The sequence below is a fragment of the Nonlabens xylanidelens genome (genome assembly GCF_002934445.1).
In the GTDB taxonomy this organism is placed as follows: Bacteria; Bacteroidota; Bacteroidia; order Flavobacteriales; family Flavobacteriaceae; genus Nonlabens; species Nonlabens xylanidelens.
In genome coordinates this window covers 230,685-346,027 of the sequence record NZ_PTJE01000001.1, presented here as the reverse complement: position 1 = coordinate 346,027, position 115,343 = coordinate 230,685, and the positions used below count along the sequence as shown (strand labels likewise).

Sequence of the window (115,343 nt, the reverse complement as noted above, 5' to 3'; positions counted from 1 at the left end):
TTACTCAGGTGTATCCTCAGGATCAAGTTATGGCAGGTACTGAAATATCTGATAATTTCTTAACGGTAGGAGCTTTAAACTTTGAATACGGTTCTGGTTTATTAGCTGGTTTCTCTAACTATGGAAAAAGTAGTGTAGATGTATTTGCTCCAGGTGTTGCAATATATTCTACTGCACCACTTAACGAATATCGCAATGCAGGTGGTACCTCTATGGCATCTCCAGCAACTGCAGGTGTTGCAGCGGTAATAAGATCACAGTATCCTAAATTAACAGCGTCACAAGTAAAGCATGTTATTATGGATAGTGGTTTGACAACTAGCGCTAGAGTAATAGTAGGTGGTAATCCAGAAGATACTAAACCGTTTGCAGAGACTACGGTTTCTGGTAAAATGGTAAATCTTTATAATGCACTTATACTTGCTTCTAAGATTTAATTAGATTCAAGAAAATAAAAAGCGGATATTCTTAGCATAAGAATATCCGCTTTTTTATTGAAATTTTAATTTAATCTCTGTAAACTAAAGTCTGCTTTATATACGTTAATTAGTATGTTAATATAATAAGTTATTAACATGAAAACTTTTTAATAAATGCTATATGTTAGGTTCAAATGCATAGTTTATATTTATTTTAACGGTATAATTAATAAAAAAATCGATGAAGTGCGTAAAATAAAAAGATTATGTATAGATAACGATTCTTTTTTGTTCTAATTCATTTTAATATTTACATTCGCATTCCCTACAATAATCGACATGATGTTAGTTAAGTTTCACATTTTTATTTTGATGCTTGTTCAGCAAGCACCGCCGCCACCTGAGTTTGAGACAAAAATGGCTCCTACCCCTGTAGGAGATGTCGTGCCTTTAGATACTAATTTGTGGATATTGCTTGCGGTTGCTGTAGCCTTAATTGGATATGTAGCTGTTTCTAAATTTAAAAAGGTAGCTTAAAGATTCATTAATCTTTTTACATATTTACCTATCACATCAAATTCTAGATTTACTTTATCGCCTTGAGATAAGGTTTTAAAACCTGTGTGCTCATAAGTATATGGGATAATAGCTACAGAGAAGCTGTTAGTTTTAGAGTCTACGACAGTAAGGCTTACTCCATTTATACAAATACTCCCTTTTTTAATAGTTACATTATTTAGTTCTTGATCATATTCAAAGCTAAATATCCATGAGCCATCTTTGTTTTCTGCTTGCGTGCAAATAGCTGTTTGATCTACATGACCTTGTACGATATGTCCGTCTAGTCGTGCATTCATCTTCATGGCACGTTCTATATTAACTATAGCACCTTCTTTTAGATCTCCTATATTTGTCTTGTTAAGGGTTTCTTCTATAGCGGTTACGGTATATTGATCGCCGTCTATGGCTACAACTGTGAGACACACTCCATTATGCGCTACACTTTGATCTATTTTTAACTCGGTGGTTAATTCACAACGCAAGCTGAGGTGTAAATTTGTATTTTCTTTTCTTATCTGCATAACTTTTGCAGCACTCTCTATAATTCCTGTAAACATAACTGATTAAAAAACTTTACTTTTATCCTTTCAAAAATAAGGCTTAAAGCGCGCAATACATGAATAAGGAAGAGAATATCAAAGTAGGAATCACTATCGGTGATCCTAACGGAATAGGTGGAGAGGTTATTTTAAAGGCATTTGAAGATTCTAGAATGCTAGAGATGTTTACGCCAGTCGTTTTTGCTAGTACAAAATTACTATCCTATTACGTTAAAACGTTTAACCTTAAAGTCAAAATTCATGGAATAACTTCCTTGAACGATGTGGTTCCAGGTAAACTTAATGTGTTTAGGTTAATTAAGGAGCCGTTTAAAGTAAACTGGGGTGAGGTAAGTCCTGAAGCTGGTGAAATTGCTGTAAGAAGTCTAGAGGCTGCTACTGCAGCGTTAAAGAATAAAGATATAGATGTGTTGGTGACTGCACCTATAAATAAAGAGTCTATACATTCTGATAAGTTTAAGTTTCCAGGTCATACAGATTATTTGAATCAAGAATTAGAAGGCGAGAGCTTAATGTTTATGGTCTCAAATGAGTTACGTGTAGGTTTACTTACAGATCATGTGCCGGTAAAAGACGTTCCTGCTAGTATTAATGCTAAGGTTATTAAAACTAAAATAGGTACGATAAAAGAATCTTTGAAAAAAGACTTTGGGATCAGTAGACCTAAAATAGCTGTTTTAGGTATCAATCCGCATGTAGGAGATAATGGTGTTATAGGGACAGAAGATCAAGATACTTTAATTCCAGCTTTAGAACAATTAAGAGAAGATGGGAACATAATATTCGGCCCATATGCTGCAGATTCCTTTTTTGGGAATAAAAAATATAAAGAATTTGACGCTATTTTAGCTAGTTATCATGACCAGGGATTAATTCCTTTTAAAACTATTGCCTTCGGTAGTGGAGTGAATTTTACTGCTGGACTCAGTCATGTACGAACAAGTCCTGATCATGGGACAGGCTTTGATATTGCTGGAAAAGGAGAGGCAAATCCTGATTCGTTTATAGCTGCGATTAATTACGCGATAGAAATTTATCGCAAGAGAAAAGAGTACGATATTCTTAATAAGAATCCATTAAAAAAACTTTCTCGCAAACGAAGATAATATTAACACTAGATTTTTAATAACTTTTATTATCTTTGCCCGCTCTTTGAAAGAGTAAGATTATGGAACTCAAAGCTTTTATAATATCCTATGCTGGATTAAAAGAAAGGAAACATCAGTTTCAATTCGAGGTCGATAATACGTTTTTTGAAAATTTTGGATTTGAAGAGTTTAATAGTTCATCAATTATTGTTGATGCACAGCTAGATAAGAAAAACACCATTATGGAACTTTCTTTGGAAGCTACTGGATCAGTTAATGTTAATTGTGATGTGACTAACGAGCCTTTTGATTTAGACATAGATACGTCTATGGATCTAGTCATCAAATTTGGAGAAGCTTTTAATGATGATAATGAAGAATTATTGATCCTACCACATGGGGAATATGAATTCAATATCGCGCAATATGTGTATGAAATGCTTGTGCTTTCTATACCGCATAGAAGAGTTCATCCAGGTGTTGAAGACGGTTCTTTAGAATCAGACGTATTAGATAAACTAGATGAATTGAGAGTTTCAAATCCTGAAGAAGAGAATAACACAAAGATTACAGATCCCAGATGGGACGCATTAAAGAAATTAAAAACGGATAATAACTTATAGCCATGGCGCATCCTAAGAGAAAAATCTCGAAAACGAGAAGAGACAAAAGAAGAACACACTACAAAGCGACTGTTCCTCAAATTGCAACAGATTCAACAACTGGTGAAGCTCACCTATACCATAGAGCACACTGGCATGAAGGTAAATTATATTACCGCGGTAATGTACTTATAGACAAGACTGAGGTAGCTGAGGCTTAATCTCAATTATATATTTCTTAGAAAACCTTGGTTTTCAATATGAGATCATAAAAAATGACACGTTTTTATTAAAAATGTGTCATTTTTTGTGGTTTCTAGAGCTTTTTTAGTAGCTTTCGCAGCTCTAATTAAACCACTAGAATCACCAGTATGAGTAAAGTCAAAGCGGCGATAACAGCAGTAGGAGCCTACGCACCAGAGTATAGGCTTACTAACGCCATCTTAGAAACTATAGTCGATACTAACGACGAATGGATCACTTCTCGTACAGGGATTAAGGAGAGGCGCATTCTTAAAGATAAAGATAAGGGTACTTCTTACCTTGCTATAATGGCAGCAAAAAATCTAATTGATAAAAAGAAATTAGATCCTACTACTATAGATTTAGTAATCGTTGCTACGGTAACACCAGACATGCCAGTGGCATCTACGGCTGCTTACGTTGCTTCAGAAATAGGTGCGGTAAATGCATTCTCATATGATTTAATGGCGGCCTGTTCTGGCTTTCTTTATGGTATGAGTACTGCTAGTAGTTATATTGAATCTGGTAGGTATAAAAAAGTTCTACTTATTGGGGCAGATAAGATGTCCTCTATTATAGATTATGAAGATCGCGCGACTTGTATCATTTTTGGTGATGGAGGTGGCGCGGTTCTCTTTGAGCCTAATACAGAAGGTTATGGTTTTGAAGATGAAATACTACGCAGTGACGGTATAGGGCGTAATTTTTTAAAGATAGAAGCAGGTGGTTCATTAATGCCTGCCTCTCATGAATCTGTAGATAATAAACAACATTACGTTTTTCAAGATGGTAAAAATGTTTTTAAACACGCGGTATCAAATATGGCCGATGTTTCTGAACAAATTGTAAAACGCAATAAATTAACTAATGAAGATATAGACTGGTTAGTACCACACCAGGCAAATAAACGCATTATAGATGCAACAGCAAGAAGGGTAGATCTTCCAGAAGAGAAGGTTATGGTAAATATTCATAAATTTGGAAATACCACCAGTGCTACATTACCTTTATGCTTAAATGATTATGAAACTCAGTTAAAAAAAGGAGATCGACTAGTATTTGCTGCCTTTGGTGGTGGATTTACTTGGGGTTCTGTATATTTAACGTGGGCTTACGATAGTTAAACTTAATAACCACCCTAATTTATGGACATTAAAGAAATACAAAATTTAATCAAATTTGTTGCAAAATCTGGAGCAAGTGAGGTAAAATTAGAAATGGATGATATTAAAATCACCATTAGAACTGGTAGTGAAACTGGTGATGTAACTTACGTTTCTCAAGCTGCTCCTATGCAAATGGCTCCTGCTCAACAAGCAGCACCTATGCAACAAGCTGCTCCTGCAGCGGCACCTGCTGCACCTGCACCAGAGGCTGCTCCTGCTGCTAGTAATGATAAGTATATTACTGTAAAATCTCCTATTATTGGAACTTTTTATAGAAAAGCATCTCCAGATAAGCCTGCATTTGTTGAGGTAGGAGATAGTATTAAAGAAGGTGATACATTATGTATCATTGAGGCAATGAAACTTTTCAACGAGATTGAAAGTGAAGTTTCAGGTACTATTGTAAAAGTGCTTATCGACGATTCTTCTCCGGTAGAATTCGATCAGCCATTATTTTTAGTAGATCCGTCTTAAGTAAAAGAAGGATTTTTATGTCTTAGTGTTGGTATTGCTTCCGCTTTCGCGAAAGCGAACCATATACCGATACCTTAACTAAAAAGAAACATCATGTTTAAAAAAATATTGATTGCAAATCGCGGTGAAATAGCTCTAAGAGTTATACGTACTTGTAAGGAGATGGGAATAAAAACAGTAGCTGTTTATTCTACTGCTGATGCAGAAAGTCTTCACGTGAAATTTGCAGACGAAGCTGTGTGTATAGGACCACCTTCTAGTAGTGAGTCTTACTTAAAAATGTCTAACATTATAAGTGCCGCAGAAATTACAAATGCAGATGCAATCCATCCTGGTTATGGATTTTTATCTGAAAACGCAGACTTTTCTCGCATTTGTGATGAACATCAAATTAAATTCATAGGTGCTAGTGCAGACATGATCTCTAAAATGGGAGATAAAGCAACTGCCAAAGAAACTATGAAAGCTGCAGGTGTACCTTGTGTTCCTGGTTCTGAAGGAATCATGGTAGATTTTGCTGACTGTTTAAAAACAGCTAGGGAAACTGGTTACCCTGTAATGCTTAAAGCTACTGCCGGTGGTGGTGGTAAAGGTATGCGTGCTGTGTGGAAAGAAGAAGATCTTCAAGACGCATGGGATAGTGCTCGTTATGAGTCTAAGGCTGCCTTTGGTAATGATGATATGTATATGGAAAAGCTTATTGAAGAGCCGCGCCATATTGAAATACAAATCGTAGGAGATAGTTATGGAAAAGCATGTCACTTAAGTGAGCGTGATTGTTCTGTACAAAGACGTCACCAGAAACTAACTGAAGAGGTACCTTCTCCGTTCATGACTAAAAAATTACGTAAAGAAATGGGTGAAGCGGCTGTAAAAGCTGCTGAGTACATCGCTTATGAAGGTGCAGGAACTGTTGAATTTCTAGTTGATAAGCACCGCAATTTCTACTTTATGGAGATGAATACTCGTATCCAAGTAGAGCACCCTATTACAGAACAAGTAATAGACTTTGATCTTATTAGAGAGCAAATTCTTGTTGCCGCTGGTGTTAAGATTTCAGGAAAGAATTATGAGCCTGCGTTACACTCAATTGAGTGTAGAATAAATGCAGAAGATCCTTATCACGATTTCCGTCCATCTCCAGGAAAAATTACAACATTACATGCGCCTGGTGGTCATGGTGTAAGATTAGACACGCATGTATATGCTGGATATTCTATCCCACCTAATTATGACTCAATGATTGCAAAGTTGATTACAACTGCAAGAACACGTCAGGAAGCAATAGATAAAATGAAGCGTGCTCTAGATGAGTTTGTTATAGAAGGAATTAAAACTACTATTCCTTTCCATAGACAGCTTATGGATGAGCCGGCTTATGTAGAAGGTAATTATACTACAGCTTTCATGGATACATTTGAAATGAAGCCTAAAGCTTAAGTTAGACTTAAATTATATTATAAAAATCCTATCTAGTGCTACTAGGTGGGATTTTTTTATGGAATTAATCTATCTTATACAGTTCTATTATTAGTTATTTAAAATATTTTTGATCCAGATCTGTTTATTGTAAATATGAAATTCAAGTTCTTTCTTATTCTTTTGTTTTACAGCAGTATTGCTGGTGCACAAGAATATGCAGACTTGATAAAAAAACGCATTGCGGTTAAAGATTCTGTTCTTGTGGATTCTATAAGTATTAGTCCAGCTTATTTTAAAGTTATGGATAAAAATGGCATCGTTATAGATAGTTCTAGATATACCATCGATTATTCTAGGTCTTTACTTTTATTTAAAAATAAACTAGAAATAACGACAGATTCTATAGATGTAGTTTATAATCCATTGCCAGATTTTCTTACTAGAACGTATAGAATTTACGATCCTAAGATTATACTTGATAACGATAGTAAGCAAGAACAGCTTATCACCTTGCAAGAGCCTACTGTTACTAACGCATTTGTACCTTTTAACGGTCTTCAAACTTCTGGTAGTATTACACGTGGTGTGAGAGTAGGTAACAACCAGAATAGTGTTGTAGACTCAGAATTAGATTTAAGGATTACAGGGAAATTAAGTGATAAAGTTTCTTTGCGTGCGTCCATACAGGATGCAAATGTACCGCAAACTCAAAATGGATATTCGCAGCGTCTAGACGAGTTTGATCAAATATTCATTGAATTATATAGTGACGACTGGAGTATAAGAGCTGGAGATGTAGATTTAATTCAAGAAGATTACCAGTTCAACAACTTTACAAAGCGTGTTCAAGGAATTTCTGGGCAAGTACAATTTAATGGAGAAGATTCTAGAGGTTATGCAGGTGCTGCAGGTGCTCTAGTTAGAGGAACATTTAATATAAGCAGGTTTACTGGTCAGGAAGGAAATCAGGGACCCTATAAACTTACAGGTCAAAATGGTGAACTTTTCATACTTGTAGTTTCTGGTAGTGAGCGTGTTTTTGTTAATGGAATTCCGTTAACACGAGGTGAGAATAAGGATTATGTAATTGACTATAACGCAGGAGAGTTGCGATTTACACCTACGTTTCCTATCACTAGTGAGATGCGTATTTCTATAGAATATCAATACAGCGAGCGTAATTTTACTAGATTCATAGGTTATGGTAAAGGTGGTTATGAGTCTAAAAAGCTTAAAATAGACAGTTATATTTATACAGAAACTGATGCAAAAAATCAGCCTTTACAACAAAATTTAAGCGATGAGCAAGTCGCCATATTAGTACAAGCAGGTGATGATCCTGAACTAGCTATTGCACCTAGCGCTATTCCTGATGATTTTTCTGAAAACCAAATTCTCTATCGTAGGGAATTTATTAATGGAGTAGAACGTTTTATATTTTCTCAAGATCCTAATGATGCTTTATTTAATGTAAGGTTTAGTTTTTTAGGACTTAATCAAGGTAATTACCGTCTTATCAACGATCAGGCGATTGCAAATATTTATGAATATATCGCTCCTATAAACGGTGTGCCGCAAGGTAGTTATGAGCCCGTGATACAGTTGTTTACTCCAGAGATTCTTACTATAGCTGGTCTTAAAGCAAGTTATGAACCTACCGCTGGGACTCAGATTTTTACAGAATTTGCAGCGAGTAATAAAGATTTAAATAAATTCTCTACCATTGATGATGGTGATAATAAAGGGGTTGCCTTAAAAATAGCGGCACAACAACAATTATTAGGTAAGGATAGCTTACAGTCGTTAAGTGTTCACCTTAATACAGATTTTATACAAGAAAACTTCAGAAATGTAGAACGTGTTTATAACATAGAATTTAATCGCGATTGGAATTTAGAAACTGTGCAAGGCAGTCAGTTATTTACCACCTTAGGTCTTAATTATGCACGAGACTCAACTATTTCTGGCTCATATACCTATCAACATTTAGAATTTGATAAGTTCTACAAAGGAAATCGTCATGAATTAGTAGCATCTTATCAAGATAGTTTGTGGTTAGCTCGCTTTCGCGGAAGCGTGCTTAACACTAACTCTATAGAACAAGAATCTCAGTTTAACCGTATCAATGTAGATGTTCTAAGAAAAATAAAAAAGTATTATGCCGGTACTCGAATAGAAAGTGAAGATAACCAGCAGCGACTAGCTGTGACTAACGAGTTGTCTGGTTTATCTCAAAGATTTGCTGGATATGAGTTTTATGCTGGCCGCGGAGATACTACTACAACTTATGTGGAAGTAGGATATAGAAACCGCGTCAATGATAGCTTGCGTGATGACGGTAATCTGTCTAGAGTAAATACTTCTAACGATTATTACGTAAAATCTCAACCTATAAAAAATAAGGTAAGCACTCTATTAGTGTATGCAAATTATAGAAAGTTGAAAAGCGAGCTAGAAGACGTAGACGACGAGGTTTCTTTTAATTCTAGAATTCAATACAAGCGTAAGATTTATGGAGGTAAAATACTTTTAAACACCACTTATGAGACGAACAGTGCAAGAATAGCAAGACAAGATTTTACTTATGTGTCAGTAAATCCTGGTCAAGGAACTTTTACATGGATAGATTATAATAACGATGGCATTCAAGATCTCAATGAATTTGAAGTAGCGCAATTTCAGGACCAAGCTAGTTTTGTTAGGATATTGCTGCCTAATCAGGTGTTCTTACCTAGTCATCAAAATAAATTTTCACAAACACTCACTTTAAATCCTATCTCGTGGACCAGTGAAAAAGGTTTTAAAAAGTTTCTTTCTAGATTTTACAACCAGACCAGTTATTTAATCGATCGTATGGTTGCTAGAGAAGGTGAGAATTTTGATCTCAATCCGTTTAGTACAAGTGATGATCAGTTAGGGTTAAATTTAAGTTTTAGAAACAGTTTGTTTTTTAATCGTGGTAAGCAAAATTATACCACTAACTATACCTATTTAAGCACGGCAAATGAGAACCTGCAAAGTATAGGTAGTATCGCCAGTGATATAGAGAGTCATCAACTACGATTTATACACAAGTTAAAAGATACGTGGTTGTTAAGTTTCAATGCTCAAAAAGGGAAGAGCGCTAGTAGTAGTGAGAACTTTTCTAATAGAAATTACGAGATCGACGATGTTTTATTAAATCCTCAACTGTCTTATTTGTTTGATAATAGCAATCGTCTAGAAGTGTTTTATGAATTTCAAAGTAAAGACAATCAGGTAAATGATGTAGCTGTGTTAAACCAGCATAATGTAGGTTTAGGCTGGGCGTTTAATAAGGCTCAAAAATATGCTGTAAATGGCGAAATCAAATATGTAAAAAATGATTTTGAAGGTCAGGCATTCTCACCGGTAGGCTTCCAGATGTTAGAGGGATTACAACCAGGAACTAACTTTACTTGGAATTTCTTATTCCAGAAAAACCTGACTAAATTTCTAGATCTTAATCTAAGTTATAATGGGCGTAGTAGTGAAACTGCACAAACTGTCCATACAGGAAGTGTGCAATTGAAGGCATTTTTTTAAATATATCAAATATTTTCATTTTTTTTTAAATTAATAAATGGAAATGCTTAATCAATCCATAAATAATAAGTTATAAATTTATATACTGTTTTAAATGTAGTGTTTTTCTGTTAAAATTATAGTGTTTTGTTAAGGCTGGGTGTTGATATATAATATTATAGGAATAATTAAATTATCTTTAACGTGATCGATCATCAATTATTAATCAACTAATCTTAAAAGGTGAAAAAACAAAAGCTTCTAGGGATTATGCTTTGCATGATCCCTTTTTATACGATTGCACAAAATGATGATGACGCAGTAAAGTTATTTGAAAATAATTCTAAATTTTCTTTTTCAATAAAGTATCAAAATCTTTATTGGAGTAATGAAGGGGATTCTAGTGTTTTTTTTGAGGCTCAAGATACTTGGGTACCAGCTTTAGGATTAGAATACAATTTTAGTCAACGAAAAAATTGGAATTGGAGTGTCGGATTTTTTGTTCGTAATATGGTTAGAAAAGATTCGCAAACATTTTTAGCAGAAGATGTAGGACTTAGTACTGATCTTACAATTTTGAGCTCAGAATCTCCTCACTGGAGCTATCATTTACCTGTAGATCTCTCCTATATCAAAGAAGTAAATGACTGGTTTTTTATTTCTGGTCATGTAGGATTAGAGGTCATGTACTATGCCGTAACAGAAGGTGACGATCTAGGAGGTAGCACAGGTATTAATAATATTACTAGAAGAATATCATTTGAAAGCGAAGTAGACAGTCCTATTACTGGTGGAGCTAATATAGGTTTAGGTTTTTATCTCAAATCTAAAAATACGATGTGGAGAATAGATATGACTTATCACTATCATTTTGTAGATATTATAGATCAAGCCGTACTAGCAACTAATCTTGATGTATCTCCAGATACGGTAACCCAACACAATTGGACTGGAGATTATTTAAGTTTTTCCATAAACATCTTCCCACGTAAAGGGTGGATTTTTAAGAGCAAGAAATAGCTGGAAATATATCATTTAAAAACCCCTTACAATTTATTTTGTTAGGGGTTTTAAATTACTGAAAACACATTTTATATCGCTAGAAACCCATCAATAGTGGTCTCAAGATCTTTTTCTGCTGGTCTTCTTGCATTGTCATCTACCATGCGGCCATTTTTATCAAACAACATATATCTAGGTATAGAACTCACATTGTTATCTTGAAATAATTTTGCTTTAGGATAGTTGCGGGCCAGAAAACTATTTTCGGTCAGGTTAAATTGTTTTGCAGCTCTTTCCCATTTTCCAGGATCTTGGTCTGTAGAGATAAATATAAAAGTCACGTCTTTACCTTTATATTTTTCTTGAAGTTTTTCAGAATAGGGCATCATCGCTTTACAAGGACCACACCAGCTGGCCCATATGTCTAGATATACTACTTTACCTTTATTGTCTGCTAAAATTTGATCTAGGTTTGTGTAATTATCATCAAAATCTGTAAGATGTACAATGTCATTACTAGATATATCAGCGTCTGCAAATTTTACAGCTTGTTTCTTTTCTGTTTTTTCAGCTTGCTCACCACAGCTGGTGATTAGTATTGCTGCTAGAATTATAAAAATATTTTTCATTTTCTTGTTTTTGACTTTGATGTTCTTGAAACTTGTTGTTTCTAACTAAACAAATATCGAACTAAATCTTCAATTTTTGAAAAGGCTTGTACTTCAGTTCCTGTGTTTTTAAATTCTTGTTTGCTAGGCGCGATAAAAACCTTATCAAAACCTAATTTTGCCACCTCATTCACACGTTGCTCCATGCGGCTTACTGGTCGTATCTCACCACCTAATCCTACCTCTGCACTGAAGCAGTGCTGTGATGATAACTCTAGATCAAAGTTAGAAGATAAAATAGCAGCTACAACAGCAAGGTCTATGGCAGGATCATCTACAGTGATTCCGCCAGTGATATTTAGAAACACATCTTTCTGACCTAGTTTAAAACCAGCCCTTTTTTCAAGAACGGCTAGAATCATGTTAAGTCTTTTGAGATTGTAACCTGTCGCACTACGTTGTGGTGTTCCATAAACCGCTGTGCTTACTAGCGCTTGCACTTCTATCATAAGTGGTCGCATTCCTTCCATGGTGGCAGCTATCGCAGTACCGCTTAGTGTCGCACCACGTTGTGAAATTAAAATCTCACTAGGGTTAGTCACTTCTCTTAATCCATGACCTAGCATTTCATAAATACCTATCTCATGCGTACTACCGAAACGGTTTTTAAGCGCTCTTAATATTCTGTACGTGTGATTGCGATCTCCTTCAAATTGTAACACCGTATCTACCATGTGCTCTAAGATCTTAGGACCAGCGATATTACCATCTTTAGTAATGTGGCCGATAAGGAGCACAGGAGTGTTCGTTTCTTTGGCAAATTTAATAAGCTCACTAGTACATTCTCTAATTTGAGAAACACTACCAGGAGAGCTCTCTATATGATCTGTTTGAAGTGTTTGTATAGAGTCTATAATCAAAACATCTGGCTCTACTTCAGTTATTTGTCTGAATATGTTTTGCGTTTTAGTCTCTGTGAGGATATAGCAATTAACAGCTTCTTCTTTAATGCGATTTGCTCGCATTTTAATTTGTTGAGCACTTTCTTCACCAGACACATAAAGTGTTTTAAAAGGTAAATTAAGGCATACTTGAAGTAGTAAAGTTGATTTACCTATACCAGGCTCACCACCTAAAAGAGTAATGGAGCCAGGAACTAGTCCGCCTCCTAGAACTCTATTAAATTCTGCATTTGTGGTGTCCAGTCTAGGACTCTCGGCAGCATTTATTTCAGATATTAATTGTGGTTTTGGGGCACGCTTTCGCGAAAGCGGAACTTCTCCAACAGCACTTTCCCAAGTTTTTTTCTGTTCCTTTTGAACGACCTCTTCAACTAGTGTATTCCATTCTTTACAAGTGGAACACTGTCCTTGCCATTTAGAATGTTGCGAGCCGCAACTTTGACAAAACCAGGTAGTCTTTACTTTAGCCATTTACTCTTTTTCTTTTATTTGTAGCAATTCTACTTTGTCAAGAACATCTTCTTTGCTTATACCTACTGCAGGTTCTAGTCCATAGGCAGCATTAAAGGCTTTTATCGCTCTAGATGGTCGGCCTATTCCTTCATATCCTAGTCCTTCTATATAACGGCCATAAAGAATATCAGGATATACCTCGTTTGCTAGCACACCTATATCTATAAGTTGATCCCAGTCTTGTTTAGATTCAACATAATCGGCTATGGTGACTAGATCTACCAGGCGCAGTTTCATATCTACTCCATAAACCTCTTTTATTAATCGATATTTTTCTTGAATGCGATCAATGATGCGTACCATTCCTTTTTTCTTCTCATCTCCTTCAAATTTAGCTTCTTCGGCAAGGTCTTGTTCTAGTAGTTGCTCTTCGTCTATAAGCTGGTATTCTTGAAAAATGAAATCTAAACCACGAGGTATTGCATGTGCTGCAACCGAGTATTTATTAGTTCCTTCTATCTTATCATGTTTCAGGTTAAGATTTTTCTTAGTTGCAAATAGTGAATCGGTCTCGGTAGTTATTATCTCACTTAGGGAGTTGTCCTTTTCTGGAGTAGCTACATAGAAATAGTTGTATTCCTGCAATTGGCTAATTTTGGGAATAAGATTTTGTTGAATTATAGGAGAGTACTCTGGGTCAATCTGTATCAATGCATCTATTGCTATTTTTTTACGCATTAGGTAAAAGCTAGCAAGGTTTGCTGTAATATCTTTGGCAACTATAACGGTAAAAGGTGCAACTCTATATTCATTTACCATGGTTTGTTTTATCTCCATAACAAAATCCATGAATTTAAGAGATTGTTGCTCTGGAAAACCAGAATCCTGATTTATTTCAGTGTCGTCATAACGGCTTTGTCTTTGATTTATTCCCACTACAAAGGACTCTGGCATCTGATCCCAATAAGCAAGATAGTCTGCAGTTCCTGCTACTGGTTCAAATAAAAAATCTCCATCTAATACTATAATAAGAGGATAAGTCTTTTCTGGATTTTTAGAATAATTACGTGGTTTTAAAATTTTCACATTACGGTCTTCACCCAGTACGTCACTTGGAAAAGATCTATATAATGCTTGAGAGAATGCTAGGTGTCCTATGAATAGGAGGGTTGCGAGGGTTGTAAACTTATTCATCAAGAGAAATTTATGATCGGGAATTTACAATTATTTACTTGAAACGGTACCTCTCAAGGATAACAATAGTAAAGATATTAGACCATATACGAGAACTAACATAGTTTGAGAAAGCCATAATATCCATCCAAATGATGTTCCTAATGTTTCTGAAATACCAAAAACTAACAATACCTGTGCGATAAAATATGGGTAAGCGCCAAAGCCTCCATTTGTGAATGCCACTGCAAAACTACCAGCTACAAAGGCGCATAAAATGGCGCTTATGGGTATAGTTTCAATACCTGGGATAGCATAAATACTAACATAGAACATGACTAGGTACATGCTCCAAATAAATAAAGTATGGAAGAAATAGAGCCACTTTTTTTTCATGGTCCATATGGTCATAAATCCTTCTTTCATTCCTAGAATAAATCCTTTTACTTTATTGAATAATTGAAGTTTTCTAGAGATAAAAATGATCAATATGATAATTAATAAAAAGATAGCAATGTAGAGAGTTGCTTTTACTGGGTCCGCTTTCGCGAAAGCGGATTCTAAATGATCTTTAAAGAAACCAATAATGGCATCGCCCGCACTAAGTATGGCAGTAGCGGTTATTATTAAAAGAATGATAAGGTCTAGAACACGCTCTGCTATAATGGTTCCTATCGCTTTGTCCATAGGAATGTGGTCAGACCGGTTGATTATGGCTGCTCTAGAGATCTCGCCACTGCGAGGTATGATAAGGTTCATGGCATACCCTGCGCCTATAGCCATAACATTAGTGATGAATTTAGGTTTTTTGCCGAGAGTTTCTAGCATGTAATTCCATCGCCATGCTCTTGATAAATGACTTAAAAAGGCAAATGTAACTGCAAGTGCTATCCATGCATAGTTAGCATCTAGAAGATAAGAGTATACTTTTTCTCTTTCTTCATCAGTAAACTGGTTGTAAGAAATGTAAATAAGAAAAAAGCCCAATAATAGTGGTAGGGCGATTTTTAATATTTTAAAAATAAGACTCTTCAATGCTTATGAAAGCGTGTTGTCTTCTTCATTAGGAAAAAGAAGCGTCGGTTTAAATTTCTTTGCTTCTTCCATGCTCATTTGCGCATAGCATATGAGGATCAATACATCTCCTTTAGAAACTTTTCTAGCGGCGGCACCGTTAAGTGTTATTTCTCCACTACCACGAGGTCCTGGAATAGCATAGGTTTCTAGGCGATTACCGTTATTATTATTAACGATTTGTACCTTTTCTCCTTCTACGATGTTTGCACCATCCATTAGGTCTTCATCAATTGTGATGCTGCCTATGTAGTTAAGATCTGCTCCGGTTACCTTAACGCGGTGAATTTTTGATTTTACAACTGTAATTAACATGTGGCAAATATACGATTTACTGTAAATTATTTAATCATAGCTTTTAATTTCTTGTTTAAGAGCTAGTTTTGGGGTAATGAGATGTTATCTATTAATCGCACTCCTTCTATACGAGCGACTATAAAACCTCTATAATGGTGTTTTTTGTATTTGCGTGTTACTGGGTGCAGGGTCTCTTCACTAGTGATTGTGAAATACTCAAGTGTAAAGTCAGGTTCTTTTTTAAAAAGATCGTGAACTAGTTGTTGGGTTTTTAAAATGCTGTTTTTCTTAAAATAACTTTGAGCTTTAAGTAACGTGGTATTTATAAAAGCTGCTTTTTCTCTTGCAGTTTTAGATAGTTGCTCATTTCTGGAGCTCATGGCTAGACCATGAGGTTCTCTTTTAATAGGACAACCTATAATATTTAAGTCTAGACCTAGTTTTTCAACTAGTTTTTTAACTATTTGTAATTGTTGGAAATCTTTTTCTCCAAAAAAAGCTTTGTCTGGCGTTACTGCTTTAAATAGAAATTCTAAAATGGTACCTACACCATCAAAATGTCCAGGGCGGTTTGCACCTTCCATCACATTTTCTAATCCGTCGTAAGAATAGCTTTTTGCGGCGGTATTATTTCCATAAACATCTTCAACACTGGGTGCATAAACAGTTAGTTTATTAGGGTCTATATGTTCTTTAATAAATAGAACGTCCTTTTCTACAGTACGCGGATATTTATCCAGATCATTTCTATTATCAAATTGAGTGGGATTCACAAAGATGGATACTACCAGGTGATCGCATTCTGAAATAGCTTGTTTCATTAAAGATATATGCCCTTCATGAAGAGCGCCCATAGTTGGGACAAATCCTACAGTTTTTTTACTGTGAATATGATTGTTAAGGTATTCTGTAAGTAGTTTGTGTGAATCAAAAATCATAACATTCTTTAACATGATAGTGCCTACAAACATAAGGTTTACAAAGCAAAGTGCAAGAAATTGCTTATTTTTGCAACTTGCTAAAAGTTAGGCAACAATAAAAAGATCTATGAAGGAAAAAAGAGTTCTATACGTATCGTCAGAAGTTATACCATATTTACCAGAGACAGAAGCCTCATCTATGTCTTATTTTGCCCCTAAAATGGTGAACGATCGTGGTGGTCAAATACGTATTTTTATGCCAAGATTTGGTAATATAAATGAGAGAAGACATCAGTTACACGAGGTAATTCGCCTTAGTGGTATGAATTTGATTATCAATGATCTTGATATGCCTCTCATTATAAAAGTTGCGTCTATTCCTAAAGAACGTATGCAGGTTTACTTCATTGATAATGAAGATTACTTTAAAAGAAAGGCAACTCTTACAGATGAAGATGGTGAGTTGTTTCCAGATAATGATGAGCGTGCGATTTTCTTTGCAAAAGGAGTCATTGAAACGGTAAAAAAATTGAATTGGGCACCAGATATTATTCATGTTCATGGATGGCTAGCTAGTTTGCTTCCGTTGTATTTGAAAAATTATTATGGTAATGATCCATTATTTGAGGAAAGTAAAATAGTTACCTCAATATATAATCAATCCTTTGAAGGTGCGTTAGATGATGAGATGATTGAGAAACTTCAATATGATGCATTAGATGACGAGGCTCTTGAAGAATTTGAAGACCCTACTTATGTTAATTTAATGAAGAGCGCAATTAAGTATAGTGATGCTATTATTAAAGGAAGTGAAGAATTAGATTCTGAAATTGATGAGTATATTGACGGACAAGAAGATAAGCCTGTTTTAAAGTACTACTCGCCAGAAGAATTTGCTGATGCTTATGAAGAGTTCTATCTTGATCAAGTTTTAAACGAAAAACAAGAAGAAGCTTAAGAAAATGAAAAAAATGTTATGTAGTGCTGCGATTGCTGTCGTGGCTATGTTAGGAGTGGTGTCCTGTGATAATGATTTAACTCCTTTGGGAGCAAACTTTTTAGGAGAAGATGCCTCTGATGTGATTCAAGAGGCTGTATTTGATGTGAAGACATACAGTGTGCCAGTTAATCCTGTGCAAACTAATAATTTCACTTCTTTTCCTTTTGGTACTTATAATGATCCGGTTTACGGTGTTACTAATTACGGTATAGTAAGCCAGGTTAATTTATCAAATCCTAATGTTGATTTTAGTGGTAATGCTGTTTTGCAAAACGTTTATTTAGATATTCCTTATTATTCAACAGCAATATCTATTGAAGATGAGGTAACTACTTATGAGCTAGATTCTATTTATGGGAACCAGGCTGTTGATTTAAAGATTTATAGAAATGGGTACTTTTTGAGTAGCTTTAATAGTGAAGATGTTACTCAAGGGGCTGTCTATTATTCAGACCTAGAGCAGACTATTGACTTGAATAAAGGAGAGTTGATTTATAGTAATACGGCTTATCTGCCTTCTTCTGCTGAAGAACTGGTAACTGAGGTTGATGATGAGGGGTTAAGTGAGGTTGTAGAACGGTTGGCTCCTAGACTTAGGGTAGGTTTAACTATTGATCAATGGAAAGAATTATTGTTTCAATTAGATACGGATGGTTCTATTATTGATGCCAGGACAGAATTGTCTTCTGCTAGTAATTTCCAAAATTATTTTAGAGGCCTTTATTTTAAGGTAGAAGGAGCTAATGGTGGAGGAAATATGATTCATTTAGATCTGAATTCTGCTTCAATTACTTATGTGGTAGAGTCAGATACTAGTCTTATCGATGAGAACGATAGTGATGGCGATGGAAATGTTACGGAATTTATAAGAGTGGAGTCAGATTATATAATTAATTTTAATGGTAATAAGGCGGTATTGATTAACCATGATTTCTCATCTGCTATTGATGCAGGTATAGCTGCTTCAAACGATCCGGTTAATGGTGCTGAGAATTTATATTTAAAAGGAGGATCTGGTTCTTTAGCAGTTGTAGAATTATTCGGTCAGGCTACTAATGATATAGATGGTGAAGCACCTGCGCTTTCTAGTATTATAGCAAACGATTGGCTTATAAATGAAGCTTCTATTGAGTTTTATGTAAATCAATCTATTGTTGAAGGTGGAGAATCAGAACCTGAGCGTATTTTAATATACGATTATGATGATAATACGGTGCTTGCTGATTTTGTTTTTGGAACATCTACTTTAACTGGTGTAGATGCTAATACAAATCACTTAGGTAGATTAGAAAGAGTTGTTGCAGATGATTTAGATTCCGACGGGACGTTTTATAAGCTTAGAATTACTCAGCATTTAAATAATATTATTCAAGGTAATGTTGAGAATAATAGATTGGCTATTGTTACTAGTCAAAATGTTTCGCTTTTAGGGAATACAGGTGTTTCAGATGCTCCTGTCAATAATCCAGATCTAGAAGCGATCCCTCTTAGTGCAGCTATTTCTCATGAAGGAACAGTTATTTATGGAAACCTTTCCCCTGAGGTGGATAAAAGGCCTGTCTTAAAGGTGTATTATTCAGAAACAACCAACTAAAAAAAACAAATATGTGTGGAATCGTAGGTTACATAGGGCACCGTAAGGCATACCCTATAGTATTAAATGGTTTAAAAAGACTTGAGTATAGAGGTTATGATAGCGCAGGAATTGCTATTTATGACGGTAAAGAATTAAAGTTTTCTAAGACAAAAGGCAAAGTAGCAGACTTAGAAAAAAAACTTGAAGCAGAAATTTCTACTGATGGTACTATCGCTATAGGTCATACGAGATGGGCAACTCATGGAGTGCCTAACGATGTGAATTCACATCCTCATTTTTCTAATAATGGTGATTTAGTTATCATACACAACGGTATTATTGAAAATTATGAGCCTTTAAAACAAGAGTTAAAAAATAGAGGTTATACTTTTCAGTCAGATACGGATACAGAGGTTTTAGTTAACCTTATTGAAGATGTGCAAAAGAAGGAAAAAGTAAAGTTAGGGAAAGCTGTTCAAATCGCACTGAATCAGACTATTGGTGCTTATGCTATTGCAGTCTTTGATCGCAAAAAACCTAATGAGATAGTTGTAGCCCGTTTAGGGTCTCCACTTGCTATAGGTGTTGGTGATAATGAGTATTTTATTGCTAGTGATGCAAGTCCGTTTTTAGAATTTACTAAAAATGCTATTTACTTAGAAGATGGAGAGATGGCTATTGTGCGCACGCACAAGGACATGAAAATAAGAAAAATCAAAAATGATTCTTTAGTAGATCCTTATATACAAGAGTTACAAATGAATCTTGAGCAAATTGAAAAAGGTGGTTACGATCACTTTATGCTTAAGGAGATTTATGAGCAACCGGATGCAATACGAGATACTTTTAGAGGTCGTATGCTAGCCGATCAGGGTCTTATTAAAATGGCTGGTATAGATGATCATATAGATAAATTTATTAACGCAAAACGTATCTTAGTCGTTGCCTGTGGTACTTCATGGCATGCAGGTCTCGTGGCTGAGTATGTTTTTGAGGAGTTAGCTCGAGTACCAGTTGAGGTAGAGTATGCTTCTGAATTTAGATATCGAAATCCAGTAATTGATAAAGACGATGTTCTAATTGCTATATCTCAATCAGGAGAAACAGCAGATACTATGGCGGCTATTAAGCTGGCAAAAGAAAGTGGAGCGTTTGTTTTTGGTGTATGTAACGTTGTAGGTAGTTCTATTTCTCGCGAGAGTCATGCAGGAGCTTATACTCATGCAGGTCCAGAAATAGGTGTAGCTTCTACAAAGGCATTTACTACGCAAATAACTGTGCTTACATTGATAGCGCTTCAATTAGCTAAGAAAAAAGGTAAAATTTCTACTAGTGATTTCCATACCTATCTTAAAGAGTTAGAGACTATTCCTGAGAAAGTTGCTGAGGCGTTAACAACTAACGATCTTGTAGAAAAAATTGCTGCTATATATAAGGAGTCAAAAAACTGTCTTTATTTAGGTCGAGGATTTAATTTCCCTGTAGCGCTAGAAGGAGCTTTAAAACTTAAAGAAATAAGTTATATCCATGCAGAAGGTTATCCAGCTGCAGAGATGAAACATGGTCCTATCGCTCTTATTGATGATCAAATGCCTGTTGTCGTGATTGCGACTAAAAAAGGTCACTATGAAAAAGTAGTTAGTAATATTCAAGAGATCAAGGCGCGTAGCGGTAAGATTATAGGTATTGTTACTAAAGGGGATGTAGATGTGAAAAATCTTGCTGACCATGTAATAGAAGTGCCAGAGACTATTGAGTTTATGACACCTTTATTAACTACTATTCCGTTACAATTGCTTTCTTATCACATAGCTGTTTTGTTAGATAAAAACGTAGACCAACCTCGTAACCTTGCAAAAAGTGTTACTGTAGAGTAAGTTGATTATATTTAAAAAGTTGAAAAGCCATTTCTTTAAGGAATGGCTTTTTTTATTCCCGCTTTCGCGAAAGCGGAACACGGCTTATTCCTATTGGTCTTATTTACAGATATGTGGGTTGATAAGTCCCTCTTTAAACGGTTAATATTAAAGAGTCCTAAAAAAATTAAAAAACACCTTATTTTTATAGAGATGAAAGCAGTATCTTTGCGCGACGAAAAACAGCTGTTAAAAGTTGTATCTTTTTAAGTTTTAAAACATTATATAAATGTCTCAAATTACAGGTAGCGTTTCACAAATCATCGGACCGGTGGTAGATGTAACATTCGACAGTGCAGAAGGCGCACTTCCTAAAATTTATGATTCACTAGAAATCGCAAAAGAGGACGGTTCTTTACTGGTACTAGAAGTACAATCTCACATAGGTGAGAGCACAGTAAGAACAATATCTATGGATTCTACAGATGGTCTTAGTCGTGGTACAGCGGTTAAAGCAACTGGTAATCCTATTAAAATGCCAGTAGGTGATGACGTTTACGGTCGTCTATTTAATGTAATCGGTGATGCCATTGACGGTTTAGGAGATCTTCCTAAAACTGGAAAAGATGGACTTTCTATTCACAGAGATGCACCAGCATTTGAAGATCTTTCTACTTCTACTGAGGTGCTTTATACGGGTATCAAAGTAATCGACCTTATTGAACCTTATGCAAAAGGTGGTAAAATTGGACTTTTCGGTGGAGCAGGAGTTGGTAAAACAGTATTGATTCAAGAATTGATTAATAACATTGCAAAAGGTCACGGTGGACTTTCAGTATTTGCTGGAGTTGGTGAGCGTACTCGTGAAGGGAATGACCTTCTACGTGAGATGTTAGAATCAGGGATTATCAAGTACGGTGACGACTTCATGCATTCTATGGAAGAAGGTGGTTGGGATCTACAGAAGGTTGATAAAGCCGGAATGAGAGAATCTAAAGCAACTTTCGTATTTGGACAAATGAATGAGCCACCAGGAGCACGTGCTCGTGTAGCGCTTTCTGGTCTTACGATTGCAGAATATTTCCGTGATGGAGCTGGTGATGGACAAGGAAAAGACGTTCTTTTCTTCGTTGATAACATTTTCCGTTTCACACAAGCAGGTTCTGAAGTGTCGGCACTATTAGGTCGTATGCCATCTGCAGTAGGATATCAACCTACACTAGCAACAGAAATGGGTGCGATGCAGGAAAGAATTACTTCTACTAAAAAAGGATCTATTACATCTGTACAAGCGGTTTACGTACCTGCAGATGATTTAACGGATCCAGCACCGGCAACAACGTTTGCTCACCTTGACGCAACTACTGTATTGTCTCGTAAGATTGCAGAATTAGGTATCTACCCAGCGGTAGATCCTCTAGATTCTACATCTCGTATTCTTGCAGCAGATATCTTAGGTGATGAGCACTATGATTGTGCTACTCGTGTAAAAGAATTATTACAGCGTTATAAAGAGCTTCAGGATATCATCGCCATTCTAGGTATGGAAGAATTATCTGAAGAAGATAAAATGGCTGTAAACCGTGCACGTCGTGTACAACGTTTCTTATCTCAACCTTTCCATGTTGCAGAGCAGTTTACTGGTCTTAAAGGTGTGTTAGTTGATATTAAAGATACTATCAAAGGATTTAATATGATTATGGATGGAGAGTTAGATCACCTTCCAGAAAGTGCATTCAACCTTAAAGGTACTATCGAAGAGGCTATCGAGGCAGGAGAAAAAATGCTTTCTGAAGCATAATATAAGTATACAGTTACAGTCGTCTTGATCTGATTAAGACGACTGGATACTGTGATATAAAATTATACAAATATGATTTTAGAAATAGTTACACCAGAATTAACACTTTTTAAAGGTGAAGTAGAATCTGTGTCTGTACCTGGTATAAATGGACAGTTCCAGATGTTAGATAATCACGCGCCAGTAGTGTCGTTATTATCTAAAGGTGCTGTAAAGATATTTGGTAATGTAGTGTTAGATAAAGCTAACGCTGCTCTTTTTACTAAAGAAGATGGTACTACTAACTTTGCTATAACTGGTGGGGTTCTAGAAATGAAAGATAATAAAGCGATAGTCCTAGCAGACTAATAACGTTCTTATCATAATATATTAAAGCCTCGATCTATGGATCGAGGCTTTTTTTATATAGGACATTTGATTTCTTAAGATTCTTTCTATTGCTTCTTTAAGGAGCTTCTTGTGTGTTTTACTAGAATGTTCTTAGGTTTAATCAGTTTAATGGCTCTAGATTACTTCTATCAATTTTCAAACTGTTGCTGATTGTGTTTTTAGAAACCGACGGTAATTTTAATGCAACAAAAAACCTGCAAAGTAGGCTTTGCAGGTTTTATATAAATTCCCTCGATACTAAGAACGAGGTATGTTGTTATAATAAATTACTTTAATAATTTAATGGTAGCTTCATTACCATTTGCCATTGCAAGATCTAATGCAGACTTACCATCTACTTTAACAGATTTATCAGCTCCAGCTTCTAATAGAAGAGATACAGTATTATCGCGTCCCATTTTTGCTGCCCACATTAATGGAGTGTTGTCTCCACATGTTTGGTTTACGTTTACTTTAGCATCGTCTAATAAATAAGAAATAACGTCACCGCTATTCATTTGTACGGCTAGTTGTAGTAAAGTCGATTGTCTAGTACCAGCTTGGAAACAATTATCTTTATTAGAGTCGGTTATAAAAACTTTAAGGTCAGTAGGACTGTCGTTTTTAAGGGCAATTGTCATGTCTCTAGTTAAATCTTGAGCGCTTACTGTTCCTGCTAGGATTAGAGCGAGAATAAAAAGAACTTTTTTCATCATTGTTAGGTTTTAAGATATGCTAATATAACACTATCGTTTAAAACCTTTTATCTGTTTATCAATAGATTTTAATTTGTAGAGATTTAGCTTTAAGAGAAAATACAATTGGTTGGCCAGGTGAATAGTTCTTTTAGAGTTATTTTCTGTATTCTAGTATATCTCCAGGCTGACATTCTAGTGCTTCACAAATAGCTTCCAGGGTAGAAAAACGTACCGCCTTTGCCTTACCAGTTTTGAGTATTGATAAGTTAGCTGTAGTAATACCTACTTTCTCAGCGAGTTCATTGCTTTTCATGCCTTTTTGTGCCAGTACGACGTCTAGATTGATGGTTATAGGCATGAGTTATATGGTTAGGTCGTTTTGAGTTTTATAATACTCTGCTTTTTGGATGATTTGAGAAATGGCTAGTAGAAAAAAACCGAGAATCATAATGATGATACTGTTTCCTAAAGTCGGAATCCAATATGCCGCGTCTTTTACAGGGGTCGTAAAGTAATTTATAATATTGTGAAGAAGACATGCTGATAGTAGGGTGTAGCCTATTTGTTGGAGAGAATTACTCATGTTTTCAAAAGATATTGACTCAAATGATTTGAGAACGGTGGCGCCGTGATAGCATATTAATACGCCAGACACTCCATTTATCACAGTGAATAATAAACTTGTTTTAAATTCAGATGACTGAATGCCACCATATGCAATGTATGCAGATATGGGGCTTGCAATAAAGCTTAGTATGAAAAAACCGGTTAAGCTGTATAACACGATTTTGAGAGTTTTTGCTAATTTCATAATAATTATTGTTTTTCAATAACAAACTTATCATATTATTATTGATTAACAATAATAAATTATCGAAAAATGATAATAAAATTTGTTAAATAGCTTAATATGTGATGTTTAATTTATTGAAATGTATTAAGGTGAAGTTTGATCTTTGATTTGTTTTCACAACCATAAAGCCCTTTTGCTTGGTCTATCGGCTGTGCCTAGCTCATCACCTACCTGTTTTGCTTTTTTAACAAGAAATTGTTTTTATTTTGATGTAATGGTAACTTGTATTTTTTGAGAACAACAAATAACCGAATACTAAAACACTTATTTTTGCATCATGCTTCCAGAAAAACTACAGACTCTTTTAGGTATGCGTTACTTCTCAGGGAGTTTGCGTAAACTTACTGTAAACGATCATCTTATAGATTTCTCTTCAAATGATTATCTAGGTTTTTCTAAGATACATGTGTCACATAAAGCGCAATCTAATGGCGCTACTGGCAGTAGACTTATTTCTGGACATAGCGATTTACATAACCAGATAGAAGATCAAATTGCACAATTTCATAATGCACCAGCTGCTCTGCTATTTAATTCAGGTTATGATGCAAACATAGGTCTCATACCTGCACTTACAGATCGAGCAGATTTGATACTTTTTGATCAACTCGTTCATGCAAGTATAAGGGATGGGATACAGTTGTCTCAAGCTAAATCTCTTAAATACCGTCATAATGATTTAAGACATCTAGAAATTTTGCTATCAAAATTTAGTGAGGCCGAGGGTCGACAGGTGTATGTGATCACAGAATCTGTGTTCTCTATGGATGGCGACATGCCAGATCTTAAGAAATTGATAGATTTAGTTAGCAGGTTTGACAACGCACATTTAATATTAGACGAGGCGCACGCACTAGGTGTTATAGGAAAAAATGGCGCCGGACTTGCACAACATCTGGATCTAGAGAATGATGTTTTTGCACGCGTTATGACCTTTGGTAAAGGTTTGGGATGTCATGGGGCAGCTGTTTTAGGTAGTGAAGACCTTAAAGAGTATTTGATTAATTATGCTCGCAGTTTTATTTATACCACAGCATTGCCAGAGCATTCATTGCAGTGTATTTTAAATGGGTACCTTACTTTGAGTCGTAGTGAAGATGTCATCTCTCGATTAACTAGTAACATTGAGTTGTTTAATAAACTTGTGTTGCAAGCTGGATTGAGATTACGCTTTCGCGAAAGCGAGACCGCCATTCAAACTTGTATCATACCTAATAACGAGGTGGTAAAAAAAGCCGCATTTACGCTCCAAGAGAATGGATATGATGTTAGGGCGATACTGTCACCTACGGTTAATAAGGGTGAAGAACGACTGCGTATATGTATTCATAATTTTAATACAGAAAATGAAATGAGTGGCATGCTACAATTACTTGCCAAAACTCTGAAAAACTTATGAGTAAATTTAAAACCATAGCCGTATTTGCTTATCCAGCAGAGGCTGTTGTAGTAAAAGGTAAGCTAGAGAGTGAGCAGGTAGAGGTTTTCTTAAAAGATGAGTTTACCGTTGCAACAGATCCATTTGCTACTAACGCTATAGGTGGTGTTAAAATGCTGGTGTATAAAGAGGATTTTATAAAAGCGATGGGTATTTTAGAACAATCTAATCCTGATTTATTAAAATATCGTGTAGAATATATAAAATGTCCCAATTGTGGAAAAACAGACGCTAGAGAAATACGAGATATTGAAACGGCACCTACCTTTGCAGATAAAATGAAAGCGGTTGTTTTAAACATCTTTCCTTTTTCTAATTCTTACAATTATCAGTGTAAGAGTTGTTATACAAAATTTGACGTGAATGAGTAAAATATTTATTACCGGTATAGGTACAGATGTTGGAAAAACAGTTGTTGCGGCTATAGTTACAGAATCACTTAAGGCAGATTATTGGAAACCGATTCAAAGTGGTCTAGAAGAAACTGATAAAGCGACTATCTCTACTTTATTATCAAATACAATAACTACTATACATCCAGAAGCTTATAGATTAGTGACACCTATGAGCCCGCACAAGGCGGCTCAAATAGATGGTGTTACTATCGATCTAGATAAAGTAATACGTCCTGATACTGAAAATACTCTGGTTATAGAAGGTGCGGGCGGTCTATTAGTTCCTTTAAATGATAAGGATACTATTGTGGATCTTATAATGCCAGAGGATAAAGTCATTTTAGTTAGTTCTGGATATTTGGGTAGTATCAATCATACGTTGTTAAGCGCGGCGCTTTTAAAATCAAAAGGACTCAATTGTGTAGGCGTTATATACAATCATGTAGATCTTGATGGTACAATTGAGGTTATTGAAAAAATGACGGGACTTAATACTCTAGGTCATATATCTAAAGAAGAAGAAATAAACGCGTCTGTAGTGGAGAAGTACGCTTTAAAATTTCAAAAAGCTTTAAAAGCATTATGATCAAAAAGGATATCATAAAAAATGATGCCGATTTCATTTGGCATCCACTAACGCAACATAAAACGGCTAGTGAGCCTCTTGCGATTGCACATGCAAAGGGTAATTATCTGTATGATTTTGATGGTAAAAAATACTTTGACGGTATTTCTAGCTGGTACACCTGTAGTTATGGGCATACAAATCCTGTTCTTACTGGCGCAATTAAGAAACAAGTAGATCAATTGCATCATGTGGTTTTTGCTGGTATGACTCATGAGCCTGTTGCTACATTGGGTGAGAAACTGATCGGTATCTTGCCAGATAACCAGCAAAAACTGTTCTTTTCTGAGAATGGTTCTACTAGTGTAGAGATAGGTCTTAAAATGGCTTTTCAGTATCACTTCAATAAAGGTGAGAAACGAAATATGGTAGTTGCCTTAGAAAATGGTTTTCATGGAGATACCTTTGGTGCCATGAGTGCTAGTGGTTTATCAGTCTATAATGGGCCATTTGAAGACTTTTTTATAGATGTGGTGCGTATTCCTGCTCCAACAAATGAGAATCTTCCTCAAGTTTTAGAATTAGTACACTCTCTTTTAGAAAAACACGAGATTTCTAGTTTTATTTATGAGCCGCTAGTTCAAGGAGCTGCAGCCATGCAACTTAATGATGCTGCTGCGCTGTCCCAAGTGATTAGAAAATTTCAACAACATGGAGTTATCGCCGTGGCAGACGAGGTGATGACAGGTTTTGGTAAAACAGGGACTTATTTTGCTAGTGATCAAATAGAGGCAAAACCAGATGTTATTTGTTTATCAAAGGCGCTCACCGGTGGTATCATGCCTATGGCAATTACTTCTTGTACACAAAAGGTGTACGATGCCTTTTATGATGATAATCTTGCCAAAGGATTATTCCATGGACATACCTATTCTGGTAATCCACTAGGTTGTGCAGTTGCTGCAGCTGCTATCGATTTATTAATCTCTGAGGGTATTCAAAGAGGTGTAAAAAATATAGAAGCATCTAACTTAGAGTTTAAAACAAAAATTGAATCACACCATAATGTTGCCGCAGTTAGAACTAGAGGTGTAATACTTGCTATAGACCTTGCCATAGAAATGGAACGTTATGGAAATAAACGTAACGAGATGTTTCAGTGGTTTTGGAAACGTGGTTTGTTTTTAAGGCCATTAGGTAAAACAGTTTACATTGTGCCACCATTTACTACCACGTCAGCAGAATTGGACTTTATTTATCAATTATTAGAAGAGTTTTTAGATCAGATTAGTTAATCTAAGGGTCTAACAATCTGTGTTGAAACGGTATAAAAGAACTTATTAATAGATTTTTAATCTAAGTTCTTTTCACGATTTTTGCAGTCGTAAATAAGCTTGTGAAAAACCCTATATATATTAACGATGCAGCCATGGTAGCTGCGGTAGACTCTTTTAAAGATCAACAAGAAACTAGTTTTTTTAATAAAAAAGACAGTGCTTGGGTAGGTCCTATTTCTAGCGGAAAAGAAACTCAGTTAAATGCATTTTTAAAAGAAAATGAATCGTATAAATCCTTGGACCGTAGTGTGCAACTGGCGTTATTATCCGCTAGATCTTTGAAAAATGTTCCATCACAAACGGGCATTAATATAGGTTCTAGTCGTGGTGCAACTGGTTTATGGGAAGAGTTTTATTCTCGCTTTCGCGAAAGCGGAACCGTACCAACGGCAACATCTCCATTAACTACACTAGGTAATATATCGAGTTGGGTAGCACAAGATCTGGGTCTTAAAGGAACTGCTTTTTCACATAGTATTACCTGTGCAACGGCATCCCATGCGATACTTAATGCTATTGCATGGTTAGAAAGTGGTATGGCGACTAGCTTTATAGCTGGTGGTAGTGAAGCGCCTTTAACACCATTTACAGTGAGTCAAATGCAGGCTTTACGCATATATTCACGAGATACCGATCAGTATCCATGTAAAGCACTGGATCTAGATAAGACACAAAACTCCATGATTCTAGGAGAAGCTGCTGCTGTGTTTTTACTTTCTAAAGAAGATAATAACAGTGTTGCAACAATAACAGGTTATGGTAGCGCTATAGAAAAACTAGCTAGTGCAACATCTGTAACCGCTAGTGGAGACTGTCTTCAAGAATCAATGAGGCAGGCAACACAGCATATGAATCTAGAAGATGTAGATGCAATTATCACTCATGCACCTGGAACAATAAAAGGAGATAGAGCAGAGTTTACTGCGATTAAGAGCATTTTTGGAGATCAATATCCGCGTTTATGTAATAATAAATGGCAATTAGGTCATGCGCTAGGTGCAAGTAGTGCGCTTAATCTAGCTATGGGAATAGAAATGTTGCAATCACAGAGTATGTTTACTGTTCCATTTTTAGAAGATTCATTTGTGAATCCGCGTGGAGATGTTAGAATACCTAAACGTATTTTAATCAACGCGACTGGCTTTGGTGGTAATGCAGTAAGTTTACTGATAGAAAAATAATACTAGAATTAAAAACTAATAATTTGATAATAATAAGTGCTTTTCTTTAACATTAATTCATTGTAGCTATTACTTAAGGAAACCTTATTTTTACCTTTTTAACGTAGAATACGATTATGAGACACGACTGGACTAAAGAAGAAATATTAGAAGTTTATAACAGACCGATTATGAATTTGTTATATGATGCGGCGACTATTCATAGAGAATTTCATAACCCTAATCAGGTACAAGTTTCTACACTTCTTTCTATTAAAACTGGCGGTTGTCCAGAAGATTGTGGGTACTGTCCACAGGCAGCTCGTTATCATACCGACGTAGAAGGAAATGATTTAATGTCTGTGCAACAAGTAAAAGCACAGGCTTTAAGAGCAAAATCTAGTGGTAGTTCTCGTGTATGTATGGGAGCAGCATGGAGAAATGTAAAAGACGGGCCAGAATTTGACCAAGTGTTAGAAATGGTACGTACTATTAATAAATTAGATATGGAAGTGTGTTGTACTCTAGGTATGATCACTGAAAATCAGGCACACCGTCTAGCAGAGGCTGGATTATATGCTTATAATCACAACCTAGACAGTTCTGAAGAGTATTATAAAGAAGTAATTTCTACTCGTGGTTACCAAGATAGATTAGATACTATAGATAACGTACGTAAAACTAACGTTACCGTATGTAGTGGTGGTATTATAGGTATGGGAGAAAATATAGAAGATCGTGCAGGTATGTTAGTTGCACTAGCTAGTTTAAGTCCACAACCAGAAAGTACACCTATCAACGCACTTGTTGCTGTAGAAGGTACACCACTTGAGGAGCAACAACCTGTTTCTATTTGGGAAATGATACGTATGGTTGCTACTACGCGTATAGTAATGCCACAAACACAGGTAAGACTAAGTGCTGGTAGAACAGACATGTCTAGAGAAGGACAGGCGATGTGTTTCTTTGCAGGAGCTAATTCTATATTTGCAGGTGATAAATTACTTACCACACCTAATCCAGATGTGAATGAAGACATGAAAATGTTTGAATTATTAGGACTAGAGCCTATGAAACCATTTGTAAAAAAGGCACAACCAGAAACGGTAGAAGCTCAATATTCTGAATATAAGGATCAAGGTGAAAAGCCTAAATGGTCTCGTCCAGGTCATAAGATCGAGCGTAATGAGGAGGCTAAACAAGCTGGTAAAGCCGTTAAAGCATAGTTAACTACGTAGACTTTCTTTGTTTCATTACTTAAGTTTGTACGCTATTTATGCAACTCAACCTTAAACAAATACCGCGTGTTTCCACGATAAGTAAAGATGATTTTATAAAAAATTATCTCAAGCCACAGCGCCCTGTAGTTATTGAAAAATTAACTCAAGACTGGCCCGCTTATAAAAAATGGAATCTAGAATATATAAAGCAAGTTGCTGGAGATAAAACCGTGCCTCTTTATGATGACCGTCCTGTAAAACATGACGAGGGTTTTAATCAAGCACACGCAGAGATGAAGATGTCTGAATATGTAGATCTTCTTAAAAAGAAACCTACTAATTTCAGAATCTTCCTCTATAATATTATGAGTGAGGTACCAGTACTTCAAACAGATTTTAAATTCCCTAAATTAGGAATGCGATTGATCAAGGGTTTACCGATGATGTTCTTCGGTGGTACGGACTCTAAGGTTTTTATGCATTTTGATATAGACTTCACTAACATCCTTCACTTCCATTTCCATGGTAAAAAGAGATGTGTGATTTTTCCTCCAGATCAGTCGCCTTATTTATATAGAGTGCCACATTCTTTAATTGCTAGAGAAGATATAGATTTCTCAAATCCAGATTTTGAAAAATGGCCAGCTTTAAAACAGGCACAAGGTTTTGTATGTGAGCTTAATCATGGAGAGATGTTGTACATGCCCGAGGGATACTGGCATTACATGCATTACCTAACGCCAGGGTTTTCTATAAGTTTGCGTTCTTATCCTAGAAAGATTAAAAATTTAAGTAAAGCGCTTTATAATTTACTGTTTATGCGTCATTATGATAACTTTATGCGCAAACGTAAAGGACAGGAGTGGATAGATTATAAAAATGAAAAAGCGATAATTAGAACCCACGAAAATCTAAATATCAAGGAATAAGCTCTACAGCTTTTGCATAAACTAGGTGGCTTTCCCAGCCTCTATAGAGCAGGTAATCGGCAAGTTTTTTACGCTTTTTATATTTATCACTTTCCGTAGTTATTTGTTGTAATCGCTTTCGCGAAAGCGTATCCAAAGCAATCTCATAATCGACATCAGATATCTCTTTGAGTCCTATCTTTATAGTACGTTCATTAAGGCCTTTCATTTTAAGTTCGCGCACTATACGTACTCTTCCCCAACTTTTAATACGGAATTTTCCCCTCGCAAAAGCCTCGGCATAACGTGTTTCATTCAAGAATTTGTGATGGATCAAGTGGGGTATGATTTCATCTATTGCTAGTTGAATAACACCCATGCTTTTTAATTTATCCTCCACATCTTTATGACAGCGCTCTTGATAGGCACAGTATCGCTCTATGGAACGAGTCGCTTCTTCTACGGTGTAAGAATCTTTGGGCATTGGTTTTTAAAAGTTCTAAAACTAATGATAATTGATGGTTTTAAAGAAAATCCCCTAAGGGTAGAATTAATTCTAGCTTTAGGGGATAAAATTTGTTCTTATTTAAGAAATCAACTTCACTACATCTTTTGCAAAATAACTAGCTATTAAATCTGCTCCAGCTCTTTTAATAGCGATAGTTTGTTCCATCATTACGGCATCATGATTTAACCATCCTTTTTCTGCAGCAGCTTTAAGCATGGAATATTCTCCACTTACTTGATACACGCTTACAGGAACATCTACTTCGTTTTTAATATCTCTAACTATGTCTAGGTAGCATAGTCCAGGTTTTACCATAACGATATCTGCTCCTTCATCGATATCCATTAAAGTTTCTTTTATGGCTTCATTACGATTTGCAGGATCCATTTGATAGGTTTTTTTATCTCCAAAACCTGGTGCGCTATCCAGTGCATCTCTAAAGGGACCGTAAAAAGCACTAGCATACTTTGCAGAATAACTCATAATTCCAGTATCTGTAAACCCTTCTTCTTCCAGTGCTTCTCTTATGTAAAGAATACGTCCGTCCATCATGTCGCTAGGTGCGAGCATGTCTGCACCAGCTTGTGCATGAGAAATACTCATTTGTGCAAGTACCTCGCAAGTAGCGTCATTAAGAATTTTGTTATTCTCTACTATTCCATCATGACCAAAACTAGAAAAAGGATCGAGAGCCACATCTGTCATTACATACATTCCTGGTGCAACATCCTTAACGGTTTTAATAGCTCGTTGCATCAGTCCATCTTTATTAATAGCCTCGGTCCCTTTGTTGTCTTTTAAATGGTCTGGTACTTTAACAAAGAGTAAGACGCTTTTTAATCCCATGTCCCATAATAATTGTACTTCTTTCTTTAAAAGATCTAGACTGTATCGGTAATAGTCCGGCATAGAGGCTATTTCTTCCTTGATGCCATTTCCTTCTACTACAAATAATGGTACTATAAAATCATTAGGTGAGATCAACGTTTGTTGTACTAAAGATCTTACTGCTGGGCTAGTTCTTAATCTTCTGTTTCTTCTTAATGGGAACATATTTATAGGTCTAATTTGTTAATTAAATTGAGGTAGTCCACCTCATAGTTAGGAATTTTCAAAGTTACCTTCTTTGCCGTATTTAATACAATTATAGAAGGGGTTTCCTTATTGTTACTGTCGTGTTGTTTAAATTTTTCTTGGATAAGTTGGTTGATCAGTAATGCATCATCAAAGGAGATCGTTTTTCTTACAACACTATCATTTGCTTTGTAAACTAAAATGTCTTCAATAAAACTCATGGATTCTACCCTTGCATCTGTCAGATGATACTCGATAGTAAAATCTTTGCTTTCAAAAATAGAATTCATGTTTTCGATAGTAGGTTCTACTTCTTGTGTGCATGACGCAAGAAGTATAATGCTCAGTAAGAGGATTAATTTTTTCATGATTTGTTTATTTTATCTTCTTTTAAAAGCTTTGATAAGAAAGGTGTTTCTAGTCTTTCTTCAACACTACGCTACTTGCCTGTGCGGTACACATCACGGTTAAGTCTGCAATGTTAACATGCGGTGGTCGCGTTACGGCAAATAGAATAACCTCTGCAACATCTTGTGGTTGTAAAGCCATGTAACCTTGATACACTTTGTCTGCTCGTTCTGTATCTCCTTTAAATCGCACCTCACTGAAGTTAGTCTGTACCAGTCCTGGATTTACAGCACCTACTCTTATGTTATATGGGTTTAAATCCAGTCGCATACCTGTAGTGATAGCATCTACAGCGTGCTTAGAGCCACAATACACGTTCCCATTTGGGTACACTTCTTTACCAGCGGTAGAACCTATGTTGATGATATGTCCGTTTTTACGTTCTCTCATTTTAGGTATAATCGCATGACTTACATAAAGCAATCCTTTTACATTTATATCCATCATAGCGTCCCAATCTTCTAGGTTACCTTTATCTATAGGGTCCAGTCCATGAGCGTTACCTGCATTATTTATTAGGATATTGATCTCATTAAAAGGGAATTCTGTAAGACTGTTAATTTGTTCTTCTACTTTTTCTTTATCACGTACATCAAAGCATAAAGTCTCCACAGGAACGAGTTCAGAAAGCTCTTCTTTTAATTCGGCCAGCTTTTCTTCGTTACGTCCACAAAGTACAAGGGCATAATTGTTATCGGCTAGAGTTTGTGCGGTTGCCAGTCCTATTCCACTAGTTGCGCCAGTAATTAAAGCAGTTTTCATATCAGGTTCTTTGTACAAAAGTAGGGAAAAGGTGTTAGCAAGATGTTTATTTTAACCTCGCTTTCGCGAAAGCGGTAACGTTAACAATCGATAACATAAAAGTATACTTCTGTGAAGTTTATCAATTAGACCTTCTTTAAATTTGGTAGTCACAGAGGTAGGGCTAATTTTAACAGCTTTTAAACAGTTCAAAATTTAATGTTTGGACATTTTTGCAATTAATAAGATTAAAGAAAATACTATTATGGATCAACAAAGCACGCAGGTAGATATTGCGAGTATCAATGAAAAGGTAGCACAAGAAAGCCAGTTCGTAGAATTACTTGTTAATGAAATGAACAAGGTAATTGTAGGTCAACAATACATGATAGAACGATTGCTTATAGGTCTCTTAGGTCGCGGGCACATTCTATTAGAAGGTGTACCTGGACTAGCAAAGACACTTGCTATTACGACTCTTTCTAAGGCGGTAAGTGGATCTTTTTCAAGAATACAGTTTACACCAGATTTATTACCGGCAGATGTTGTGGGGACATTAATCTATAACATGAAGGATGGTGAATTCAACATCAAGAAAGGACCTATTTTTGCAAACTTTGTCCTCGCAGATGAGATAAACCGTGCGCCAGCAAAGGTGCAAAGTGCTCTACTAGAAGCCATGCAAGAGAAGCAGGTTACTATAGGTGATGAGACTTTTAAATTACAGAAACCGTTCTTAGTAATGGCAACTCAAAACCCAGTAGATCAAGAAGGTACTTATCCATTACCAGAAGCGCAAATGGACCGTTTTATGTTAAAAACGGTAATAGATTACCCAACTATTGCAGACGAGCAATACATCATGCGAGCAAATCTAAAAAAAGACTTTACAGAGCCTAACGCTGTAGTGTCTGTAGAGCAAATTTTACGCGCTCAAGATGCGGTAGAAATCGTATATATGGACGAGAAGATCGAGAAGTATATTCTAGATATCATATTTGCGACTCGTTATCCAGAAAAATATAATCTGGCAGACTTGAAGCCGTTGATCTCATTTGGAGCATCACCTCGTGGATCTATTAACCTTGCCAAAGCTGCAAAATGTTATGCATTTATTAAGCGACGTGGTTATGTTGTGCCAGAAGATGTGCGTGCAGTAGTACTAGACGTATTGCGTCACAGAATAGGTATTACTTATGAGGCCGAAGCTGAGAACTACACAACTGAAGATATAGTAAACAAGATCGTGAATACGATAGAGGTACCATAGTTCTATTGAAATAAAATCAATAGGTGTTGATTCTTGAAAAAATAGAGTCGTTCATAATCTATTGATGCTGATAAAAAATCAATTTCAATTAACTTATATAGAGTACACGCTGTATGAATACACAAGAGCTTCTTAAAAAAGTACGTAAAATCGAGATCAAGACTCGTCGTTTAAGCGACGCAGTATTTGGTGGCGAGTATCATAGTGCTTTTAAAGGTCGTGGAATGACTTTTAGTGAGGTGCGACAGTACCAGTTCGGTGATGACGTACGTAATATAGACTGGAATGTAACTGCTCGTTATAGTGAGCCATATATAAAGGTATTTGAAGAAGAGCGCGAGCTTACCCTCATGCTGGTTGCAGACATAAGTGGGTCGACACTTTTCGGTACACAAGAGCAAATCAAAAAAGAGATCATTACAGAATTGTGTGCAACACTTGCTTTTAGTGCGATGCAGAATAATGATAAGGTAGGTTTGCTTCTATTTTCTGATCAGGTAGAATTGTTCATTCCGCCTAAGAAAGGGAAATTTCATATTCTTAGAATTATACGAGAATTGCTAGAATTTCAACCTAAAGGTAAGGCTACAGATATAGCAGGAGCTTTAAAGTTTCTAGCTGGTGTGCTTAAGAAAAAAGCAATCGTTTTTGTGATGTCAGATTTTATGAGCACCGATTATAAAAAGACATTACAAATAGCAGGTCGCAAACACGACGTCACAGGAATTAGAGTTTATGATGAGCGTGAGACGGTCATGCCTAAAATGGGTCTAGTCCAGTTTAAAGATCAAGAAACAGGGCAATCACAATTGATTAATACCAGTTCTAAATCTGTACGTAATAAATATGCAGCTTATCATAAAGAGAGTGCTGCCTATTTTAAAGAAGCATTTACTAGATCTGACGCAGGCGCTATAGATCTAGAAACTAGAGAGAATTACACAAAGAAATTATTAGGATACTTCAAAGCACGATGATTAAAAAACTAGTATACATATTATTTTTATTATGCGTTGCCATAACTACAGCCCAGACTCAGGATAAAACTGAGGTGTCTACAACTGTAGATCGGGACCTTATTAAAATAGGTGAAGAAGTAAAACTGGGCATAAGTGTCGATGCAGATCTGGGAGATTTGATCATCTTTCCAGAGCAGCAAACCATGGGCGCACTAGAGGTGTTACAAAGTTATCCTGTAGACAGTCTAAGAATAGCAGATAAAATTAGACTCTTTAAACAGTATGGTGTAACACAATTTGATTCTGGTGATTACTGGGTGCCTAGATTAGAAATTCTTAAAAATGACCGTCGTTTAAAATCAGACTCTATACTTATAAGTGTGCGTGAGGTAGAAGTAGATACTACTAAACAAGGTATGTTCCCTATCAAGGGTTATGTAGATATAGAAGATAAATCTACAGCATCTTATGGATGGATGTGGTGGTTGTTACTTTTAATACCAGTTATTATTGCTGTTGTTTTGCTTACGCGAAAACGAGAAGAAAAAACCTATGAAGAGACGTTACAACCTTATGAGTGGACTAAGTATCGTTTAAAATTACTAGACGAAGGCTCTTACTTAGATAACCGCCAGTGGAAAGAATATTATACAGAGCTTACCTATATTATAAGAAGGTATATAGACTCTAAGGTTTATGGTCATACACTAGAAAGTACAACAGGACAGCTAATAAAAGAATTGAAAATTGCCATGTCAGAAAAAGGCATGCATATTACAGATAAAACGCAATCTCGATTAGAAGAAATTCTTCAAAAAGCCGATTTGGTAAAATTTGCAACCGCTAGTGGTGACGCAATAAGTGCTAAAGAAGATAGACAGCGCACCATGGAAATTATCAATAATATCCATCAAGTACTGCCACCGCCTACTGAAGAAGAGCTGATGCAAGATGCGCGTTATAGGCGTAAACAAGAAATAAAAAAACGTACTCGCAATATATTGATAGGTGTCGGTATAGGAATCGTTGCACTTGCTATTGCCATGGGAATTTGGAGCTATGTCATAGGTTTTGATAATGTAAAAGATAAAGTGTTCGGTAACGCACAACGCGATCTTATAGAGCAAACCTGGTTAACTAGTGACTACGGTATGCCGCCTGTTCAATTAAACTCGCCAGATATTTTAGTACGTCAGGACACGACTTCATTAGGAGATCAATTTAAATTGATGTCTACATCCATAGACCAGTTTGCAACAGGTGATATATCTGATGACTTTTACGTAGGTGTTATCACTTTCACATTAAAAGGAGACGGTTTTAAAGAAGATGACCAGTTGCCACCTGCCGTAGTACGAGATAACATGACCAAAGTTCTTGATGGACTAGGGGCTACAGATATTCTTATGCTAGAAGATGAGGTAGAAATAAATGGTGTAAAAGGAGTTTCTTTAGATGGTACTTATAAACTAGATGATAAGGATTATCAATATGAGATTCTTATGATGGCAAATAAAATAGGTATAGATCAAATTATCATTAGTAACTTAAAAGATGATGAGGAGAATCGCGATCGTGAGTACGGTAGAATATTGAGAGAAAGAGTTAGAAGTTCAATTACGTTCCCATCCTTTGACGATGGTAAAAAGAAAGAAAAGGAATAATGGACTGGTTTACAAATATCAAATTTGCCTCACCAGAGATGTTTTGGTTGTTGCTGCTTTTACCGCTAGCGATAGGTTTTTACATCTGGACTTTTAGAAGGCAAAATGCACAGGTTAAGGTGTCTACTATTAAAGGTTTTCAACCAGGTGGATCTCTATTAGGTAAATTAAGACCTGTATTGTTTTTATTGCGTTTACTTGCATTAGCCTTAATTATTGTGGCGCTAGCAAGACCACAAACTACAGACGTTACCACAAAGACTAAAACTACAAATGGAATCGATATAGTTCTTGCGGTAGATGTAAGTGCAAGTATGCTGGCACAAGATTTAAAACCAGATAGACTAGAAGCAACAAAAGCAGTCGCTGCAGATTTTATTAATGGTAGGCCTAGTGACCGTATAGGTGTAGTCGTATATGCAGGAGAGAGCTACACTAAAACACCTATTACTACAGATAAAACCATATCACTTAAGGCGATTAAGGATATTAAATTTGACGGTGTTCTAGAAAATGGTACAGCAATAGGAATGGGTCTAGCTACTGCAGTGAATAGACTTAAAGAAAGTGAGGCGCTAAGTAAGGTGATTATTTTAATGACCGATGGTGTTAACAATAGCGGTTTTTTAGATCCTAAAATAGCAAGTGAACTAGCAGTTGAATTTGACATTAAAGTATACACCATAGGAATAGGAACTAACGGTAATGCGCCATCACCATATGCACAATTACCTAACGGCAGATTTCAATTTAAGATGGCGCCAGTAGAAATCGATGAAGAGTTAATGAAGCAAATTGCCGCAGATACTGGAGGTAAATATTTCAGAGCAACAAATAATAAAAAGTTGAAAGAAATCTATGCAGAAATTGATAAGCTAGAAAAAACCGAAATCGAACAATTTGAATTCTACAATGTAGAAGAAAAATACCGCGACCTAGTTTTACTAGCATTGATGTTAATAGGTGTAGAGATGTTATTGAGGTATACCATTTTTAAAACGGCGGCTTAATTGATTGCAACTTTAAGTTGATTTAAAAATAAGCGTCCGTTTAATCAATTGAAACTTTAAAATAAAAATACTGCCACTCATTAAAAAAGAGAATAACGGCGACTAATAAATACGAACAAGTGTATATACTAGAAGAAAAAATGTATTTCTGGCTTTTGTGTCTTATCCCAGTATTAGTGGTTCTATTCATAGGACTTTCTTTCTGGAGGTATCGCGCACAAAAAAAATATGCCACAAAAAAGATGCTGGGCCATTTAATCCCAGATAGATCTTGGTTTAAACCTGTATTAAAATTAGTAACTGTGTGTATGGGTATAACCTTTTTAATACTTGCACTAGTAAACCTCAAAGCAGGCGAAAAACTAGAAACAGTAAACCGAGAAGGTGTAGATATAGTTTTTGCAGTAGATGTTTCTAAATCTATGTTGGCCGAGGATATCGCGCCTAGTAGATTAGAAAAATCACAAAGACTCGTTACCGAAATTATTAATAACCTAGCTAGTGACCGTATAGGACTAATAGCCTATGCTGGTAGTGCCGTGCCCCAACTACCTATAACCACAGACTACGGTAGTGCACGATTATTTCTCCAATCTCTCAATACCGATTTAATATCCAGTCAGGGAACAGCAATTAATGAAGCAATTCAACTGGCTGAGAGTTATTATAGCGACCAGACAGAAGCAGCAAAAATATTGGTAATCATAAGTGATGGAGAAGATCATGAAGGTGATAGCGCTTCAGTTGCTGAGGCTGCTGCAGAAAAAGGAATACGCATCATTACCATAGGTGTAGGTACAGAAAAAGGTGGTACCATACCTATTAAAGTTAATGACGTTGTTAGAGAATTTAAAAAAGACAGAGACGGTAAAACTGTAATTACTAAGTTAAATGCAGAAACCCTTAAAGAAATAGCTAGCGCTGGTAACGGTGCTTATATAGACGGTACGGTTACTGCAACAGTAATAGAAGAATTAAAGGAGCAGCTATCAGGTATAGATAAGGTTGCCTTTGATTCCCAACAATATTCAGATTTTGAATCCCAATTCCAGTGGTTTTTAGGCTTTGGATTGTTCTTCTTATTTTTAGATATATTTTATTTAGAGAAGAAAACAGGATGGCTCAAAAAATTAAACTTGTTCAATGAGTAAGATGATGATGAAACAGATAATAGTAGTTTTAGTGTTTTTGGGTGGTTACGCTTTCGCGAAAGCGCAAGAAAAACCATCTATAGATCTAGTTTATGAAAATGAGATTGCCAAAGCTCAAGCATACGCAAAGGAAGGAAATTTTAACCTAGCCGAAGCAGCCTATAAAAAAGCTAAGGCCGTAAATCCTAAAGCGGCAGATGCTGCTTATAATCTAGGGAATCTTTATTACGATCACACAAAAAAATACAATGCGTCTAATAATTATATAGCAGCTGCCGAGGCTGCTACAACTAAAGAAGAGAAGCATAGAATTTACCACAATCAGGGAAATTTATTACTAGAAAATAAGGAGTATAAAAAAGCAGTTGAGGTTTATAAAAAAGCTTTGAGAAATGACCCTACTGATGAAGAGACACGTTACAATCTAGCGCTAGCCAAAAAAGAGGAAGAGAAGCAAGGCGGCGGCGGCGGTGGCGGTGGCGACGATGAGAATGATAAGAAGGACGACAGCGAGAGTGACGACCAGGATAATAAAGAAGGAGATAAGGATAAAAACTCTGACGGTAAAAACGACGGCAAGGAAAACGAGAAAGAAGGTGACGATAAGAAAGGTGATGGAGAAGGAGATAAGGATAAAGACGGTAAACCTAAAGACGGAAAAGATGGAGATGGTGAGCCTAAAAAACAAGATCAAAAAGCACCACAACGTGTAGAAGGTAAAATGACGCCACAACAAATTAGTCAAATACTGGAGGCGATGAATAATGAGGAGCAAAAAATAAGAGATAAAGTAAATGCTAAGAAGGCTCAAGGGCCAGCTAAGAAATCAGAAAAAGATTGGTAATGAAACATTTGATTTATATACTATTTCTTTTGAGCAGCTATTTGACCTTTAGTCAGGTAGAATTTACTGCAAATGCTAGTCGTACTAGAATTGCGGTTAATGAAAGGTTGCGCATTGAATTTAAAATGAATGTAGATGGTGATAATTTTACACCACCTAATTTTGTAGGATTTCAGGTAGTTGCTGGTCCTAGTCAGGCAGTTTCTCAAAGTTGGGTAAATGGTAAAAGCAGTATGACAAAGTCATATACATATGTTTTAAAACCTACTAAAACAGGTAAGTTAACCATACAACAAAGTGTGATGACTTATAACGGTAATGAGTATAAGACTATACCTCAAGTTATTAATGTTACTGGCGCTGTGGCACAACCTAAAGGTCCAGATGATCAATCTATAAGTGTAGAAGATAGCATACACCTAGTTGCCGAAGTGTCAGATGCTAACCCTTACCTTAATGAAGCCATAAGAGTAGTGTACAAGCTTTATGTTTCTAATGAAACTGGTGTTACTGGATGGAATGAGCTGGACAGTCCTAAGTATAGAGATTTCTGGTCGCAAAATATTGATAACCGTAATAGACAGGTGAAAAATGGAACCTATCAGGGACAGCCTTATAGATACCTAGTATTACGAGAAGCTGTTTTATATCCTCAAAAAACAGGTAAATTAGAGATAGAGCCATTAACACTAGATGTTCAAGTACAAATACCGACTAGTAGAAGAGACTTTTTTGGTAGACCTTATACAACAACAGTAAGTAGAACGGTAAGCGCAGGTAAAAGAGCTATTACAGTTAAAAACTTACCTGCTGTAGGTAGGCCAGCAAGTTTTACAGGAGCAGTAGGAGAATTTGATTTTAAGGTAGAAACAGATAGAGCGCAATTAGATGCAGGAGAAAGTCTTACTGCTACGGTAGGTGTTTCTGGTTCTGGAAATTTAAAATTAATGGAACTACCTAAGTTGAAGGCACCACAAAGCCTAGAGGTTTATGATCCTGAGCGCATTAATAAGGTGAGTACAAATATTTATGGTATGCGCGGTAGTATTAAAGATTCTTATACCGTAGTACCTCAATACGGTGGTAAATACGTTATACCACCAGTAGAGTTTTCTTATTTTGATCCTAAAAAAGAACAGTATATTACTAAGTCTAGTGGCGAGATATTATTAATAGTAGAAGGTGATGCACCTACTACAGCAAGTAATGATACTGCCGTAGCTAGTGAGAGTGAATCTAAAAATTTGATTAAAAGCAATGTGCCATTTGCATTCATTAAAACAGATACACAATTAATAGATAAGACAAAAAGCTATTTCTTTAATACAACTACCTATTGGGCTATTCTAGGAGGCTTATTATTAATCTTACCTGTCGTGCTATTGTACCGTGGGCAAGTAGAAAAACGTAGTGCAGATGTGGATGGCAATCGCATAAGAACCGCAAATAAGTTGAGCAAGAAATATCTTAGTACGGCAAAGAAAAACTTGGGTAATCATGAGTTATTTTATATTTCACTAGAAAAATCTTTACATAATTATTTGAAATCTAAACTTCATATTCAAACGGCAGACATGTCTAAGGATAAGGTAGATGAGTTGTTAGATCAAAGAAATGCTAGTCCGACGACTAGAAAAGAATTTAGTGAGTTGCTAGCTAGTTGTGAATTTGCTCGTTACACACCATCTTCTGAGGCTAGTATGAAAGAAGATTATGAAAAAGCTGGTAGAGTATTAAATGATATAGATAAACAATTAAAGAAGTAAGATGAAGAAGATGTTATCCATATTGTTACTGCTTTTTGTGTTTATAGGTTATTCACAAGAGTCTTTTGAGGCAGCTGCGTTCACAAAAGCAAACGAGGCGTACACAGCAGAAAACTTTGACCTTGCTATTGCTGGTTATGAGCAAATACTTAAAACAGGAAAGCACAGTGCTGAGGTTTATTTTAATCTAGCAAATGCTTATTACAAAATTAATGCCGTAGGACCAGCGGTTTATAACTTTGAAAAAGCACTTCAGTTAGATCCAGAAAATGCAGATATACAGAACAATCTCAATTTTGCTAATCAGATGAAAATTGATGCGGTAGAAGATACTCGAGTGGAAAGTATAGGATCTAACTTAGAAAAATATGTTACCTCTTTAAGTGTAGATGAGTGGGCTTACTTTAGTATTCTACTAGTTCTGTTTACCGTTTTGATGGCGGTATTTTATTTCTATGCACATACAGCAGGTAAAAAAAGACTGTTTTTTATTTTTACGTTTGTAGGTATTCTGTTTTCTGCATTAGCTATTTATGCGGCTTTTTATTCTAAAGATCATTTGAACAAAGAACAGTATGCCATAGTGTACACAGCAGAATTTATAACGAGAGAAGAACCTAAAGAAACTGCCAAAGAGAGTTTCATTCTTCATGAAGGTACTAAGGTAGAAGTGCAAGAAGAATTTAATAACTGGGCATTAGTTTCTTTGTCTAATGGTAATAAAGCATGGATGCCTCTCGATAAGATTAAAAAATTATAAAATTTAATCTTTTACTAATCTTTAAACACCTTTTCCTATCTTACATTTATTGCAGTAACTTTAATCTATTGCTTGTAGCGATTTGATATGTATATTTTAATAAAGTAGAGATATGTTTAAACATCTTAAAGGAGATTTATTCGGTGGTTTAACCGCAGGAGTAGTAGCATTACCACTGGCACTTGCATTTGGTGTACAGTCCGGTATGGGAGCAGTTGCAGGCCTGTACGGTGCTATTTTTATTGGTTTTTTTGCATCATTATTCGGTGGTACTAGCACACAAATTTCTGGACCTACCGCACCTATGACTGCTGTTAGTATGGTAGTCATCGCAGGAATAGTACAAGTTTATGAAGGTGAACTAGCAAATGCTTTACCAGCTATTCTAGCAGTATTTATTATGGCCGGTATCATGCAAGTCTCTTTAGGGATTTTAAAACTAGGTAAATACATCAAATACATACCTTATCCAGTAGTTTCTGGATTCATGACAGGAATAGGTGTGATTATTCTTATCACACAAATTTTACCAGCTATAGGTTACTACCCTGCCGAGGATGATCAGTTTATAGAAAAGTACAACCCAATCGCAAGAGAAGTAGTATTACAAAATATAATTAAAGATCAAGTAGACGGTAAACTACTCGTAATAGAAAACCTAGAAGCCACAGTTGAAAAAGCAAAAGAAATCACGCCAGATCAAATTCTAGCAGAATCTAAAACACAGGCCAAAAAAGATAGTAGTGGAGTTCTAGGAACATTGAAAACATTACCTACCGCCATTCAAAAAATCAACTGGTTAGAATTAGGGCTTACCTTGTTAACCATATTTATAATCTTTGGCTTTAAACGTATAACTACTACTATACCTTCTACATTAGTAGCCCTTCTAGGTGTCTCTATCGCAGTATATTTTATAGGTCTAGATGTGCGTAAGATAGGAGAAATACCGACAGATTTACCTATGCCTAATTTTGCTATAATAACAGATTTTAATCTCGGTACCGTCGCTCCATACATTTTCACTGCTCTCACACTAGCTTTTCTAGGCGCTATTGATTCTCTACTTACCAGTGTAGTGGCAGATAATATGACTAAAACCAGACACAACCCTAATAAAGAACTCATAGGTCAGGGAATAGGTAATAGTATAGCGGCTTTCTTTGGTGGTATTCCTGGCGCAGGAGCAACCATACGTACGGTAGTAAACATTAATTCTGGCGGTAAGACTAGACTGTCAGGTATGATAGCTGCTGTGATGTTACTTATTATAGTTGTTGCTCTAGGTGGTTTTGCTGAGAATATTCCTAGCGCTGTACTTGCAGGTATATTAATAACCGTAGGTATAGGTGTTATGGATTATAAGGGTCTTAAAGTATTAAAATCTATTCCTAAAAGTGATATTGTCGTCATGTTTGTTGTCTTGATTCTCACCGTTTTTTGGGACTTAGTTTATGCAGTGGGAATAGGGCTAGTCATAGCTAGTTTAATTTTCATGAAAAAAATGGGAGATTCTAATAACCATAAGTCTGCTATTAAGAAACTGTCTGATGTTGAGAATCTAGATCATGCAGACTATTCTCGCATACCGATTAAACTAAGAGAAGAGATTTTCATTAAAGAACTTTTTGGACCTATGTTTTTTGGATATACTAGTGATTTTCAATCCATGTCTAGAGATGTTCCTAAATATGCTACTCATGCTATTATACGTATGAAAAAAGTACCATTCATAGATCAGTCAGGACTTTTTGCTTTTGAAGACGTATTGCAAAATCTTATTCAAAAAGGAATCCAGCCGTTGCTAGTGTCTGTGCAAGAGCAGCCTTTGTATAGATTAGAAACTATAGATATAATTCCTGATTTAATAGGAAAGGAACATGTTTTTGAAGATTATGAGGACTGTCTCAAATGGATAGTGGAGCATGTAGAAGACACGGTGCCAGCTATAGAAGAGTAGATAGAAATTGTTCTCGCTTTCGCGAAAGCGGAAACGTCATAAATATGAATTGTAAATAATAAGATTAAAGAAATCAAAAGTCACTGTGCAAGTCTTTTATTTAATAAGAAGCACAAAGTCTTAGAGATTAATAAATTCTTTGTTATCGCACTGTTTGCATGCGATATTGATAAATTTATTGCTTTAAAAAAATGGTATCTTTGATCTCCAAATAAATTATATGGATCAGACCAAAAAAATTGCTGTAATAGGTGGTGGTAGCTGGGCGACAGCCATAGTAAAAATGCTTTGCGAAAACCTCGATACCGTTTACTGGTACATGCGTAGCGATTATGCTATCGAGCACATAAAACGCAATGATCACAACCCTAACTATTTAAGCTCTGTAGAGTTTAAGGTAGATCAATTGCATCTTTCTAGCGATATTAATGAAATCATAAGCCTGGCAGACCTTTGCATCTTTGCAGTGCCTAGTGCTTTTGTATATAAAGAATTAGAAAATCTAACGGTATCTCTTAAAGATAAAATCATCTTTAGTGCTATTAAAGGAATTGTTCCAGAAACTGGACTTATAGTAGGAGAACATTTTCATGAGCATTATGATATAGAATTTGAGAACATAGGTGTTCTTACAGGACCATGTCATGCAGAAGAAGTTGCCCTAGAAAGACTTTCTTATTTAACTATCGCATGTGCTGACGAAGTAAAGGCAAAATTTCTTGCTGAGAGAATAGAAAGTGACTACATTAAATGTAAAATAAGCGATGATATTATAGGTACAGAATATGCTGCAATGCTTAAAAATATCTATGCTATCGCAGCAGGAATTGCTCACGGTCTAGGTTATGGAGATAATTTCCAAAGCGTATTGATGAGTAATGCCATACGTGAGATGAAACGTTTTATCAAAAAAGTACATAAGATGAAACGTAATATTAACGATAGTGCCTACCTAGGTGATTTACTTGTGACAGGTTATTCTGGTTTTTCGCGCAATCGCTTATTCGGTAATATGCTCGGTAAAGGATATACAGTTAGAAGTGCACAAATGGAAATGAGCATGGTGGCCGAAGGTTATTACGCCACTAAAAGCGCTTTTAAAATTAATGAAGAAAAAGGAGCTAAAACTCCTATCCTAGATGCCGTTTACAGCATCTTATACGACAATAAAAACCCTAAAAAGGTATTTAAAAAACTGGCTGATAAGCTGGACTAAACCAAAACTATACAATGTCAACACTTGCAAAAGATTTTGGGATGGATGTTGCTCTAGAGCAATTGGGTCTCAAAGAAACAAATCACGGTACGTCTACTGGTAACCATCATTTCGGTAATGGAGCTACTATCACTTCTTCATCTCCTGTAGATGGTGCGGTAATAGGTAAGGTAACTACTACAACTCAAGAGGATTATGAGAAAGTAGTGGCTAGTGCCCAAGCCGCTTTTAAAGACTGGAGAATGAAGCCTGCACCATTACGTGGTGAGATCGTACGTCAGTTCGGTGAAGAATTAAGAAGATTAAAAGAACCTCTAGGTAAACTTGTTTCTTATGAAATGGGTAAATCTTATCAAGAAGGTCTTGGAGAAGTACAAGAAATGATAGACATCTGTGATTTTGCAGTAGGTCTTTCTCGTCAGTTGCATGGTTTAACGATGCATTCTGAGCGTCCAGGACACAGAATGTACGAGCAATACCATCCACTAGGGATAGTAGGTATTATAAGTGCATTTAACTTTCCAGTAGCAGTTTGGGCATGGAATACAGCTCTTGCATGGATAAGTGGAGATGTTTGTATCTGGAAACCGAGTGAAAAAACACCTCTTTGTGGTGTTGCCTGTCAGAATATTATCGCGACAGTTCTTAAAAATAACAACCTTCCGGAAGGAATCTCTTGTCTCGTAAACGGAGATTACAAAGTAGGAGAAATGATGACTACAGATAAGCGTGTACCACTTATTAGCGCAACTGGTTCTACTCGCATGGGGAGAATAGTAGCTAGTAAAGTAGGAGAACGTCTAGGTAAATCATTATTAGAATTAGGTGGTAACAATGCAATAATAGTTACTCCAGATGCTGATGTTAAGATGACTGTTATAGGTGCTGTTTTTGGTGCTGTAGGTACTGCAGGACAGCGTTGTACTTCTACACGTCGTTTAATCATTCATGAATCTATGTATGATAAAGTAAAAGACGCAGTAGTTGCTGCTTATGGACAGCTTAAAATAGGTAACCCACTTGATGAAAATAATCACGTAGGTCCTATTATCGATAAAGATGCAGTTGCTGGTTATAATAACGCTCTAGAGCAAGTTGTAAAACAAGGTGGTAAAATACTAGTAGAAGGTGGTGTACTTTCTGGTGCTGGATATGAAAGCGGTTGTTATGTAAAGCCTGCTATTGCAGAGGCTACTAACGACATGCAAATCGTACAACACGAGACATTTGCGCCAGTGTTATACTTATTAAAATATTCTGGTGATGTAGAAAACGCACTAGATTTACAAAATGGTGTTGCACAAGGACTATCAAGTGCTATCATGACTAATAATTTAAGAGAAGCAGAACACTTCCTTTCTCAAAGAGGATCTGACTGTGGTATCGCAAACGTAAACATAGGTACTAGTGGTGCTGAGATAGGTGGAGCCTTCGGTGGTGAAAAAGATACCGGTGGTGGACGAGAGTCAGGATCTGACGCATGGAAAGTCTACATGAGAAGACAGACCAACACGATCAATTACACTACAGAATTACCTCTTGCTCAAGGGATTAAATTTGATCTAGATTAAGTAGCAAAGAGATGGATTAGTAATTGTCTTTCCAGAAAATTTGGCGAGATAATAATTAATTTAAAGAGAATGGTTGTTCCAAATTTATCTGGAATCTCTTGATGTTATCGCAATCTATAAATTTTAAAAGTATCATGCTTTTATAAAAACCGCCTTAGAAATAAGGCGGTTTTTACTTTTAGATTGTTAGATAAATTAACATTTTATACCCATTAAGGGGTATTGTTTGTTGATTCTATTTGTTTTAGTTTTGAAATAACTAACCTGTTTTTTTTAATATGAACACCAAAACACCAAAACACCAAAATGGACTGAATTTGTCTGTTTTTTGCTATTATCACTAAGTCTTTCATTGATAAGCTGTGAAGAAGACTCTGTTGATGTAGAACAACAGGAAGTAACACAAAAAGCGATTTTTGAAACCTCACAGCTCAATAAAAGCGATATTGTAAATCGTATTGATCTTCAAGATGCTCTTTCTAAGGCAAAAGAACAACTTATACCATCTGTACAATTGAAGTCAGCTGTTTATGATAGTTTGAATAATATTTGGATAGACGAAGATCATATAAGTTATGTGTCTAGTGGAGATTATGAGAGTTATACTTTTGGAATCTTAGATAGTGATACTACAAAGCTTAAAAACCTTTTGTTTTCTAAAGAAGTAGATTCTACTTATACATCTTATATAATTACCTATGATTTGAATTATATTTTAGAAGATTATATTATTGCAGGAACGATTCCAGATCATCTTACATCTTATGTGACCTATAGAGAAATAACAACAGATTTTCAATTGAGAGATTGTGTAGGTGAGTGGCGTTCTACAACTTATATAACTATTGTTTGCCCTGGTGACGCTGGTTCAGGATTTGGCTCAGGAACAGGGATACCAGTTGAAGAAGATCCAGACGCCGGTAGTGAATCTGTAGGTGGTGGATCAAATAATGGAACAAATCCACCTCCATCAAATGAAACTGGAAACAGTAATTCTGGAATAGATAATGGAAGTAATCAACCTTGTTTATCATTTAATAACGGAGATTGTAGAATAGTAACTAATCCTGTACTACCTATTTCTTTAAATGAGGTTTCTGATAATACACAGTCTCTATTTGATTCCTTTAATGATCCCAGCTCAGGTAATTATAATCCAGATGTTTATGAGTTTATTCAAAGCTTTGAACAAAATGAATTAAGGAATGATATCAATAATTATATTAGATCAGAACGTAATTCTTTGGAAGCTCAAGGGTTTGCTGTAGAGGCAACCATTGCATGTGAAAAAGGTGCTGAGGTAGATTTTGAAAATAAATCGATTTATGATGAAACTGTTCCAGAATGTTTGAAAGATATAATTAATGACTTTAAACCTTCTCAAAATGGATATACGTTAGACTTTACAAATCTTGATCAATCATTGTTAAATGCTTTAAATTTGCCCGGAGATATTTTATCTTTATTTGATAATGAGGAAGGATATGCTGTTAAAATAAATGTTGAGCCAAATCTAGTAAATGATAATCCAATAAACGCTCAAACAGGAAGAGCTACTTCAGGAAAAATGTCTATAATTACTTTTAATGCAGACTATCTTAATCGTGCAACCGATCTTGCTATAGCTAGAACGGCAATTCATGAATTGGTACATGCCTATTTACAATATGTAATCCAACACGTACCCAATCGTGAATTAGGTGAGTCATTAGATGCTTTAATTTTACAATCTAATTTAGGTGTTTTAAATGGTGACCCTCAACATGTATTAATGGCAGAACAGTTTGTTAATTCCATGGCATTATCTTTAGCAAATTCTGATGGGTTTCAACATCCACCTATTGAATATCAAAGATTAGCATGGTCTGGTGCGATGTTTGCTAGTGATGCATTTGCTCAATTGGACCCTTTAGAACAGCCTAATATAATATCAAGAAACTTTGTTGAAGAAGGCGAATCTAGGCCTAATGTTGAATTTCCTTTATTGGGAACTAAAACCTGTTTATGATGAAATATATATTTATACTAATTTTATTAGCTAATTTGAATTCGTGTCAAAGTCAGGAAACAAGTGCTTATGAAGATAGAGTCTATCAGTTTTTAAATGAAGTTTATAAGCCAAAAAAAAGTAGTAATACAAGTAAGGTAGGGTACATCGATAATATGAATAATCTTGATAATTCTATAGAAAATATAAGTGATGACTTATTGAAAACAGTATTATCTAGAGCTAAACAATATTATCGGTTTCATATTCCTGATAGTGTATTAAATTATAAAAACTGGAAGGAGTTAAAAGTACATACGTTAACCAAAAAATTTGATCAAAACAAAATTGTTATACCTAATCTACAATTTATAGATTCAAAAGAAGATCATGACGGTATTATCATGTTTCATATTGAGGGTATTTTATTTTATGGAAATTTTGCATTCATTGCAACCAATCATGGTGGAACCATTCCAATTGGTACACTATTCAAAAAAGAAGGTGAAAAATATGATTTTGTAACAATGACTAGTTATCCACCGTTAGGAGATGAGTGATTGTATCTATTATATATTTAATCAAAATATTATTTTTAAAAGTTACAATATGAATTTATGGCAGATTTATAGTGATTTTATCTGAATTTAATGGGTTTCAATATCCTGCTATTGAGTATCAAAGACTAGCTTGGTCTGGTGCGATGAGAGAAAGTGATGCTTTTCAACAATTAGATGGCATGAAGCAGATAATATTTACAGATGGTAAATTCCCTTTGTTTCAAGCAGAGTCTAACATTGCTAACAGAGCTGAAGAGGGCGTTATAGATAGAAATACTGGAATAAATGAAACTCCTAGAGGAACTAATAATTGTCAATAATGAAATACACAGTAATTATATTTTTAATTTTCATCACTTCTTGTAGATCTCAGAATATTTCAGATCAAGACAAGTATTATCAAGAAATACACAAAATTCTAAATGTATCATTTGGAGAAAACACAAAGGTAATCATGCCAAATAAATTTAGTTTTTCAAATCGTATTGACCTTTCAAAAAATCATTTATATGATAGTTTGTTGGTTTCATACAAAAAAAACAAACTTATTTTAGCAAGTCTATTAAAAAATAAAGATGATGAAACAGTATATAATAAGCAACTTTGGTTTGAAAATAAAAATTTAACTATTGATAAGCTAAATATAAAATTACTGAATAAAAATTTTTTGTTAGTTGAGAATTTCAACTTTGATGAATTAGAAAAAAAACATTGTTTGTAGAGCCTTTTGACATTGCTATTAGAGGTGATATGCTTTTATTTAGTTACAAATTGTATGGAAATCTTTCTTTATCACTTTTTAAATTTAATGGAAAAGAGTATAAAATCATCGCTACAAGAAGGGAAACAGAAACAGGAATGGAATAGAAAGTTCTAAAACCGCTCTAGAAATAGAGTGGTTTTTGTTTTCAATATATAATTAATACCTATGACTTTTTTTAGATTTGACATGTCAACTATTCGTGTGGGCATTGTCTAAATCAGTTCTCGATGTTTACTAACGGTAAGAAATCAATTTTAAGTAAATTGAGAAAACTTTAAAGCGATTCCGCATCTGCAGTGTAAGGACGATTAAAAGATGATTTTTATTCTACAGGGCAATGACTAACTAGAAAGTGAATGTCTTTAAAGAAACAATCATTTAGTAAACGCTAACTCTCCAGAATCAACTCCAGCACCTTTAAATAATCTTCTTGATTATTCACAAAATCCAAGTCACTTACATCGATCACCTTTACTTTTAACTCTTGCTGCGATCTTATAAAATCGGCATAGCCTTGCTGTATTTGAGAGAGGTAGCTGGCTTCTATATTCTTCTCGTAGTCACGACCGCGTTTTTTAATATTCTCTAGTAATCTATCTTCTGTCTGATAGAGATAGATGTATAAATCTGGCTTAACCAGTTCTTTATACATCATATTAAAAAGGCGTTTATATAAAGAGTATTCTTCTTTTTCTAGTGTTATTTTACTGAAAATAAGTGATTTAATTACATAGTAATCTGCAACGGTAAATTCTTTGAAAAGATCTTGTTGTGCAACATCATCGCTTAATTGCTGGTACCTATCGGCTAGAAAAGACATTTCTAGTGGGAAAGAATAACGCTCTTTATCTTCATAGAAAAGAGGTAAAAAAGGATTGTCTGCAAAGCGTTCTAGAACTTGTTTTGCATTAAAATCTTCTGATATTTTATGTGTTAGACTTGTTTTTCCACTACCTATGTTTCCCTCAATGGCTATAAAGTTAAGGTCTTGGATAGGATACCGCTTTCGCGAAAGCGGAATTTCAACAACCACCTTATTTTCTAATTGCTCTAGACCATTAGAAATTTCTTTCATGGTTTTACCCAAGACAGGATGTTCCATTTTTGCAGCAATATCTACCAGTGGTTGCATTACAAAATTGCGATCTTGCATTTTACTGTGCGGTATCTGTAAATGTGGAGTGTCAATAACCTGATCGTCATAAAGTGCTATATCTAGATCAATTACTCGATCTTCATAAACATCTCCAGTACGTGGTACACGGCCCATGTCACGCTCTATTTGTTGTAAAACCTCTATGGTCTGTGTGGCCGTTTTATTACTGTGGGCCAGTATACAAGTATTTAAAAAATCACCACCAGTAAATCCTGCTGCAGGCACTTCATACACGCTAGCGACTTTAATGATAAGGCCTAATTGCATTTCTATACGGCGTACAGCGTTTATAAGGTGCTGCGCTCTGTTACCTAGATTACTACCTAATGCAATGAATATCTTATGGTTATGATTTGTTGAGATACCGTTAAATTTTGCAGCAAATTAAGGAATAATAGCACACTGTTGAAGTACTTTTACCATAATTATGAAGACACTTACTGGTGAAAAACTACGACTCGCTCATCGCATTTATTTAGTGCTCGGTGCATTATTTATTTGCTCGCTAGTAGTTTCTAATCTTATTTTTCAAAAATTCTTCCATTGGAATCCCATGGGGCTCTATAATTTTGAAATTTCAGTAGGATTACTGCCTTATCCTATAACATTTCTGGTAACTGATTTAGTTAGTGAGATTTATGGACGTCGTAAAGCAAATGATCTAGTTCTAGCAGGTATATTTGCATCTGTATTTAGTTTAGGAATAGTTGCTGTTGCAGACGTTGCACCGGCTATAGAAGGTAGCCCTATTCAAGATGCCGTTTTTAATAAAGTATTTGGTGCTACGACTATTGCTGTAATAGCGAGTATGACCGCTTATTTATTTGCTCAATTTGTAGATATACAGATTTATCATTTTTGGAAAAAACTTACTGGTGGTAAGATGCTTTGGTTGCGTAATAACTTCAGTACCATATTTTCACAGTTTGTTGACACTTTAAGCGTGTTATTATTGTTATGTTACTACGAAGTATTATTATGGGAGCAATTCTGGCCATTATTAACGGCTGGTTTCTTGTTTAAAATGCTGGTTGCATTAATAGATACACCATTGTTATATGGTGGAGTTTACATTTTCAGACGTTTATTTAAACTGGAAATAGGAGAAGAAATTAAAATTGATTAAAAAGAAATCATGAAAAAGTTATTTAAAATATTAGGAGTCACGTTGCTAGCAGTTATCGTTTTGATCGTTGCAGCACCATTTTTCTTTAAGGATCAAATAGCCCAAATTATTAAAGATAAACTCAATGCATCTATGGATGCACAAATTGATTTTGCCGAGGTAGATTTGAGCCTTTTTAGTGCTTTTCCAGATGCACGATTAAACATAGAAGGTGTTTCTATTATCAATAAAGCACCATTTGTTGGAGATACTTTATTCTACGGTAGAGAGGTAAAACTAGACTTGCCTATAGGTGATTTATTTAATGACGCTAGTGAGCCTATTCATGTTAATGAATTGATAGTTAATGGTGCAGTGAGTCGTCTTACGGTAGATGAAGAAGGTAATTCCAGTTGGGATATTGCAAAGGAAGACACAGCTGCAGTCAATACTGAGGCTCAAACAACAGAAGAAGGTACTGGATTCTCTTTTGATCTGAAACATTACGAGCTTACAGATACAGAACTTACTTATGAAGATAAGAGCACGCAAATGAAGTTTGCGATGTCTCAAATGAATCACTCTGGTAATGGAGATTTTTCTTTGGGACAGAGTACATTAGATACCTATACAGAAGCACTTGTTTTCTATACCATGGATGGTGTTGATTATTTATCTGGACAGCAGGTAAAACTCGATGCAGAGATTCTTATGGATTTAGAAAATCAAAAGTATTCTTTCCAAGAAAACAAAGCATTTATAAACGATCTAGAATTAAAACTTGATGGTTTTGTAGAGCTAGAAGATGCTTATACTATGGTAGATTTAAGTTTTGACACACCATCTTCTGACTTTAAAAACTTCTTTGCAGTAATTCCTGAAACGTATCGTAAAAATCTAGATGGAATAACAACTACTGGAGATTTTACAGTAAACGGTATTATAAAAGGTGAGGTAGATGATACACGTATTCCTAAAATGGATATTAAGATCAGTTCTAATAATGCTTCTTTTAAATATCCAGATTTACCCAAAACGGTAACTAATATAAATATAGATGCACAGCTTAAAAATGATACAGGTAATGTAGATGATACTTATTTTAATGTAGCGCAAACTTCATTTAATATAGGTAGTGATAGAATAAGTGGTAGCGCGATGATTAAAAATCTAACTACTAATATGAATGTAGATGTTAATGCAAAAGGAAATCTAGATTTTCAAAATCTTGCACAAGCATTTCCTCTTCCAGATGGTATGAAACTAGACGGTAAACTGGCGCTGGATATGGCAGCAAAGTTTGACATGGAAAGCATCGAGAAAGAACGATATGAGCGTATCAATACAAAAGGAACTGCTAGTCTAACAGAATTTAAATATGAAGGTGACGCTATGACTAAGCCTCTTATTATTAATAAGGCAAATATAGATATGACCACTTCTAGAATTAAACTAGAAGATTTTGACGCGCAAACTGGTAATACAGATTTAAAAGCTAGTGGTACTATTAATAACCTAGTAGGATTCTTGTTGCAGGATCAAGACCTTAAAGGAACATTTAATGTACGATCTAACACACTCGATGCGTCAGATTTTATGACTACTACAGAGGTGGCGCCAGCACAAAAAGCAACTGAGCAAACACAAACTTCTACATCGTCCACTACTACAGAGGCTATTGAAATACCAGCTTTTCTAGATGCAAATCTAGACTTTCAGGCTAATCGTGTTTTGTACGATGGTCTAGAATTGAAAAATGTAAGCGGTATAGCATTAGTGCGTGATGAGACGCTAACTCTTAATGATGTAAAGACCGATATTTTTGATGGTAATATAGATGTAAATGGTTCGGTAAGTACAAAGGGAGATACACCTGTATTTAATATGGCACTAGATATGAAAGATCTAGATATCGCAAAATCTTTTGAAGGCTTTGATATGTTCAAGTCTTTTGTGCCTATTCTCAAATCATTACAAGGTAAAATCAATACAGATATAACTCTATCTGGATCGTTAGATAATGAGTTGTCACCTATTTTAAGCACACTCGCTGGAGATGCTTTTGCACAGTTATTGACTAAGGATATCAACGCAGCTAATAATCCTTTGTTGGGTAAACTAGACGATAAAATAAGTTTTATTGATTTAGATAAATTTGATATATCTGATATTACTACAAAATTAAATTTTAAAGACGGTGCTGTACAAGTGTCTCCATTTGACTTTAACATTAAGGGTATTAAAGCAACCGCTAGTGGTAAACACAGCCTTACTAACGAGATGGATTACACACTAGCGCTAGATGTACCAGCAAAGTATTTAGGTAAAGAAGGAGCGAGCCTACTTTCTAAATTACAAGCTGAAGATGTAGAAAAGATAAATGTGCCTATTCCGGTTAAATTTTCTGGATCATTTTTAAATCCTAAAATTGATTTGAATCTAGACCTTGCAGTTAAAAACTTAACTAATCAGATTATAGAAATTCAAAAGGCAAAACTAAAAGACAAAGGTGAAGATGCGGTTAATAACGCTGTGAACGATATTATAAGTGGTAACAATCCTTTAACCGGTATTAAAGATTTAATAAATGGTAACGGTACTAAGGCTAGCGACTCTACTAAAATCACTACGCCTAAAGATTCTACCGGAACAACTAAGCCAGTTTCTACTAGTACTGAAGACAAAGTAAAAGAGGCCGCTGGTGGTTTAATTAAGAACTTGTTCGGTAAAAAGAAAACAGAAACAGACACTACTAAGACCAAGTAGATTCTGTACAAATACTTAGATTCCCCAAGAATAGAGTTAATTCTATTCTTGGGGAATCTTCTTTTTAATATAATTATACTTTCTCACTTAAATACTTCCAGTATCTTTTTGGAACATGTTGTAGGTGTAGTTTTAAATTTTTTCTAGACTCTATATTGGTACTCTTAAAATATTGATTCCAGAGATCTTTGTAGTTGTTCTCGCTTTCGCGAAAGCTACCTTTTACAGTCATTTCATCATCTTTTCCAGAGACAGTCGTGTTTAAAATACCACGTTGCCCTCGCGCTTTATTAAAATCAATTTGCACTTCTTGAACGGTTTTAAGATCATAACTAATTCCGTAATTGCGTTTTAGGTCATATATGATCCATTTCTGGTCGGCATAGCGATTTTTAAAATGCTTCATTATAAGGGGTAAAACATTAAAATCTGGTTCTATATTAGCATAATAAGTTTCTTCATCGATAAGGTGAAAACGTACAAAGGCCTCCATGCGGTGCTTTTCACGACCTACCATTTTTGCAGCCTGTGATAGTTTAAGAACAGTCGTGTTTGCATAATCACCACTAGGGGCTTTTTGATCCATAAAAGTCATTTTTAAGTACTCATAAATAGTATTTTCTATACCTATAATTTCGCTTAAAAAAGCACAGTACACTTGATGAGAATCGCGATGATTACATAAAGATTTAAACCGATTCCATACACGTTGTGCTTTATCAGGGTCTGTAATTACCAGTTCTGTTCCTTCAAAAAGGTCGTTCTGTGTTCGAGAATCTAGAGCTATAATAGGTAGTTTTATCTTACGATCATAAATCGTAAAAATGGCAGTCATTAAACCATTTAAACTACCATCATATAATAAGGTTGTGGTCATGAGAATAAGTTTAATTGGTTACTGAAGTTCTTGTGGTACTTGCTGCTAGAATCTAGCATGATTAGGTTCTTAATCTTTGCACTAGTTAGATCTCTAGATTCAAACTCACGAGAGTCACAGGTCATAAAATACTTAGATCTATTCATAGAGATACCTATTGCTTTTAAATGTTCCCAGTTTAATTTCCTGAAACGTCTCGCACTTAAAATCTTCCCTACAGATCGCATTCCTATACCTGGTACACGCGCCAGCATTCTTTTATCTGCCTTATTAATATCTACAGGAAACTGATCTAGGTTGCGCAATGCCCACGATAATTTAGGGTCTATATCCATATCTAGATTTTGATGTGTGTCGTTTAAAATCTCTTTTACATTAAAACCATAAAAGCGTAGTAGCCAGTCCGTTTGATAAAGTCTGTTCTCTCGCATCATAGGGACTTCGGTACCTATGGCAGGTAGTCTAGAATCATTTGCCACAGGTATATAACCAGAGTAATAGACACGTTTCATCTTGAATTTATCATAGAAAAAATTTGCGCTATACATGATATCTCGATCACTCTCTCCGGTAGCACCTACTATCATTTGTGTGCTCTGACCGGCAGGCGCATAAATAGGAGTGCTTTTAATAAGTTTCTTTTCTGATTTATAGATTTGAATAGAATTTTGAACCGCCTTCATCGGTTTGATAAAATCCTTGTGGTCTTTGTCTGGTGCGAGTAATTCTAATCCAGCCTTAGTTGGGATTTCAATGTTTACAGATAATCTGTCTGCATACAATCCTGCTTCTTGCATTAACTCATCACTAGCTCCAGGAATAGATTTTAAATGTATGTAGCCATTAAAGTTTTCTTCTTCCCTTAGTTTCTTAGCTACACGTATGAGTCTTTCCATAGTGGCATCTGGACTTTTAAAAATACCAGAGCTCAAGAACAATCCTTCTATATAGTTGCGGCGGTAAAAATTAATGGTCAGGTCAACAACTTCTTGTACAGTAAAAGCAGCACGTTTTATATCATTAGACTTTCTGGTCACACAATAAGCGCAATCAAAAATGCATACATTAGTCAGTAAAATTTTAAGTAACGATACACAGCGGCCATCTTCTGTATAAGTATGACATATTCCCATACCGCTAGAATCACCTAATCCTTTGTTCTTATTTTGTCGTTTACTACCACTACTGCTACAGCTTACGTCATATTTTGCAGCATCGGCGAGTATTTCTAGTTTCTCTTTTATTCTCTCGTAGTTCATATTAATTGTCCACGCAGGTGGATGTTTTTTTGTCATTCCGCACTTGATGCGGAATCTGCTTATAACTTTCTCGATCTTATTTTAACACCATCTTCGACAAGTTCAGATTGACATCTTGTTTGTTATCCAGACTTTCTCGATTTTCTAGACCCACTAGGTTGATGAATCTCCATTTTCTCTTGTGGTAATTCTTGTTTGCGGTAGCCATTGCTATTTCCCATTCTTCGGTCACGTAGACTAGATTGTTTATCTAGTCGTTGTATGGTCTGTGGGTTTTCTTCTGCATATCGTGGATCTTGAATGTAGTCTGCTTTTTGCATATCATGGACTTCGATAGAATAGAAGTCAAATTCTTCTACGACCTTACCATATATTTTATAAATACCGCTTCCGCGAAAGGTGATTTTTGCAGCCACTGGCGGAAACATAACTGTATCAAAAAACCTACCGTTACAGTCTAAAAATGTACCAAACTGCATGCGTTTGCCCTTTGCTGTATGAGTCGTTTTAATGTTAACTACATAACCATAAATGAGTATCATTTTGTTATGGTGGCTTTTCATGTCTTCTAGACCATAATTATTTGTAGGTTCTTCTACTAACAAATCAAAATGAGAGCACAAGGGAAAACCTAATAATTCAATCTGTTCATAAGCTAGTTCTAATCTAGTGGTGTGTAATTGCGGTATGGTAGCTGCTCTATGTTCAGGAACAAATAATTTATTCTGAATATATTTTTGAGGTGATTTATCTAGTTTATAATGCGCCTGCCATAACAACTCATATCGATCCATACCGGTAAATCTAAAAGCATCGATACGTATTAAAATAGATAGCTGCTCTATACTTATGAGAACACGATTTATAAAATCTTCTAGAGAAATAAATAAGCCATCTAAATGACGCGCCTCTATAAGACGTATCATCGTTTTCTTTTCTAGTTCTTTAAGATAGCTGTAACCTAGATAGATACTTTTACCTTTAATAATATTTGCTATGTTGCTATGGTTAATACATGGTGCTTCTATAACCGCACCGCACATTCTAGCTTCATGTACATAAAGTTCTGGACTGTAAAATCCACCACCATTATTTAATGTTGCTACCATGTATTCTAGCGGGAAATAACGTTTTAAATAAAGGCTTTGATAACTTTCTACAGCGTAAGATGCAGAGTGACCTTTCGCGAAAGCGTATCCAGCAAAACTCTTGATCTGATTCCATATCTCTTTAGTCTGTACAGGATCATGCCCTAGATCAAGACAGTTTTTAAAATACTTATTCTCTACTTTTTGAAACTCTTCTCGTGACCTGTATTTACCGCTCATTCCACGACGCAGTACATCAGCTTCGGCTAGGTCTAGTTTTGCATAATAATGCGCGACTTTAATAACATCTTCTTGATAAACCATTATCCCATAAGTTTCAGGCATGATTCCCTGCATGATGGGGTGCGCTTCTTTACGTTTTTCTGGATATCTCGTGCGTAAAATAAACTCACGCATCATACCACTTTGAGCAACACCAGGTCGTATCACAGAGCTGGCTGCAACTAGTCCTATATAATCATTAGTTGCTAGTTTGCTCAATAGCATTCTCATAGCAGGAGATTCTATATAAAAACAACCTATACATTTTGCTTGCGAGATCATGTTGTTGATCCCAGGATCTTTCATGAATTTTTTTACGTCAGTATGTACGTTTGCAATTTGCGCATCTGGCTGATTGTACTTTACTATTTCTATCGTGTCACGTATTTTACCTAGACCACGTTGCGCGAGAATATCAAATTTGTGTATTCCAGCATCCTCTGCAATGTGCATGTCAAATTGTACGGTGCGGTAACCCTTAGGCGGTAAACTAGTCGCACTGTAATAATGAACAGGTTTTTCAGTAATAAGAATACCACCGGCATGTATGCTGGTATAGTTAGGCATGCCTTTTATTAAATGACTGTACTTAAGGACCAGCTCATGCATTTGATCTAGACGCTCTGGTTTAAAATTACCTGTAGTAAGCATATCAATATCTGCTCGTGGTAGACCAAAAACTTTACCTAGTTCTCTAATAACCGCTCGGTATTGAAAGGTGTTGTATGTCGCTAGTAAAGAGACATTTTTAAATTCGTCAAAAATAAATCTGGTTATATCTTCTCGATCATCCCAAGAAAAATCAATGTCAAAATCTGGTGGACTCGTTCTATAATCATTGATAAAACGTTCAAAATACAGGTCTAATTCTATAGGGTCTACCTCAGTTATTTGTAGCAAATAAGCAAGAATACTATTAGCTCCACTACCACGTCCTACATAAAAATAACCTTTGCTACGTGCATATTCACAAATACGCCAGTTGATTAAAAAATAAGCGACAAAGCCTTTCTTTTTTACGATTCCTATTTCCTTTTCTATGCGTTCAATTACATCGCTTTTATCTTTTTTATCGCCGTACCTGTTTTCAATTCTGTTATAGGCCAGTTGTTTTAATTTCTTATAGTCAGCTTGTTTACTAGTAGAATAAATATGCTGATTTGCATTAAGTTGTGCATTTTCAAAATCAAAACTAATACGACATTGATCTAATAACAGTGTCGTGTTTTCAATAATAAACGGATAGTCTTCAAATGTCTTTTTGATCTCCTGTATAGGGATCATTTGATTTTCAAAATCACCTTGTTGCGATTCTGGTAGCTGACTCAATAAAATATTTAAATCTATACAACGCAGCAATCTATGTGCATTAAAATCTCTTTTGTTTCTAAAACTAACCGTTTGCATTACGACCAGTTTATCCTTCATTTTCACATATTTGGTAAATGGCAGTTTGCGTAATGCGGCGATGGAGATTCCTATGTATTCGCTTTCGCGAAAGCGAAATACATTGATTTCTATCACCTTGTTAAAAGGGTAGATAATAAAAGCATTTTTAAATGCTGGAGCTAGTTCAGGAAAAGGTGTTTTATTTTCTAGATGGTGAGATAGGAATTCATTTAATTCTTGAAACCCTTCATTGTTGCGTGCTATACCTACGTATAGTGGTTGGTGATCATTTCTAAAATCTATCCCTACTATTCCCTCTAGTTTATGTTTTGCACATAACCTGATGAAATTAATGCAAGCACTGGTGTTATTAATATCGGTAAGCACAATTTTTTTCACGCCGTTTTCTAAGGCAAGTTCAATGAGGTTTTCTTCATTAAATGTGCCGTACCGTAGTGAATAATATGTGTGATTGTTAAGGTACAAATGATGCTTTTTTCAATTAGAATTAATACTACTGTTTGCGATGGGCAAGAACAACTGGCGGTAGTCCATTAAAAGGGTTTAACATTCTGCCTATGGTTTTTGCTTCCATGCCGGCGGCTCTCATGACAGTTCTATCGCCATATTTTTCTCTTATTTTATCTAGAGCCGTATACAAGTTTATTGCAGTTTCATTATCATCAAAGAGGTTGATTTGGTAATGCCCATTTACGATATGTGAAAATCTAATTCCTATTAATCGTATTAAGAGTCTACGGTTATAAAGCTTTTCAAAGAGTTCTAATATGTGCGGTATGAGTATATGGTCTGCACTGCAATAAGGAATGCGCATTTGTTTTGTATAAGTATTAAAGTCCGAATATTTAATCTTCACATTTATACAACCAGTTAATTTATCACCACGTCTAAGTTGGAAAGCCAAATTTTCTGTCATGGCAATAAGGATAGAATTAAGTTTTTTCACATCTATGGTATCTCTATCAAATGTGCGCTCTGTACTTATAGATTTACGCTCGTTAAAAGCAACAACAGGTCGGTTATCTAGACCTTGTGCACGACGCCATATCATGCTGCCGTTTTTACCCAGTACATTAGTTAACATCTCTTCTGGCATTTCTTGAATAGTGTGTATGCGTTTTACACCTAGATGTCTCAATGTTTGATAAGTTTTATCACCTACTTGTGGTATTTTCTTTACAGATAGCGGTGCCATGAAGCCTTTTTCTTCTCCATGATTAATCATTAATTGATTATTAGGCTTTGCCTCGCCGGTTGCTATTTTAGAAACTACTTTATTAGTAGATAGACCAAAGGAGATAGGTAATCCAGTTTCTTTGATTACCTTCTTACGCAATTCTGTAGCTAGTTTATAACATCCATAAAAACGATCCATTCCAGAGAGATCTGCATAGAACTCATCGATGCTCGATTTTTCAAACAATGGAGTTTCTTGTTTTATAATTTCTGTCACTTCATCAGAGTGTTTTGAGTAAGTGCCTGCATTACCTCTTATAACTACTGCTTCTGGACATAGTTGTCTAGCAAGTTTCATAGACATACCACTATGCACTCCATAACCTCTAGTCTCATAACTGCATGCGGCTACCACACCACGATCACTCGTGCCACCTACTAGTAATGGTCGGTTTTCTAGTCGTGAATCCATTTTTCTCTCTACCGAAACGTAAAAAGTATCCAGATCTAAATGCATGATTTGTTTATCGCTCATAAGGTGTTATCCCTTTGTGTTAGGAATAGGTTTTTTGATCGTGCTTATATTTTTTAAAACAAGGGGTCAAAAAACCTCACAAGATTTTTCTTGTGAGGTGTATGTTAATCAGTTTATTATTTATGCGTTGCTACTTAATTAATCGATCATGTTTTTAATAACTAGATCATTTACGGTAGGCTCCATAAAATTCACAAAAGTCTCTTTTTCAATTTCGTTTTTAAAATGAATGCCATTTTGTTGTAGTACTTCATGTAATGTATGATATACCTTATGGATAAGATCTTCGGTTTCAGCAACTTTATCAGACCAGGTTTTTACTTTATGAACTACTTTCATAGTAGCTTTTTTTCCTGTCTTTCTTGTGATTACGAGTTGTTCTACCCTTTGTGCTAACTCTGTTTTAATAAGTTCAATATTCATGTCGGTAATCATTTTAAAATAAAACAAATTGGTCTCCTTCTACTAGACGTTCTTCTCTTATAACATAATCATCTTCTTCGGCATATTTAAGACGTTCATATAAACAGCGATCGTAATCTTTGAAAAGTTTATCTCCTGTAGGTTTTAATAATTCAAGTCCGTTTGCATCAGGACTTTTTATTTTTGAAGATATAGGATAAGCATTAAATCCTTTAGAATCAAAAGGCTCCATCATTCTAGAAAGCTCTGCAACTGACATATCTGGATTAAGCCATTTTTCTTCATCTTCTCTACTTAATATAACTGGTGCTCTATGGTGTTCTATTCTTTGTGTAATTCTATTTGCAGCACTTGTTAATATAGCTACTGTATGGTGCAATTCTCCTGTTAATGGATGTTGCCATGTATCATATATACCTGCTAGAGCAAATGGGCCTCTGTCGCGATTAGGGTAAACCAGATAAGGTTTGTTAAGTTTCTCCTGTTTTGGTCCTTCTATAAAAGCATCTACTAGAACAAGACAACGTTGTGATTTTACAGCATGTTTAAACATAGGCTTATTAAAAATACCCATCGCTCCTTTATACTGAGGATTATTCTCTGGATTCAAATCACCTTCACTACGCGCATTAATCATATACGTCTGTTTATGTGCCCATTTAGGAGTATATCCTAAGGTAAACATCTGTATGTGGTTGGGTTGCTCGTTTGTAATTACAGGTATTTTATTACCTGCGCTTATGTTCACATTTTCATTAAGTACAGCACCTTTTATAAAAGCAGCATTAAAACGCTTTTCTAAATCTGCCGCTGGTGTAATTATCGTTGCTCTTCCACACATAATTGTAGTATTTTGGAAATATTCCTAGAATAATTCCTATTAACGATTCAAATATATGGAATAATTCCAATATTATGGAATAATTCCACTGTTAAAATTGGAAATATTCCTAAATACCCTATATTTGTTCTATGGCACAAGAGATTTCAACAGAAGCAAAAAGGTTTAAACAAGTTCGTGAAGACCTAGGAAAGACACAAAGTGAGTTTGCAGACTTGCTAGATGCAGGTAGTACAACAGCAGATATTGAACGTGGTAAAAAGAAAATTACTGGTAAGATAGTAACAGAGCTTTTACGACAGTTTAATGTAAATCCTTTGTGGTTATATGGTAATAGTTATAATAAGTATCTAGAAACTAGCACGAGTACAGCACCCAAAATTATTACAATGGATACTAACGATCGTGAAAACATGATCATGGTACCTATAAAAGCAAGTGCTGGATATGCCAGTAATGTACAAGATACAGACTGGTATAACGATTTGCCTGCCTTTAATATACCCTTGCCACAGTATAGAGAAGGAAGTTATCGTGCCTTTCAAGTAAAAGGGGATAGTATGTTACCTGTTTTACAGCCTCATGAATGGGTCATGGGTAAAGCGGTAGAAAGTGTGCGGATGGCAAATGATAATCGCATTCATGTAATTATTACAGCAGATAGCGTTCTTGTGAAGAAACTACGCAAATCAGAATCTCCAGAAGCGGTAAATTTAATTTCTTTAAATAGGGAATATCCAGTTATCGAGCAACCAGTAGTAGAGATTAAAGAGCTTTGGGAAGTGAATTCTAAGCTCAGCTTTGATCTAGATGTGCATGAAGGAGAAGAGGCGATGATTTCCTTAAAACAAGGCCTAGATAGTTTGCGTGAAGAAATACAGAGCATTAAAAAAGGGAAGTAATAGGTTGTTTGTTCCGCTTTCGCGAAAGCGGATATTCTAATTATTTAAGTGACATGATATGGGTTTTGATCATCTTTATGACTTTCTAGAACGATTGCAAGTCAATAACAATAAAGAGTGGATGGAAGTGAACCGCAAAGAATACCAAACGGTGCGTTTATGGTTTATAGACTGGCTTACAGAAATGCAAGAGCGTCTAGTAGAAATCGATCCAGATTATACTGATACTAATGTAAAAAGATCTATCAACCGCATCAATAATAACTTGATGTTTCAGCCTAACAAACCTATTTATAAAGATCATTTTGGAGCAGGACTGGACCTTTCTTATCATGAAAAACAAAACGATTTTTATCTACAAGTAGGACTAGAGCAATCTTTTATAGCTGGTGGTTTTTATAAACCAGAAGTCAAAGTGCTCAAATCTATCAGAGAAGCAATAGATTATAACGGAGAAGAATTAATAGCAATTATTGAAAAGCCTTCTTTTAAAAAGATTTATGGTGATTTATATGACGATGGGGATTCTTTAAAAACAGCACCAAAGGGTTTTCCTAAAGATCATGAGCATATTGATTTATTGCGCAAAAAGACTTTTGCCGTAGAATATCCATTAACAAGAGAACAGATCTTATCTCCAGATTTTGCAGATCTTTATATCAAGTTATATAAAGAGATGAAACCTTTTAGAACTTATTTTACAGAGGCCGTTAGTGTGTGATTATGTTTGTATGATTTTAAAATAAACGGTATTTTTAATCAATGAAAAGATGTCTCTTCTTACTATTTAGTCTTCTAATTATTTCTCACGGAAACGCTCAAGAGTTTGATAAGCTTATTGATCATTTTAAGTATAATAGTTTTGGTTGGGGAAGAAAAGTAACGGATAGTATAAACTCAAGTTTCCTATATCGACTAAATGATCATAGCGTTTCGATTAGTAAAAATCCTATTAAAATTACAGTTGATTCATTAGTAATATTGAACCCTAATGTGAAACAAGATTTCGAAGATTGGGAAGATCGATATATAAATTTTCCAAGATCAACATCTGTGATTTATGACGGTAATATAATTTCTTTATTTGATGATGGGAGATTTGTTTGTCATCATCTTGATGGATACCAGAGAAATAATATCCTTGAGGAAAGTCTAAACAAGAAAAAAATTAAATATCATTGGATTATTGATAATGAACTTTATGGAATCCCACAATCTTTTTTGTCAAATGGTGTTTATAAATGGTCAGGTGATAAATGGAAAAGATCAAGAGTAAAAATACCTGTAAAGGATAAATCTATTTTGTTCACTGATGAGCATTTCATTGTTTATCGATTATGTAATGGAGAATTTGGAGGGACTATTTACTTTTATGATAGAAAAACTAATGAAACCTATTTTACAAAATCAAATTGTGCTCACACAATAGAAAAGAAGGATAAACAATATCATGTTGTTGCTAATTTAGGTCATATGATGGGTATGTCAGAAATCAAAACTATATCTGACCCAACAATGCTTGATAAAGCTACTCAAAAAGATCTTAAGATTGATCATGGTAGCCTAGGTTATAAAGCTAAATCAACTGCTTATGAAAAGCAGTTAGATATATTTGGAATTCAGTTGTTTTCAAAATTTGATATTGATAACAGAGAATTGTTTTTAGCACATTTAGATGAAAGGACTTTTTTAGCTGAATTTATAGAGAATGATATAAAGGTTGTTCATCCATTATTTAATAATGATAAATATACGCATGATCCGATTACAAGAAAATATGGGGAATATACTCTGATAAGTATGGATTTTTATGGAATAGGTTTAGAGAGAGAAGTTTCTTTACTAGTTATTAAGGACAATAAAATAACTTTACTAGATTGGAACGAAAGTCATAATAAATAATGTTTTTGTAGTATCATTACTTACCTCTATAAAACACCTTAAACTCTGCACCCATACCATAGTCGTCATTACCAGATCGAACTAGTTTACTATTAGGATTATAAGTCAGGTCAAATAATTGCCAGGTTTTATCATTAAAAAAGATGCGTCGTACCCAGGTGTTTTTACCTTCTATTTTTTTTGTAAAAGGTAAAAGCGGTCGGTAAGTAGTAGAAACTTTCTCAAAGCCAGATCTTGTTTTAATCTCTCTATATTTTTTTGCTTTGATCAATTTTCCTTGAGAATCTGTGTAACCCAAAACTTGTATAGAAGCAAAAATCCCATTATTAGGAATGTTTATTTTAAGTTCTGTAATGTCCAGTTCGTATGTCTCTTCAGTAGTTTGATTGATCACAAATGTCTTTGAAGGATATAAAGATTTTCTCGAGGGACTTCCATCTTCTTGCACGTCATAAAAACTAACTCTAAACATAGTAGAAAATTTACGTAGTTTCCCTTTCTTACTGCGCTGACTTTCTTCTAGAACTACTGGTAATTTTAACTGAGTAATTTGAGTAGGTTCACCATCGTATCGATCGAATTTTACGGCTATTTCACTTTCTACCGTAGGTAACCAGCAGTCAAAATAATTATCATGTCCTATTTCCTTCTGCTTGCGGTCTTTATGTTTGCCAGTGAGTGCTGCGCTTATAATTACGGTCTCCAGCTCGTCTGCTTCTAGGGTTAAAAAAACTTCAGATTTTAAATTTGCTACAGCTATGCCTAAGTCTGCATAACCGATGCTGGAAAAGAATAAAGAATCTACATCTTTATATAATTCTTTGGTAAACCTAAAACTACCTTCATCGTCGGCAAATGTTCCTTTACCATTACCAAAGCTGATGGTAGCAAAAGCAATCGCCTCTTGAGTAGATCCATCTTTTATAACGATGTCCTGACTTTGTATTAGGTTTAAGTTGAATAGTACGAGACTAATCCAGAATAAGTTTTTCATTGATGTTTTTTAAATAAGCGACTATCTCGCGAGTTGCGCCAGTATTGCTATTGATCCAGTGTCCACAAATCATTCCAGTTTTATCTCTAAAATGATCGTCTTCAAATAATTTGGTTGCGATAGATTCAAAATCTGTTGAAGTAGCAACAGAAAATAAACCACCTAGGTCTTCTAGCTTACCAGCTTCAGGAAATTTTTCATAATTCTTACCTATAATTACTGGTACACCATAGGTAGCTGCTTCTAGAATATTATGCAATCCCTTTGTTCCCATGGCTCCACCTACATAAGCAACGTCTGCATAGCTGTATGCCTTAGTAAGAAGACCTATAGTGTCAATGATTAGGGTAGATGGATTTTTCAAATCATGAATAACACAACCTTGTAGACTGCTCCATTTGGCTGGATAATAACTCAATGTTTTTTCTAATTCATTTATGTTAGAAACTCCTACTTCATGCGGTGCTATAATGACTTTATAAGCTCCAGTTTTATCATTTTCATGGAGCCAGTTTTTCATGATCTCAATATCTTCTGGCCAGGAACTGCCTATAACTATGCATTTTTTATCTCCTACAAATTCTTGTAGTTGTTTTACTGTACTGTCACGCTCTATCAATTGGCTTGCACGGTCAAATCTGGTATCACCACTTACACTTGCATTAGTAAAACCTAGCTTTTCTAGATTTTTAAGAGAAGAATTATTCTGTAAAAAGAAATAATCAAAACTCTCTAGAGATCTAGTCATCCATTTTCCATACCAGCTATTAAATGACATTTTATCTCTAAAAACGCCACTAACTAATATAGTCGTACAGTCTATTTTTTTAAGCGCATTTAAATAATTAGGCCAGAATTCATACTTAACCATAATCGCAACCGTAGGATTTACCGTTGCCATAAATTTATTCACATTGCTTACCGCATCTATAGGTAGATAACAAACAACATCTGCGAAGTGTGTGTTCTTTTTATTCTCATAGCCGCTAGGTGAGAAAAAAGTAAGAATCACTTGAAATTTATCACGGTTAATATTCTCGAGTACTGGTACCACTTGTTCAAATTCTCCTAAGCTCGCTGAGTGTACCCATATTTTAGGCAGAGAAGATTTTACTTTCTGGTCTAGAATATCCCATGTTCTTGCACGTCCTTTAACACCTAATTGGAGTTTTTTATTAAAGGCACCGGCTAGTGGTAGGCACGCTTTCGCGAAAGCGGAAAAAATATCATACAACGTCTTCAAAAATCAGTCTTTTTTCAAATGTAGCACAATAGCAGTTACTAGTTAAATTTACTAGGCTAAAACGTAATGGTTTATAATAAAGTAGTTCGATTTAATAGAATCTCAGTGTTTGATAATACAAATCATTATCTATCAAAACACTTAGTGTAGTAACGTGAAATTAGGTTTAGGCATTCCTCTCATTATTGCTTATTTTTACATGGACTAGCGTGGTTAAACGCGCTGGCTTAATAAAATTTGCAAATGCGTAAAATACAGATGGTTGACCTTCAAGGTCAGTACGAAGGAATAAAAGATAGAGTGAATAATGGGTTAAAAGAAGTCATCGAGTCGGCGGCTTTTATTAATGGACCAGAAGTTCATGCTTTTCAAAAAGAGCTAGAAGACTATCTAGATGTAAAACATGTAATACCATGTGCAAATGGTACTGATGCTTTACAAATCGCAATGATGGGACTGGGTTTAAAGCCTGGAGACGAAGTCATTACTGCCGATTTTACATTTGCAGCTACCGTAGAAGTAATTGCTCTTTTAAATCTAACACCGGTTCTAGTAGACGTAAATCCTTATAACTTTAATATCGATACAGACGCGATAAGAAAAGCTATAACGCCTAAAACTAAAGCAATTGTACCGGTTCACTTATTCGGCCAGACGGCAAATATGGACGAGATCATGGCCATTGCAAAAGAGCACGATCTTTTTGTAATAGAGGATAATGCCCAAGGAATAGGTTCTAATTACATGCACGCAGACGGTTCTAAATCTAAAACTGGGACCATAGGTAATGTAGGTACAACATCTTTTTTTCCATCTAAAAATTTAGGTGCTTATGGAGATGGTGGTGCTATTTTTACAAATGATGATGAGCTGGCTCATATCATAAGAGGTGTTGTAAATCATGGTATGTACGAGCGTTATCACCACGACGTAGTAGGTGTTAACTCTAGACTAGACGCGATGCAAGCGGTAGTTTTAAGAGCAAAATTGCCATTTTTAAATGATTATAATAATGCACGTAGAGATGCGGCGAGAAAATATACAGCAGCATTTGCCGGAGAAGAAAAAATAATAACACCTATAGTTTGTGATAACTGTGACTGCCACGTTTTCCATCAATATACACTAGTTATTAAAGATGTAGATCGCGATGGACTGGTAAAACATTTACAAGCAAATAACATTCCTTGCGGAGTCTATTATCCAATTCCTTTACATAAACAAAAAGCTTATGTAGACGATAGATATAAAGAAGAAAACTTTACGGTGACTAATCAACTAGTCAAAGAATGTATATCCTTACCTATGCATACTGAGCTAGATGATGAACAAATTAAGTTTATTACCGACCATATTAAGGAGTTTATAAACAGATAATTTTAGATCTGATAATAGATTAAAGGCGCATTATGAAAGCAATTTTTAAGTTTCTTTCATAATGCGTCTTTTTAGTTACGCTTTTGCGAAAGCGCAACTAAAACCAGTTACCTGTTATTTTATAAATGCTTAAAATGGATTGAATTTACATTTTGATCCAAGTGAAACATTTTGATGTGATATGAAAATTAAATTTGAGGTTTTTTTTGAAATATTGATTTTAAGTAATAACTCAATATGATTAAAACAGCACTGATACCAAATAATGGAAATACAATTCCTAGTAATACGATAACACCAATAATAAAATAATCAATTTTAAAACTTTCAGGGACAGCAGGGATTCCCCAATTCTTCTTTGGTTTACGTAATGCATAAGAAAATATTGCTGAAAGACTCATTAAAAAAAGTATAACACCAGTTCCTAACATCAATACCCAGTTCCAAAGGCCAAATTCTCCTTGATGAAACGCCATGAGCCACATACGAGCACGCATCAATATACCTACGCCACTCCAGTGATGTACTTTTACTTCTTCTCCAGTATATTGGTTAAGATGAATTTTTTGTTGTTGTTCAAGATTTGTAGAACGATTAGAAATGGCATATGTTCCTTTTTTTCCTTTTGGGAAATGAATTAACACGACTCCTTCTAGATCCATTTCTTTAGCTATGGCAACAATTTTATCTAAAGGCAATGGTTCTTCTCTTTCCTTTATTTCATAAGATAATCCTCTTCCATCCCATGTTGCTGGATAACCTGTATTTGTGATTTCTTGAACCTTTTTAAAGTTTTCTCCAAAAACATCTGTCCAGGGAAAACCTCCTGCTAATACTAGAAGTAACATAACCGATATCCAAAAGCCACTTATTGCATGTATATCTCTAAAAAGTATTCTTTTCCCTTTTTTAAATCTTGGAATAAAAAAGCCTTTAACATTCCAGCCTCTAGTCGGCCACCATACATATAGACCAGTAATGATAAGTATTACCATCCAACTGGCAATAAGCTCTACAATTTTTGTCCCAAAGTCACCTAATAGTAATTCTCCATGTAATTTTCGTACCTTATACATGAAGCCTTCACTAGCAACAATTTCTCCAGTAATCACCTTCTTGTATGGGTTTACATAGATACTACGTTTTCCACCAAATCTACCAGATATAAATTCAGTAGCGTCACCAGGTTTTTGTGGGACAACCATAGAATTTGGTTTTTTAATGGCATAATCATTAGCCACAGACCACTGTTCTTGAAAACTACTTTGATTAGATGTAAGAACCTCTACATTTTTAATTTTTTGTTGTTCAAGAGCTTCATAATCTGCTTTAAAAAGATAAATAACTCCTGTTATGGAAAGTAACAAAATAAAAGGAAGGCTTATGATTCCTGAAATAAAATGCCATTTCCACAACCAACTCCTTAGTTTAATTTTATGTTTCATTTTATAAATAAAAATAGATTGCCTAAACAAATCGTTTAGGCAATCTTATGTAAATATTAAAAGTTGTAACGTATTCCACCATGGAATGCTAATGGATTTCCTATGGTAAAGGTATTGCTTGCTGAAAATGAGTTGAAAGAAGCCCTAGCAGCATAAAGTTCATCAAAAATATTTAATGCTTGACCCCATATTTCGAATTTTTTATATTCATATGAAACTCCAATATTGAAAACATCATGACCATCGTAGGTGTTAGTACTAGTAGTTTCAGTACCATCATTTGCAGTGGTAACTACTTGTCCTTCAAAACTAGTGTTGTACTCACCTACAGATTCATAATCTAAAGATAATCGTAGGCCTTTAACAAATGTAGGTTTGTAAGTTAATGTAGTTTGCCCTAATAAATTAGGTGCCGTTTCTCTATCAGTGTCAGAAAAATCAACACCATTTTCAAAGAATTCAACATATCGATGTTTCGCATAACTTCCGCTATGACGTATTTCAAGCGATGGAAGTATTTTATATGTAATACCATATTCTATTCCATAAGAGCTTGTTTTACCTGCATTAGTGTTAAATAAGCGCCCTTCATCATCACGTAATGATATTAAAGTCTTTTCTCCATCTAGCAAATATGCTGATACATCTAGTTTTAATTTTTCAGAGGTTAAGTATCCACCGATTTCATAATTAAGGTAATTGCTAGGTTCTAAATCTTCAATATCTCCATTTGATGTTACTTCTCCTCTAAATAAATTAGAAGATTGCGGTGGAGTAAAACCTGTAGAGAAATTACCATACGCTCCTATTTTTGAAGTAAAGTTATAGTTGAAACCTATTTTAGGTGCAAAATTGGTATAAGTTACTTTAGCATCGTTAGCTCCTGCAATCCCTTCAGTTCTGTTGTCATAATCATATTCAAATTGATCAAATCGAGCAGCTGCAGTAATTTTTAAATTATTTATAGGCGATATTTCATATTGAAAATAAGCCGCATAGTTTAAGATGTCAGCTTCATAGTTTAAAATAAAATCTCCCGTATTGATGGTTTGACTTTGATTAATACCGGTTAATGGGTCCACAATAACATTTGTTGTTGTAGCTTGATAATCTTGCGGTGAAAAATCTACAGAAGCTCCAGCTATTAAACTAGAATTTAAGAAATTAAACTTTGCTTTATGTTGAACTAAACCTAAGAAACTTTTGAAGTTATTAGTGTTAACTTCACCACTACCAAAACCAGTAAGTTGTCCTTGATCTCTAAACTGACGTACTCTAAAAGATGGAATTTGATCTTGATTATTATCTCTAAAAAGAAGATTAAATTCAGTTTTATTATTGCTATTCCAACGTTTTTCTAGAGTACTTTTAATACGTAAAACTAATGCGTCTCGCTCTGTAAATGTTTGATCACTCTCAAAATTTTCTGCAAAGAAATCTTCTTCACTTATAGAACCAGCCATATCAGATCTATAATCAATAAGGTCTAAACTGTTAGTCCATTTTGTTGTAGAATTGAAATGAAGTACTCCTTTAAAAGTAAGCGCAAACTTTTCATAATCAGAATGTCCTAGAGGACCATTTTTTCGTTTTGCATAATTTGTGCCAAGATAAAATCCGAAGTTAGGATTTGTGTATTTAGAAACTTCTACACCATAGCGAGTAAGTCCTAAATCATTAGCTTCAAAACTAGCACTACCTGTTAAATCTCTCGTCGGTTTTTTAGTTAAGAAGTTAAAACTTCCTCCAATAGCTTCACTACCATAGATACTAGAAGCAGGACCTTTTAAGATTTCTACACGTTCAAATGATAAATTGTTCAATTCTAAAAGTGCATTATGGTTAAATACAGCTACTGGACGTAATGGGATACCATCTTGTAAATACAAAAACAATGCTCTTGTTGATATAGGAGAACGTACTGCAGTAAAGTGTTGTTCATTACTACTGGCTTTAGAAGTTGCTACAAAAACCCCAGGCACTTGATTTGTAATCTGGTCAATAGAAATGGCTTTCGTTTCTTTTATTTCTTTAGCATTAATAGAAACAATAGCAGCTGGCACCTCGCTTCTTTTTTGTGCTTCTCTACTAGCAGAAATAACAACTCCATCAAGAAATAAACTTTCTTCAACTAGCGTTATTTCATTAAAAGAAGATTGTAGTGTAACTGTTTTGGAGGTGTAGCCTAGATAACTTATGAGTACTATTCTGGAATCTTTTAAGTTGATTTCAAAATCCCCATTTGCATCAGTAGTTGCTCCTTTGGAAGTAGTTTTAGAGATAATAGTTACTCCTTCTAAAGGAGTGTTGTTTGAATCAATTACTTTTCCTTTGAAAAGAGTTTGAGCATTACTAAAATAGCCTATTAGTAAAACTAATAGAATAATTATTTTTTTAAAATTCATGTGTGTTTGTTTCAATAATTGATTTATAGAAGTATATCTTCTATAAATCAACTGTTTTAAGTTTTTTATAAAAATTAGAGGTGTACGATATTCTGTATATAGTATAGAAACACTAGTTTGTCTAATAAACTCGTATAAAACTATAATGACAAAATATATACTATAATAAACTTAAGAAACGCTAGGAGGATGAAAAGTAGTAGTACTATATAAATAAGAATAATTGAAGCAATAGAAAAAAGAAACTACCTTTTTAGGTTGTGTTAATGTCTTAGGATGAAACTCAACAAACTCAACAAAGCCTATAGGATACTCTCGCATATCAATAGCTGGTAAATGCTTACCCTTTTCCTTATTTTTTTTTTCGTACATCTGCATTAGGTAACATTTACCTTTACAGGCCATTTCTGGTTTGTCTTTATTAATACAAAGAAATTCTGCTATATAATCTTGATTATAAACATAGATAAAAAGTGGCATGATGGGTTTTGCCATTGCAAAAATATACAAAGAAGTAAATAAGTAAATTATAATTACTCTCATGCGTTAAATTGAGGGGTGCAAAATTACAACCTAATATGATTCTAACCTACAGAAATCGACATGTAATTTGTGGTTTATATGTATAGACTTCATCGTTTGTGATAGATTCTTTTAATCGAGCACCAGAATTTCGACTGTATACTCATGTAAATATTTGTCTACTAATAAATTATTGATATCAATACTCTTTAACTCTTTATGAAATCATTTGATAAAGATGTACGAACATTGTCAAATAAATAACAATCATATTGAACAGCATCATAAAAATTCAATTACTTAATTTCACATCTCAAAATTTAAAATTATGAAGCTTAAAGTTACCTTTTTCTTATTATTTGCAGTATTAATTACTGTTGCTCAAAAGAACACAACTTACATACATGCTGGTCATTTATTAGATAGTAAAAAAGGGATATGGCAAGATAAAATGACTGTTATCATAATTGATAATCAGATTTCTAAAATTGAAAAAGGATATGTCAATCCAATGAAAACAGCAGCTTATCATGATTTAAAAGATAAATGGGTCATGCCAGGTTTTACGGATATGCATGTTCACATGGAGACAGAGTACAATCCACACGCTTACGTACAAAAATATGTTGATGATCCGGCAGATGTTGCTTATGATTCAGTGAATTATGCAGAAATTACTTTAATGTCTGGATTTACGACTGTAAGAGATTTAGGTGGTAGTGGTATTAATATCTCATTACGTGATGCAATAAATAAAGGTAAAGTTCCTGGTCCTAGAATTTATACGGCAGGGAAATCTATAGCCACCACTGGTGGTCATGCAGATCCTACAAATGGTAGTAATCAAAAATTAATGGGAGATCCCGGACCTCGAGAAGGTGTTGCAAATAGTCCTGCTGAAGGTAGAGCAGCGGTGAGACATCGTTATAAGAATGGCGCAGATTGTATTAAAATCACCGCAACTGGTGGTGTTTTAAGTGTAGCTAAGAATGGTAGTAATCCACAATTTACTGTAGAAGAAATCAAGGCGATCACAGAGGCAGCAAACGATTACGGATTTCATGTTGCTGCCCATGCACATGGAGATGAAGGTATGTATCGTGCTGTAGAAGGTGGTGTAAAAACTATTGAACATGGAACCTACATGAGTGAAAAAACTATGAAACTAATGATTGAGAAAGATTGTTATCTGGTTCCAACTATTACTGCAGGAAAAGAAGTGGCTCAAAAAGCTGAAGTAGAAGGTTTCTACCCTGCGATAGTGGTTCCTAAAGCGAGAACTGTAGGTCCACAGATTCAAGGAACATTTGCTAGAGCTTACAAAAAAGGAGTGCCTATTGTTTTTGGAACTGATGCAGGTGTTTTTGCTCATGGGCAAAATGCAAAAGAATTTGGTTACATGAACGAAGCAGGTATGCCAGTGATGGAGACATTACAAACAGCAACGATTGTACCAGCCAAAATCTTGAAATTAGAGGATAAAATAGGTCAATTAAAAAAAGGCTTCTATGCCGATATCATCGCCGTTTCTGAAAACCCAGAAAAGAACGTTGCGATTTTAGAAAAAGTAAATTTTGTCATGAAGGATGGTGTGGTTTATAAGGAGTAGATTAAACCTAATTTTTTCACCAACCCTAAAGGGTGAGGTTTCTGCGGAATTTGTTTGAAGTAATTCTAGTTATAATGAGACTGTTTTCAAAAACAATATTTGTAACAATTGATTGAAAGACTAAAAACTTCTACCCTTTAGGGATAGGGCAAGAAGTTTTGGGATCATTCTTACATTGTTTATCAATGAAATAAGTTTTGTGAACTATAGAAGCGAAACCTTTTCCCCAACCCTAAAGGGTGAGGTTTCTATATCTTGAATAATATGAGATGATAAAAGAGGAGATAGATTATCTAAAAATCGAAGGGATGTTTGCAGGAGCAACCGCTGATGTAAGAAGATTTGCGATTCAATTGCGTGCAAATACTACTGAATCTGAAGATAAATTATGGGGATATTTAAAAACTAAACCTAAAAATTTCAAATTCAGAAGACAGCATCCGTTTAATCTTTATGTTTTGGACTTTTATTGTCATATAATTACGACTAGCTATAGAGGTTGATGGAGGTTATCATTTTACTAGACAGCAACAAGAAAAAGACCGAGACAGAACCTTAGAAATTTCAAAATATAAAGTAGATGTTATCCGATTCACAGATCTTCAGGTAATAAAAGATTATGAAAAGGTTGTTATTGAGATAGAATCTGTAATAAACGAAAGGTTAAAAACTTCCACCCTTTAGGGCTGGGGCAAGAAGTTTTGGGATCATTATTAATTGTGCTACCTACAACGCACTATGATTCTTAAAACCTTTCTCTTCTAGATATTTCACATATTCATGGGTGTTAACAGTGGCTTTTAAATCGTGTAAAAGATTATAAAGACCAAAGAACGTACGGTTAATGTATAAGAAGTGCTTGCTACCACGGTTACCATTCATCTTACGCAATTCTTTATCATTGCTATATTTCTCACTTAGAGAAGAAATCTCATCCCAAAATCCAGAATCTGCAAAATTAAATGTCTTTTCTTGGAATGGTTTTGTAAATAGACTCAGCATCTCGTGAAATAAAGCGCTGAAATAAACAATTTCTTTCTCGCTATCATCTTTGCGTAGAATCTCTAATTCAAATAATTTTTCTCTAAAAATTTCTGGATTATTAATGCTTGCAGGAACGGCCAGTTCAAAATACGGCTGGTAAAATTCGTCCACGATTTCTTTAATACAACCGAAGTCGATGGCAATCAATTCCTCATCTTTAGAAATTAAGAAATTACCAGGATGTGGGTCTGCATGAACGGCTTTTAGACCGTGCATTTGAAACATGTAAAAGTCCCAAAGGGTTTGTCCTAGTTTATTACCAGTTTCTTGTGAGAAGTCTGTTGCTGCAAACTCGCTTAAATGTTGCCCTGTCATCCAGTCCATCGTGATGATGCGCTTACTAGATAATTCTGGATAATAGGTAGGAAATTTAAGATTAGGGATGTGAGAACAGGCTTCTGTAATTTCTATGCTTTGTTTTACCTCAAGTGTGTAATCTGTTTCTTCGGTTAATTTATCTTCTACCTCTGCAAAGTATCTTTTTGAGTCTTCACCTTTTAAATTAAACATCTTAATCGCAATAGGTTTTACCATAGCGAGGTCACTACCTATAGACTCTGCCACACCAGGATATTGAATTTTTACCGCTAGTTCCTTACCATCTTTAGTCGCTTTGTGTACCTGACCTATACTTGCTGCGTTCACAGAATCCTTTGAGAAAGTATCATAAATCTCTTCTGGAAAAGCACCTTGATATTTCTTAAACGTTTTTCTAACTAACGGAGCAGAAAGTGGTGGCACGCTGAATTGTGCTAGACTAAATTTTTCTACATAAGCGCCAGGCAACAGACTCTTATCCATAGATAGCATTTGCGCTACCTTGAGTGCACTACCTTTTAAACTCTTTAAACCATCATAAATATCTGTCGCATTATCTTCATCAAGAGAAGAGCGATCCATAGAAGGGTTTACTGCTTTTTTTGAATAGTACTTGATGTAATTAGCACCGATTTTTGCGCCAGTCTTTACTAGCTCTGTAGTACGGCCTATTTTACTGGTAGGTATTTTGTCTAGTGTTTTCATAGCAATCTAGTTAGGTAATCCACATCGATAAGCTCAGTGTGACACTTTTGAATGTTATTAATGATAAAATTGTTCAGTAACTACGCTTTCGCGAAAGCGGAATAATAGAAACTTGTTAGAAAGCGTCAAAAGTTTTGAGCTTACGGTATTTTTTAAATTTAAGTTTAGATTTCAACTTAAGTTTATTTACGACATGCGTTCTTTCCAAAGGAATTTACCAAAGTCAAGAACAGCGTCTAGTGGTGTGTTATCAAAAACGTCAAAAATGGTGTTTACGGACTTTTCTATAGCCATATCAGTTTTTTCAAAACCAGCACTGTCGTCATCCATCCAGAATTTAAGTAAGAACAACATTTGTATCCAGGCACCTTCACTATAAATAGTTTCAGATCGTTCTAGTAAAATGTTAGTTTTATTCTCATTGCGTTGCATGATTAAGTCTTTAGAAAAGTTTTTTACGTGCTTGCGCAGGTCTTTTAACTGTTCCATCTTGCTCATCATGTGCGGATTTTCCTTAAGAGTATACAGCACATAACTTCTATTAAGAGTCAGGATTTCAAAAAATGTATAGAAAAAAGTAAGCATCTTTTCTCTATTTGAGAAATGTGCATAATCTTCATTTTTATGAGAGACATCCATAGTCATGGTAAAGAATGTATTCCAGATATCTTTGCGCAAACTATCTAAACTACCGAAGTGATTATAAAAATCTTGCTCGGCCATGTTGTTATCCTTAGCAAATTTGTAAACCGATTTAGGGGTTTTTTCATGTTCTAGAACATAGTCCATATATGCGGTAAGGATATCGTGCTTAGTGATTTCCTTCTTCTTTGCGGTCTTTTTTGCAGGTGCTTTTTTAGTAGTTGCCATAATCTCAATGATTTGATGTAAAGATACAATCTGTTTAACTTATCACACATAATGTTTAAACAAAAGTATGTTAAGATTTAGTCGTGCGTTTTGTATAAAACTTATACTTTAAAGATAAAAAAATCCCTTTCTAAAATTTTAGAAAGGGATTAAATTTTTTTAAAAGATCACGTTGTTATAGACCGTTTATATTTCTTCTTAATTGTGTGAAATTGAATAGAACGAAAGAAAGCTTAATATCCAGAGCTGCAGCTATACCGTTTCTTCCATTATCATCCCATTGATAGCCTATACCGCCTGCTAGTTCAAAGGTGGAGAAATTTGTTATTCTTCTTTTCATACCTATTTTAGGAAAAATGCTTGTAGCTTTACTTATACGGACATTATCATCGCTGGAATAGGTCATCCAGTCTGGTACACGTTGCAATTCTAGGGCTATATAGTTACCTGTATTCGTAGTTATGGATTTGCCGTTTTCTTTTCTCTTCTGTCTATTATAATAATATCTAGGTTCTAAGCTTAAAGTATTCGTTGCGATGAATTCAGTTTTGGAACTAAAAAGATTTTTATAGAGCCCAAATTCTTGACCAAATTCTAGATGAATCAATAGTTTATCATTAATCGGTTGCTCAAAAGAAGCCCAACCGCCAATGGCCCCTACTTTAATAGATAGGAGGGTTTCTAACTCGTCACTTTGAGAGTAGGAAATTATAGAAAAAAGCAAGGTAAAGGTAAGAATAATGTGTTTCATGTTGGTTGATTTGGTTTTTGATAACCATCAAACACCATACCTATTAACTTAAATAATGGATAAGCATAAAAAAATCCCTTTCTAAAATTTTAGAAAGGGATTTTTAAGATTATAAAATAATCTTGAACTATGGTTTGTTAGTAGCAACAGGCTCTTTACTTACCCATGTGTTTACTGAAACGATAGCGTTTTCATTATAATCTACTTCAGTAAGCTGGTCACCTTTCCAGAAAAACCATTTACCTGCTTTTCTATCGTTTTTATATTCTGCCTTAGCAGTTTTTTGACCATCAGCATTATAACTGATCCACTCACCGTGTCTTTTATTATCTAGAAAAGTTCCTGTTTGTGCAACTGTTCCATTTTCATGAAAATAGGTTGCTTTTACTGTTCCATCTTCAGTGTTTTCAAAAGTAGGTTTTACCTCTTGTGCCATTGCAACCACACCAAGCATCATTGCCGCAAAAATCATTAATTTCTTCATCGTTCGTTCTTTTTATTACATCCAAAGTTAACATTAAAAACATATTAAAACAACATTTAAGTAACATTAAGTTTACATTAAACTTTTAAAAATCTGTATTTCAGTTAATTAGTTTAATTTTAAAATGGTATTTATGGATGTTAATCTTCTACTTTTAATCAAATCTTTACCTTATGGTTATGTATTTATGTGTGAAATCGGTTTATTTTTGCATGCTTATTAGAAGTTTTAAATATGTATAGATCACACGATTGTGGTAGCCTGCGTGCTAGCGATATAAATAAAGAAGTAACACTTGCCGGTTGGGTTCAAAAAAGCCGTGACAAAGGTTTTATGGTTTGGGTAGATTTGAGAGACCGTTATGGTATTACTCAACTTATCTTTGATGAAGAGCGTACAGAAAAAGCTCTTATTGAAAAAGCTCAAAAACTAGGACGCGAGTTTGTAATCCAAGTTAAAGGAACTGTAATTGAGCGTGAGTCTAAAAACAAAAATATACCTACAGGAGAAATTGAGATCCTAGTAAAAGAACTAGAAATTTTAAGTGCTTCTAAGACACCTCCTTTTACCATAGAAGATAAAACTGATGGTGGAGAAGAGTTGCGTATGAAATATCGTTACCTAGATATACGTCGTAATCCAGTACGTGAGAACTTGATTTTCCGTTCTAAGGTCGCGATGGAAGTGCGTAATTTCTTAGCAAACAAAGAATTTATCGAGGTTGAGACGCCTGTACTTATTAAATCTACACCAGAAGGTGCGCGTGACTTTGTTGTGCCATCGCGCATGAATGAAGGGCAGTTCTATGCATTGCCACAATCGCCACAAACTTTTAAGCAATTGCTTATGGTAGGTGGTATGGATAAATATTTCCAGATTGTAAAATGTTTCCGTGATGAGGACTTGCGTGCAGACCGCCAGCCAGAGTTTACACAAATAGACTGCGAGATGTCATTTGTAGAGCAAGAAGATGTGTTGAATATCTTTGAAGAGATGACACGTCACTTATTAAAGAAAGTGAAAAACGTAGACGTTGCTGAGTTTCCTAGAATGACTTACAACGAGGCAATGGAGAAATATGGTAACGATAAACCAGACATTCGCTTTGGGATGGAGTTTGCTGATTTGAACGCTTTCGCGAAAGCGGGAGAATTTAAAATCTTTAACGAGGCAGAGCTAGTAGTAGGAATAGCAGTGCCAGGTGGAGAGAGCATGACACGTAAAGAGATCGATAAATTAATCGATTGGGTACGACGTCCACAAGTAGGAGCCACTGGAATGGTGTATGCAAAATGCAATCTAGATGGGACTTATAAGTCTAGTGTAGATAAATTTTACTCTCAAGAAGATCTTGCAAACTGGGCAAAAGCAACTGGTGCAGAGCCAGGTGATTTAATCTGTGTGATGTCAGGACCTGCAAATAAAACTCGTGCACAATTAAGTGCTTTGAGAATGGAAATGGCAGAGCGTCTAGGATTGCGTGATCCAAATAATTTTGCTCCTCTATGGGTAATAGATTTTCCACTTCTTGAATGGGATGAAGATACAGAGCGTTACCACGCAATGCACCACCCATTTACTTCTCCTAAACCAGAGGATATAGAGAAATTAAAAACAGATCCAGGTAATGTGCGTGCAAATGCTTATGACCTTGTTATGAATGGAAATGAAATAGGTGGTGGATCTGTAAGAATATTTGATAAAGAATTACAGGCTCTTATGTTCGACCATTTAGGGTTTACTCCAGAAGAAGCTCGTGCACAATTCGGTTTCTTAATGGACGCTTTTGAATATGGAGCGCCACCACATGCAGGACTTGCTTTTGGTTTTGATAGATTAGTTTCTATTTTAGGTGGTCAGGAAACTATACGTGACTTTATCGCGTTCCCTAAAAACAACAGTGGTCGCGATGTGATGATAGACGCGCCAAGTGCCATTGATAATGAACAACTGGCAGAATTGAATCTGACGGTAACCGTTTAACCTGGAGTATAAATAAAATGTCAGTCTGAGCCTGTCGAAGACGATGTTATATATAAAATATGAATTTTTTAAAATTTCTTGGAATCCTACTACTATGTGCTTTACTAGCCATAGGAGTAGGGTTTTATTTTTTAGACCATGATCAGGTAGCTCTAGGGCATAAAGTGATAGGTCTATCTACCTTATTTATATTCTTTATTGTGATGCCTCTATTTATATGGACGCGTTATAAAAATAAAGATTTGAGTAAATTCAACTTTAATCAGGATAAAAATGATGAAGATGAAGACTGGGATATAGAAGATAAAAGTAGATTGAATTAAGGCATTATAATAGGTCCTAGAAAACGCAACCATAAAATAAAACCGATAAAACTACCTACTATACCTGATATTATAAAGGTAAACCGGTGTTCAATAGGTATTTTATTGAAAGTTGTATAAGTCAAAACTAGAATACCTAACAGGCCAAAAATAGCAGCAGGTAATAACAATGGTATTTTTAAATAATAAGCAATGACGACTTCATCTGATTGTAAAGGGATTTGTCCAGTTAATAGACGTGTTATTACTAAGGATAAAAAAATAAATACTTCTCTAGACCAAAAATATGCTAGATAGACTGCGATCCAGTTTTTAAATTTGAATTTATCGCTATTATTAAAATAAAGTAATAGAAAACCTATGGTTCCAAATAACATGGTTTGTGAAGGTCCTGCTAGCGTGGAATATAGTCCATGTCTTTGAGCTTTCTTTCTGTAAATTTCTAAAGTTTGTATATCCTCTTCATAAACTTGACCATCACTATCGCTATGTTGTGAGTACCATTTATTCATTTCTGGTTGTTGTTTCCATTCTCCATAATTCACATAACCATAATGTAAGGTCGGTTTTTTGAAATATCGTTGAGCAACAAGATAATGTCCAGCTTCATGAGATACAGTGCCTAGTGGTGTGAAAAGTACAAATGCCAGTAAAAAATAGATACTACTTTTCCAGTTAAAATTTATAGTAATATAATTTTGTATTTTGAAAGACATGCAGTGAATTTAACAATTATAAAGAACATCAATCTTGGTATCAAATCTTTTAAATAAGATTCTAGTAATTAATTAACCATATTGCCGACTTTTGTGTCAGTATAAGATAACTATGAAAAAAGGCGTATTAATGGTGAATCTGGGATCTCCAGATAGTCCAACACCCAAAGATGTAAAGAAATATCTAGATGAGTTTTTAATGGATGAGCGAGTGATAGACTTGCCTTACATTTTAAGAGCTATTCTGGTTAAAGGAATTATTTTAAATACCAGGCCTAAAAAAAGTGCCGAAGCTTATGGCAAAATATGGTGGGAAGAGGGAAGTCCGTTAATAGTTCTTTCAGAGAGGTTACAAGACAAGATAGATTCTTTTACTAGTGTGCCTATTGCTCTAGCGATGCGTTATGGAGCTATGACCATAGAAGACGGTCTTAAGGAATTAAATGATCAAGGTGTAGATGAGGTTTTGTTACTTCCATTATATCCTCAGTTTGCTATGGCAACGACAGAGACTATTCAGGTTCTTGCCGAAGAATTGCGTCAGGAGAAGTTTCCACACATGTCATTTACTCAAATGCCTCCTTTTTATAACCACCCTGATTATATACGTGTCCTTTCAGAGTCTATTAAAGAGTCGTTAGAAGGTAAAGATTATGAGCATTTATTGTTCTCCTATCATGGTGTACCTAAAAGACATATTAGAAAAAGTGATATTACTAAATCACATTGTAGAATGGATGGTAAATGTTGTTCTACACCATCACCTGCTCATGAATTTTGTTATAGCCATCAATGTAAAGAGGTGACTAGATTAGTAGGTGAGTATTTAGGTATGGAAGACGGTACGTTTTCTACTAGCTTTCAGTCACGTCTAGGTTTTGATCCATGGTTAACACCGTATACAGATCGTACCATTGAAAAAATGGGATTAGGTGGTACTAAAAAAATGGCTATTGCTACACCAGCATTTGTTAGTGACTGTCTAGAGACTCTAGAAGAAATAGCGATGGAAGGAGAAGAAATTTTTCACGAAGTAGGTGGTAAAGAATTTCATGTAATACCATGTCTTAACGATCGTGAAGATTGGGTAAAAGTGTTATCCCGCTGGATAGATGAATGGGCGATGAGCGATGTCACTGCTTAACCATGTCTGTAAATAGAATTATAAAAAGGCTTTTCATTAATTTGAAAAGCCTTTTTATCGTTAAATAGGTAAAATAGTTAGAGTAGAGTACTTTTACATCTTATGTCTACAAAGCCAGCCAGTAAATCTCAACTTTTAGGAACAGAGACCATAACCAGTCTGTTAATTAAGCAAGCAGTTCCTGCATCGATAGGTATTCTAGTAATGTCTCTTAATATACTGGTAGATAGTATTTTTGTCGGTAACTGGATAAACTCTGATGCTCTCGCAGCAATAGGTGTTGTATTACCTATCTCTTTTTTTGTAGCAGCATTAGGGATGGCTATAGGTATAGGTGGATCTAGTATCATATCTAGAGCTCTAGGTGCAGACCGTATGGATAAAGCACGACGCACCTTTGGAAATATGTTATCGCTTACTGTGGTCATTACTTTGTTAATGACCGTTTTCGGATTGCTATTTGTAGATTCTTTAGTGCCAGCATTCGGTGGTAGAGGTGCTCTTTTTGAACCAGCTAAAGTCTATTACCAAATTGTTTTTTATGGAATTCCCATTCTTGCATTGTGCATGATGGGTAATAATGTGATTCGTGCCGAAGGTGCTCCTAAGCATGCCATGATAGCAATGCTTATACCTTCTGTAGGTAATTTGATACTGGATTATATTTTCATCAATAGATTAAATATGGGAATGGCTGGTGCTGCTTGGGCGACTACCGTTAGCTACTTTCTTTGTTTTGCTTATGTATTACAGTTTTTTGTATCAGGAAAAAGTGAGTTGATTTGCACTTTTAAAGATTTACTTCCAGATTGGATAATTCTCAAAGAAGTGGGGAGTTTAGGGTTTGTAACACTTGCTAGGCAAGCAACCTCTAGCTTTATCTTCCTAATTATGAATAATATTTTATTTGAATTAAGTGGTGCAGACGGTGTCGCGGTATTCCGTATTATAGGTAGTATGATGGTGTTTGCTTTATTCCCAGTTATGGGTGTTACACAAGGGTTTTTACCTATTGCAGGATATAATTATGGTGCAAAATTGTGGGATAGAGTGCGTGAGGTTACCTATACTTCTATTAAAATATCTTGTGGATTAGGTGTTCTTATATTTTTAGGGCTCTTCTTTTTTACATATCAAATTGCCGATGTTTTTACAGATAATCCTAAAGTGATAGAACAAGCATCTTTTGCTATGAAACTGGTATTTCTATCGGTTCCTATTATTTCTATTCAATTAATAGGTTCTGCATATTATCAGGCTATCGGTAAAGCGATTCCTGCTTTATTATTAACACTTTTAAGAATGGCTATTATTCTTATTCCATTGCTATTAATTCTCCCTAATTTATATGGTGAATTTGGAGTATGGATTAGTTTCCCTATAGCAGATTTCCTTTCTACTATAATCACAGCTTGGTATTTGTGGAAAGCGATGAAGAAGTTGAAGCTAGAAATAACAGTATAGTTGATTTTCTTTCCGCTTTCGTGAAAGCGAAATAATTAAATTTTCTCTAAACCTTTTCTTTACTATGCACGCATATAATATCTTTACTTAAAAATAAGATTTTATGTATACCAAAGAATTTGATGTAAGATGGAGTGACCTAGATGCAAATAGACACATGGCAAACAGTGCCTATCAAAATTTTATGAGTCATACACGTATGGCATTTTTAATCGAGAACGACTTTGGTCATAGAGAAATGGCTCAATATGAAACTGGACCGGTCATTTTTAATGAAAACATATTCTATTTTAAAGAAATACATCAAGGTAAACCTATTACAGTAAGTTGTGAAGTGACCGGTATGAGTGAAGACGGTAGCCTATTCAGTTTTGTACATAATTTTTATGACTATAAAGGTCGCAATGTTGCACGAGGTTTAATGACTGGTGCATGGATGAATTTACGAGAACGTAAAATCACTGCTTTACATCCAGAATTACACGATAAAATTAAAAACTTTCCTAGATCTGCAGATTTTAAAATATTACAAAAATCAGATACTAGATCGCATGGACAGTTTGCTAAAGATCTTGATATAACTAAATAATTTATTGATGTGTTGTGAGTTTAACAAGTATAAACTTAGACTGAAATCTTATAAGATTGTATCATAAATCGAACTTGGACCTAAAACTTAAAGTTAGTATCCTTATCTGTACCTATTTACTTTCAATTTTTTAACGATGTTTTTGATCCAATTCTAAGTGTTACGATATTAAATATCCTAGAATAAAAGAAGTCATATAGAATATTGCGTTAGTGTTTTCTTTCTACTGTAAATGATCAAAGTTGCTTTACTATAGCAATTTGTAATTTGTTTACTATTTTAATTTCCTTATAAGGTATTTGTGCTTTTAAGTAGATAAATCTCCATTTAATCGAAAAAATAAAAAGGATATAATATCATTTTTATTTTTTTTGATAAAGTCATCTATTTTTATGGCCTATGCAATCGATTAAAGATTCTGTTTTCTATGGGGAAGTCTTAAAAGAATTGAACTATTCTTTTGGGGACTTCTATCTTTTTGATGGTTTTTTTGTATCAGAAATTAAAAGCGGTACTGACTTTTCTTGGGAAAATGCAAAAGTAGCTATCGAAGATATCACTCCTTTTTATCAATCGGATGGTAGTGATGTCGTATATATTTCTAATCGTATTAATGACTATAATGTAAAACCAGTTGATTGGTTTAAGTTTACTATGTATGCTTTTAAATTACATGGTTATGGAATTGTGGTAAAAAACAAGCTAGCACGTAAAAATGCTAATTTTGAATCTATTTTTATACCAGTGAAATTTAAAACCTTTAATGATGTTTTTGAAGCCATACAGTGGGTAGCAATCATTAATGATAAAAAAAAGGAAAAAAGAAAGAGAAAAAAGAAAGAAAGAAAGGGAGAATAGTAAAGTAATACTATTGGGACTTTCCCCTCAGTCCTGTTAAAAATACACCAGAAAATATCAATAACCCAGCAACAAGTTTTTGCCAGGTAATCACATCTTTATCCAGTCCTACTGCTATAATTGTTGCTAGTAAAGGTTGTAAATAAATAAACACAGCAACTACGCTGGGCTTTAATGTTCTTATAGCTATAATATTGAGCATATAGGTCCCAAATGTAGCAAAAATCACCACATAACCTATATTCAGTAAAGTCTCCGTGCTAGCGGTTGTGATTTCAAATTCTAATCCCTGAGAGATGCCAAAAGGTGTGATAATTAATACACCAAAAAAATACAACCACTTCATAAGCATGAATACATCATACTTTGCAGTTAACCTTTTAGCCAGTAAAATATAGATTCCATAAGAAATAGCGTTCACTAGAACCAGTATATTACCTAAAAATGGGTCTTTTGCCTCTGCACCTTCTCCAGTAGAAAGTAAAGTTAATAGAGCTGCACCAGAAAATCCAATTAGAATACCTACTATACGTAAAGAATGCAGTCGTTCTTTTAAAAAAAGAGCGCTCAATACCAGTACAATTATAGGTGTGCTCACCATTAAAACAGATGCGCTTATGGGAGACGTTAATGACAGGCCCCACATAAAGGTAACCATATTAAAACCTACACCACAAAAAGCTGCTAGAGCAATAAGTGGTAATTCTTGATAAGGTATTTTTTCTTTGGACTTAGTAAATAGGGAAATACCCCAGAATATTACACAAGTAGCTACAACTCTATACCATGCCAGACCGAAAGGTCCTACATGCTCTGGAGTGACTTCCTTTGCAGCTGTAAAGTTATAAGCATAAAATAATGCTACTAAAAAGCCACAAATAATAGCAACCGTTCTTTTACTCATTTAAGATAGAGCCTCTTGCGCAGCAGCAACTACTTTCTTAGAGTTACCTATATAAGCTTGGTTATTATATATAAGAATCGGTCTTTTTATGAACGTATAATGATCCAATAAAAGGTTTTTATAATCCTCTTCTGTCAGGTCTTTTTCATGAAGACCGCGACCTCTGTATAATTGCGCTCTTCTATTAAAAAGTGCCTCATAAGAGCCAGCTTGTTCTTTTAAAAATTCAACCTGATCCATAGTTACAGGTTCTTCTTTAGTATTTTGTAAAGCGATGTCATCAGTAAGTTCTAACTCAACTTTAATGCGATGACAAGTATTACAGCTATCTAGATAAATGAATAGATTTTTCATATAGCAAAATTACGATAGCTTTTTTGATAAGGAATATCTTTAGCCTTAATATTAATTAATATGCTGGTTTCGCTTTCGCTAAAGCGGAATAAAATCAATCATAAATTAAATACAACGTTACATGAATCACTTATTTGAACATAATCTAACCACTAGAAAAATATTTTTAAGCCTTATAGACCAGCTTACCGTGGATGAATTAAATCTGATTCCAGAAGGTTTTAGAAACAATATCATTTGGAATATTGTGCACAGTATCACAGCACAACAAGGTCTGGTTTATGGGCTTTCAGGTCTAGAAAAATCTGTAACCAAAGAATTAGCAGATAAATATGGTAACGGTACCATGCCAGATGGTGAGGTAAGCAAAGAACAGATAGAAGAGTATAAAGTCATGCTATTAGATCTTATAGAAAAAACTAAAACAGACTATGAAAGTGGAGTTTTTAAAGAATTTAAGGAGTACACCACTAGTACTGGTTATAAAATGCGCAATGTAGAAGAGGCGCTAAGTATGAATAATATTCATGAAGGTATACACCTAGGTTATGCTCTTGCTATTAGGAAGGCGATTAAGAACAATTAAATAAATTTTAAAAAGCAAGCCGGTTTTAAAACTAGCTTTTACTTTTATACCTAAGAAAAGAAGGATATGAAATTTAATACCAAAACCATTCACGGCGGTCAGGAGAATATAGATCCAGCCTATAATTCTGTAATGCCACCCATTTATCAAACCACTACTTTTAAACAAAGTACACCACATGGACATAAAGGTTTTGAATACTCACGTAGTGGTAATCCTACTCGTAATGCGTTAGAAAAATCTATGGCTAGTCTAGAGAATGGCGCTTATGGAATTGCTTTCGGTTCTGGTCTTGCCGCTATTGATGCGGTGCTTAAATTATTAAAATCTGGTGATGAGGTAATTTCTACTAGCGATTTATATGGTGGTTCTTACCGATTATTCACACAGATTTTTCAAAATTTCGGTATCAAGTTTCATTTTGTAGGAATGGAGAACGCTGCTGACATTGAGAAGCACATCAATGGTAACACAAAACTTATTTGGGTAGAAACGCCTACTAACCCTATGATGAATATTATAGACATAGAAGCCGTTTCAAGAATATCTAAAAAGCACCAATTACTTCTAGCAGTAGATAACACATTTGCAACACCATATTTACAACAGCCCTTAGATTTAGGTGCAGATATTATTATGCACAGCGCTACTAAATATTTAGGTGGTCATAGCGATGTTGTAATGGGTTCTCTAGTCGTAAATGATGAAGCGCTGGCTAAGAGATTGTACTTTATACAAAATGCAAGTGGTGCTGTTCCTGGTCCACAAGACTGCTTTTTAGTATTGCGAGGTATAAAAACACTTCATGTAAGAATGCAACGTCATTGTGAAAATGGTAAAGATGTTGCTCATGCATTAAAATCAAATCCTAATGTAGATAAAGTGTACTGGCCAGGTTTTGAAGATCATCCTAATCATGAAATTGCTAAAAAGCAAATGAAGGATTACGGCGGTATGGTTTCTTTTAGTACAAAAGCTGGTACATTAGAAAGTGCAGTTAAGGTTGTGGAGAATTTAAAGGTGTTTACTTTAGGAGAATCATTAGGTGGTGTAGAGTCTCTCGCTGGGCATCCTGCGAGCATGACTCATGCTAGTATACCTAAAGAAGATCGCGAGAAAACAGGTATCGTAGATTCATTGATACGACTAAGCGTGGGAATAGAAGATGTAGATGATTTATTAGAAGATCTTAATCAGGCACTGACTTCATAAAGAATATGTGCTGTGTTAATGGCGCTGTTTTTAGTTGTAATGTATTTGCTTTTTTAATAAATGAAGTTTGATGTTTTCTCGCTTTCGCGAAAGCGGAACATCTCTCACAAGGTTTCTTATAATTTATGATATGCACGTATTGTATCGTGCAATAATAATGCATCTTTGTTTTAATAATTAAACGCAAAATTGACAACAAAAAAAATAATCATAGGTCGCACAGATCGAGCAGATTTCCCTAGATTACAGATAGAAGGGATTGACATTAAAATTGATACCGGCGCATATACCAGTAGTATTCACTGCAAAGATATAGAAGAGATAGATGGTGTTTTACACGCCACACTTCTAGATGTGGAGCATGAACAGTATCATGGTAAGCGATTAAGTTTTGAAGTATATAAAATTACTAGTGTGCGCAGTAGTAATGGTAGTGTAGACTTGCGATATGAAGTTCAAGGAAATATCAGACTTTTTAAGAAACTCTATAAAATTTCTTTAACTTTAAGCAATCGTGAAGAAATGAGATATCCAGTTTTAATAGGCCGTAAATTTCTTTCCCCTAGATTTATAGTAGATCCTGAGTTACAGGACGTTTCATATTTACAATCACAGCATGAAGATTAATATCTTATCTCGTAGTACAAGTCTCTACAGTACCAAAAGACTCATAGAAGAAGCTAGAAAAGCTGGGCATATCGCAAAAGCAATTAATGTGCTCCATTGTGATATAAAACTTGAAAAGCAAAAACCTACGGTTTATTATCATGGAGAACGTCTCGTTACACCAGATGCTATCATACCTCGTGTAGGTGCTAGTATTACCTTTTATGGTACTGCAATCGTAAGACAGTTTGAAATGATGGGCTGTTTTACAACTGTTAGTTCTATGGCACTGGTAAGAAGTAGGGATAAATTGCAAAGCCTGCAATTGCTTTCTAGAAGTGGTGTGGACATGCCTAAGACGGTATTTACCAACTTTGGCGAGCATACTGATGATATTTGTAAACGTGTAGACGGACCGCCTGTAGTTATTAAGGTTCTTGAGGGAACACAAGGTGTAGGAGTTAATCTAGCAGAAACAATTGAGGCGGCAGATGCTATTATTGATGCTAATAATGAATTGAAAACTCGTGTTATTATACAGGAGTTTATTAAAGAGGCTGGTGGTGCAGATTTGCGCGCCTTTGTAGTTGGAGACAAGGTAGTAGGTGCGATGAAAAGACAGGCGCAAGAAGGTGAGTTTAGGTCTAACCTACATAGAGGTGGTACCGCAAAGAGTATCACGTTATCTAAGCAAGAAGAAGAGACTGCTATAAATGCAGCAAAATCCTTAGGTCTCGGTGTGTGTGGTGTTGATTTATTACAGAGTAGTCGTGGGCCATTAGTACTAGAAGTGAATAGTTCTCCTGGGCTAGAAGGGATAGAAGCAGCTACAAATAAGAATATAGCAGGTGAGATTATTAAATATATTGAAAAAGGTGTAAATGCTTAAAGAAATTAAGATTTTTGATACGGTTATTGAGCCAGGCAAAAGTTATAAGCTCAATTTTAATATGGCAAAACTTTATACGTCTACTAGTATAGAAGTGCCTGTTATTATTAATCGTAGTAAGAAAGCAGGTCCTGTGGTACTAATTACTGGTGGTATTCACGGTGACGAAATTAACGGTATCGAGACGGTACGCCAGATTATTTCTAAGAATTTAAATAAGCCAGCAATAGGTACTATAATCGCCATACCGGTTTTAAATGTTTTTGGCTTTCTAAATGGTCAGAGAGAATTTCCTGACGGTAGAGATTTAAATAGAGTTTTTCCAGGAACTAAATCAGGTGCGCTAGCCAGTAGGTTTGCCTATCAAATTACTAAAGAGATTTTACCCCTTGTGGATTTAGTAATGGATTTTCACACTGGTGGTGCACAACGTTTTAATGCGCCTCATTTACGAGTGTCCCAGCTAGAAGTGCAGTCATGGGATCTAGCCAAAGTGTTTAATGCGCCGTTTTTGATGCATGGTAGCAATATTAAAAAGACATTTAGAGCGACGTGCTCTGGTCTGGATAAGAAATACCTGCTTTTTGAAGGAGGAATGTCTAGTCATAGTGATAAAAAAGTGGTTTCTACAGCAGTAAATGGCGCAATACGAGTGTTGGATCATTTAAAAATGTTAGACCCAAGTGTTGAAGTTCCAGTGGCAGAAAAGGAGTCTGTAATTATTACTAACTCAAAATGGATAAGAGCAAGATATTCTGGTCTATTGCACCCAAAGGTAGATTGTGGTAAAAGAGTAGAAAAGGATGAGTTTATTGCTGTTATAACAGATCCTTATGGAGAATTAAGATACAAGGTAAAAGCACCTCATGCTGGTTATGTAATTAATGTGAATTATAGTCCGCTAGTATACCAGGGAGATGCGATATTTCATATATCCAAAGATGGAGAGTAAAAAAGAACTTAGAAAGAAGTACGCTCAACTCAGGAAAACACTTACTTCAGATCAAGTAGAAGAGTACAGTTTACAAATAGCAAATCAAGCATTGAAACTTGATATTTGGGAGTATTCTAATTATCATATTTTTCTCCCTATAAAACGTCATAAAGAGGTAAATACAGAGTATTTATTACACATACTCCAGGGAAAGGATAAAAACATCGTTATTTCTAAATCAAATTTTGATGATTTTTCAATGTCTCATTACTTATTAACAGATCAGACCAAGATTATAAATAATGAATATGGTATTCCAGAACCAGATGAAAATGGGATACCTATAAATGAGCAACAACTAGATGTTGTATTCGTCCCATTGCTAGCAGTAGACAAATTTGGTAATAGAGTAGGTTACGGAAAAGGGTTTTATGACAGGTTTTTAAGGAAATGTAAGCCAGGTATTTTAAAAATAGGCTTATCTTTCTTTAAACCTTTGGATAATAAAATAGATGTGAATGAAGACGATATTAAGCTGGATTACATTTTAACAGGTCAAAATGCGTTTAAAACAGTTGAAAGTCATATTTAATTGATTAAAGTCAAATAAATTAAATACAAAATGTTAACATTTATTTATTATTTTCACAAATGTTACCATTTTAGTCTTTTACTAATTGGTGATTTTATGATAACGTTTCCCCTTAAACGATGAAAATCACTCCCGAAAAAAACTTGCAACAAAAACTGCAAGACAAAGATTACTTTTTAAAAGAAGCAGCTCTTCTTACTGCAACTGGTTCTTATAGTGCAAACCTAGAAACAGGTTGTTGTTTTATAGACGATATGGGTAAAAGAGTGTTGAGTTTACCTAATGATTATAGAGTAGATTTTGAAACTGGTTTAAATTTATTTGTCGATTTTAAATCCATATGGATACATTTTCAAAACTGTGTTAAAGGACGTGAATTTGTAGAAGATCTAGAAATGATCGATCACAATGATCAAAAGATATGGATGCGTGCCACTGGTAAGCCATTATATGATGACGTTTCTGGTAAGGTAGTCGGTATAAGAGGTGTTTTTACTAGTATAGATCGATATGTAAGGCAAGGTAAAGAGCTAGAGGAAACGGCAAAAATAATAGAGGTTCAAAACGAGAGATTAGTCCATTTTGCTCATATAGTTTCTCATAATTTAAGAGTACATTCTAGCAATCTTGAACTGACTTTAGAGACTTTTAACTCTCCACTGGTAGGTACGGATGAAAAGGTTTTTAAAAGCTACCTCTCAGATATATCTAACAACTTAAGTGAGACACTAGAGCATTTAAATGAAGTTGTAACTATTAATACTCATGAGAAGAGTAAAGAGCCTGTGGATATAGAAAGTGTTTTTAAAAGTGTTTTAGAAGATCATAGGTCATTATTAGAAGAGATTGATGTATCTTTAAAATATGATTTTTCAAATCTTAGTCATATTGATTATGTTCCAACATTTTTGAGCAGTATTTTTTCTAACTTATTATCTAACGCTATTAAGTATCGAGATAGTTCTAAGACATTGAAAATTAATGTAAAGACTAAAGCCAAAAGAAATAATAAATTGCTTACGTTTCAAGATAATGGTATCGGTATCGATCTAGATAGAAATGGAACTAAGATTTTTAATATGTATAAAACGTTCCACGATAATGAAGATGCTCGTGGAATAGGCTTATTTTTAACAAAGAATCAAGTAGAATCGCTGGGTGGTAATATCTCAGTGGTAAGTGAAGTAGGGAAAGGCAGTTTGTTTACTGTAAAATTTTAAGATAGAATAGAATTGGTAAAGAAAGCTTGTATAATAGACGATGATAAACTGTATGTCAGTTTGATCAAAATGCTCATCAAAAAAAATAAACTCGCACAAGAGTTAGTTATTTTTGAGAACGGTAAACTGGCTCTTAAATTTTTTGAAGAACAGTTAGGTAAACAAGATCCAGAGCTGCCAGAAGTAGTCTTGCTAGATCTTAATATGCCTGTTATGGACGGTTGGGAGTTTCTAGATGAGATGGAAACTTATGCAGGTAAATTAAAAGAAGAAGGTTTGAAAATAAATGTAGTTAGTTCTACTATTAACCCTGTAGAAGTAGCTAAGGCAAATAGTCACGATATCGTGAATAGCTTCATTACAAAGCCTATCAACAAGCAGGCTATGATAGAAGCGTTTTCTGTTTAATTAGGCTACACTTTTCTTATCGGTATCGGGAAATGCTTTCTTACTGAAAATTACTAATAAAATCACTCCTACAGTAATGGCGCTATCGGCAACGTTGAAAATCGCGTTAAAGAATTTGAAGTGCTCTCCTCCTACAAATGGCATCCATTGTGGCCAGTCTCCTTCAAATAATGGGAAATATAACATATCTACTACGTGACCATATCCTAGACCTGCATAACCACCAGCTTCTGGAAATGCTGTAGCTATTGCGCCGTGATAACTACCAGAGAAGATAACACCGTAAAAAACAGAGTCTATAATGTTACCAAATGCACCTGCAAAAATTAACGAAATACATAAGATTAAGATCTTGTGTCCGTGCTTTTTAATACTGCTCACTAACCAATAACCTATCCCAAAAACCGCAAAAATTCTAAAAATAACTAAGATTAACTTACCATAATCACCAGGTATCTCCATTCCCCAAGCTGCACCTGCGTTTTCATAAAAAAGAAGTTTAAATTTACCCCAATCTACTATGGCTGGACTCGTACTATCCGTTAACGTGTAATTTAATTTTATATAAATTTTACTAGCTTGATCAATTATAATGATCAATAGTATAATGAGTATAGCTTTTGTTAATTTCATTTAATCTTTTTCAGAAGTGCTAAAATACTAATTAAAACGCTTGTTTAACGTGCTTATATTGCCAGATACCGTTTCTAGCCTAGCAAAATACTTGATTTGTACAGGTTTTTTAAATTCATGTACTTTTCCCGATCGTGATGCACTAGTTACATCATAGTTTTTCAGGTTAGCATATATACTGGCATAAACAGATATAAAATGTAAATCACCCTTCAGTTGATCTATTTTACAACTGCCAGATAGTTGATTTATGTATACGCTGTCGTAATTTCCACTTATTTTTAAGTCGGCACTTTGTACGTTAATGACTAGTTTCTTATTCTCAGGTAGTACAATAGTCGCCTTACTGTCTATTACTTTATGCGCACTTAGTTTGTCTCCAGGAAAAGAGAACGTAGGATGAATGGGGTCTGTAATTATTAAAGAGTCATTCCTTATAATACTAGATAGAATTACTGCGTTTTTATATTCTCCATTTACAGATGTAATTAATTTTACATCCTGTGAATTGCTGGTTTTTATCTCCAACTGTATGTGTTGTTGTAAATGTATATCTATAGTCTTAAAAGTAGCTAGACTATGGCTGGTCTCATTTCTATTAGAAGAAGTTGTTTGAGCATCCGCTTTCGCGAAAGCGAGAAAAACAACAAGACTCATAAAACATAAAAACCTTTGTAAACTAGAACAAGTATAACTGTGATCCATATTTACAAAGATTTAAATAAATGCTCGTAATGAGCTGAATAATGTAATTATTGCATGTTTTTTGCCTCGATACTTAATGTAGCATGTGGTACTAATTCAAGACGCTTCTTGTTGATTAGTTTTCCAGTTACTCTACAAACACCATAAGATTTATTCTCGATGCGTATCAATCCGTTTTTAAGATCGCGTATAAATTTTTCTTGACGTATCGCTAGTTGAGAGCTGGTTTCTTTGCTCATTACAGCGCTACCTTCGTCAAATGCTTTAAACTGTGGCGCAGTGTCATCAGTTCCATTATTAGCATCATTCATATATGCACTCTTGATAAGCTCATACTGTTCCTGTGCTTCTTTAATTTTTGCATTAAGCAAGTCTTTAAAGTAAGCTAGGTCAGCATCGTTGTATCTTAATTTTTCATCTGCACTTGTTCCCATATCCTATAATTTTATAACCTGTATTGAGGTCACAATGTCGTCAAATTCAACAATCGTACCATTATCTACAGTTTGTATTAATGTTAAATCATCTGCAAGGGTTTCATCTTTAATATACTGTTCGTTAGACGCAACCGCTTCATCAATTTCACTATGTGATTGAATAGCTATGTTAATACGATCTGTTACCTCTAGTCCGGAGTCTTTTCTTATGTTTTGAATACGATTCACCAGTTCACGTGAAATCCCTTCCTTTTTAAGCTCGGGCGATATTGTTACATCTAGTGCAACGGTAATTCCAGATTGATTTGCTACTAGCCATCCTTCTATATCTGAAGATGTGATTTCCACATCTTCAAGGGTCAATATAACATCAGAATCATTAACATTTATGTTAATAGATCCGTTTTTTTCTAACAAAGTGATGTCTTCTTGTTGAAAACTTTTGATTTTCCCAGCTATTTGTCCCATGGCTTTACCAAAACGTGGGCCTAAGGCTTTGAAGTTAGGCTTGATTTCTTTTACTAATATTCCACTAGCATCGTCTATTAATTCTATCTCTTTTACATTTACTTCACTCTTTACAAGATCTGCAATTGCTTCTATTTGTGCTTTATCATTTGCATCTAGAACAGGTATCATAATACGCTGTAGTGGTTGACGTACTTTGATGCTTTCCTTCTTACGTAATGATAAAGTAAGGCTAGAAATCACTTGAGCCTTGTGCATTTTTTCTTCTAGCGCTGCGTCTATAAGAGATTCATCTGCTTTAGGGAATAATGCAAGGTGTACACTTTCACTTGCGTCACTTTCACAAACACTAGTTAAATCGCGGTATAGTTGATCCATAAAGAATGGAGCAATAGGTGCGCCTAATTGTGCAACCGTTTTAAGACAAGTATAAAGCGTCTGGTAGGCAGCAATTTTATCTTGCTCATAAGTTCCTTTCCAGAAACGTCTTCTACATAAACGTACGTACCAGTTACTTAAGTTCTCAGTCACAAAAGTGGTGATAGCTCTAGCAGCCTTTGTAGGTTCATAATCTTCATAGAATGCTGTGGTATCTTTTATCAAGGTATTTAACTCAGATAAAACCCAACGGTCTATTTCTGGACGTTCCTCTAATGGGATATTAGCTTCACTATAAGTAAACCCATCTACGTTTGCATACAGACTGAAGAAAGAATACGTGTTATAAAGTGTACCGAAAAACTTACGTTGCACTTCTGTGATACCGTCTAAGTCAAATTTGAGGTTGTCCCATGGGTTTGCATTACTCACCATGTACCAGCGAGTAGCATCTGCTCCATATTTACCTAAAGTCTCAAATGGATCTGCTGCGTTACCTAGACGTTTAGACATTTTCTGTCCATTTTTATCTAGTACGAGTCCGTTAGAAACTACATTTTTATAAGCCACGTCATCACTTATCATGGTAGCGATAGCGTGTAGTGTGTAGAACCATCCACGAGTTTGATCCACACCTTCGGCAATGAAATCTGCTTTTCTAAGTTGGTTTTCTACTTCTTCTTTATTTTCAAAAGGATAGTGCCATTGAGAATATGGCATAGAACCAGAATCGAACCATACATCAATAAGGTCTGATTCACGTGTTAGTTTCTCTCCATTTTTACCTACTAGATAAATGTCGTCTACCACGTTTTTATGAAGATCTACAAGATTGTAATTCTCTTCACTCATATCGCCAGTTTTAAAACCAGCAAAAGGATTAGAAGTCATAAATCCAGCTGCGATAGATTTCTCTATCTCTGCTGTAAGTTCTTCTATAGAACCTATGATTACTTCTTCAGTTCCAGTCTCATTTCTCCATATAGGTAATGGGATTCCCCAGAAACGAGAACGAGATAAATTCCAGTCATTTGCATTTGCTAGCCAGTTACCAAATCTTCCTTCTCCGGTAGATTTAGGTTTCCAGTTGATAGACTTATTTAATTCATGCATGCGGTCTTTAAATTCCGTCACTTTTATGAACCAACTGTCTAGTGGATAGTATAAAACAGGCTTGTCAGTTCTCCAGCAATGTGGATAACTGTGGACATATTTTTCTACTTTAAAAGCACGATTCTGTTCTTTTAAAGCAATCGCGATATCTACATCTACAGAGCGTTCTGGTGCTTCTCCATCTGCAAAATATTCGTTCTTTACATATTTACCACCTACCTCTGGCAGTTCATCTCTAAATTTTCCTTGAAGCGTTACTAGCGGTACTGGATTCTGATTTTCATCTAGAACCAACATCGGTGGAATAGGCGGATTTGCTTGTTTAGAAACCAGCGCATCGTCTGCACCAAATGTAGGTGCTGTGTGCACGATTCCTGTACCATCCTCAGTAGTTACAAAGTCTCCTGCAATTACTCTGTAAGCATCTTGTGCATTTTCATACGGTTGTGCATATGGCAACAACTGCTCGTATCTTAAATTTACCAGATCAGTTCCTTTACAAGAACCTAATAACTGATAAGGGATTTTTTTATCTCCCAATTTGTATTCTAGTTTCGCTTTCGCGAAAGCGTCACCTTCTAAAAGCTCATACTTCTTACCAAACTGGTAGCTCACTAATTTCTCAGCAAGAATCACCTGCATAGATTCTCCAGTATATTGGTTAAAAGTCTCAGCTAGTACATAATCGATTTTAGGACCAACGGTAAGCGCAGTGTTAGATGGCAGTGTCCATGGAGTAGTAGTCCAAGCAAGGAAAAATACATTTCCATTGTTTTCAAATGGTAATTTTGATGGATCCTCAACTTTAAACTGTGCTGTAACTGTCGTGTCTGTAACATCTTGATAAGTTCCAGGCTGGTTCAACTCGTGCGAGCTCAGTCCAGTTCCTGCAGCCGGAGAATAGGGTTGTATTGTGTATCCTTTATAAAGTAAATCTTTAGAATAGATTTCTTTTAATAACCACCATACAGACTCCATGTATTTAGATTTATAAGTAATATATGGATCTTCCATATCTACCCAATAACCCATGTCATCAGTAAGCTTGCTCCAGATGTCTGTATATTTTAATACCGCATCTTTACAGGCTTGATTATATTCTTCTACAGATATTTTTTTACCTATGTCTTCCTTAGTAATACCTAGTGCTTTTTCTACACCCAGTTCTACAGGTAAACCATGAGTGTCCCATCCAGCTTTACGGTTAACTTGATAACCTTGTTGGGTCTTAAAACGACAGAATAAATCCTTGATCGTACGTCCCATAACGTGGTGAATACCAGGTAAACCATTTGCAGATGGTGGTCCTTCAAAGAAAATAAAAGGTTCATTTCCTTCACGAGTCGTCATGGACTTGTTAAAAATGTCGTTTTCCTTCCAGAAGTTTTTGATGCGTTCATCTACTTCAGGTAGGTTCAATCCTTTGTATTCGTTGAATTTCTTACTCATTACACTGGTGTTTTAAAGCTGGCAAAAGTACGGAATTTTGCGCATTATTTTTTTGGCTTTTAGAAGCAAGTTATCAGGCTTTTAAAAGCGTGTTTATGTGGCGTTTTTAAAGGGAAACTAGATGAGTTGATTTACTTAATCTACCTTAATTTCTAGCACGAGACCTTCATGACTTCTCAAGTTCATTACTTTACCATCTTCAAAGATTAAGTATTGTCCTTTAATACCTTTTAGTTTTCCTGCGTACTCGTTAGTTTTTGCAAGATTGACACTAGTCACTTTTTCAGGATATTGAAGTACGGGAAAATTGATTTCCCATTCTTTCTCGTTATCGAGAATATATTCTTGGGCTTCTTGTGGTATGTATTGTAGTAAGCTTTCGCGAAAGCGTAACAAATCAACATCTTCTATGCTGTTAGTAAGCATCTTGCGCCAGTTGGTTTTATCAGCTACGTGATCTTTAAGAGCGACTTCTGCAATACCGGCTAGGTAACGGTTAGGTGTTTCAAGAATGGCAACGGCTTCATGTGCACCTTGATCAATCCATCGCGTAGGAACCTGCGTTTTACGAGTTACTCCTACTTTTATATTGCTGCTGTTTGCTAGGTAAACGATATGTGGTTTAAGTTGTACTTTTTTCTCGTATTCTAGATCTCTATCTTCTTCGTCTAGGTGAGCGCGACTTAATTCTGGACGCATGATCCAGTCGCCGGCTTGTGGTGATGCGGTAAAACAATCATAACAAAAGCCCTGGCGCCATATTTTTTTATCAAGACTACAGTTAAGGCATTCATTACCTACATGCTTTAAAGAAATGTTTTTATCCAGCAGCTGATTCATGTGTACAAAGTTATCTGGGAATACCAGATAGTATTGAACAGTTTCCTTCAGTTCAGTTTGCATTTTTCTTATAGTGCCGGTAAGGATCATTTTAGTAACTTTAAAAATTATCGAAGTATCTTTGAATCTGTAAAAATAAGATGATCTCTAATTAATAATGGCAAACGCACTAGTCAATTCTGTAGTATCGTGGTTTCTTAAGAAACGCATACATGATATGGAGCTTTTTATGAAGCATCCACAAGAATTACAAGATAATATATTGCAAGATCTTATTTATTATGCCCGACATACAGAGGTGGGCAAGAGATATGGTTTTGATACTATTAAATCCTATGCAGAGTTTGCAAATCGTGTCCCTATGTCTGGTTATGTAGAAATGCAGGATTCTATTGCGAGATCGATGAAAGGAGAAGGTAATATTTTCTGGCCTAGCGATATTAAATGGTTTGCAAAAAGTAGTGGTACGACCAGTGCGCGTAGCAAGTATATTCCTGTAAGCCAGCAATCGTTAGAAGACTGCCATTATGCAGCAACTAAGGATTTGTTGTGCATGTATTTAAATAACAATCCTGAATCTAAAATTTTTAAGGGAAAAGGATTGCGACTAGGTGGTAGCAATACCCTAGATAAAAAGTCGGGAACTGTAGCTGGAGATTTAAGTAGTATTTTAATAGATAACATGCCTTTCTGGGCAGACTATAGTTCTACACCAGGTAATGATGTAGCTCTTATGGCAAATTGGGAAACTAAAATGCCTGCGATAGTACAAGAAACGATAAAAGAAGATGTAACCAGTCTTGCAGGAGTACCTTCCTGGATGATGGTGTTACTTAATAATGTTCTCGAGACTACAGGGAAAAATGATATTCTAGAGGTATGGCCACAAATGGAAGTGTTCTTTCACGGTGGTGTGAGTTTTGACCCTTATGTAGAGCAGTTTAAAAAATTATTGCCAGCAGGACATATAAAGTATTACGAGACTTATAATGCGAGCGAAGGTTTCTTTGCGATACAGGATACTAACGACAGCAAGGAACTATTGCTTATGTTAGATTATGGAATCTTTTATGAGTTTATTTCCATGAAAACTTATGGAACGCCGCAAGAAAAGGTGATACCTATTAGTGAGGTAGAGTTAGGTGAGAATTATGCTATCATCATCACGACTAATGCCGGTTTATGGCGTTATAAAATAGGTGATACGGTACGTTTTACTAGTAAAAGCCCTTATCGCATTAAAGTAAGCGGTCGTACTAAACATCATATTAATGTATTCGGTGAAGAGCTTATTATAGAAAATGCCGAAGAAGCGCTTAAGAAAACCATTAAAGAAATTCCTTGTGCTATTAAAGACTATACCGTTGCTCCCATTTTTATGGAAGGTAAAGAAAAAGGTGCGCATGAGTGGATGATAGAATTTGCAACGCAGCCGGATAATGTTTCCGCTTTCGCGAAAGCGTTAGACCACAATCTACAACGAGTAAATAGTGATTATGAGGCAAAACGTGCTAATGATATAACTCTAAAACAGTTGATCATACACAATGCAAAGCCAGATGTCTTTTACAAATGGTTAAAGAAAAAAGATAAATTAGGTGGGCAACATAAGATACCTAGATTAAGTAATTCTAGAGAATACATGGACCAATTGCTGGAGATAGATAGAGGTTCTACGTCTTTATAATTAATCTTGAAAATAACTATACTTAAAATCTATAGCGAGCAAGTTATAACTCAAAACGAAACCGTATTTTTGCAAAAATTTTTTACATGAGCAAATTAGTTGTGGTAGGTACAGTAGCATTTGATGCAATTGAAACTCCGTTTGGTAAAACAGATAAGATTTTAGGTGGTGCAGCTACCTTTATAGGACTTAGTGCATCTCACTTTAATACAGAAGTAGGTCTAGTAAGTGTTGTAGGAGGTGATTTTCCTCAAGAATATTTAGACATGCTTACTAACCGCGGCATGAATGTCGAAGGTGTAGAAGTGGTAAAAGACGGGAAGACTTTTTTCTGGTCAGGAAAATACCATAATGATATGAATACGCGCGACACGCTAGCAACAGAGCTTAATGTGTTAGCAGATTTTAATCCAGTTGTACCAGAATCATTTAAAGATGCTGAGGTGGTGATGTTAGGAAACTTACATCCAGCTGTACAATTAGGTGTTATAGAACAAACTCCAGCAGCAAAATTAATCGTACTTGATACGATGAATTTCTGGATGGACAGTGCGCTAGATATGTTGCACGAGGTAATTGCTAAGGTAGATGTAATCACTATTAATGATGAAGAGGCTAGACAACTGTCTGGAGAATACTCTCTAGTTGCTGCAGCAAGAAAGATTCATGCTATGGGTCCTAAGTATGTAGTAATTAAAAAAGGGGAGCATGGAGCTTTATTATTCCATAATGAAGAGATTTTCTTTGCACCAGCATTACCACTAGAAGAAGTGTTTGATCCTACTGGAGCAGGAGATACATTTGCAGGTGGATTTGCAGGATTCCTTGCAGCTAGTGGCGACTATAGTTTTGAAAATATGAAGCGTGCTATTATCTATGGATCTAACTTTGCATCCTTTGCAGTAGAGAAATTTGGTACAGAGCGCATGCAAACTATTACAAATGAAGAGATCAAAACGCGTTTAGAGCAATTTAAGGCGCTAACAAAATTTGAAATAAAAAATTAATAATTCTATCAAAAAGCCTCAAGTAATTCTTGGGGCTTTTTTTATTTTTATATCCTTATAATCCCCATCATGAGCGATCAATTAAAACACGAGTGTGGTATAGCACTTATCCGTCTTCTTAAACCATTAGAATTTTACAAGGAGAAATACGGTACTGCCTTTTATGGTATCAATAAAATGTACCTAATGATGGAAAAACAACATAACCGTGGTCAGGATGGTGCTGGGTTTGCAAGTGTAAAACTAGATTTAGATCCAGGGCAACGTTATATTTCTAGAGTACGTAGTAATGCTGCGCAACCTATTCAAGATATTTTTGCGCAAATCAATGACCGTATTAATACTGGGCTTACTGAAAATCCAGAGATTAAAGATGATGTTGCTGCACAGAAAGAACAGCTTCCATATGTAGGAGAGTTGTTAATGGGGCATGTGCGTTATGGAACTTTTGGAAAAAATAGCATAGAATCGGTACACCCTTTCTTAAGACAAAACAATTGGATGCACCGCAACCTGATTATGGCAGGTAACTTTAATATGACTAACGTGCACAAGCTTTTTAATAAGTTAGTATCATTAGGGCAACATCCTAAAGATATGGCAGACACGGTAACTGTCATGGAAAAAGTAGGTCATTTTCAAGATAGACAGGTAAGTAAGTTATACAAGAAATTTAAAGCTAAAGGGCTCTCTAAAAGAGATGCTAGTCCTAAAATAGCAGAAGAGCTAGACGTTGCAAAGATCTTGCGTAAAAGTGCAAGAGACTGGGATGGTGGTTATGCTATGGGTGGACTTATGGGACATGGAGATGCATTCTTATTACGTGATCCTGCAGGAATACGACCAGCTTATTATTTTCAAAATGATGAGGTAGTAGTAGTAGCGAGTGAGCGACCTGTTATACAGACGGCCTTTAACGCACCGTTTGATGAGGTGAAAGAGCTGGATCCTGGTAAAGCAATTATCATAAAGAAAGATGGTACAGTTACTCTAGATCAGATTACAGCACCATTAGAACGCAAAGCGTGTTCTTTTGAACGTATATACTTTTCTCGTGGTAGTGATGCAGAGATCTACAAAGAGCGTAAAATGTTAGGGAAATTATTGTTCCCTAAGATTATGGAAAGTATCGATAACGATATTGATAACACCGTATTCTCTTACATCCCTAACACTGCTGAGACTTCTTTCTACGGTATGGTAGAAGAAGGTCATGCGGTTCTTAACCAGCAAAAAAGAGATTTTATTATCGCTGGTAATGGACAGTTAACAGCAGAGCAGGTAGAAGAAACGCTGTCACGTAAGCTGAGAACGGAAAAGATAGCCATTAAAGATGCAAAGCTACGTACATTCATAACAGAAGATTCTTCTCGTGATGATCTTGTAGCTCACGTTTATGATGTTACTTATGGTGTGGTAAAACCGGAAGATAATCTAGTTATAATAGACGATTCTATCGTACGAGGAACGACTTTAAAGAAGTCTATCCTTAAAATGATGGATAGATTAAATCCTAAGAAAATAGTAGTAGTGTCTAGTGCACCACAAATACGTTACCCAGACTGTTATGGTATAGACATGGCACGATTAGAAGGTCTTGTTGCTTTTAGAGCGGCACTAGCTTTACATAAAGATCGTGGTACTTACCATATTATAGAAGAGATTTACAAGAAGTGTAAATTACAAACAGAGCTAGAAGATGTAGATGTAGTAAATCACGTAGTAGATTTATACGCACCATTTAAAGATCAAGAGATTTCTGATAAAATAGGTGAGTTATTATCTGACGAAGATATTAATGCTGAGGTAAAAGTAATTTATCAAACGGTAGAAGATCTTCATAAAGCATGTCCTAAAAACTTAGGAGACTGGTACTTTACAGGTGACTACCCAACTGCTGGTGGTAACCGTGTTGTGAACCGTGCATATATCAACTTCTTTGAAGGAAATGATGAGCGTGCTTATTAAGAGCTAGATTTTATTAAATAAAAAAATCCCCAAATCAACTAGTTGATTTGGGGATTTTAAATTTTAGCTAGTTAGGATTATTTTCCTTCAGCATATCTTTTAGAAACTTCTTCCCAGTTAATTACATTAAAGAAAGCTTCAACATAATCAGGACGTCTGTTTTGATAGTTTAAGTAATAAGCATGTTCCCATACATCAAGACCTAAAACAGGAGTACCACCACAACCTACACCAGGCATTAATGGGTTATCTTGATTAGGAGTACCGCATACATCTAGTTTTCCACCTTCGTGAACACATAGCCATGCCCATCCAGAACCGAATTGTCCTTTTGCAGCTGTACTAAATTTGTCCTTGAAAGATTCAAAAGAACCAAAAGAAGCATTGATAGCATCTGCAAGGTCACCAGTAGGAAGACCACCACCATTAGGTGTCATTACTTCCCAGAATAATCTGTGGTTATAAAAACCACCACCGTTATTTCTTACAGCTTTGTTTTCTAAGTCTAAGTTTAAAAGAATGTTCTCGATAGTTTTACCTTCTAGATCAGTTCCTTCTACAGCGTTGTTTAATTTTGTTGTGTAACCTTGGTGATGCTTACCATGGTGTATTTCCATAGTTTTTGCATCGATATGTGGTTCTAGCGCGTCTGTTGCGTAATTTAATTTTGGTAATTCAAAAGCCATTGTATATAGTTTTTAATTTGTTAATTCTTGAGCTATAAAATTAAGTACTTAAAAGTTACTGTTAAAATAATCTGCGTTATATTATACTTAAAGTGTTCAACCTTAAAATGATGAGTAAAATAGTTAAAAGAATAAATACTTCTTTAAGATTAATTTCAAATTGATGCTGTTTTCTATGCTTATATTTGACTATGTCCCAATCATCTACTACTTTTTATAGCGCCAGCGCAGGTTCTGGTAAGACCTTTACACTAGCTAAGGATTACCTCACACTGCTATTTAAAAACCCATATTCAAATGGGTATCGTCGCATACTCGCCGTTACTTTTACAAATAAAGCGGTAGGCGAGATGAAAGAGCGTATTCTCGATTACCTACATAAATTTACTCTAGAAGAATTAGAGCAAAGTGTTGCAGGTATCGCTAGTCATATAATGACCGAGACTGGTCTAGATAAGGAGCAGTTTAAAAAGAAAGCACGTGCTATTTTTAATCAATTGTTACACGATTACTCGGCTTTTGATATTGTGACTATAGATTCTTTTAACCATCGTATTTTAAGAACATTTGCAAAGGATATTGACCTACCAGATAATTTTGAAGTAGAGTTAGATAGCAATAGACTTATTTCAAAAGCCATACATAACCTTATTGCGCGCGCAGGAAAAGATAAAAAGCTTACACAGCTTCTGGTAGATTTTTCTCTTTTGAAGATAGAAGAAGGTAAAAGTTGGGATGTAGAATACGATCTTTTAGATATTGCAAAATTAATACTTAATGAAAATCATTACCCTTATTTAAAGCAATTAAAAGGTAAAGAGGTAGAAGATTTTTTACGCTTTCGCGAAAGCTTATATAAGAAAATTAACCTCTCTCAAAAAGATTTAACCGAAAAAGCAAAAGCTCTTGTTGCAGTTTCAGAAAGCGCACATATTGCTCCCAAAGATTTTAAAGGTGGTTCTAGAAGCATTTTCAATGTAGTTGTTAAAGTATCTCAAGAAGATTTTACTGTAAAACTAGATGCAGCTTCTATAAGAGATTTAATTGCTGGCGACCTGTATCCTAAAAATAAAGCGCAAGAAATTAAAGATGCTATCGATACTATGGCTGTAGATCTTAGAGTATTTGCAGAGTCGTATAAAGAAAACATGGGGACTGTACTTTTTTATAAAAACATAGCAAGCAGCCTCACACCATTGTCATTACTTAATGAGTTGCTTCATGAGATCGATAAAATTAAGGATACAGAACAAATCGTACCTATTTATGAATTTAACGCACTTCTTGCAGAGCAGATAAAAGACCAACCAGCACCGTTTATTTATGAAAGACTAGGTGAGCGCTACCGTCATTATTTTATAGACGAGTTTCAAGACACCAGCCGCATGCAGTGGGAAAACCTCTCGCCACTTATAGAAAATGAATTGCAACAAGAACGAGAAAATGAAGAAAGAGGTAGTCTCATGCTCGTGGGAGATGCAAAGCAGTCCATATATAGATTCCGTGGTGGCGATGCAGACCAGTTTTTGAGACTACTCGCTACACCAGACCTTTTTATGTTACCTAAAAAAGACGAGACGCTAGAGTTTAACTGGCGCAGCTTTGATGAGGTAATTAAATTCAATAATGATTTCTTTGACTCTTATGGAGATCATTTAAATAGCGACGTCTATCAGACCTTGTACAAAGAGTATTTAGAACAAAAAACTAGGGCAAAAGAAGGTGGTTACATACAAATTGATTTTATAGATAAAGATTTTGAAGCGCCCTATGAAAATGAAGACGACTTTAAAACACCGTATCCTTATCACGTACATCAACAGGTTTTAAAGGCCCATGAAAATGGTTTTGCCTTAGGTGAGATATGCGTTTTAGTTCGCGCAAATAAAGAAGGTCATGAGATTGCAAAATATCTCGTGTCTCAAGAGATGCGTGTGGTTTCTGGAGATAGTTTGCTGGTTTTTGCATCGCATAAAGTCCAGTTGTTAGTTTCGTTAATGAAGATGATTCAGGTTCCAGACCAGCAACAGCCACGTTTTGAGTTCTTGATAGCTTACACGAGAGTGTTTCATATTGAAGATATTCATTCTTTTGTTACCGCGCATTTACAAGAGAGCCTGCTGGATTTAGGAAAAAAGTTAGTAGGTGTAGAAGAAGATGATTTAGGTTCCGCTTTCGCGAAAGCGGCATTATTTCAAGCAACAGAACACGTAGCAGAGTCTCTAGGATTATTTAAGGAACAAGATACCAGGTTGCAATCTTTTATGGAATTCTTATTTGAATACTCCACAGGTTATGAAGTCTCACTTTCTGGTTTTATTGAGCACTGGGAATTGAAAAAAGAAAAATTAAGTGTACCAGCTGCTGCAGATGCTGATGCGGTTCAAATAATGACTATTCATAAATCTAAGGGATTAGAGTTTCCTGTGGTAATAGTACCTCATTGCGATAAGAAAATAGATGATGCTAGAAATCCGACTGGTTGGGTTGCTGTAGATGAAAAAGAATACGATGGTTTTGATCAAGTTTATATCAATCTGAAAAAAGAGAATGAATTCTATCCTGGTCTCGCTCCAGAAGTATATCAAAATAATCTTGCCAAAGCGCAGATGGATCAAATAAATACGCTCTATGTTGCATTTACAAGAGCTAGAGAGCAATTGTACATAAGTGGTATAGATAGTAAAACGACTAATTATTCTTCTTTATTAAAAGATTTTGTCGATAAGAAGGGGCTTGATTTAAATGCAGAAGAAGGTTTTAAAAGTGCTCAAATAGGTGATGTGCAACGCAGGTCAGATAAAGTCAAAACAGAAGAGAGCGAGATGCTCGAAGAATATAAGGTAAACCTAGATGCAGATAGATTAAGTATTTCTACTAGAAAAGGATTGCTATGGGCTAGTGGTGTGAGTGATGCTATTCAAAAGGGTAATGTACTGCATGAGTACCTTTCTCAAATAGTGTTTGCTGATGATCTAGTCAAAGTGAATAAGAAAATAGATCGTGATTTTTCTTTGTCAAAAAAGGAACAAGAAGAGATGAAAGTGATGATTACAAATGTGATACATCATCCAGATCTTATCTCTTATTATAAGGAAGGGTTAGAGGTGCGCAATGAGCAGCCTATTTTACTTCCTATAGGAACGCGATTAATACCAGATAGATTAGTGATTAAAAAGGAAGGTGTTGTAATCATGGATTATAAATCTGGAGCGGTTATGAATAAACACCGATCTCAACTTAATGATTATGAGGCCTTGTTGATCTCCATGAATATGGAAGTTTTAGAAAAAATACTGGTGTATACGGATTCTCTAGAAATAGTGAAATGGCAAGGATAAGCCTCGTTAGACTTATTATCTTTGTAAAACTTAAAAATAAATAAATATGTACGGATCAATTAAGGAACACCTACAAAAAGAGCTAGCTGAAATTAAGGAAGCTGGACTATATAAGAAAGAAAGAATCATTACATCACCACAAGATGCGGTTATTACATTAGACGACGGATCTGAGGTAATTAATTTTTGTGCCAATAATTATTTAGGGTTGTCTTCTCATCCAGAAGTAATACAGGCTGCAAAGGATACTTTGGATTCTCATGGTTTTGGTATGAGTTCTGTAAGGTTTATTTGCGGTACTCAAGATATTCATAAAGAGCTAGAACAAAAACTAGCTGACTTTTATGGTTGCGAGGATACTATCTTATATGCAGCATGTTTTGATGCGAATGGTGGTGTTTTTGAACCATTGCTTACTAAAGAAGATGCAATCATTTCAGATTCTTTAAATCATGCGTCTATTATCGATGGTGTGCGTTTATGTAAAGCAGGTCGTTACCGTTATGCCACGGGAAACATGGCAGATCTAGAAAAACAATTGCAACAAGCTACTGCAGACGGCGCTAGATATAAGCTTATTGTAACAGATGGTGTGTTTTCTATGGATGGATTACTTGCGCCTCTAGATGAGATTTGTGATCTAGCAGATAAGTATGACGCGCTAGTAATGGTAGATGAATGTCACGCAGCAGGTTTCTTAGGTGACACAGGACGTGGTACTCTAGAGGCAAAAGGTGTTTTAGGTAGAGTAGATATTATTACTGGTACTTTAGGAAAAGCATTAGGTGGAGCAATGGGTGGTTATACTTGCGCAAATAAAGAGGTTATTGAAATCTTAAGACAGCGTTCTAGACCATACCTTTTTAGTAATTCATTAGCACCTTCTATAGTAGGAGCATCTTTAAAAGCGTTAGACTTAATAGATAGAAGTACAGAGCTTATTGATAAGGTACAATCTAATACAGCGTTTTTCAAAAAAGGAATGCAGGATTTAGGATTTGATATCGTAGATGGTGACAGTGCAATTGTGCCAGTTATGTTATACGATGCAAAGCTGTCTCAACAAATGGCAGATATGCTTTTAGAAGAAGGAATTTATGTAATTGGGTTCTTTTATCCGGTTGTTCCTAAGGAAAAAGCAAGAATTAGAGTGCAATTAAGTGCTGCACATGAGCAAATTCACCTAGAAAAAGCGATCTCATCATTCGAAAAAATTGGGAAAAAGCTAGGTGTTATCTAAAATTAACGTGCAATAATCAATAAAAACTGCATTTTTAGACAAATTTATTAGTTTAAGTCTTGTAATAGAGGCGGAACGGTTTAATTTTGCAATGTTGATTAATAAAAACCCCAACATGAAAAATATTTACAAATTATTAGTTGCTGGAGCAATTTTACTTTCTGCCAGCATGAGTTACGCGCAAGACGAAAGCAATCGCTGGAGTATCGCAGTAGGAATTAATGCTATCGATCTTTATCCTGTAGGAGAAAAGGACGCTGGTTTAGGTGACTACTTTGATGAATTCTTCAATGTAGATCATTACAACATCATGACTGTTCCTAGTCGTTTTGAAGTAGGTTACTATGTAGGTGACGGTATCGTTGCCACTGGTGCATTTTCTGTGAATTCAATAGACACAGTAGGTGATACTAAAGTTGATGACCTTTCTTACTACTCTTTAGGTGGTGGATTAAGATATAATCTTGCAGAATTATGGAGTGGTGGTGAAGTTTTTAACCCTTACTTAGGTGCTGGTGGTTCTTACCAGTGGTTAGACGATGAAGGTTTTGGTACTTTCAACGGAACTTTTGGTTTTGACGTGAAGTTAATGGATAATGTTTATGCAAACATTCAAACTTCTTACAAGCATGCTTTTGAAGATAACTTACCTAAGCACTGGCAGCACACTGCTGGTCTTAAGTTTACTTGGGGTGCAGTAGATACTGACGGTGATGGTATCGTTGATTCTAAAGATGCGTGTCCTACAGTAGCTGGATTAGAGAAGTTTATGGGTTGTCCAGATTCTGATAATGATGGTATAGAAGACTCTAAAGATGGTTGTCCTAACGATTTCGGTCCTGCTGAAACTAACGGTTGTCCAGATAGAGATGGTGATAAAGTTCTTGATAAAGACGATAAATGTCCTGATACTCCTGGTGTTGTAGCTCTTATGGGTTGTCCAGATGCTGATGGCGATGGTGTTGCTGATGCTGATGATAAGTGTCCTAATGAGGCAGGTCCTGTTGCAAGACAAGGTTGTCCTGTAAAAGATAGAGATAATGATGGTGTTGAAGACGCTATGGATAAATGTCCAGACGTTAAAGGTATCGCAGAATTACAAGGTTGTCCAAGACCAGTTATGCCTACTAAAGAAGTTCAAGCTCAATTAAACGAGTATGCTAAAACTATCTTATTTGATACAGCTAAAGCTTCTATCAAAGCTCAGTCTGCTGCAACGTTAGCTGACATTACTGCTATCTTAAAGAAATACCCAGAAGCTAAATTTACAATTGAAGGTCATACTGATAGTAGAGGTAGTGCTAAATACAACGAAAGACTTTCTGACGATCGTGCACTTTCTGTAAAGGAATACTTAGTAAAGAATGGTATCGATGAATTCCGTTTAAGTTCTAAAGGATATGGTGAAGCTAATCCTGTAACTAGTAACAGTACTAAAGCTGGTAGAGCTCAAAACAGACGTGTAGAGATTAACTTAGTAAAATAAGTTATTACTAACATTTCAAAATAATAAAAAGCCACTCTGAAAAGAGTGGCTTTTTTTATGCCTTAAACTGAAAGTATACTTAATGAATTAGATTTTGTTTAATGCTATTTCCTATACTATTTAAATGTTATAACACAAGTTTAATGTACTTTTTTCATTCTTGTAACGTGACCGTATTGTTCCAAAAAAAATATTTTGGATTTAACTAAGATCGATTTAGGTATCTGAATGTGTTATCCTTATTAGTATTTTAAGTATAAGTATAAGTATAAGTATAAGTATAAGAAGAAGAAGAAGAAGAAGAAGAAGAAGAAGAAGAAGAAGAAGAAGAAGAAGAAGAAGAAGAAGAAGGCAGTTTTAATTCATGTACAGTAAATGAGCAAACGATGATGTCATATGAACTTGATATAATTTTATTAATAATGTTAGTTGTATAAACTTAATAAGTGAGCTGCCACAAAATGTTGTCTTAGCGCTTATTGAGCCTCAAATTAGCCTTCTCAATCAACTTAGTGTTGTTTTATGAATACTATCAGGTAAAAAGTATTTACGTGTGTTAGATAGTTTTCAATTTGTTATTTGAAAAAGCCCCTAGAATCAATTGATCCTAGGGGCTTTTTGTAATTGAGCTTTCGCGAAAGCTATATATTTATAACTTTTATGAATAAGATGTACTCTTATCTTAGTTACCAGTAACTGATATATTATCGATGTGGTAACGTGTAGTAGTTCCTTGTGGGTCAGATGCAGTGTATTTGAATGCAATACGTACATCTGTTCCATCTACACATGAGATGTTGATAGCAGGTACACTTGAAAAGCTTGATGCAAATCCATTTGCAGGACCTGCAGGTATTGATGCGTCTAATTGAGACCATGTAGTTGTAGTCACGTCACCAGTAAAGTTATTACTTATGAATACTTCTAATAAACCACCAGCATCAAAATTAGCTTGTATATCGAACTCTAAAGCCTCGTCTGTTGTAGCATCTAGATCCATTCCTGGAAGTACTAACCATGCAATCATTGGGTCATCTGACTGTCCGAATGCATTTACACTTAAATAACTGTTGTTGCTGAAGCTTCCGAATTCATAACGCTCAGAACCACCTGAAACATTTTCATTAACAAAGCCTTGCGCATCTAGATCACTTTGATTAGTTACAGTAGTATCAAAATCAACGTCAAAAACGACAGTAGATCCACCTGCACCTGGAGTGGTACACTCTAAGAAACTTGGGTCACATCTATTAGAGTCAGTTAAAACAATGTTATCTGGAGTATTTACAGAAAGTGTATAGTTCTCACCAAAGAAATCTGTTGCAACTACTGCATTTATGAAACCACGACCATCAGGAATGTTAAGTGATTTAAAATCTGCAAAAGTAGAAGTCTGGAATAAACCAGTTGCGTTAGAAGAACAGCTTATTAGTGTTCTATCTCCATCAAAACTATCAGAAGCTTCTCCTGCAAAAGTTAAATCTAATTGTCTACGGTCAAATTGTACATCTGCTAGTTTTACAGCAGTATAGATATTTGCTGCAGTCAAGTCAGTAAATTCTAATTCATTGTAAACTATTGTTGCAACTTCATCAGCGCGAACAAATACGTTTTCTTCTTGAAAAGCACCTATCTGGTCTATTCTACCTACCGTAGTACCTTTACCGATATTCATTCCT

107 protein-coding genes (2 of these 107 cut by a window edge) are annotated in these 115,343 nt (G+C 35.2%); 66 read left to right on the top strand and 41 right to left on the bottom strand.

Features of this window, described 5'->3' with window-relative positions:
• Both LY01_RS01550 and LY01_RS15065 read left to right on the top strand, forming a co-directional pair.
• A protein-coding gene (locus LY01_RS01550; protein ID WP_104514050.1) for a S8 family peptidase crosses the window boundary here: on the top strand, positions 1-437 show its 3' portion. It extends 1,189 nt beyond the left edge of the window; only the last 437 of its 1,626 coding nucleotides appear in the window; its start codon lies beyond the left edge, outside the window; the stop codon is at positions 435-437.
• 354 nt (positions 438-791) lie between these two features.
• A complete protein-coding gene (locus LY01_RS15065; RefSeq protein ID WP_170034470.1) occupies positions 792-956 on the top strand; it encodes a hypothetical protein in 165 nt (54 codons plus the stop codon).
• Here LY01_RS15065 and LY01_RS01540 read toward each other — a convergent pair.
• The gene (locus LY01_RS01540) at positions 953-1,537 is read right to left on the bottom strand and encodes a riboflavin synthase (RefSeq protein WP_104514048.1); all 585 of its coding nucleotides are present in this window, start codon (positions 1,535-1,537) and stop codon (positions 953-955) included. The genes LY01_RS15065 and LY01_RS01540 overlap by 4 nt on opposite strands.
• 59 nt (positions 1,538-1,596) lie before the next feature.
• Between LY01_RS01540 and pdxA the strand changes: the two genes are divergently transcribed.
• The 8 genes from pdxA (at position 1,597) to LY01_RS01500 (ending at position 11,098) form a co-directional block, all read left to right on the top strand.
• A complete protein-coding gene (gene pdxA / locus LY01_RS01535; protein WP_104514047.1) occupies positions 1,597-2,646 on the top strand; it encodes a 4-hydroxythreonine-4-phosphate dehydrogenase PdxA in 1,050 nt (349 codons plus the stop codon).
• A gap of 62 nt (positions 2,647-2,708) precedes the next feature.
• Positions 2,709-3,251, top strand: coding sequence for a YceD family protein (locus LY01_RS01530; RefSeq protein ID WP_170034468.1), 543 nt, complete (start codon positions 2,709-2,711; stop codon positions 3,249-3,251).
• Between the two features lie 2 nt (positions 3,252-3,253).
• Positions 3,254-3,451, top strand: a complete 198-nt coding sequence (rpmF, locus tag LY01_RS01525) for a 50S ribosomal protein L32 (protein ID WP_041495498.1) — start codon at positions 3,254-3,256, stop codon at positions 3,449-3,451.
• 150 nt (positions 3,452-3,601) lie between these two features.
• On the top strand, positions 3,602-4,597 hold the full coding sequence (locus tag LY01_RS01520; protein ID WP_104514046.1) for a beta-ketoacyl-ACP synthase III: 996 nt from the start codon (positions 3,602-3,604) through the stop codon (positions 4,595-4,597).
• Between the two features lie 21 nt (positions 4,598-4,618).
• Positions 4,619-5,113, top strand: a complete 495-nt coding sequence (accB, locus tag LY01_RS01515; RefSeq protein WP_104514045.1) for an acetyl-CoA carboxylase biotin carboxyl carrier protein — start codon at positions 4,619-4,621, stop codon at positions 5,111-5,113.
• Between the two features lie 93 nt (positions 5,114-5,206).
• A complete protein-coding gene (gene accC, locus LY01_RS01510) occupies positions 5,207-6,553 on the top strand; it encodes an acetyl-CoA carboxylase biotin carboxylase subunit (protein ID WP_104514044.1) in 1,347 nt (448 codons plus the stop codon).
• 135 nt (positions 6,554-6,688) lie between these two features.
• The gene (locus LY01_RS01505; protein ID WP_170034466.1) at positions 6,689-10,099 is read left to right on the top strand and encodes a hypothetical protein; all 3,411 of its coding nucleotides are present in this window, start codon (positions 6,689-6,691) and stop codon (positions 10,097-10,099) included.
• Between the two features lie 222 nt (positions 10,100-10,321).
• Positions 10,322-11,098, top strand: a complete 777-nt coding sequence (locus LY01_RS01500; RefSeq protein WP_146080356.1) for a hypothetical protein — start codon at positions 10,322-10,324, stop codon at positions 11,096-11,098.
• Positions 11,099-11,169: 71 nt separating this feature from the next.
• On the opposite strand, the gene LY01_RS01495 is transcribed toward LY01_RS01500, so the two are convergent.
• From LY01_RS01495 to panC, 6 genes are all read right to left on the bottom strand, one after another.
• Positions 11,170-11,709 carry a TlpA family protein disulfide reductase gene (locus tag LY01_RS01495; protein ID WP_104514042.1) on the bottom strand — a complete coding sequence of 180 codons (540 nt, stop codon included), beginning with the start codon at positions 11,707-11,709 and terminating at the stop codon, positions 11,170-11,172.
• A 41-nt stretch (positions 11,710-11,750) separates the two neighbouring features.
• A complete protein-coding gene (gene radA / locus LY01_RS01490; RefSeq protein WP_104514041.1) occupies positions 11,751-13,121 on the bottom strand; it encodes a DNA repair protein RadA in 1,371 nt (456 codons plus the stop codon).
• Positions 13,122-14,297: an alpha/beta hydrolase gene (locus LY01_RS01485; protein ID WP_104514040.1), complete on the bottom strand. Its 1,176-nt coding sequence runs from the start codon at positions 14,295-14,297 to the stop codon at positions 13,122-13,124. It lies immediately after the preceding gene.
• 30 nt (positions 14,298-14,327) lie between these two features.
• Entirely contained in the window at positions 14,328-15,311 is a 984-nt protein-coding gene (locus LY01_RS01480) for a lysylphosphatidylglycerol synthase transmembrane domain-containing protein (protein ID WP_245890606.1), read from the bottom strand.
• A 3-nt stretch (positions 15,312-15,314) separates the two neighbouring features.
• Positions 15,315-15,665 (bottom strand): aspartate 1-decarboxylase, encoded by a 351-nt coding sequence (gene panD, locus LY01_RS01475; RefSeq protein ID WP_104514038.1) that lies wholly within the window; start codon positions 15,663-15,665, stop codon positions 15,315-15,317.
• Between the two features lie 62 nt (positions 15,666-15,727).
• A complete protein-coding gene (gene panC / locus LY01_RS01470; protein WP_394340823.1) occupies positions 15,728-16,618 on the bottom strand; it encodes a pantoate--beta-alanine ligase in 891 nt (296 codons plus the stop codon).
• Positions 16,619-16,694: 76 nt separating this feature from the next.
• Here panC and LY01_RS01465 point away from each other — a divergent pair, with 76 nt between their 5' ends.
• From LY01_RS01465 to LY01_RS01440, 5 genes are all read left to right on the top strand, one after another.
• Positions 16,695-17,525 carry a glycogen/starch synthase gene (locus tag LY01_RS01465; RefSeq protein WP_104514037.1) on the top strand — a complete coding sequence of 277 codons (831 nt, stop codon included), beginning with the start codon at positions 16,695-16,697 and terminating at the stop codon, positions 17,523-17,525.
• A gap of 4 nt (positions 17,526-17,529) precedes the next feature.
• Positions 17,530-19,161, top strand: a complete 1,632-nt coding sequence (locus tag LY01_RS01460; RefSeq protein ID WP_104514036.1) for a DUF4270 domain-containing protein — start codon at positions 17,530-17,532, stop codon at positions 19,159-19,161.
• Between the two features lie 11 nt (positions 19,162-19,172).
• Positions 19,173-21,020, top strand: coding sequence for a glutamine--fructose-6-phosphate transaminase (isomerizing) (glmS, locus tag LY01_RS01455; protein ID WP_104514035.1), 1,848 nt, complete (start codon positions 19,173-19,175; stop codon positions 21,018-21,020).
• Between the two features lie 268 nt (positions 21,021-21,288).
• Positions 21,289-22,800, top strand: coding sequence for a F0F1 ATP synthase subunit beta (gene atpD, locus LY01_RS01445; protein ID WP_104514033.1), 1,512 nt, complete (start codon positions 21,289-21,291; stop codon positions 22,798-22,800).
• A 72-nt stretch (positions 22,801-22,872) separates the two neighbouring features.
• Positions 22,873-23,148, top strand: coding sequence for a F0F1 ATP synthase subunit epsilon (locus LY01_RS01440; RefSeq protein WP_104514032.1), 276 nt, complete (start codon positions 22,873-22,875; stop codon positions 23,146-23,148).
• A gap of 308 nt (positions 23,149-23,456) precedes the next feature.
• Here LY01_RS01440 and LY01_RS01435 read toward each other — a convergent pair whose 3' ends face one another.
• The 3 genes from LY01_RS01435 to LY01_RS15060 all read right to left on the bottom strand — a co-directional run bounded on the left by LY01_RS01435 (position 23,457) and on the right by LY01_RS15060 (position 24,450).
• Positions 23,457-23,882, bottom strand: coding sequence for an ankyrin repeat domain-containing protein (locus LY01_RS01435; protein WP_170034464.1), 426 nt, complete (start codon positions 23,880-23,882; stop codon positions 23,457-23,459).
• Between the two features lie 139 nt (positions 23,883-24,021).
• Positions 24,022-24,225 (bottom strand): helix-turn-helix domain-containing protein, encoded by a 204-nt coding sequence (locus tag LY01_RS01430; protein WP_104514030.1) that lies wholly within the window; start codon positions 24,223-24,225, stop codon positions 24,022-24,024.
• A 3-nt stretch (positions 24,226-24,228) separates the two neighbouring features.
• Entirely contained in the window at positions 24,229-24,450 is a 222-nt protein-coding gene (locus LY01_RS15060; protein ID WP_170034463.1) for a DUF2975 domain-containing protein, read from the bottom strand.
• A 547-nt stretch (positions 24,451-24,997) separates the two neighbouring features.
• Between LY01_RS15060 and LY01_RS01420 the strand changes: the two genes are divergently transcribed.
• The 7 genes from LY01_RS01420 to LY01_RS01390 all read left to right on the top strand — a co-directional run bounded on the left by LY01_RS01420 (position 24,998) and on the right by LY01_RS01390 (position 31,764).
• On the top strand, positions 24,998-26,119 hold the full coding sequence (locus tag LY01_RS01420; RefSeq protein ID WP_104514028.1) for an aminotransferase class I/II-fold pyridoxal phosphate-dependent enzyme: 1,122 nt from the start codon (positions 24,998-25,000) through the stop codon (positions 26,117-26,119).
• Positions 26,116-26,529, top strand: a complete 414-nt coding sequence (locus LY01_RS01415) for a putative signal transducing protein (protein ID WP_104514027.1) — start codon at positions 26,116-26,118, stop codon at positions 26,527-26,529. The genes LY01_RS01420 and LY01_RS01415 overlap by 4 nt, the downstream gene beginning before the upstream one ends.
• Positions 26,522-27,139: a dethiobiotin synthase gene (gene bioD, locus LY01_RS01410; RefSeq protein ID WP_104514026.1), complete on the top strand. Its 618-nt coding sequence runs from the start codon at positions 26,522-26,524 to the stop codon at positions 27,137-27,139. The genes LY01_RS01415 and bioD overlap by 8 nt, the downstream gene beginning before the upstream one ends.
• Entirely contained in the window at positions 27,136-28,413 is a 1,278-nt protein-coding gene (gene bioA, locus LY01_RS01405; RefSeq protein WP_104514025.1) for an adenosylmethionine--8-amino-7-oxononanoate transaminase, read from the top strand. The genes bioD and bioA overlap by 4 nt, the downstream gene beginning before the upstream one ends.
• Positions 28,414-28,514: 101 nt before the next feature.
• Positions 28,515-29,636 carry a beta-ketoacyl synthase N-terminal-like domain-containing protein gene (locus tag LY01_RS01400; RefSeq protein ID WP_104514024.1) on the top strand — a complete coding sequence of 374 codons (1,122 nt, stop codon included), beginning with the start codon at positions 28,515-28,517 and terminating at the stop codon, positions 29,634-29,636.
• Positions 29,637-29,752: 116 nt separating this feature from the next.
• The gene (gene bioB, locus LY01_RS01395) at positions 29,753-30,841 is read left to right on the top strand and encodes a biotin synthase BioB (RefSeq protein ID WP_104514023.1); all 1,089 of its coding nucleotides are present in this window, start codon (positions 29,753-29,755) and stop codon (positions 30,839-30,841) included.
• A gap of 50 nt (positions 30,842-30,891) precedes the next feature.
• Complete coding sequence (locus LY01_RS01390; protein WP_104514022.1) at positions 30,892-31,764, top strand: cupin-like domain-containing protein; 873 nt, start codon at positions 30,892-30,894, stop codon at positions 31,762-31,764.
• Here LY01_RS01390 and LY01_RS01385 read toward each other — a convergent pair.
• The 4 genes from LY01_RS01385 to LY01_RS01370 all read right to left on the bottom strand — a co-directional run bounded on the left by LY01_RS01385 (position 31,754) and on the right by LY01_RS01370 (position 34,495).
• The gene (locus LY01_RS01385; protein WP_104514021.1) at positions 31,754-32,227 is read right to left on the bottom strand and encodes a regulatory protein RecX; all 474 of its coding nucleotides are present in this window, start codon (positions 32,225-32,227) and stop codon (positions 31,754-31,756) included. The two genes, LY01_RS01390 and LY01_RS01385, sit on opposite strands and share 11 nt — an antisense overlap.
• A gap of 102 nt (positions 32,228-32,329) precedes the next feature.
• On the bottom strand, positions 32,330-33,304 hold the full coding sequence (hemB, locus tag LY01_RS01380; protein WP_104514020.1) for a porphobilinogen synthase: 975 nt from the start codon (positions 33,302-33,304) through the stop codon (positions 32,330-32,332).
• A gap of 2 nt (positions 33,305-33,306) precedes the next feature.
• Positions 33,307-33,693 (bottom strand): hypothetical protein, encoded by a 387-nt coding sequence (locus tag LY01_RS01375; RefSeq protein ID WP_104514019.1) that lies wholly within the window; start codon positions 33,691-33,693, stop codon positions 33,307-33,309.
• Between the two features lie 49 nt (positions 33,694-33,742).
• Positions 33,743-34,495, bottom strand: coding sequence for an SDR family NAD(P)-dependent oxidoreductase (locus LY01_RS01370; RefSeq protein WP_104514018.1), 753 nt, complete (start codon positions 34,493-34,495; stop codon positions 33,743-33,745).
• Positions 34,496-34,739: 244 nt separating this feature from the next.
• Here LY01_RS01370 and LY01_RS01365 point away from each other — a divergent pair, with 244 nt between their 5' ends.
• The 15 genes from LY01_RS01365 to LY01_RS01295 all read left to right on the top strand — a co-directional run bounded on the left by LY01_RS01365 (position 34,740) and on the right by LY01_RS01295 (position 51,913).
• Complete coding sequence (locus LY01_RS01365; RefSeq protein ID WP_104514706.1) at positions 34,740-35,744, top strand: AAA family ATPase; 1,005 nt, start codon at positions 34,740-34,742, stop codon at positions 35,742-35,744.
• Positions 35,745-35,857: 113 nt separating this feature from the next.
• Positions 35,858-36,721 (top strand): DUF58 domain-containing protein, encoded by an 864-nt coding sequence (locus tag LY01_RS01360; RefSeq protein ID WP_104514017.1) that lies wholly within the window; start codon positions 35,858-35,860, stop codon positions 36,719-36,721.
• Positions 36,718-38,367, top strand: a complete 1,650-nt coding sequence (locus tag LY01_RS01355) for a hypothetical protein (protein WP_104514016.1) — start codon at positions 36,718-36,720, stop codon at positions 38,365-38,367. Before LY01_RS01360 ends, LY01_RS01355 begins: the two co-directional genes overlap by 4 nt.
• Positions 38,367-39,377, top strand: coding sequence for a vWA domain-containing protein (locus LY01_RS01350; protein ID WP_170034461.1), 1,011 nt, complete (start codon positions 38,367-38,369; stop codon positions 39,375-39,377). Before LY01_RS01355 ends, LY01_RS01350 begins: the two co-directional genes overlap by 1 nt.
• A 119-nt stretch (positions 39,378-39,496) precedes the next feature.
• Positions 39,497-40,528 carry a VWA domain-containing protein gene (locus tag LY01_RS01345; protein ID WP_104514014.1) on the top strand — a complete coding sequence of 344 codons (1,032 nt, stop codon included), beginning with the start codon at positions 39,497-39,499 and terminating at the stop codon, positions 40,526-40,528.
• A complete protein-coding gene (locus tag LY01_RS01340) occupies positions 40,521-41,372 on the top strand; it encodes a tetratricopeptide repeat protein (RefSeq protein ID WP_104514013.1) in 852 nt (283 codons plus the stop codon). The genes LY01_RS01345 and LY01_RS01340 overlap by 8 nt, the downstream gene beginning before the upstream one ends.
• Entirely contained in the window at positions 41,372-43,138 is a 1,767-nt protein-coding gene (locus LY01_RS01335) for a BatD family protein (protein WP_104514012.1), read from the top strand. Before LY01_RS01340 ends, LY01_RS01335 begins: the two co-directional genes overlap by 1 nt.
• A 1-nt stretch (position 43,139) precedes the next feature.
• Complete coding sequence (locus LY01_RS01330) at positions 43,140-43,898, top strand: tetratricopeptide repeat protein (protein WP_104514011.1); 759 nt, start codon at positions 43,140-43,142, stop codon at positions 43,896-43,898.
• A 112-nt stretch (positions 43,899-44,010) separates the two neighbouring features.
• Positions 44,011-45,858: a SulP family inorganic anion transporter gene (locus tag LY01_RS01325; protein ID WP_104514010.1), complete on the top strand. Its 1,848-nt coding sequence runs from the start codon at positions 44,011-44,013 to the stop codon at positions 45,856-45,858.
• A gap of 220 nt (positions 45,859-46,078) precedes the next feature.
• On the top strand, positions 46,079-47,074 hold the full coding sequence (locus tag LY01_RS01320; RefSeq protein ID WP_104514009.1) for an NAD(P)H-dependent glycerol-3-phosphate dehydrogenase: 996 nt from the start codon (positions 46,079-46,081) through the stop codon (positions 47,072-47,074).
• A 14-nt stretch (positions 47,075-47,088) separates the two neighbouring features.
• Positions 47,089-48,645, top strand: a complete 1,557-nt coding sequence (amaB, locus tag LY01_RS01315) for an L-piperidine-6-carboxylate dehydrogenase (protein ID WP_104514008.1) — start codon at positions 47,089-47,091, stop codon at positions 48,643-48,645.
• Positions 48,646-48,973: 328 nt separating this feature from the next.
• Positions 48,974-50,653 (top strand): hypothetical protein, encoded by a 1,680-nt coding sequence (locus LY01_RS01310; protein ID WP_146080355.1) that lies wholly within the window; start codon positions 48,974-48,976, stop codon positions 50,651-50,653.
• Entirely contained in the window at positions 50,650-51,192 is a 543-nt protein-coding gene (locus tag LY01_RS01305) for a hypothetical protein (RefSeq protein ID WP_105023052.1), read from the top strand. The genes LY01_RS01310 and LY01_RS01305 overlap by 4 nt, the downstream gene beginning before the upstream one ends.
• Before the next feature lie 71 nt (positions 51,193-51,263).
• A complete protein-coding gene (locus LY01_RS01300) occupies positions 51,264-51,512 on the top strand; it encodes a hypothetical protein (protein ID WP_104514005.1) in 249 nt (82 codons plus the stop codon).
• Positions 51,512-51,913, top strand: coding sequence for a hypothetical protein (locus LY01_RS01295; RefSeq protein WP_104514004.1), 402 nt, complete (start codon positions 51,512-51,514; stop codon positions 51,911-51,913). The genes LY01_RS01300 and LY01_RS01295 overlap by 1 nt, the downstream gene beginning before the upstream one ends.
• Positions 51,914-52,343: 430 nt before the next feature.
• Here LY01_RS01295 and folK read toward each other — a convergent pair whose 3' ends face one another.
• Positions 52,344-53,444: a 2-amino-4-hydroxy-6-hydroxymethyldihydropteridine diphosphokinase gene (folK, locus tag LY01_RS01290; RefSeq protein ID WP_317044683.1), complete on the bottom strand. Its 1,101-nt coding sequence runs from the start codon at positions 53,442-53,444 to the stop codon at positions 52,344-52,346.
• A gap of 94 nt (positions 53,445-53,538) precedes the next feature.
• Here folK and LY01_RS01285 point away from each other — a divergent pair, with 94 nt between their 5' ends.
• Both LY01_RS01285 and LY01_RS01280 read left to right on the top strand, forming a co-directional pair.
• Positions 53,539-54,237: a queuosine precursor transporter gene (locus tag LY01_RS01285; RefSeq protein WP_104514002.1), complete on the top strand. Its 699-nt coding sequence runs from the start codon at positions 53,539-53,541 to the stop codon at positions 54,235-54,237.
• A 9-nt stretch (positions 54,238-54,246) separates the two neighbouring features.
• The gene (locus tag LY01_RS01280; protein ID WP_104514001.1) at positions 54,247-56,982 is read left to right on the top strand and encodes an AsmA-like C-terminal region-containing protein; all 2,736 of its coding nucleotides are present in this window, start codon (positions 54,247-54,249) and stop codon (positions 56,980-56,982) included.
• A gap of 73 nt (positions 56,983-57,055) precedes the next feature.
• On the opposite strand, the gene LY01_RS01275 is transcribed toward LY01_RS01280, so the two are convergent.
• From LY01_RS01275 to LY01_RS01250, 6 genes are all read right to left on the bottom strand, one after another.
• On the bottom strand, positions 57,056-57,859 hold the full coding sequence (locus tag LY01_RS01275; RefSeq protein WP_104514000.1) for a TIGR03915 family putative DNA repair protein: 804 nt from the start codon (positions 57,857-57,859) through the stop codon (positions 57,056-57,058).
• Positions 57,856-59,118 carry a putative DNA modification/repair radical SAM protein gene (locus LY01_RS01270; protein ID WP_104514705.1) on the bottom strand — a complete coding sequence of 421 codons (1,263 nt, stop codon included), beginning with the start codon at positions 59,116-59,118 and terminating at the stop codon, positions 57,856-57,858. Before LY01_RS01270 ends, LY01_RS01275 begins: the two co-directional genes overlap by 4 nt.
• A 122-nt stretch (positions 59,119-59,240) precedes the next feature.
• Entirely contained in the window at positions 59,241-62,363 is a 3,123-nt protein-coding gene (locus tag LY01_RS01265; protein ID WP_104513999.1) for a DNA polymerase III subunit alpha, read from the bottom strand.
• 28 nt (positions 62,364-62,391) lie between these two features.
• Positions 62,392-63,609, bottom strand: a complete 1,218-nt coding sequence (dinB, locus tag LY01_RS01260; RefSeq protein ID WP_104513998.1) for a DNA polymerase IV — start codon at positions 63,607-63,609, stop codon at positions 62,392-62,394.
• A 138-nt stretch (positions 63,610-63,747) separates the two neighbouring features.
• The gene (locus tag LY01_RS01255; RefSeq protein WP_104514704.1) at positions 63,748-64,032 is read right to left on the bottom strand and encodes a hypothetical protein; all 285 of its coding nucleotides are present in this window, start codon (positions 64,030-64,032) and stop codon (positions 63,748-63,750) included.
• Between the two features lie 13 nt (positions 64,033-64,045).
• Positions 64,046-64,873, bottom strand: coding sequence for an SOS response-associated peptidase (locus LY01_RS01250; RefSeq protein ID WP_104513997.1), 828 nt, complete (start codon positions 64,871-64,873; stop codon positions 64,046-64,048).
• Positions 64,874-65,004: 131 nt separating this feature from the next.
• Here LY01_RS01250 and LY01_RS01245 point away from each other — a divergent pair, with 131 nt between their 5' ends.
• Genes LY01_RS01245 through LY01_RS01235 form a run of 3 tightly spaced genes read left to right on the top strand, consistent with a single transcriptional unit; the run spans position 65,005 to position 67,677 of the window.
• Positions 65,005-65,775: a LexA family transcriptional regulator gene (locus LY01_RS01245; protein WP_104513996.1), complete on the top strand. Its 771-nt coding sequence runs from the start codon at positions 65,005-65,007 to the stop codon at positions 65,773-65,775.
• A gap of 58 nt (positions 65,776-65,833) precedes the next feature.
• Positions 65,834-66,496: a DUF2461 domain-containing protein gene (locus LY01_RS01240; RefSeq protein ID WP_104513995.1), complete on the top strand. Its 663-nt coding sequence runs from the start codon at positions 65,834-65,836 to the stop codon at positions 66,494-66,496.
• A 41-nt stretch (positions 66,497-66,537) separates the two neighbouring features.
• A complete protein-coding gene (locus LY01_RS01235) occupies positions 66,538-67,677 on the top strand; it encodes a hypothetical protein (RefSeq protein ID WP_104513994.1) in 1,140 nt (379 codons plus the stop codon).
• Between the two features lie 16 nt (positions 67,678-67,693).
• Here the strand turns inward: LY01_RS01235 and LY01_RS01230 are convergent, their stop codons facing one another.
• Together LY01_RS01230 and LY01_RS01225 are read right to left on the bottom strand one after the other, a co-directional pair.
• A complete protein-coding gene (locus LY01_RS01230) occupies positions 67,694-68,671 on the bottom strand; it encodes a peptidase associated/transthyretin-like domain-containing protein (RefSeq protein WP_104513993.1) in 978 nt (325 codons plus the stop codon).
• The gene (locus LY01_RS01225; protein ID WP_104513992.1) at positions 68,649-69,914 is read right to left on the bottom strand and encodes a 3-deoxy-D-manno-octulosonic acid transferase; all 1,266 of its coding nucleotides are present in this window, start codon (positions 69,912-69,914) and stop codon (positions 68,649-68,651) included. Before LY01_RS01225 ends, LY01_RS01230 begins: the two co-directional genes overlap by 23 nt.
• Positions 69,915-70,157: 243 nt before the next feature.
• Here LY01_RS01225 and LY01_RS01220 point away from each other — a divergent pair, with 243 nt between their 5' ends.
• Positions 70,158-71,291, top strand: a complete 1,134-nt coding sequence (locus LY01_RS01220) for a DegT/DnrJ/EryC1/StrS family aminotransferase (RefSeq protein ID WP_104513991.1) — start codon at positions 70,158-70,160, stop codon at positions 71,289-71,291.
• A 188-nt stretch (positions 71,292-71,479) separates the two neighbouring features.
• Here the strand turns inward: LY01_RS01220 and LY01_RS01215 are convergent, their stop codons facing one another.
• From LY01_RS01215 to LY01_RS15215, 3 genes are all read right to left on the bottom strand, one after another.
• A complete protein-coding gene (locus LY01_RS01215) occupies positions 71,480-72,736 on the bottom strand; it encodes a PepSY-associated TM helix domain-containing protein (RefSeq protein ID WP_104513990.1) in 1,257 nt (418 codons plus the stop codon).
• Between the two features lie 56 nt (positions 72,737-72,792).
• Entirely contained in the window at positions 72,793-75,141 is a 2,349-nt protein-coding gene (locus LY01_RS01210) for a TonB-dependent receptor (protein WP_104514703.1), read from the bottom strand.
• 171 nt (positions 75,142-75,312) lie between these two features.
• Complete coding sequence (locus tag LY01_RS15215) at positions 75,313-75,684, bottom strand: hypothetical protein (RefSeq protein WP_211289256.1); 372 nt, start codon at positions 75,682-75,684, stop codon at positions 75,313-75,315.
• Between the two features lie 307 nt (positions 75,685-75,991).
• Here LY01_RS15215 and LY01_RS01200 point away from each other — a divergent pair, with 307 nt between their 5' ends.
• The 3 genes from LY01_RS01200 to LY01_RS15380 all read left to right on the top strand — a co-directional run bounded on the left by LY01_RS01200 (position 75,992) and on the right by LY01_RS15380 (position 77,956).
• Positions 75,992-77,272, top strand: a complete 1,281-nt coding sequence (locus LY01_RS01200; RefSeq protein ID WP_211289255.1) for a metal-dependent hydrolase family protein — start codon at positions 75,992-75,994, stop codon at positions 77,270-77,272.
• Positions 77,273-77,541: 269 nt separating this feature from the next.
• A complete protein-coding gene (locus LY01_RS01195) occupies positions 77,542-77,775 on the top strand; it encodes a DUF559 domain-containing protein (RefSeq protein ID WP_104513988.1) in 234 nt (77 codons plus the stop codon).
• On the top strand, positions 77,765-77,956 hold the full coding sequence (locus tag LY01_RS15380) for a DUF559 domain-containing protein (RefSeq protein WP_104514702.1): 192 nt from the start codon (positions 77,765-77,767) through the stop codon (positions 77,954-77,956). Before LY01_RS01195 ends, LY01_RS15380 begins: the two co-directional genes overlap by 11 nt.
• A gap of 42 nt (positions 77,957-77,998) precedes the next feature.
• Here LY01_RS15380 and LY01_RS01185 read toward each other — a convergent pair whose 3' ends face one another.
• From LY01_RS01185 to LY01_RS01170, 4 genes are all read right to left on the bottom strand, one after another.
• A complete protein-coding gene (locus LY01_RS01185) occupies positions 77,999-79,339 on the bottom strand; it encodes an ABC1 kinase family protein (protein ID WP_104513987.1) in 1,341 nt (446 codons plus the stop codon).
• 186 nt (positions 79,340-79,525) lie between these two features.
• The gene (locus LY01_RS01180; protein WP_104513986.1) at positions 79,526-80,209 is read right to left on the bottom strand and encodes a TetR family transcriptional regulator C-terminal domain-containing protein; all 684 of its coding nucleotides are present in this window, start codon (positions 80,207-80,209) and stop codon (positions 79,526-79,528) included.
• Positions 80,210-80,384: 175 nt separating this feature from the next.
• The gene (locus LY01_RS01175; RefSeq protein WP_104513985.1) at positions 80,385-80,960 is read right to left on the bottom strand and encodes a hypothetical protein; all 576 of its coding nucleotides are present in this window, start codon (positions 80,958-80,960) and stop codon (positions 80,385-80,387) included.
• 127 nt (positions 80,961-81,087) lie between these two features.
• A complete protein-coding gene (locus tag LY01_RS01170) occupies positions 81,088-81,444 on the bottom strand; it encodes a toxin-antitoxin system YwqK family antitoxin (protein WP_104513984.1) in 357 nt (118 codons plus the stop codon).
• A gap of 234 nt (positions 81,445-81,678) precedes the next feature.
• On the opposite strand from LY01_RS01170, the gene aspS reads away from it, so the two are divergent.
• Both aspS and LY01_RS01160 read left to right on the top strand, forming a co-directional pair.
• Positions 81,679-83,427, top strand: coding sequence for an aspartate--tRNA ligase (gene aspS, locus LY01_RS01165; RefSeq protein WP_104513983.1), 1,749 nt, complete (start codon positions 81,679-81,681; stop codon positions 83,425-83,427).
• Between the two features lie 59 nt (positions 83,428-83,486).
• Positions 83,487-83,750, top strand: coding sequence for a hypothetical protein (locus LY01_RS01160; RefSeq protein ID WP_104513982.1), 264 nt, complete (start codon positions 83,487-83,489; stop codon positions 83,748-83,750).
• Here LY01_RS01160 and LY01_RS01155 read toward each other — a convergent pair.
• The gene (locus LY01_RS01155) at positions 83,747-84,466 is read right to left on the bottom strand and encodes a hypothetical protein (protein WP_104513981.1); all 720 of its coding nucleotides are present in this window, start codon (positions 84,464-84,466) and stop codon (positions 83,747-83,749) included. The genes LY01_RS01160 and LY01_RS01155 overlap by 4 nt on opposite strands.
• A gap of 112 nt (positions 84,467-84,578) precedes the next feature.
• On the opposite strand from LY01_RS01155, the gene hemH reads away from it, so the two are divergent.
• The 4 genes from hemH to LY01_RS01135 all read left to right on the top strand — a co-directional run bounded on the left by hemH (position 84,579) and on the right by LY01_RS01135 (position 88,521).
• Positions 84,579-85,610 carry a ferrochelatase gene (gene hemH / locus LY01_RS01150; RefSeq protein WP_104513980.1) on the top strand — a complete coding sequence of 344 codons (1,032 nt, stop codon included), beginning with the start codon at positions 84,579-84,581 and terminating at the stop codon, positions 85,608-85,610.
• A gap of 102 nt (positions 85,611-85,712) precedes the next feature.
• Complete coding sequence (locus tag LY01_RS01145) at positions 85,713-87,074, top strand: MATE family efflux transporter (RefSeq protein ID WP_104513979.1); 1,362 nt, start codon at positions 85,713-85,715, stop codon at positions 87,072-87,074.
• Positions 87,075-87,177: 103 nt separating this feature from the next.
• Positions 87,178-87,663, top strand: coding sequence for an acyl-CoA thioesterase (locus LY01_RS01140; protein WP_104513978.1), 486 nt, complete (start codon positions 87,178-87,180; stop codon positions 87,661-87,663).
• Between the two features lie 399 nt (positions 87,664-88,062).
• Complete coding sequence (locus LY01_RS01135) at positions 88,063-88,521, top strand: hypothetical protein (RefSeq protein WP_104513977.1); 459 nt, start codon at positions 88,063-88,065, stop codon at positions 88,519-88,521.
• Positions 88,522-88,531: 10 nt separating this feature from the next.
• On the opposite strand, the gene LY01_RS01130 is transcribed toward LY01_RS01135, so the two are convergent.
• Together LY01_RS01130 and LY01_RS01125 are read right to left on the bottom strand one after the other, a co-directional pair.
• The gene (locus LY01_RS01130; protein WP_104513976.1) at positions 88,532-89,425 is read right to left on the bottom strand and encodes a DMT family transporter; all 894 of its coding nucleotides are present in this window, start codon (positions 89,423-89,425) and stop codon (positions 88,532-88,534) included.
• A complete protein-coding gene (locus LY01_RS01125) occupies positions 89,426-89,779 on the bottom strand; it encodes an arsenate reductase family protein (RefSeq protein ID WP_104513975.1) in 354 nt (117 codons plus the stop codon). It abuts the gene before it with no gap.
• Positions 89,780-89,900: 121 nt separating this feature from the next.
• On the opposite strand from LY01_RS01125, the gene LY01_RS01120 reads away from it, so the two are divergent.
• Positions 89,901-90,365 carry a DinB family protein gene (locus LY01_RS01120; protein ID WP_104513974.1) on the top strand — a complete coding sequence of 155 codons (465 nt, stop codon included), beginning with the start codon at positions 89,901-89,903 and terminating at the stop codon, positions 90,363-90,365.
• 66 nt (positions 90,366-90,431) lie between these two features.
• A complete protein-coding gene (locus LY01_RS01115; RefSeq protein ID WP_104513973.1) occupies positions 90,432-91,577 on the top strand; it encodes a trans-sulfuration enzyme family protein in 1,146 nt (381 codons plus the stop codon).
• On the opposite strand, the gene LY01_RS14980 is transcribed toward LY01_RS01115, so the two are convergent.
• The gene (locus tag LY01_RS14980) at positions 91,555-91,740 is read right to left on the bottom strand and encodes a hypothetical protein (RefSeq protein ID WP_146080354.1); all 186 of its coding nucleotides are present in this window, start codon (positions 91,738-91,740) and stop codon (positions 91,555-91,557) included. The genes LY01_RS01115 and LY01_RS14980 overlap by 23 nt on opposite strands.
• A gap of 26 nt (positions 91,741-91,766) precedes the next feature.
• On the opposite strand from LY01_RS14980, the gene LY01_RS01110 reads away from it, so the two are divergent.
• The 6 genes from LY01_RS01110 (at position 91,767) to LY01_RS01085 (ending at position 96,226) form a co-directional block, all read left to right on the top strand.
• Positions 91,767-92,204: an ATP-dependent zinc protease family protein gene (locus tag LY01_RS01110; RefSeq protein ID WP_104513972.1), complete on the top strand. Its 438-nt coding sequence runs from the start codon at positions 91,767-91,769 to the stop codon at positions 92,202-92,204.
• Positions 92,194-93,072: a 30S ribosomal protein S6--L-glutamate ligase gene (gene rimK / locus LY01_RS01105; protein ID WP_104513971.1), complete on the top strand. Its 879-nt coding sequence runs from the start codon at positions 92,194-92,196 to the stop codon at positions 93,070-93,072. Before LY01_RS01110 ends, rimK begins: the two co-directional genes overlap by 11 nt.
• Entirely contained in the window at positions 93,065-94,024 is a 960-nt protein-coding gene (locus tag LY01_RS01100; RefSeq protein ID WP_170034459.1) for a succinylglutamate desuccinylase/aspartoacylase family protein, read from the top strand. The genes rimK and LY01_RS01100 overlap by 8 nt, the downstream gene beginning before the upstream one ends.
• A complete protein-coding gene (locus tag LY01_RS01095; protein ID WP_104513970.1) occupies positions 94,014-94,598 on the top strand; it encodes a 5-formyltetrahydrofolate cyclo-ligase in 585 nt (194 codons plus the stop codon). Before LY01_RS01100 ends, LY01_RS01095 begins: the two co-directional genes overlap by 11 nt.
• Positions 94,599-94,717: 119 nt before the next feature.
• The gene (locus tag LY01_RS01090) at positions 94,718-95,818 is read left to right on the top strand and encodes a sensor histidine kinase (protein WP_104513969.1); all 1,101 of its coding nucleotides are present in this window, start codon (positions 94,718-94,720) and stop codon (positions 95,816-95,818) included.
• Between the two features lie 12 nt (positions 95,819-95,830).
• Entirely contained in the window at positions 95,831-96,226 is a 396-nt protein-coding gene (locus LY01_RS01085; protein ID WP_262497500.1) for a response regulator, read from the top strand.
• Here LY01_RS01085 and LY01_RS01080 read toward each other — a convergent pair whose 3' ends face one another.
• The 5 genes from LY01_RS01080 to LY01_RS01060 form a co-directional block, all read right to left on the bottom strand.
• Positions 96,227-96,859, bottom strand: a complete 633-nt coding sequence (locus LY01_RS01080; protein ID WP_104513968.1) for a lipoprotein signal peptidase — start codon at positions 96,857-96,859, stop codon at positions 96,227-96,229. It abuts the gene before it with no gap.
• A 27-nt stretch (positions 96,860-96,886) separates the two neighbouring features.
• Positions 96,887-97,564: a hypothetical protein gene (locus LY01_RS01075; RefSeq protein ID WP_146080353.1), complete on the bottom strand. Its 678-nt coding sequence runs from the start codon at positions 97,562-97,564 to the stop codon at positions 96,887-96,889.
• A 47-nt stretch (positions 97,565-97,611) separates the two neighbouring features.
• Positions 97,612-97,998 carry a TraR/DksA family transcriptional regulator gene (locus LY01_RS01070; RefSeq protein WP_104513966.1) on the bottom strand — a complete coding sequence of 129 codons (387 nt, stop codon included), beginning with the start codon at positions 97,996-97,998 and terminating at the stop codon, positions 97,612-97,614.
• A gap of 3 nt (positions 97,999-98,001) precedes the next feature.
• Positions 98,002-101,409, bottom strand: a complete 3,408-nt coding sequence (ileS, locus tag LY01_RS01065; RefSeq protein WP_104513965.1) for an isoleucine--tRNA ligase — start codon at positions 101,407-101,409, stop codon at positions 98,002-98,004.
• A gap of 135 nt (positions 101,410-101,544) precedes the next feature.
• On the bottom strand, positions 101,545-102,339 hold the full coding sequence (locus LY01_RS01060; RefSeq protein WP_104513964.1) for a DUF2797 domain-containing protein: 795 nt from the start codon (positions 102,337-102,339) through the stop codon (positions 101,545-101,547).
• A 67-nt stretch (positions 102,340-102,406) separates the two neighbouring features.
• Here LY01_RS01060 and LY01_RS01055 point away from each other — a divergent pair, with 67 nt between their 5' ends.
• The 3 genes from LY01_RS01055 (at position 102,407) to LY01_RS01045 (ending at position 106,911) form a co-directional block, all read left to right on the top strand.
• Positions 102,407-103,936, top strand: a complete 1,530-nt coding sequence (locus LY01_RS01055) for a GH3 auxin-responsive promoter family protein (protein WP_104513963.1) — start codon at positions 102,407-102,409, stop codon at positions 103,934-103,936.
• An 86-nt stretch (positions 103,937-104,022) separates the two neighbouring features.
• Positions 104,023-104,943, top strand: a complete 921-nt coding sequence (locus tag LY01_RS01050) for a PfkB family carbohydrate kinase (RefSeq protein WP_104513962.1) — start codon at positions 104,023-104,025, stop codon at positions 104,941-104,943.
• A 69-nt stretch (positions 104,944-105,012) separates the two neighbouring features.
• Complete coding sequence (locus LY01_RS01045; protein ID WP_104513961.1) at positions 105,013-106,911, top strand: amidophosphoribosyltransferase; 1,899 nt, start codon at positions 105,013-105,015, stop codon at positions 106,909-106,911.
• 77 nt (positions 106,912-106,988) lie between these two features.
• Here the strand turns inward: LY01_RS01045 and LY01_RS01040 are convergent, their stop codons facing one another.
• Positions 106,989-107,597, bottom strand: a complete 609-nt coding sequence (locus tag LY01_RS01040; protein ID WP_104513960.1) for a superoxide dismutase — start codon at positions 107,595-107,597, stop codon at positions 106,989-106,991.
• 191 nt (positions 107,598-107,788) lie between these two features.
• Here LY01_RS01040 and LY01_RS01035 point away from each other — a divergent pair, with 191 nt between their 5' ends.
• From LY01_RS01035 to LY01_RS01025, 3 genes are all read left to right on the top strand, one after another.
• A complete protein-coding gene (locus LY01_RS01035) occupies positions 107,789-110,938 on the top strand; it encodes a UvrD-helicase domain-containing protein (RefSeq protein WP_104513959.1) in 3,150 nt (1,049 codons plus the stop codon).
• Between the two features lie 46 nt (positions 110,939-110,984).
• Entirely contained in the window at positions 110,985-112,178 is a 1,194-nt protein-coding gene (kbl, locus tag LY01_RS01030) for a glycine C-acetyltransferase (protein WP_104513958.1), read from the top strand.
• A gap of 115 nt (positions 112,179-112,293) precedes the next feature.
• Complete coding sequence (locus LY01_RS01025) at positions 112,294-113,664, top strand: OmpA family protein (protein ID WP_104513957.1); 1,371 nt, start codon at positions 112,294-112,296, stop codon at positions 113,662-113,664.
• A 682-nt stretch (positions 113,665-114,346) separates the two neighbouring features.
• Here the strand turns inward: LY01_RS01025 and LY01_RS01020 are convergent.
• Positions 114,347-115,343 carry the 3' portion of a DUF5689 domain-containing protein gene (locus LY01_RS01020; RefSeq protein ID WP_104513956.1) on the bottom strand. It continues 464 nt past the right edge of the window, so only the last 997 of its 1,461 coding nucleotides appear in the window; the start codon falls outside the window, past its right edge; it ends in the stop codon at positions 114,347-114,349.

Coding starts and splice junctions, on each gene's coding strand:
- LY01_RS01275 (WP_104514000.1), bottom strand. CDS start 57,859: ATGACCACAACCTTATTATATGATGGTAGTTTAAATGGTTTAATGACT.
- LY01_RS15065 (WP_170034470.1), top strand. CDS start 792: ATGCTTGTTCAGCAAGCACCGCCGCCACCTGAGTTTGAGACAAAAATG.
- LY01_RS01155 (WP_104513981.1), bottom strand. CDS start 84,466: ATGTCTTTCAAAATACAAAATTATATTACTATAAATTTTAACTGGAAA.
- LY01_RS01330 (WP_104514011.1), top strand. CDS start 43,140: ATGAAGAAGATGTTATCCATATTGTTACTGCTTTTTGTGTTTATAGGT.
- LY01_RS01095 (WP_104513970.1), top strand. CDS start 94,014: ATGGAGAGTAAAAAAGAACTTAGAAAGAAGTACGCTCAACTCAGGAAA.
- LY01_RS01335 (WP_104514012.1), top strand. CDS start 41,372: ATGAAACATTTGATTTATATACTATTTCTTTTGAGCAGCTATTTGACC.
- LY01_RS01285 (WP_104514002.1), top strand. CDS start 53,539: ATGAAGACACTTACTGGTGAAAAACTACGACTCGCTCATCGCATTTAT.
- LY01_RS01185 (WP_104513987.1), bottom strand. CDS start 79,339: ATGAAAACACTAGACAAAATACCTACCAGTAAAATAGGCCGTACTACA.
- LY01_RS15215 (WP_211289256.1), bottom strand. CDS start 75,684: ATGAGAGTAATTATAATTTACTTATTTACTTCTTTGTATATTTTTGCA.
- LY01_RS01140 (WP_104513978.1), top strand. CDS start 87,178: ATGTATACCAAAGAATTTGATGTAAGATGGAGTGACCTAGATGCAAAT.
- LY01_RS01240 (WP_104513995.1), top strand. CDS start 65,834: ATGGGTTTTGATCATCTTTATGACTTTCTAGAACGATTGCAAGTCAAT.
- rpmF (WP_041495498.1), top strand. CDS start 3,254: ATGGCGCATCCTAAGAGAAAAATCTCGAAAACGAGAAGAGACAAAAGA.
- LY01_RS01305 (WP_105023052.1), top strand. CDS start 50,650: ATGATGAAATATATATTTATACTAATTTTATTAGCTAATTTGAATTCG.
- LY01_RS01465 (WP_104514037.1), top strand. CDS start 16,695: ATGAAGGAAAAAAGAGTTCTATACGTATCGTCAGAAGTTATACCATAT.
- LY01_RS01045 (WP_104513961.1), top strand. CDS start 105,013: ATGAGCGATCAATTAAAACACGAGTGTGGTATAGCACTTATCCGTCTT.
- LY01_RS01355 (WP_104514016.1), top strand. CDS start 36,718: ATGATTAAAAAACTAGTATACATATTATTTTTATTATGCGTTGCCATA.
- LY01_RS01060 (WP_104513964.1), bottom strand. CDS start 102,339: ATGATCCTTACCGGCACTATAAGAAAAATGCAAACTGAACTGAAGGAA.
- LY01_RS01235 (WP_104513994.1), top strand. CDS start 66,538: ATGAAAAGATGTCTCTTCTTACTATTTAGTCTTCTAATTATTTCTCAC.
- glmS (WP_104514035.1), top strand. CDS start 19,173: ATGTGTGGAATCGTAGGTTACATAGGGCACCGTAAGGCATACCCTATA.
- rimK (WP_104513971.1), top strand. CDS start 92,194: ATGAAGATTAATATCTTATCTCGTAGTACAAGTCTCTACAGTACCAAA.
- LY01_RS01250 (WP_104513997.1), bottom strand. CDS start 64,873: ATGTGTGGAAGAGCAACGATAATTACACCAGCGGCAGATTTAGAAAAG.
- LY01_RS01365 (WP_104514706.1), top strand. CDS start 34,740: ATGGATCAACAAAGCACGCAGGTAGATATTGCGAGTATCAATGAAAAG.
- LY01_RS01360 (WP_104514017.1), top strand. CDS start 35,858: ATGAATACACAAGAGCTTCTTAAAAAAGTACGTAAAATCGAGATCAAG.
- LY01_RS01370 (WP_104514018.1), bottom strand. CDS start 34,495: ATGAAAACTGCTTTAATTACTGGCGCAACTAGTGGAATAGGACTGGCA.
- LY01_RS01390 (WP_104514022.1), top strand. CDS start 30,892: ATGCAACTCAACCTTAAACAAATACCGCGTGTTTCCACGATAAGTAAA.
- kbl (WP_104513958.1), top strand. CDS start 110,985: ATGTACGGATCAATTAAGGAACACCTACAAAAAGAGCTAGCTGAAATT.
- LY01_RS01050 (WP_104513962.1), top strand. CDS start 104,023: ATGAGCAAATTAGTTGTGGTAGGTACAGTAGCATTTGATGCAATTGAA.
- LY01_RS01280 (WP_104514001.1), top strand. CDS start 54,247: ATGAAAAAGTTATTTAAAATATTAGGAGTCACGTTGCTAGCAGTTATC.
- bioB (WP_104514023.1), top strand. CDS start 29,753: ATGAGACACGACTGGACTAAAGAAGAAATATTAGAAGTTTATAACAGA.
- hemB (WP_104514020.1), bottom strand. CDS start 33,304: ATGTTCCCATTAAGAAGAAACAGAAGATTAAGAACTAGCCCAGCAGTA.
- LY01_RS01100 (WP_170034459.1), top strand. CDS start 93,065: ATGCTTAAAGAAATTAAGATTTTTGATACGGTTATTGAGCCAGGCAAA.
- LY01_RS01325 (WP_104514010.1), top strand. CDS start 44,011: ATGTTTAAACATCTTAAAGGAGATTTATTCGGTGGTTTAACCGCAGGA.
- LY01_RS01145 (WP_104513979.1), top strand. CDS start 85,713: ATGTCTACAAAGCCAGCCAGTAAATCTCAACTTTTAGGAACAGAGACC.
- LY01_RS01210 (WP_104514703.1), bottom strand. CDS start 75,141: ATGAATTTTAAAAAAATAATTATTCTATTAGTTTTACTAATAGGCTAT.
- LY01_RS01505 (WP_170034466.1), top strand. CDS start 6,689: ATGAAATTCAAGTTCTTTCTTATTCTTTTGTTTTACAGCAGTATTGCT.
- accB (WP_104514045.1), top strand. CDS start 4,619: ATGGACATTAAAGAAATACAAAATTTAATCAAATTTGTTGCAAAATCT.
- hemH (WP_104513980.1), top strand. CDS start 84,579: ATGAAAAAAGGCGTATTAATGGTGAATCTGGGATCTCCAGATAGTCCA.
- LY01_RS01160 (WP_104513982.1), top strand. CDS start 83,487: ATGAATTTTTTAAAATTTCTTGGAATCCTACTACTATGTGCTTTACTA.
- LY01_RS01135 (WP_104513977.1), top strand. CDS start 88,063: ATGCAATCGATTAAAGATTCTGTTTTCTATGGGGAAGTCTTAAAAGAA.
- LY01_RS01195 (WP_104513988.1), top strand. CDS start 77,542: ATGATAAAAGAGGAGATAGATTATCTAAAAATCGAAGGGATGTTTGCA.
- LY01_RS01200 (WP_211289255.1), top strand. CDS start 75,992: ATGAAGCTTAAAGTTACCTTTTTCTTATTATTTGCAGTATTAATTACT.
- LY01_RS01540 (WP_104514048.1), bottom strand. CDS start 1,537: ATGTTTACAGGAATTATAGAGAGTGCTGCAAAAGTTATGCAGATAAGA.
- LY01_RS01530 (WP_170034468.1), top strand. CDS start 2,709: ATGGAACTCAAAGCTTTTATAATATCCTATGCTGGATTAAAAGAAAGG.
- LY01_RS14980 (WP_146080354.1), bottom strand. CDS start 91,740: ATGCATTATTATTGCACGATACAATACGTGCATATCATAAATTATAAG.
- LY01_RS01295 (WP_104514004.1), top strand. CDS start 51,512: ATGAAATACACAGTAATTATATTTTTAATTTTCATCACTTCTTGTAGA.
- LY01_RS15060 (WP_170034463.1), bottom strand. CDS start 24,450: ATGAGTAATTCTCTCCAACAAATAGGCTACACCCTACTATCAGCATGT.
- pdxA (WP_104514047.1), top strand. CDS start 1,597: ATGAATAAGGAAGAGAATATCAAAGTAGGAATCACTATCGGTGATCCT.
- LY01_RS01040 (WP_104513960.1), bottom strand. CDS start 107,597: ATGGCTTTTGAATTACCAAAATTAAATTACGCAACAGACGCGCTAGAA.
- LY01_RS01435 (WP_170034464.1), bottom strand. CDS start 23,882: ATGAAAAAAGTTCTTTTTATTCTCGCTCTAATCCTAGCAGGAACAGTA.
- LY01_RS01230 (WP_104513993.1), bottom strand. CDS start 68,671: ATGAAAAACTTATTCTGGATTAGTCTCGTACTATTCAACTTAAACCTA.
- accC (WP_104514044.1), top strand. CDS start 5,207: ATGTTTAAAAAAATATTGATTGCAAATCGCGGTGAAATAGCTCTAAGA.
- LY01_RS01025 (WP_104513957.1), top strand. CDS start 112,294: ATGAAAAATATTTACAAATTATTAGTTGCTGGAGCAATTTTACTTTCT.
- LY01_RS01460 (WP_104514036.1), top strand. CDS start 17,530: ATGAAAAAAATGTTATGTAGTGCTGCGATTGCTGTCGTGGCTATGTTA.
- LY01_RS01350 (WP_170034461.1), top strand. CDS start 38,367: ATGGACTGGTTTACAAATATCAAATTTGCCTCACCAGAGATGTTTTGG.
- LY01_RS01385 (WP_104514021.1), bottom strand. CDS start 32,227: ATGCCCAAAGATTCTTACACCGTAGAAGAAGCGACTCGTTCCATAGAG.
- LY01_RS01420 (WP_104514028.1), top strand. CDS start 24,998: ATGCTTCCAGAAAAACTACAGACTCTTTTAGGTATGCGTTACTTCTCA.
- LY01_RS01415 (WP_104514027.1), top strand. CDS start 26,116: ATGAGTAAATTTAAAACCATAGCCGTATTTGCTTATCCAGCAGAGGCT.
- LY01_RS01440 (WP_104514032.1), top strand. CDS start 22,873: ATGATTTTAGAAATAGTTACACCAGAATTAACACTTTTTAAAGGTGAA.
- LY01_RS01080 (WP_104513968.1), bottom strand. CDS start 96,859: ATGAAATTAACAAAAGCTATACTCATTATACTATTGATCATTATAATT.
- LY01_RS01130 (WP_104513976.1), bottom strand. CDS start 89,425: ATGAGTAAAAGAACGGTTGCTATTATTTGTGGCTTTTTAGTAGCATTA.
- LY01_RS01520 (WP_104514046.1), top strand. CDS start 3,602: ATGAGTAAAGTCAAAGCGGCGATAACAGCAGTAGGAGCCTACGCACCA.
- LY01_RS01055 (WP_104513963.1), top strand. CDS start 102,407: ATGGCAAACGCACTAGTCAATTCTGTAGTATCGTGGTTTCTTAAGAAA.
- LY01_RS01485 (WP_104514040.1), bottom strand. CDS start 14,297: ATGAATAAGTTTACAACCCTCGCAACCCTCCTATTCATAGGACACCTA.
- radA (WP_104514041.1), bottom strand. CDS start 13,121: ATGGCTAAAGTAAAGACTACCTGGTTTTGTCAAAGTTGCGGCTCGCAA.
- LY01_RS01180 (WP_104513986.1), bottom strand. CDS start 80,209: ATGGCAACTACTAAAAAAGCACCTGCAAAAAAGACCGCAAAGAAGAAG.
- LY01_RS01125 (WP_104513975.1), bottom strand. CDS start 89,779: ATGAAAAATCTATTCATTTATCTAGATAGCTGTAATACTTGTCATCGC.
- LY01_RS01375 (WP_104514019.1), bottom strand. CDS start 33,693: ATGAAAAAATTAATCCTCTTACTGAGCATTATACTTCTTGCGTCATGC.
- amaB (WP_104514008.1), top strand. CDS start 47,089: ATGTCAACACTTGCAAAAGATTTTGGGATGGATGTTGCTCTAGAGCAA.
- LY01_RS01340 (WP_104514013.1), top strand. CDS start 40,521: ATGAGTAAGATGATGATGAAACAGATAATAGTAGTTTTAGTGTTTTTG.
- LY01_RS01430 (WP_104514030.1), bottom strand. CDS start 24,225: ATGCCTATAACCATCAATCTAGACGTCGTACTGGCACAAAAAGGCATG.
- LY01_RS01170 (WP_104513984.1), bottom strand. CDS start 81,444: ATGAAGAAATTAATGATTTTTGCGGCAATGATGCTTGGTGTGGTTGCA.
- atpD (WP_104514033.1), top strand. CDS start 21,289: ATGTCTCAAATTACAGGTAGCGTTTCACAAATCATCGGACCGGTGGTA.
- ileS (WP_104513965.1), bottom strand. CDS start 101,409: ATGAGTAAGAAATTCAACGAATACAAAGGATTGAACCTACCTGAAGTA.
- panD (WP_104514038.1), bottom strand. CDS start 15,665: ATGTTAATTACAGTTGTAAAATCAAAAATTCACCGCGTTAAGGTAACC.
- LY01_RS01255 (WP_104514704.1), bottom strand. CDS start 64,032: ATGAATATTGAACTTATTAAAACAGAGTTAGCACAAAGGGTAGAACAA.
- LY01_RS01495 (WP_104514042.1), bottom strand. CDS start 11,709: ATGAAAAATATTTTTATAATTCTAGCAGCAATACTAATCACCAGCTGT.
- aspS (WP_104513983.1), top strand. CDS start 81,679: ATGTATAGATCACACGATTGTGGTAGCCTGCGTGCTAGCGATATAAAT.
- LY01_RS01070 (WP_104513966.1), bottom strand. CDS start 97,998: ATGGGAACAAGTGCAGATGAAAAATTAAGATACAACGATGCTGACCTA.
- panC (WP_394340823.1), bottom strand. CDS start 16,618: ATGTTTGTAGGCACTATCATGTTAAAGAATGTTATGATTTTTGATTCA.
- LY01_RS01120 (WP_104513974.1), top strand. CDS start 89,901: ATGAATCACTTATTTGAACATAATCTAACCACTAGAAAAATATTTTTA.
- LY01_RS01035 (WP_104513959.1), top strand. CDS start 107,789: ATGTCCCAATCATCTACTACTTTTTATAGCGCCAGCGCAGGTTCTGGT.
- LY01_RS01075 (WP_146080353.1), bottom strand. CDS start 97,564: ATGGATCACAGTTATACTTGTTCTAGTTTACAAAGGTTTTTATGTTTT.
- bioD (WP_104514026.1), top strand. CDS start 26,522: ATGAGTAAAATATTTATTACCGGTATAGGTACAGATGTTGGAAAAACA.
- LY01_RS01115 (WP_104513973.1), top strand. CDS start 90,432: ATGAAATTTAATACCAAAACCATTCACGGCGGTCAGGAGAATATAGAT.
- LY01_RS01220 (WP_104513991.1), top strand. CDS start 70,158: ATGCGTAAAATACAGATGGTTGACCTTCAAGGTCAGTACGAAGGAATA.
- LY01_RS01090 (WP_104513969.1), top strand. CDS start 94,718: ATGAAAATCACTCCCGAAAAAAACTTGCAACAAAAACTGCAAGACAAA.
- LY01_RS01270 (WP_104514705.1), bottom strand. CDS start 59,118: ATGAACTACGAGAGAATAAAAGAGAAACTAGAAATACTCGCCGATGCT.
- LY01_RS01215 (WP_104513990.1), bottom strand. CDS start 72,736: ATGAAACATAAAATTAAACTAAGGAGTTGGTTGTGGAAATGGCATTTT.
- bioA (WP_104514025.1), top strand. CDS start 27,136: ATGATCAAAAAGGATATCATAAAAAATGATGCCGATTTCATTTGGCAT.
- LY01_RS01320 (WP_104514009.1), top strand. CDS start 46,079: ATGGATCAGACCAAAAAAATTGCTGTAATAGGTGGTGGTAGCTGGGCG.
- dinB (WP_104513998.1), bottom strand. CDS start 63,609: ATGAGCGATAAACAAATCATGCATTTAGATCTGGATACTTTTTACGTT.
- LY01_RS01245 (WP_104513996.1), top strand. CDS start 65,005: ATGGCACAAGAGATTTCAACAGAAGCAAAAAGGTTTAAACAAGTTCGT.
- LY01_RS01175 (WP_104513985.1), bottom strand. CDS start 80,960: ATGAAACACATTATTCTTACCTTTACCTTGCTTTTTTCTATAATTTCC.